The organism is Paraburkholderia hayleyella (assembly GCF_009455685.1).
GTDB lineage: Bacteria > Pseudomonadota > Gammaproteobacteria > Burkholderiales > Burkholderiaceae > Paraburkholderia > Paraburkholderia hayleyella.
The window spans coordinates 3113042-3227688 of record NZ_QPES01000001.1 but is presented as its reverse complement, the minus strand read 5'-3'; the positions used below and the strand labels follow the sequence as shown (position 1 = coordinate 3227688).

At 58.4% G+C, this 114647-nt stretch carries 102 protein-coding genes, 2 tRNA genes and 4 pseudogenes (2 of these 108 running past the window's edge); 60 read left to right on the top strand and 48 right to left on the bottom strand.

What is annotated here, in order from left to right; genetic code table 11:
- Positions 1 to 472, top strand: the 3' portion of a protein-coding gene (gene lipA, locus GH657_RS14205; protein ID WP_153101506.1) for a lipoyl synthase. The gene continues 524 nt to the left of window position 1, outside the view; the window shows 472 of its 996 coding nt (coding positions 525-996); its start codon lies beyond the left edge, outside the window; it ends in the stop codon at positions 470 to 472.
- A 138-nt stretch (positions 473 to 610) separates the two neighbouring features.
- Here the strand turns inward: lipA and GH657_RS14200 are convergent, their stop codons facing one another.
- The gene (locus GH657_RS14200; RefSeq protein ID WP_153101505.1) at positions 611 to 2482 is read right to left on the bottom strand and encodes a phosphoenolpyruvate carboxykinase (GTP); all 1872 of its coding nucleotides are present in this window, start codon (positions 2480 to 2482) and stop codon (positions 611 to 613) included.
- Between the two features lie 299 nt (positions 2483 to 2781).
- On the opposite strand from GH657_RS14200, the gene GH657_RS14195 reads away from it, so the two are divergent.
- Complete coding sequence (locus GH657_RS14195; protein ID WP_153101504.1) at positions 2782 to 3804, top strand: D-2-hydroxyacid dehydrogenase family protein; 1023 nt, start codon at positions 2782 to 2784, stop codon at positions 3802 to 3804.
- On the opposite strand, the gene GH657_RS14190 is transcribed toward GH657_RS14195, so the two are convergent.
- A complete protein-coding gene (locus GH657_RS14190) occupies positions 3772 to 4671 on the bottom strand; it encodes a patatin-like phospholipase family protein (RefSeq protein ID WP_153101503.1) in 900 nt (299 codons plus the stop codon). The two genes, GH657_RS14195 and GH657_RS14190, sit on opposite strands and share 33 nt — an antisense overlap.
- A gap of 82 nt (positions 4672 to 4753) precedes the next feature.
- Complete coding sequence (locus GH657_RS14185) at positions 4754 to 5158, bottom strand: PaaI family thioesterase (RefSeq protein ID WP_153101502.1); 405 nt, start codon at positions 5156 to 5158, stop codon at positions 4754 to 4756.
- A 269-nt stretch (positions 5159 to 5427) separates the two neighbouring features.
- Here GH657_RS14185 and GH657_RS14180 point away from each other — a divergent pair.
- Together GH657_RS14180 and GH657_RS18425 are read left to right on the top strand one after the other, a co-directional pair.
- A tRNA-Lys gene (locus tag GH657_RS14180) sits at positions 5428 to 5503 on the top strand.
- A 413-nt stretch (positions 5504 to 5916) separates the two neighbouring features.
- Positions 5917 to 6045, top strand: a complete 129-nt coding sequence (locus GH657_RS18425) for a hypothetical protein (protein ID WP_281349394.1) — start codon at positions 5917 to 5919, stop codon at positions 6043 to 6045.
- Between the two features lie 45 nt (positions 6046 to 6090).
- Here the strand turns inward: GH657_RS18425 and GH657_RS18310 are convergent, their stop codons facing one another.
- From GH657_RS18310 to GH657_RS14160, 5 genes are read right to left on the bottom strand one after another with little or no spacing between them, the layout of a single operon-like run.
- Complete coding sequence (locus GH657_RS18310) at positions 6091 to 6723, bottom strand: Imm72 family immunity protein (RefSeq protein WP_246174084.1); 633 nt, start codon at positions 6721 to 6723, stop codon at positions 6091 to 6093.
- Positions 6723 to 7181 (bottom strand): Imm71 family immunity protein, encoded by a 459-nt coding sequence (locus GH657_RS18305; RefSeq protein WP_246174083.1) that lies wholly within the window; start codon positions 7179 to 7181, stop codon positions 6723 to 6725. Before GH657_RS18305 ends, GH657_RS18310 begins: the two co-directional genes overlap by 1 nt.
- An 11-nt stretch (positions 7182 to 7192) precedes the next feature.
- A complete protein-coding gene (locus tag GH657_RS14170; RefSeq protein WP_153101501.1) occupies positions 7193 to 8719 on the bottom strand; it encodes a hypothetical protein in 1527 nt (508 codons plus the stop codon).
- Positions 8716 to 11544: a type VI secretion system Vgr family protein gene (locus GH657_RS14165; RefSeq protein WP_153101500.1), complete on the bottom strand. Its 2829-nt coding sequence runs from the start codon at positions 11542 to 11544 to the stop codon at positions 8716 to 8718. The genes GH657_RS14170 and GH657_RS14165 overlap by 4 nt, the downstream gene beginning before the upstream one ends.
- A 9-nt stretch (positions 11545 to 11553) precedes the next feature.
- Complete coding sequence (locus tag GH657_RS14160; RefSeq protein ID WP_153101499.1) at positions 11554 to 11808, bottom strand: PAAR domain-containing protein; 255 nt, start codon at positions 11806 to 11808, stop codon at positions 11554 to 11556.
- Positions 11809 to 13075: 1267 nt separating this feature from the next.
- Between GH657_RS14160 and adhP the strand changes: the two genes are divergently transcribed.
- The 8 genes and pseudogenes from adhP to GH657_RS14120 all read left to right on the top strand — a co-directional run bounded on the left by adhP (position 13076) and on the right by GH657_RS14120 (position 26031).
- Complete coding sequence (adhP, locus tag GH657_RS14155; RefSeq protein WP_153101498.1) at positions 13076 to 14104, top strand: alcohol dehydrogenase AdhP; 1029 nt, start codon at positions 13076 to 13078, stop codon at positions 14102 to 14104.
- Between the two features lie 330 nt (positions 14105 to 14434).
- A complete protein-coding gene (locus tag GH657_RS14150) occupies positions 14435 to 15931 on the top strand; it encodes a DUF1996 domain-containing protein (protein WP_220094855.1) in 1497 nt (498 codons plus the stop codon).
- Between the two features lie 513 nt (positions 15932 to 16444).
- Positions 16445 to 17947: a DUF1996 domain-containing protein gene (locus GH657_RS14145; RefSeq protein WP_220094854.1), complete on the top strand. Its 1503-nt coding sequence runs from the start codon at positions 16445 to 16447 to the stop codon at positions 17945 to 17947.
- Positions 17948 to 18308: 361 nt separating this feature from the next.
- A complete protein-coding gene (locus GH657_RS14140; RefSeq protein ID WP_153101497.1) occupies positions 18309 to 19976 on the top strand; it encodes a Na/Pi cotransporter family protein in 1668 nt (555 codons plus the stop codon).
- A 195-nt stretch (positions 19977 to 20171) separates the two neighbouring features.
- The gene (gene ugpQ / locus GH657_RS14135; protein ID WP_281349393.1) at positions 20172 to 20969 is read left to right on the top strand and encodes a glycerophosphodiester phosphodiesterase; all 798 of its coding nucleotides are present in this window, start codon (positions 20172 to 20174) and stop codon (positions 20967 to 20969) included.
- Positions 20970 to 21355: 386 nt separating this feature from the next.
- Positions 21356 to 22641 (top strand): annotated as a pseudogene (locus tag GH657_RS14130) (dicarboxylate/amino acid:cation symporter).
- A 30-nt stretch (positions 22642 to 22671) separates the two neighbouring features.
- Positions 22672 to 24657 (top strand): sensor histidine kinase, encoded by a 1986-nt coding sequence (locus tag GH657_RS14125; RefSeq protein WP_153101496.1) that lies wholly within the window; start codon positions 22672 to 22674, stop codon positions 24655 to 24657.
- Positions 24658 to 24675: 18 nt separating this feature from the next.
- Positions 24676 to 26031: a sigma-54-dependent transcriptional regulator gene (locus tag GH657_RS14120; RefSeq protein ID WP_153101766.1), complete on the top strand. Its 1356-nt coding sequence runs from the start codon at positions 24676 to 24678 to the stop codon at positions 26029 to 26031.
- Positions 26032 to 26087: 56 nt separating this feature from the next.
- Here GH657_RS14120 and GH657_RS14115 read toward each other — a convergent pair whose 3' ends face one another.
- Positions 26088 to 26621, bottom strand: coding sequence for a peroxiredoxin family protein (locus GH657_RS14115; RefSeq protein WP_153101495.1), 534 nt, complete (start codon positions 26619 to 26621; stop codon positions 26088 to 26090).
- Between the two features lie 258 nt (positions 26622 to 26879).
- Between GH657_RS14115 and GH657_RS14110 the strand changes: the two are divergent.
- Positions 26880 to 27511 (top strand): annotated as a pseudogene (locus GH657_RS14110) (hypothetical protein).
- A 405-nt stretch (positions 27512 to 27916) separates the two neighbouring features.
- On the opposite strand, the gene GH657_RS14105 reads toward GH657_RS14110, so the two are convergent.
- The gene (locus tag GH657_RS14105) at positions 27917 to 29539 is read right to left on the bottom strand and encodes a YifB family Mg chelatase-like AAA ATPase (RefSeq protein ID WP_153101494.1); all 1623 of its coding nucleotides are present in this window, start codon (positions 29537 to 29539) and stop codon (positions 27917 to 27919) included.
- 109 nt (positions 29540 to 29648) lie between these two features.
- Positions 29649 to 29903 carry an accessory factor UbiK family protein gene (locus tag GH657_RS14100; protein ID WP_153101493.1) on the bottom strand — a complete coding sequence of 85 codons (255 nt, stop codon included), beginning with the start codon at positions 29901 to 29903 and terminating at the stop codon, positions 29649 to 29651.
- A gap of 394 nt (positions 29904 to 30297) precedes the next feature.
- Here GH657_RS14100 and GH657_RS14095 point away from each other — a divergent pair, with 394 nt between their 5' ends.
- From GH657_RS14095 to ptsP (GH657_RS14060), 8 genes are all read left to right on the top strand, one after another.
- Entirely contained in the window at positions 30298 to 30636 is a 339-nt protein-coding gene (locus tag GH657_RS14095) for a P-II family nitrogen regulator (protein ID WP_153101492.1), read from the top strand.
- Between the two features lie 48 nt (positions 30637 to 30684).
- On the top strand, positions 30685 to 32061 hold the full coding sequence (locus GH657_RS14090) for an ammonium transporter (protein WP_153101491.1): 1377 nt from the start codon (positions 30685 to 30687) through the stop codon (positions 32059 to 32061).
- A 396-nt stretch (positions 32062 to 32457) separates the two neighbouring features.
- On the top strand, positions 32458 to 34722 hold the full coding sequence (locus tag GH657_RS14085; RefSeq protein ID WP_153101490.1) for a PKD domain-containing protein: 2265 nt from the start codon (positions 32458 to 32460) through the stop codon (positions 34720 to 34722).
- 242 nt (positions 34723 to 34964) lie between these two features.
- Positions 34965 to 36257, top strand: a complete 1293-nt coding sequence (gene gshA, locus GH657_RS14080) for a glutamate--cysteine ligase (protein WP_153101489.1) — start codon at positions 34965 to 34967, stop codon at positions 36255 to 36257.
- A 90-nt stretch (positions 36258 to 36347) separates the two neighbouring features.
- The gene (gene gshB, locus GH657_RS14075) at positions 36348 to 37307 is read left to right on the top strand and encodes a glutathione synthase (protein WP_153101488.1); all 960 of its coding nucleotides are present in this window, start codon (positions 36348 to 36350) and stop codon (positions 37305 to 37307) included.
- A 140-nt stretch (positions 37308 to 37447) separates the two neighbouring features.
- Positions 37448 to 37912 carry a PTS sugar transporter subunit IIA gene (locus tag GH657_RS14070; RefSeq protein WP_153101487.1) on the top strand — a complete coding sequence of 155 codons (465 nt, stop codon included), beginning with the start codon at positions 37448 to 37450 and terminating at the stop codon, positions 37910 to 37912.
- A 148-nt stretch (positions 37913 to 38060) separates the two neighbouring features.
- Positions 38061 to 38330, top strand: coding sequence for an HPr family phosphocarrier protein (locus GH657_RS14065; protein ID WP_153101486.1), 270 nt, complete (start codon positions 38061 to 38063; stop codon positions 38328 to 38330).
- 285 nt (positions 38331 to 38615) lie between these two features.
- The gene (gene ptsP, locus GH657_RS14060; protein ID WP_153101485.1) at positions 38616 to 40364 is read left to right on the top strand and encodes a phosphoenolpyruvate--protein phosphotransferase; all 1749 of its coding nucleotides are present in this window, start codon (positions 38616 to 38618) and stop codon (positions 40362 to 40364) included.
- On the opposite strand, the gene GH657_RS14055 is transcribed toward ptsP (GH657_RS14060), so the two are convergent.
- From GH657_RS14055 to gpmA, 3 genes are all read right to left on the bottom strand, one after another.
- On the bottom strand, positions 40361 to 41182 hold the full coding sequence (locus tag GH657_RS14055; protein WP_153101484.1) for a HesA/MoeB/ThiF family protein: 822 nt from the start codon (positions 41180 to 41182) through the stop codon (positions 40361 to 40363). The genes ptsP (GH657_RS14060) and GH657_RS14055 overlap by 4 nt on opposite strands.
- A 93-nt stretch (positions 41183 to 41275) precedes the next feature.
- Positions 41276 to 43132, bottom strand: coding sequence for a S41 family peptidase (locus GH657_RS14050; RefSeq protein WP_246174081.1), 1857 nt, complete (start codon positions 43130 to 43132; stop codon positions 41276 to 41278).
- Between the two features lie 284 nt (positions 43133 to 43416).
- Positions 43417 to 44163 carry a 2,3-diphosphoglycerate-dependent phosphoglycerate mutase gene (gene gpmA, locus GH657_RS14045; RefSeq protein WP_153101483.1) on the bottom strand — a complete coding sequence of 249 codons (747 nt, stop codon included), beginning with the start codon at positions 44161 to 44163 and terminating at the stop codon, positions 43417 to 43419.
- A 151-nt stretch (positions 44164 to 44314) separates the two neighbouring features.
- On the opposite strand from gpmA, the gene GH657_RS14040 reads away from it, so the two are divergent.
- The 4 genes from GH657_RS14040 (at position 44315) to GH657_RS14025 (ending at position 46617) form a co-directional block, all read left to right on the top strand.
- On the top strand, positions 44315 to 44734 hold the full coding sequence (locus GH657_RS14040) for a rhodanese-like domain-containing protein (RefSeq protein ID WP_153101482.1): 420 nt from the start codon (positions 44315 to 44317) through the stop codon (positions 44732 to 44734).
- The gene (gene grxC / locus GH657_RS14035; protein ID WP_153101481.1) at positions 44731 to 44991 is read left to right on the top strand and encodes a glutaredoxin 3; all 261 of its coding nucleotides are present in this window, start codon (positions 44731 to 44733) and stop codon (positions 44989 to 44991) included. Before GH657_RS14040 ends, grxC begins: the two co-directional genes overlap by 4 nt.
- A 144-nt stretch (positions 44992 to 45135) precedes the next feature.
- Positions 45136 to 45609 carry a protein-export chaperone SecB gene (secB, locus tag GH657_RS14030; protein ID WP_153101480.1) on the top strand — a complete coding sequence of 158 codons (474 nt, stop codon included), beginning with the start codon at positions 45136 to 45138 and terminating at the stop codon, positions 45607 to 45609.
- A 9-nt stretch (positions 45610 to 45618) separates the two neighbouring features.
- Positions 45619 to 46617, top strand: a complete 999-nt coding sequence (locus GH657_RS14025) for an NAD(P)H-dependent glycerol-3-phosphate dehydrogenase (RefSeq protein ID WP_153101479.1) — start codon at positions 45619 to 45621, stop codon at positions 46615 to 46617.
- A 67-nt stretch (positions 46618 to 46684) separates the two neighbouring features.
- Here the strand turns inward: GH657_RS14025 and trmL are convergent, their stop codons facing one another.
- Both trmL and GH657_RS14015 read right to left on the bottom strand, forming a co-directional pair.
- The gene (gene trmL / locus GH657_RS14020) at positions 46685 to 47155 is read right to left on the bottom strand and encodes a tRNA (uridine(34)/cytosine(34)/5-carboxymethylaminomethyluridine(34)-2'-O)-methyltransferase TrmL (protein ID WP_153101478.1); all 471 of its coding nucleotides are present in this window, start codon (positions 47153 to 47155) and stop codon (positions 46685 to 46687) included.
- 25 nt (positions 47156 to 47180) lie between these two features.
- Positions 47181 to 47990, bottom strand: coding sequence for a ComF family protein (locus tag GH657_RS14015; RefSeq protein ID WP_246174080.1), 810 nt, complete (start codon positions 47988 to 47990; stop codon positions 47181 to 47183).
- 98 nt (positions 47991 to 48088) lie between these two features.
- Here GH657_RS14015 and GH657_RS14010 point away from each other — a divergent pair, with 98 nt between their 5' ends.
- The 8 genes and pseudogenes from GH657_RS14010 (at position 48089) to GH657_RS13980 (ending at position 55307) form a co-directional block, all read left to right on the top strand.
- Complete coding sequence (locus GH657_RS14010; protein WP_153101477.1) at positions 48089 to 49051, top strand: methyltransferase domain-containing protein; 963 nt, start codon at positions 48089 to 48091, stop codon at positions 49049 to 49051.
- Between the two features lie 316 nt (positions 49052 to 49367).
- Positions 49368 to 49790 carry a DUF2244 domain-containing protein gene (locus GH657_RS14005; protein ID WP_425495757.1) on the top strand — a complete coding sequence of 141 codons (423 nt, stop codon included), beginning with the start codon at positions 49368 to 49370 and terminating at the stop codon, positions 49788 to 49790.
- 62 nt (positions 49791 to 49852) lie between these two features.
- Positions 49853 to 51463 carry a cytochrome c oxidase subunit II gene (coxB, locus tag GH657_RS14000; RefSeq protein ID WP_153101475.1) on the top strand — a complete coding sequence of 537 codons (1611 nt, stop codon included), beginning with the start codon at positions 49853 to 49855 and terminating at the stop codon, positions 51461 to 51463.
- Positions 51464 to 51503: 40 nt separating this feature from the next.
- Positions 51504 to 53113 (top strand): annotated as a pseudogene (gene ctaD / locus GH657_RS13995) (cytochrome c oxidase subunit I).
- A 112-nt stretch (positions 53114 to 53225) separates the two neighbouring features.
- Entirely contained in the window at positions 53226 to 53360 is a 135-nt protein-coding gene (locus GH657_RS18140; protein ID WP_220094853.1) for a cytochrome oxidase small assembly protein, read from the top strand.
- A gap of 49 nt (positions 53361 to 53409) precedes the next feature.
- Complete coding sequence (locus GH657_RS13990; RefSeq protein WP_153101764.1) at positions 53410 to 54003, top strand: cytochrome c oxidase assembly protein; 594 nt, start codon at positions 53410 to 53412, stop codon at positions 54001 to 54003.
- Positions 54004 to 54010: 7 nt separating this feature from the next.
- Positions 54011 to 54238: a DUF2970 domain-containing protein gene (locus GH657_RS13985; protein WP_246174079.1), complete on the top strand. Its 228-nt coding sequence runs from the start codon at positions 54011 to 54013 to the stop codon at positions 54236 to 54238.
- A 211-nt stretch (positions 54239 to 54449) separates the two neighbouring features.
- Positions 54450 to 55307 (top strand): cytochrome c oxidase subunit 3, encoded by an 858-nt coding sequence (locus GH657_RS13980; protein ID WP_153101474.1) that lies wholly within the window; start codon positions 54450 to 54452, stop codon positions 55305 to 55307.
- A 223-nt stretch (positions 55308 to 55530) separates the two neighbouring features.
- Here the strand turns inward: GH657_RS13980 and GH657_RS13975 are convergent, their stop codons facing one another.
- Positions 55531 to 55740, bottom strand: a complete 210-nt coding sequence (locus GH657_RS13975; RefSeq protein ID WP_153101473.1) for a twin transmembrane helix small protein — start codon at positions 55738 to 55740, stop codon at positions 55531 to 55533.
- An 87-nt stretch (positions 55741 to 55827) separates the two neighbouring features.
- Here GH657_RS13975 and GH657_RS13970 point away from each other — a divergent pair, with 87 nt between their 5' ends.
- From GH657_RS13970 to GH657_RS13945, 6 genes are all read left to right on the top strand, one after another.
- Positions 55828 to 56544 carry an SURF1 family protein gene (locus GH657_RS13970; RefSeq protein WP_153101472.1) on the top strand — a complete coding sequence of 239 codons (717 nt, stop codon included), beginning with the start codon at positions 55828 to 55830 and terminating at the stop codon, positions 56542 to 56544.
- Positions 56545 to 56617: 73 nt separating this feature from the next.
- A complete protein-coding gene (locus GH657_RS13965; RefSeq protein ID WP_153101471.1) occupies positions 56618 to 57277 on the top strand; it encodes an SCO family protein in 660 nt (219 codons plus the stop codon).
- Between the two features lie 73 nt (positions 57278 to 57350).
- On the top strand, positions 57351 to 58439 hold the full coding sequence (locus tag GH657_RS13960) for a COX15/CtaA family protein (RefSeq protein ID WP_153101470.1): 1089 nt from the start codon (positions 57351 to 57353) through the stop codon (positions 58437 to 58439).
- 57 nt (positions 58440 to 58496) lie between these two features.
- Positions 58497 to 59399 (top strand): heme o synthase, encoded by a 903-nt coding sequence (cyoE, locus tag GH657_RS13955; protein ID WP_153101469.1) that lies wholly within the window; start codon positions 58497 to 58499, stop codon positions 59397 to 59399.
- Positions 59400 to 59403: 4 nt separating this feature from the next.
- On the top strand, positions 59404 to 60021 hold the full coding sequence (locus tag GH657_RS13950; protein WP_153101762.1) for an SCO family protein: 618 nt from the start codon (positions 59404 to 59406) through the stop codon (positions 60019 to 60021).
- A 137-nt stretch (positions 60022 to 60158) separates the two neighbouring features.
- The gene (locus GH657_RS13945) at positions 60159 to 60971 is read left to right on the top strand and encodes a MetQ/NlpA family ABC transporter substrate-binding protein (protein WP_153101468.1); all 813 of its coding nucleotides are present in this window, start codon (positions 60159 to 60161) and stop codon (positions 60969 to 60971) included.
- Between the two features lie 116 nt (positions 60972 to 61087).
- On the opposite strand, the gene GH657_RS13940 is transcribed toward GH657_RS13945, so the two are convergent.
- Positions 61088 to 62050, bottom strand: a complete 963-nt coding sequence (locus tag GH657_RS13940; protein ID WP_153101467.1) for a bifunctional helix-turn-helix transcriptional regulator/GNAT family N-acetyltransferase — start codon at positions 62048 to 62050, stop codon at positions 61088 to 61090.
- 544 nt (positions 62051 to 62594) lie between these two features.
- Here GH657_RS13940 and nagA point away from each other — a divergent pair.
- The 4 genes from nagA to nagE all read left to right on the top strand — a co-directional run bounded on the left by nagA (position 62595) and on the right by nagE (position 69172).
- Positions 62595 to 63698: an N-acetylglucosamine-6-phosphate deacetylase gene (nagA, locus tag GH657_RS13935; RefSeq protein WP_153101466.1), complete on the top strand. Its 1104-nt coding sequence runs from the start codon at positions 62595 to 62597 to the stop codon at positions 63696 to 63698.
- Positions 63691 to 64698, top strand: coding sequence for an SIS domain-containing protein (locus GH657_RS13930; protein ID WP_153101761.1), 1008 nt, complete (start codon positions 63691 to 63693; stop codon positions 64696 to 64698). Before nagA ends, GH657_RS13930 begins: the two co-directional genes overlap by 8 nt.
- Positions 64699 to 64710: 12 nt before the next feature.
- Positions 64711 to 67308, top strand: coding sequence for a phosphoenolpyruvate--protein phosphotransferase (gene ptsP, locus GH657_RS13925; RefSeq protein ID WP_153101465.1), 2598 nt, complete (start codon positions 64711 to 64713; stop codon positions 67306 to 67308).
- 94 nt (positions 67309 to 67402) lie between these two features.
- Positions 67403 to 69172: an N-acetylglucosamine-specific PTS transporter subunit IIBC gene (nagE, locus tag GH657_RS13920; protein WP_153101464.1), complete on the top strand. Its 1770-nt coding sequence runs from the start codon at positions 67403 to 67405 to the stop codon at positions 69170 to 69172.
- Positions 69173 to 69338: 166 nt separating this feature from the next.
- Here the strand turns inward: nagE and cydX are convergent, their stop codons facing one another.
- The 5 genes from cydX to rpoH form a co-directional block, all read right to left on the bottom strand.
- Positions 69339 to 69464 (bottom strand): cytochrome bd-I oxidase subunit CydX, encoded by a 126-nt coding sequence (gene cydX / locus GH657_RS13915; protein ID WP_153101463.1) that lies wholly within the window; start codon positions 69462 to 69464, stop codon positions 69339 to 69341.
- A 62-nt stretch (positions 69465 to 69526) separates the two neighbouring features.
- Positions 69527 to 70663, bottom strand: coding sequence for a cytochrome d ubiquinol oxidase subunit II (gene cydB, locus GH657_RS13910; protein WP_153101462.1), 1137 nt, complete (start codon positions 70661 to 70663; stop codon positions 69527 to 69529).
- A gap of 34 nt (positions 70664 to 70697) precedes the next feature.
- Positions 70698 to 72287, bottom strand: a complete 1590-nt coding sequence (locus GH657_RS13905; RefSeq protein WP_153101461.1) for a cytochrome ubiquinol oxidase subunit I — start codon at positions 72285 to 72287, stop codon at positions 70698 to 70700.
- Positions 72277 to 72534, bottom strand: coding sequence for a cytochrome oxidase putative small subunit CydP (cydP, locus tag GH657_RS13900; protein ID WP_153101460.1), 258 nt, complete (start codon positions 72532 to 72534; stop codon positions 72277 to 72279). The genes GH657_RS13905 and cydP overlap by 11 nt, the downstream gene beginning before the upstream one ends.
- Before the next feature lie 271 nt (positions 72535 to 72805).
- Positions 72806 to 73741: an RNA polymerase sigma factor RpoH gene (gene rpoH / locus GH657_RS13895; protein WP_153101459.1), complete on the bottom strand. Its 936-nt coding sequence runs from the start codon at positions 73739 to 73741 to the stop codon at positions 72806 to 72808.
- Positions 73742 to 74135: 394 nt separating this feature from the next.
- On the opposite strand from rpoH, the gene GH657_RS13890 reads away from it, so the two are divergent.
- The gene (locus tag GH657_RS13890; protein WP_153101458.1) at positions 74136 to 74519 is read left to right on the top strand and encodes a nuclear transport factor 2 family protein; all 384 of its coding nucleotides are present in this window, start codon (positions 74136 to 74138) and stop codon (positions 74517 to 74519) included.
- Positions 74520 to 74564: 45 nt separating this feature from the next.
- On the opposite strand, the gene leuA is transcribed toward GH657_RS13890, so the two are convergent.
- Both leuA and ybiB read right to left on the bottom strand, forming a co-directional pair.
- Complete coding sequence (gene leuA / locus GH657_RS13885; protein WP_153101457.1) at positions 74565 to 76238, bottom strand: 2-isopropylmalate synthase; 1674 nt, start codon at positions 76236 to 76238, stop codon at positions 74565 to 74567.
- A gap of 516 nt (positions 76239 to 76754) precedes the next feature.
- Positions 76755 to 77750 carry a DNA-binding protein YbiB gene (gene ybiB / locus GH657_RS13880; protein ID WP_153101456.1) on the bottom strand — a complete coding sequence of 332 codons (996 nt, stop codon included), beginning with the start codon at positions 77748 to 77750 and terminating at the stop codon, positions 76755 to 76757.
- Positions 77751 to 78002: 252 nt separating this feature from the next.
- Between ybiB and GH657_RS13875 the strand changes: the two genes are divergently transcribed.
- Positions 78003 to 78701: a fumarylacetoacetate hydrolase family protein gene (locus GH657_RS13875; RefSeq protein ID WP_153101455.1), complete on the top strand. Its 699-nt coding sequence runs from the start codon at positions 78003 to 78005 to the stop codon at positions 78699 to 78701.
- Between the two features lie 46 nt (positions 78702 to 78747).
- Entirely contained in the window at positions 78748 to 79392 is a 645-nt protein-coding gene (gene maiA / locus GH657_RS13870) for a maleylacetoacetate isomerase (protein ID WP_153101454.1), read from the top strand.
- An 18-nt stretch (positions 79393 to 79410) separates the two neighbouring features.
- On the opposite strand, the gene ftsY is transcribed toward maiA, so the two are convergent.
- Entirely contained in the window at positions 79411 to 80736 is a 1326-nt protein-coding gene (ftsY, locus tag GH657_RS13865; RefSeq protein WP_153101453.1) for a signal recognition particle-docking protein FtsY, read from the bottom strand.
- Between the two features lie 257 nt (positions 80737 to 80993).
- On the opposite strand from ftsY, the gene rsmD reads away from it, so the two are divergent.
- From rsmD to GH657_RS13850, 3 genes are all read left to right on the top strand, one after another.
- Positions 80994 to 81617 (top strand): 16S rRNA (guanine(966)-N(2))-methyltransferase RsmD, encoded by a 624-nt coding sequence (gene rsmD / locus GH657_RS13860; RefSeq protein WP_153101452.1) that lies wholly within the window; start codon positions 80994 to 80996, stop codon positions 81615 to 81617.
- Positions 81618 to 81719: 102 nt separating this feature from the next.
- Complete coding sequence (gene coaD / locus GH657_RS13855) at positions 81720 to 82223, top strand: pantetheine-phosphate adenylyltransferase (protein WP_153101451.1); 504 nt, start codon at positions 81720 to 81722, stop codon at positions 82221 to 82223.
- Between the two features lie 111 nt (positions 82224 to 82334).
- The gene (locus GH657_RS13850) at positions 82335 to 82592 is read left to right on the top strand and encodes a YfhL family 4Fe-4S dicluster ferredoxin (RefSeq protein WP_153101760.1); all 258 of its coding nucleotides are present in this window, start codon (positions 82335 to 82337) and stop codon (positions 82590 to 82592) included.
- 20 nt (positions 82593 to 82612) lie between these two features.
- Here the strand turns inward: GH657_RS13850 and pth are convergent, their stop codons facing one another.
- The 7 genes from pth to GH657_RS13815 all read right to left on the bottom strand — a co-directional run bounded on the left by pth (position 82613) and on the right by GH657_RS13815 (position 88706).
- Positions 82613 to 83215 (bottom strand): aminoacyl-tRNA hydrolase, encoded by a 603-nt coding sequence (pth, locus tag GH657_RS13845; RefSeq protein ID WP_153101450.1) that lies wholly within the window; start codon positions 83213 to 83215, stop codon positions 82613 to 82615.
- Positions 83216 to 83332: 117 nt separating this feature from the next.
- Positions 83333 to 83950 carry a 50S ribosomal protein L25/general stress protein Ctc gene (locus GH657_RS13840; protein ID WP_153101449.1) on the bottom strand — a complete coding sequence of 206 codons (618 nt, stop codon included), beginning with the start codon at positions 83948 to 83950 and terminating at the stop codon, positions 83333 to 83335.
- Positions 83951 to 84106: 156 nt separating this feature from the next.
- Entirely contained in the window at positions 84107 to 85063 is a 957-nt protein-coding gene (locus tag GH657_RS13835) for a ribose-phosphate pyrophosphokinase (protein WP_153101759.1), read from the bottom strand.
- A gap of 56 nt (positions 85064 to 85119) precedes the next feature.
- A tRNA-Gln gene (locus GH657_RS13830) sits at positions 85120 to 85196 on the bottom strand.
- A gap of 50 nt (positions 85197 to 85246) precedes the next feature.
- Positions 85247 to 86134: a 4-(cytidine 5'-diphospho)-2-C-methyl-D-erythritol kinase gene (gene ispE, locus GH657_RS13825; RefSeq protein WP_153101448.1), complete on the bottom strand. Its 888-nt coding sequence runs from the start codon at positions 86132 to 86134 to the stop codon at positions 85247 to 85249.
- Between the two features lie 35 nt (positions 86135 to 86169).
- On the bottom strand, positions 86170 to 86841 hold the full coding sequence (gene lolB / locus GH657_RS13820; RefSeq protein WP_153101447.1) for a lipoprotein insertase outer membrane protein LolB: 672 nt from the start codon (positions 86839 to 86841) through the stop codon (positions 86170 to 86172).
- On the bottom strand, positions 86841 to 88706 hold the full coding sequence (locus GH657_RS13815; RefSeq protein WP_153101446.1) for a tetratricopeptide repeat protein: 1866 nt from the start codon (positions 88704 to 88706) through the stop codon (positions 86841 to 86843). The genes lolB and GH657_RS13815 overlap by 1 nt, the downstream gene beginning before the upstream one ends.
- A gap of 88 nt (positions 88707 to 88794) precedes the next feature.
- On the opposite strand from GH657_RS13815, the pseudogene mutM reads away from it, so the two are divergent.
- Positions 88795 to 89621 (top strand): annotated as a pseudogene (gene mutM, locus GH657_RS13810) (bifunctional DNA-formamidopyrimidine glycosylase/DNA-(apurinic or apyrimidinic site) lyase).
- A 33-nt stretch (positions 89622 to 89654) separates the two neighbouring features.
- Complete coding sequence (mutY, locus tag GH657_RS13805; RefSeq protein ID WP_153101445.1) at positions 89655 to 90728, top strand: A/G-specific adenine glycosylase; 1074 nt, start codon at positions 89655 to 89657, stop codon at positions 90726 to 90728.
- Between the two features lie 11 nt (positions 90729 to 90739).
- On the opposite strand, the gene GH657_RS13800 is transcribed toward mutY, so the two are convergent.
- The 11 genes from GH657_RS13800 to kdsD form a co-directional block, all read right to left on the bottom strand.
- Positions 90740 to 91378: an LON peptidase substrate-binding domain-containing protein gene (locus GH657_RS13800; protein ID WP_153101444.1), complete on the bottom strand. Its 639-nt coding sequence runs from the start codon at positions 91376 to 91378 to the stop codon at positions 90740 to 90742.
- 47 nt (positions 91379 to 91425) lie between these two features.
- Positions 91426 to 92319 carry an RNase adapter RapZ gene (gene rapZ / locus GH657_RS13795; protein ID WP_153101443.1) on the bottom strand — a complete coding sequence of 298 codons (894 nt, stop codon included), beginning with the start codon at positions 92317 to 92319 and terminating at the stop codon, positions 91426 to 91428.
- Positions 92320 to 92420: 101 nt separating this feature from the next.
- On the bottom strand, positions 92421 to 93389 hold the full coding sequence (gene hprK / locus GH657_RS13790) for an HPr(Ser) kinase/phosphatase (protein WP_153101442.1): 969 nt from the start codon (positions 93387 to 93389) through the stop codon (positions 92421 to 92423).
- Positions 93390 to 93491: 102 nt separating this feature from the next.
- Positions 93492 to 94007 (bottom strand): PTS sugar transporter subunit IIA, encoded by a 516-nt coding sequence (locus GH657_RS13785; protein WP_153101441.1) that lies wholly within the window; start codon positions 94005 to 94007, stop codon positions 93492 to 93494.
- A 321-nt stretch (positions 94008 to 94328) separates the two neighbouring features.
- On the bottom strand, positions 94329 to 94682 hold the full coding sequence (hpf, locus tag GH657_RS13780) for a ribosome hibernation-promoting factor, HPF/YfiA family (protein WP_153101440.1): 354 nt from the start codon (positions 94680 to 94682) through the stop codon (positions 94329 to 94331).
- A 165-nt stretch (positions 94683 to 94847) separates the two neighbouring features.
- Entirely contained in the window at positions 94848 to 96356 is a 1509-nt protein-coding gene (locus GH657_RS13775) for an RNA polymerase factor sigma-54 (RefSeq protein ID WP_153101439.1), read from the bottom strand.
- A gap of 172 nt (positions 96357 to 96528) precedes the next feature.
- Positions 96529 to 97308, bottom strand: coding sequence for an LPS export ABC transporter ATP-binding protein (gene lptB / locus GH657_RS13770; protein WP_153101438.1), 780 nt, complete (start codon positions 97306 to 97308; stop codon positions 96529 to 96531).
- Positions 97305 to 97976, bottom strand: coding sequence for a lipopolysaccharide transport periplasmic protein LptA (gene lptA, locus GH657_RS13765; RefSeq protein ID WP_153101437.1), 672 nt, complete (start codon positions 97974 to 97976; stop codon positions 97305 to 97307). The genes lptB and lptA overlap by 4 nt, the downstream gene beginning before the upstream one ends.
- Before the next feature lie 40 nt (positions 97977 to 98016).
- Positions 98017 to 98610, bottom strand: a complete 594-nt coding sequence (gene lptC / locus GH657_RS13760; protein ID WP_153101436.1) for an LPS export ABC transporter periplasmic protein LptC — start codon at positions 98608 to 98610, stop codon at positions 98017 to 98019.
- 6 nt (positions 98611 to 98616) lie between these two features.
- Complete coding sequence (locus GH657_RS13755; RefSeq protein WP_153101435.1) at positions 98617 to 99156, bottom strand: KdsC family phosphatase; 540 nt, start codon at positions 99154 to 99156, stop codon at positions 98617 to 98619.
- Positions 99156 to 100139 carry an arabinose 5-phosphate isomerase KdsD gene (kdsD, locus tag GH657_RS13750; RefSeq protein WP_153101434.1) on the bottom strand — a complete coding sequence of 328 codons (984 nt, stop codon included), beginning with the start codon at positions 100137 to 100139 and terminating at the stop codon, positions 99156 to 99158. Before kdsD ends, GH657_RS13755 begins: the two co-directional genes overlap by 1 nt.
- Before the next feature lie 139 nt (positions 100140 to 100278).
- Between kdsD and GH657_RS13745 the strand changes: the two genes are divergently transcribed.
- Genes GH657_RS13745 through purU form a run of 5 tightly spaced genes read left to right on the top strand, consistent with a single transcriptional unit; the run spans position 100279 to position 105354 of the window.
- Positions 100279 to 102282 carry a monovalent cation:proton antiporter family protein gene (locus GH657_RS13745; protein WP_153101433.1) on the top strand — a complete coding sequence of 668 codons (2004 nt, stop codon included), beginning with the start codon at positions 100279 to 100281 and terminating at the stop codon, positions 102280 to 102282.
- A gap of 36 nt (positions 102283 to 102318) precedes the next feature.
- Positions 102319 to 102885 (top strand): adenine phosphoribosyltransferase, encoded by a 567-nt coding sequence (locus GH657_RS13740; RefSeq protein WP_153101432.1) that lies wholly within the window; start codon positions 102319 to 102321, stop codon positions 102883 to 102885.
- A gap of 57 nt (positions 102886 to 102942) precedes the next feature.
- Positions 102943 to 103557, top strand: coding sequence for a LysE family translocator (locus tag GH657_RS13735; RefSeq protein ID WP_153101431.1), 615 nt, complete (start codon positions 102943 to 102945; stop codon positions 103555 to 103557).
- A gap of 41 nt (positions 103558 to 103598) precedes the next feature.
- Positions 103599 to 104453 (top strand): NUDIX hydrolase, encoded by an 855-nt coding sequence (locus tag GH657_RS13730; protein WP_153101430.1) that lies wholly within the window; start codon positions 103599 to 103601, stop codon positions 104451 to 104453.
- Between the two features lie 31 nt (positions 104454 to 104484).
- On the top strand, positions 104485 to 105354 hold the full coding sequence (gene purU / locus GH657_RS13725; protein WP_153101429.1) for a formyltetrahydrofolate deformylase: 870 nt from the start codon (positions 104485 to 104487) through the stop codon (positions 105352 to 105354).
- Positions 105355 to 105426: 72 nt separating this feature from the next.
- On the opposite strand, the gene GH657_RS13720 is transcribed toward purU, so the two are convergent.
- The 3 genes from GH657_RS13720 to GH657_RS13710 form a co-directional block, all read right to left on the bottom strand.
- Complete coding sequence (locus tag GH657_RS13720; protein WP_153101428.1) at positions 105427 to 106515, bottom strand: AI-2E family transporter; 1089 nt, start codon at positions 106513 to 106515, stop codon at positions 105427 to 105429.
- Positions 106516 to 106561: 46 nt separating this feature from the next.
- The gene (uvrA, locus tag GH657_RS13715) at positions 106562 to 109444 is read right to left on the bottom strand and encodes an excinuclease ABC subunit UvrA (RefSeq protein ID WP_153101427.1); all 2883 of its coding nucleotides are present in this window, start codon (positions 109442 to 109444) and stop codon (positions 106562 to 106564) included.
- A 184-nt stretch (positions 109445 to 109628) separates the two neighbouring features.
- Positions 109629 to 109766, bottom strand: coding sequence for a hypothetical protein (locus GH657_RS13710; RefSeq protein WP_153101426.1), 138 nt, complete (start codon positions 109764 to 109766; stop codon positions 109629 to 109631).
- Between the two features lie 80 nt (positions 109767 to 109846).
- Between GH657_RS13710 and GH657_RS13705 the strand changes: the two genes are divergently transcribed.
- The 4 genes from GH657_RS13705 to GH657_RS13690 all read left to right on the top strand — a co-directional run bounded on the left by GH657_RS13705 (position 109847) and on the right by GH657_RS13690 (position 113934).
- Entirely contained in the window at positions 109847 to 111034 is a 1188-nt protein-coding gene (locus tag GH657_RS13705; protein ID WP_153101425.1) for an MFS transporter, read from the top strand.
- Between the two features lie 116 nt (positions 111035 to 111150).
- Positions 111151 to 111681: a single-stranded DNA-binding protein gene (locus tag GH657_RS13700; RefSeq protein ID WP_153101424.1), complete on the top strand. Its 531-nt coding sequence runs from the start codon at positions 111151 to 111153 to the stop codon at positions 111679 to 111681.
- A 110-nt stretch (positions 111682 to 111791) separates the two neighbouring features.
- Positions 111792 to 113096, top strand: coding sequence for an MASE1 domain-containing protein (locus GH657_RS13695; protein WP_153101423.1), 1305 nt, complete (start codon positions 111792 to 111794; stop codon positions 113094 to 113096).
- A gap of 22 nt (positions 113097 to 113118) precedes the next feature.
- A complete protein-coding gene (locus GH657_RS13690; protein WP_153101422.1) occupies positions 113119 to 113934 on the top strand; it encodes an alpha/beta hydrolase in 816 nt (271 codons plus the stop codon).
- Positions 113935 to 114129: 195 nt separating this feature from the next.
- On the opposite strand, the gene GH657_RS13685 is transcribed toward GH657_RS13690, so the two are convergent.
- Positions 114130 to 114647, bottom strand: partial view of a class I SAM-dependent methyltransferase gene (locus GH657_RS13685; RefSeq protein ID WP_153101421.1) — the 3' portion only. The gene runs 106 nt beyond the window's last position; only the last 518 of its 624 coding nucleotides appear in the window; its start codon lies beyond the right edge, outside the window; the stop codon is at positions 114130 to 114132.

Below are 114647 nucleotides of genomic sequence, written 5' to 3'. Positions count from 1 at the left end.
CGAAATTCTGACGCCTGATTTCCGCGGTCGGCTGGACCGCGCAATCAGCATCCTGAATGCCGCGCCCCCCGATGTGATGAATCACAATCTCGAAACCGTGCCGCGTCTGTACAAGGAAGCGCGCCCTGGCTCGGATTACGCGCATTCGCTCAAGCTGCTGAAAGATTTCAAGGCGCTGCATCCCGAGGTGGCAACTAAATCGGGGCTGATGGTGGGCCTGGGTGAAACCGAAGAAGAAATCTTGCAGGTGATGCGCGATCTGCGCGAACACAACGTCGATATGCTGACGATTGGGCAGTATTTGCAGCCGTCGGAGCATCATTTGCCAGTGCGCTCGTATGTGCATCCCGATACGTTCAGGATGTACGAGGAAGAGGCGTACAAGATGGGTTTCACCCATGCAGCGGTAGGCGCGATGGTGCGCTCCAGTTATCACGCCGATCTGCAGGCACATGGCGCAGGCGTGGTTTGAACTAACGGCAGCATCTGCCGCGTAGCGCTGCGCTGCACCAGACAATGTAACAACGCCCCGGACACGCATCATGTGTCCGGGGCGTTGTTGTGTGTGGCGGCGCGCGGGATAGCGTGCGGGGCCACACAGGTTCACCCGTTAAGTCGCAAGACGTTCTTCGAATGCGCTTTTGGTCTGCGTCAGCGCAGCAGGCAGGCCTTGTTGCAACTTCTCGAATAGCTCCGTATGCAAGTTCAACTCGGTGCGCCACGCGTCGGTGTTTGACGAGATCACTTCGGCGAATTGCTCGCGGTTGAAGTCGAGCCCGCGCCAGTCCAGATCGTCGTAACGCGGCGAGAGACCAAACGCGTGCTCCGCGCCTTCAGCCTTGCCTTCGATCCGGCCGACCATCCACGCCAGCACCCGCATGTTCTCGCCGAAGCCAGGCCAAACAAACTTGCCCTCGGCATTCTTGCGAAACCAGTTCACACAGAAAATCTTCGGCAGTGTGGCGTGCATCTGCGTGAGCCGCTCGCCGGTTTTGAGCCAGTGGCTGAAGTAATCGCTCATGTTGTAGCCGCAAAAGGGCAGCATCGCAAACGGATCGCGCCGCACGACGCCTTGCTGGCCCGCCGCCGCCGCGGTGGTTTCCGAACCCATCGTGGCCGCCATGTAAACACCTTCGGCCCAGTTGCGCGCTTCGGTGACGAGCGGCACGGTGCTGGAGCGCCGGCCGCCGAAGATAAAGGCATCGATAGGCACGCCCGCCGGGTTTTCCCAGTCGGCATCGATGGATGGGCATTGCTGCGCGGGCGCCGTGAAGCGCGCATTCGGATGCGCCGCCTTGCGGCCTGTTTCGCGCGCGATGGCAGGCGTCCATTCCTGGCGCTGCCAGTCGATCAGATGCGCGGGCGGCGTGTCCGTCATACCTTCCCACCAGACATCGCCATCGTCGGTGAGCGCGACGTTGGTGAAGATGACGTTTTCTTTCAGCGTCGCCATGGCGTTGAAATTGGTTTTTTCGCTCGTGCCTGGCGCCACGCCAAAATAGCCCGCCTCCGGATTGATCGCATACAGGCGGCCGTCCTTGCCAGGCTTGATCCAGGCGATGTCATCGCCGATGGTCGAAATACTCCAGCCCTCGAGCGTTTGCGGCGGGATCAGCATCGCAAAGTTGGTTTTGCCGCAGGCCGATGGAAAGGCCGCCGCCACGTAATGTTTGCGTCCTTGCGGCGAGGTCACGCCGAGGATCAGCATATGCTCGGCCAGCCAGCCTTCGTCACGGCCCATCGTCGATGCAATCCGCAACGCGAAGCATTTCTTGCCCAGCAGCGCATTGCCGCCATAGCCCGAACCGTAGCTCCAGATTTCGCGCGTTTGCGGGAAGTGGACGATGTATTTCGTGTCATTGCAGGGCCATGGCACGTCGCGCGCACCGGCGGCGAGCGGCGCGCCAACCGAATGCACGCACGGCACGAAGGCGCCATCCGTGCCGAGCACGTCATAAACCGCGCGACCCATGCGCGTCATGATGCGCATGTTGGTGACGACATAAGGGCTATCGCTCAGTTCGACGCCGATATGGGCGATGGGCGAGCCAAGCGGCCCCATTGAAAACGGCACGACATACATCGTGCGGCCACGCATCGCGCCCTCGAACAACCCGTTCAGCGTGCCTCGCATTTCGGCGGGATCGACCCAGTGGTTAGTCGGGCCCGCGTCTTCACGGCGCGGCGAGCAGATGAAGGTGCGATCTTCGACCCGCGCGACATCGGACGGGTCCGACCATGCCAGATACGAGTTAGGGCGTTTGGCGGGATTGAGTTTTTGCAACGTACCCGCCGCGACCATCTGCGCGCACAGCCGGTCGTATTCTTCTTGCGAGCCGTCGCACCAGACCACCTGATCCGGCTGGGTTAGCGCGGCGATGCGCTCCACCCAGGCAATGAGCTGGCGTTGCCGGACCCATTCCGGAGGCTGGAGGGTGAAAGATTGGGGCTGAGCGGATTTAGTGTGGGGAGAATGACTCATCGTGACTCCATTTCATAGCGGCAAAATAAAACCGGTATGAACCCATGACGCTGCTTGCGAGAGGCGTATCTGTCTGCTTCCGGGCAACCCCGGTGCAAAAAAGGATGCAGGATGTCGTGGAGTTCATAAGCGGGCTGCGGCATGTCCGTCTGAAACCTTCTGTAAAGCGGCTTGCGTGGACATGCAACAAACTGTAAAACCGTGCTGTGTCTGGCATGTGCTCTACGTCACAGAGCGAGAGGGCACTCAGCATAGCATTCCGTTTCGCTTCCCATGGTGCCTCGCAAAACCTATCTGCCATGAAAATTGCCATCCTTGACGATTACCAGGACGCTGTTCGCAAGCTCAACTGCTTCCCTTTGCTGGCTAACCACGAGGTCAAGGTCTTTAACAATACGGTGCGCGGCTTGGGACAACTGGCCAGCCGCCTGGGAGAAGTCGACGCGCTTGTTCTGATTCGTGAGCGTACGCGGGTCAACGCCCAACTGCTCGATAAACTTCCGCACCTCCGGCTGATCAGCCAGACCGGCAAGGTCTCCGGTCATATCGACCTCGCGGCCTGCACCCAGCGCGAGATTGCCGTGATGGAAGGCCACGGCTCACCGGTTGCGCCCGCCGAACTCACGTGGGCCCTCATCATGGCCGCGCAGCGGCGCATTCCGCAATATGTGGCCAATCTCAAGCAAGGCGCCTGGCAGCAATCCGGGCTGAAAACCTCGGCGCTACCGCCCAATTTTGGCTTGGGCCAGGTGCTGCGAGGCCAAACCCTTGGTATCTGGGGCTACGGCAAAATTGGACGGCTCGTTGCCGGATATGGCCGCGCATTTGGCATGGACGTGCTGATCTGGGGCCGAGAACACTCGCGGGAAGCCGCGCGCGCCGATGGTTACAGCGTGGCGGATAGCCGTGAAGCGCTTTTTGCGCAAAGCGATGTGCTCTCGCTGCATCTGCGTTTGCACGATGACACGCGCGGTATCGTGACATCCAGGGAGCTGATGCTGATGAAGCCCACCGCGCTTTTCGTCAATATCAGCCGCGCTGAGCTGCTGGAAGAAAACGCGCTCGTGAACGCACTCGCGCACAACCGGCCGGGGATGGCCGCGCTCGATGTCTACGAAAGCGAACCTATCTTGCAAGGCTACAGCCTGCTGCGGATGGAGAATGTGATTTGCACGCCGCATATCGGCTATGTCGAACGGGAGAGTTACGAGCTGTATTTCTCCGCCGCATTCAACAACATTCTGGCGTTTGAAGCCGGCGACACAACGAATGTCGTGAATCCGGAAGTGCTACAGGGCAACGTGCGGCGGCGTCAGAGCTGATGCGGGCGCCGGTGCGAGAGCGGCCAGATCGGGCACTAACTGCAAGAAACGCTCGCCATCGACGCGGCCCAGATCATAAGCCAGCTGCATTTGCGCCGGGTTCGTGTAATCCCAGCTGGACACCGGCACTTTGCGCGAAGGCTGCACATAAAAACGCTGCTGGGTACCGTGCGGCACGACAAAGGTTTGCGGCCGCGGATAAAGACGTGTGACCAGAACGAGTACCTTTCCCGGTGAATCATCGAGCGCGCTGACCGGCACGTTATCGACCATGCCACCATCCAGGACGGGCCGTCCATTACGCCGCAAGACAGGCGTAAAAGGCGGCGTGCAGGAAGATTGCAGGATCAGGTCAGCGAGCGCCTCGACTGACGCGCAATCTTGTACCCGGACAAATTCCGGACGAAACCCCAGTGTTTGGCCGAGTGTTGGATGCAGCGTTTTGCGGATGTATTTCTCGATGTTGTAGGCCACCAGCCCCGCCGCGACCGCGCTACGCGCCCCAAGCCAGCGCGGCACATGCGAGACGCCGACGCGAATTTCCGGCGCTTGTGCCAGCGAGGAGAACGCTTCACCGTAAATATCGAGCAATGCCTGACGATAGATCCGGTAATGCGGGAACACCGGCTCCTGACGTAGCAGGTTGCCCCAGTACGCATTTTTGGTGTTGTGGCGCAGCGCTTCCTGGTAATAGCGCATGACCCAGCCTGTTTCGCGCGTATAGAGCATGCATGCGGTGGCGGCACCCGCCGAAATTCCAGTGATGACACGCGGGCGCAGATCCAGCGCCGGACGGACGACATCCCAAAACCCGCCTTGCCACCAGCAACGATTACCCCCGCCCGCGAATACGATCTGATCGAACATTGCTGATTTCCCTTCGAAGGTCGTGACTGAAATGAGGAACGGGTGTTGTCAAGCGAGCCGCTCGTTCATCGAGCCGCTTGAGTTAGTCGAGCAGCGCGTAAGTCGTGGTGGCATGGGCGGCCATTTTCCCCACACCGTCGATGATTTCGACTTCGCCAAAGACCAGGTTGCGGCCCATGCGCAGGACGCGGGCCGTAATGAGCAGATCTCCGTTGCGTACCGCGCGGATAAAATTGGTGTTGAGCGAGACCGTGGTCATGGGCTGAAAGCCTCCGAGCGCCGCCGAAATGGCGACGATCATTGCGGTGTCGGCCGCCGCCATGAAGACCTGGCCGCAGATCATGCCGCCCCCATGGCGCAACTCGCCCGAAAACGGCAGACGAAGCGTGGCGCTGGTTTCATCGACCGCGACTGGGGTGAGTGCCAGTGCGCGTACCCACGGCGCGAGAATGTGGTCGAGCAGTTCGCGGGTTGCGTTGTCGTCCATGGGGGCTCCCGGTTGTCGGTTGTGTTTCGATTGGTTTCCCGGTGGGAAGGGCGGTGAGCGGAGCTGTACTGGGTGCGAGATGTGCTCTGGGTATGAGAGGCTTCGCGCCGTCACATGATACCGGGATGCTGTTGGGCAGTGCCTTTCTGCCGGCAGACCTTTGGCGAGTGCTTTTTTGGGGGGGAGGTTTTGCGGATGTTTTTGGGGGGGTGGGAGGGAGAAGGGGGTAGGCAAGCGATAAATATTGCGGCATAATTCGCCCTCTGTTTGGGGCGTTAGCTCAGTTGGTAGAGCAGCGGACTCTTAATCCGTAGGTCGAGTGTTCGAGTCACTCACGCCCCACCAAAGATATCAAGCACTTAGCCCAGCCTACACGGCTGGGCTTTTTGCTTTCTGGGATCGTGTAGGCGTTATATAGGAAAATTCGATCAACTCGGACCGGCGTTCGTCGCTACATCTCGACTAAAACCGGCACACAGCATTCAGCGCATGCAATAAGCTAGAGTCCCGGCAGCGCAGACCGCCCGGTTGGTAGTCTGGTATTCAGGTGTGGGCGTAACTTTGCGGCCTGCTCCATTTCGCCAGGGTCTGCAACACGGTCGTGCGCCTGCTTCGGGTCAATCAGTCCCCGCGTGTGCAATCGAAATGTCTTTCGTGCCCGCGAACAGTAGAACCGTCTTATAGACAAAAACTGACCATCACGGGATCGGCTTTCGGGCCGCGTTCTGGCTGTCTGCATACAGACCGGTTGGCGCTTCGTGGGTATCGAACTGGACCCGGTGCATTTCGATAACGCCTGTAAGCGCCTCGGAAACGCGCACCGCCAGGGCACGCTATTCGAGCATGCGGACAATACGCCGGAACGGGCGCGTTTGACGCTCGAATAAAAAAGCCCCGCCGAAACGGGGGCGATACCGTCACAGCGCAGAGGGTCAATCCACGCTTGGCGTCTGCGGGCGCAGTTTCAGATACCAGATCACGGCGCCCGTTGATCCAAGCTCCGGTCCCGGCATGATTTCGCCTGCGCTCATCCTGAACGTCTTGTTGTTCAGGTGCGGCGCGTACCATTCGCCGCTCTCGGGACACACTTCGCCTGGGCGTGCCTGACGCACGACCGGTGCATTAAGGTTGGCGGACAGGTCTGGTGCAAAGTAGTCATCTTCTTCGGACGGAATACCGCCGCTCATGTAGCGCGAGTCCTTCCAGATCAACCGCCAGCGCACGTCTTCCAGCGTATCCCTGCCTTCGAACTGGTACTGGCTCGCCGTATCGCCTACGAGATAGTAGTTGGGGCAACGAACACCGATCTTTGGATCAACCGGCCACGGCTCCCATATGCCCGTCACAGGTATCTGGCGACCACTCCATACCTCGCCCGTGCTGTCTTCATTACGCGTCGGACACTTGGCAAGCTGTGCAGGAAAGCGGATGGGCGGAATAAGGTTGAACGGCACTGAGTCAAAGAAGATGCTTTCATAGGTCCAACGCATAACCGCGCGAGCGTCATATCGGTCATTCGCGTAAACGCGCCCCTCTTTGTTGAGGGTTCCGAACAGCAAAGACATTAGATTTCCGGAGAGAGCAGCCTTTCCAAATATCCCGACGGACTCGTATTTGGGAAAGCGATAACCAAGCTTGTAGAACAGTCCCCCGGCGTATCGTAGCAATTGTCTGTATAGCGGCGACCCCACATGAAACTGCTGAACTTGACACCCCGGCGCAGCATGTCGAACGCTTCGACGCGGCGGGCCGGGACGGTCAAAAGCGGCCATGCGTACTCCATTGGTTGCAGGAACTCCAGAAAGTAGCGAAGGTCTTCGTCATACTGGACCGGCTTGCCATTCGCACCGACTTCCACATTTTCCGGCCGTTTGATTTCCTGTTCAAAATCACGCAGGAACTCCCGATACAAATCAATCGCACGTCGCAGCAGAGTGGCACTCGTGTACTTCTTCAGCAGGTAGAACGCGCGGTCACGCGCGGCCTCATCATTCCTTCCCGCGACAAAGATAAAGTCTGACATTGCTGGTTTCCTCACTGGTGCTCGGCTTTACTATCAGGTACAGCATGACGTGCCGTTGCGGAAATACGATTGGTGTAACCTTGCGGCACCGTCTTGGCTGCTGTCTCACTCTTCTCAAGCGGCATCACGGCAACTCGCTCACTGTTAGCGAAGTTCATATCCTTCCAGTTGGTCCCGTAGATGGAGAGTCGTTTGACGTAATCCTCCAGCACCTTGTTGTGGGGGTGATTAAAGTCAATAAATATCTGCTTCGCGCCGCCTGCCAGATACCGTCCGAGCTTCGGGTCTTCCTGACTGGATACATTGCCACTCCATACGCGCAGCCCTTTCCAGTCGGCCGGGATATCCGGCACCTCCGCCGCACGAAGTTCCCCGATGGTAGGAATCTTCGTCAATTCGATATATCCGCCGTTTTGGCTCCAGTCATGTAGCACCGCGCAGTCTTCGCGCCACTCCTTGCCGTTCTGCGGCATTTTCTGTAACCAGTAGGATCCAGCCTTCGACGCAATGAGCTTGTCTGGGGGGCGTGTGGTATCCAGCACTCGGATAAGGCGAACAGGGCTGCCTTCCTTCAGGGTTTCGGCCACGATCGGCATCGGCTGTGGTTCATGACTGAATGATGCAATCGTCTGATAGGTTTTTTTACCTGTTTCTTCATCGAGTACAACGTTCCTCCCCTCCGCCAGGTTGGGCCAGTCCTTGACAGGACGGTAATCAGCCGGCGTGGCAGGAGGATGTGGAGTGTCACCGGCACCGCGCGCGGCTTTGGCAAGCCGTCCCTCCGCCTCGCGCGTCGTGATTTTGCCGGAGCCGACCGAAATATCGGCGAAGGTACCGTCAACCAGATGCGCACGCACCCGGACAAGGCAGTCATTCAGGTCACTCAGTGCCTGAGGCACCATCCGGTTAGCTAGCTTGCCGATATTCTGCAACTTCGGCGGCAGTCCAGAAAGGTACTGAACGACATCTTGTGGCAAAACGCCCGCCAAGTTCTTCACGATGTACTGGCACGCCCGCGTGAAGCGGTCGAGAAATTCGCCTACTGCCGCGAGTACCTTATCCTGGTACTGCATGAAATCGAGTTGACGCAACCATTGATAGGCGTTGCCTTGACCCATCCGGTTAGCAAAGCTGACGATTTCGGCCGCGAGCTTTTCAAGGTCCTCCCCCTTTTCCAGGGCACGCACAACAAGCTTGCCGACACCCTTGAGCACGCCGCCAACGATCGGCACAACGGCAATCAGGCAGAGCACAAGTTTCACCCACTGCCAACGGTCCTCAGCCTTCTTCGGGTCCTCGCACATGCCAATGCAGATTGCTATCGAGTCGCGTGCAGCCGTGCCTTCGCCCAGGATCGGAAACATGCTGATTACGGCATCGAAAACGATCTGACCGGTGGTCTGCTTCTGGTTGAATTCCCCGGCAAGGGCTCCACCGAACCATTCGGCTACGGAAGCCGCACCGTCCCATATCAGCTTGCCAATCTCGGTTGCACCGATCCTGTTCTCGGCAGGATTCGTAGTCTGAACTTCACTCATTGGACACCATCGTTCTGTTTGTTGGCGGATGCGGCGAAATCGTCCGCAGTCCAGTTCGCTTTGTAGCCCGGATTTGCATCATTGGCCTTGACTTCCCAAGTCCGCGAATCGGGACCCAGCTTGATCTGCCCGGAGCCGACCGGCGCGTTGCTCAGGTCGGCATAGCCCGCGCTGTCGAGCATGCCGCTGTAGTGCTTGCCATCGTCGTAGTTGATGTCGAACTTCGCACCCTGTACGGGTTCGTCGCTGTGATACATGTGCAGTATCGACGCCTGATCGGTGTACGCTGCTGGCGGAAAAACGGGGGGCGTGGACTGCGGGCCGTCTGTTGCATGGTCGGCGGCGTGAACGAGAAATTTTCCATTTGTAGCGCCAAGCAATCCGGCAGCGCTCAGTTCAATGGTCGTTCCCGCGCCGTTAAAGCGTATGCCCTTCATGGCGGTGAGATTGATCCAGCCATCCTCGCTCGAGATTTGAACGTCTTTCTTCGCTATTACGTCGATGCCGTCGCTCTGGGCCTCGATGCGGATTTTTCCCGACGCGGCGACTAGCATCATTCCCGCTTTGCGCACGAACAGCGAAATCCTTTCGAGCACCGCAGCGTGAAACGACTTGCCCGCCGCAATGCCGATGCTATGCCCGGTCGTAATGGCGGTGTCTTCATCACTCTGGATATGCGTGCTGCCCGCCGTGGAAGTTCCGATGCCCGCAGGGCTGGAAAGTGCGATAAGCGGGGTGGAAAATTCCGGGAAATCATTGGGGCCACCTTTTGGCGTGCCGCGAAGGTCAACAGTTTGCTGCTTGATGGAGCGGGTTACGTCACTCTGGTCTGCGTCTGGCATCTGTCCGCCGTGCTGCTGCGCAAGTTTCGCCAGCCCCTCGTGCATGTCGCGCGCCTGCCTCAGACGGGCGACCGTTTCATCCATATCCTTGGCCTTGCCCGCTGCGCCATCTCGCCCATGGGTCGAAACAAGAAGTCCCATCGCGGCGCGCAGCGAACCCCAAAAGTCGGTGCGAAGATCAAAGCCTTCTCCGCGCGCATCCTCCAGCCCTTCGTTACCCTGGAGACGCCGCAGGAAACCGAGGCTTAGCTGGCTCGTACCGTGATCGCTGGAGAGTTGCGCCTGTAGTTCGTTTTCTGTATCAACCAAGGCGAGATGGTTAGCGCCGATGCCGCCGCCTTGCATGCGACTACGGAACCCGGATACCCACTGGTTAAATGGCAGTTTCCATCCTGGCGTGTTGTGCTTGTTTGCGCTGCTTGCAACGATGAACGGCATGTCGGGATTTCCGTTCACGTAGCCGATTAGCACCTGGCTGCCGATGCGCGGCATAAAGGCGGAACCCATCTGGCTGTTCTGCCACGGCTGCATGGGGAGAACCCATATAAAGGCGTCCTGATCCAGCTTGCCGTCGCGGTCGGGAATCAGTTGGCATTTGACGCGGCCGTATACATCTGTCCAGATTTCCTGATTTTCCGGGCCGGTGACGACGGCATACTCGAAGCCCGCCTGGGATGGCCAGGGCGTTTTGTGCGGCATGCGGAAATATTCGCGCATGGGCTGGATTTCGAAATCCGTCTCGCAGCGAAACACCTGGCCGGTGCCGCTCGCCTGGTCGTTTTCCTCAATCGTCAATGTTGCAGATACAACCAGATATTCCTGGTTCGCTTTCTGGTACGGATGATCGGTCAGATGAAAAGTACGCCCAACCGTCAGGCCGCGCATGTTGCCGTGCCCCTTCGCACGCAATCCCTGGCAACGTAGCGCTTGCATTCGAACCATCGCAACATTACGGGCATCGTCGCGGGTGTCTTCGGGACCGGAATCAAATCGCGCTTCCTTGAGGCGCGGCTGGCTCACATTCGCATACGCGTAGACTTCCTGATCGGCCCGTGCCGTGTGGCGCGGGTCGCGCATTTCCTCACGCAGAGGGACGGTTGAGCGCGCAACGCGGGGTTCGGTGTAGTCATGATCGACAACGGTAATCTTGCCTTCGGTCTGACGGCTCGTTACGTCAAGGCGGTCGATATGCTCTTCGTCAATGCGGTCATTGCTCGAAAAGCGGATTGATTCATAGGCTTCGCCGTGTGAGTGAAATGCGCCCATACTGTCGGCAATCACGAGCCGGTGGAAGCCACTGAGGTGCTCAAACCAGTAGAACAGCCCGTAATGCTCGCATAGGCGCTGCAAACAGGTCATGTCGGATTCCCAGTGCTGGCGTATCAGGTCGCGCTTTGGATATACCCGCTTGCCGTAATGCGGCCCGGCAATGCGCCAGTCAATTGTGAGGGGATAATTCCCGAGAAGCTTGCTAATAACGTCTCTGACCGTATCCCCAAGGAAAATCCGGTAATTACTACCCTTGGCGGCTTCGGCCAGTGCAGGCTCAACCTCGAATTCATAGATCATGGATCGACCGTCACGTCGAACAAACCGGGCCGCGCTGACGCACCCGGCAATCTCGCGCGTATAGAAGCCGATGTTGCCGCGCCCGGTGTCGCCAGGCATCCCGGGAATGAAAGTCCCCTTACCGGGAACGTCGATGGATATCATGACCTCTGTCCCTACGATGCGATCGAGGTCGAGCGTGACGACATCGGGATAGGAAGGAATAGCGACATCCGTTCGCATGCGGACGGTGTAACTGTAGAGTTCACCTATTGCTTCGCGTCCGTGCAGGTACGTCGGAATCAGCACCGCTTTAGGCGGCTCTTCAAAATGGATGTTGACGCGGCGTGGCGTCCACGTTGGAAGCGCGGCCCCGCTTATCGAGAGCGTGCGCTCAGGTGCCCGGTACAGATAGGGGAATCGTTCGTCTTTCATACCGTCGCCCTACGCGCGAACGAGCGTCGCGCCGCATGCCGTCCTGTCGCCGATGAACGCCACACGGGTTCCGCGATGCGTGCGCTTGCCGGTCGCGATAATCGGATACGTGCCGCCGCACTTCGGGCATTCGGTCAGGTGCCCATCGAGCGCTACGCGAATCCCCATGTGGATGAGATTGTCGGCAGCCTCGACCACCTTGCCGCCATGATCCGTGGAGCCGCCAAGACGGGCTACTTCATTTCCTGTTACTGCATCCTTCATCTGCGATATCTCTTTCTGAAAAGGTGATGCACTGGAAGCGGCATGTTTTCGCCGCTCGACGGCAATAGCGGCGCGGATAGAGCGCGTTAAATCCTTTGATGTTTCTCCGATCGTTACCGCGACGCAATGAGATATGTCTGAAGAATCAACTTTTCTGATGCGTATTGGTTCGATTTGTCAAAAATTGACTTTCGCCAGAGTCTGGCTAGTGCGGGCCTATGCGCCCCAGTCCAGCTTTGCGAAGTCGCGTTTGTACGCGTCTGCGCAGTGCGTTGAGGGCGGGCGTTACGTTGTGCTGTTCGAAGTCCTGCCGCGTCTTTTCCGTCGCGCTTTGGAACAGATGCATTGTGTTGCGCAGCGTGCGGCCAGACTCAATATTGCGGCGCAGCGCCTTTCGCCGCCGTCGGGTTGACGCGGACCGACACGGGAAAAGGCAGCATCTTCTTCTGTCCCGTCGCGGTGTATTACAACGGGCTCACCTTGGCTGTCGTTTCGGACGTGGGGAAAGAGAGTGCGAGCAATCGCATCGGTATCTTTCGCAGCCGGGTATTTCCTCAAGCTGGCAATCGCCAGCGTCTTTCGTTCCCGCCGTACTTCTTCAATCACCAGCGTTTTACCGTCAGGCATACGCTTTATGTATGCGATCTGCGGTTGGCTGCGTTCGTTCAGCGCGCCGTAGATGACCGGTCCGCGCGTACCTGTTCTTTGCCGACCAGCGCTTCATCCTTTTTTCTCTTCGCTTTCTCGCGGTGTCTTGCACCCGCCAATCTAGATACTGTCGTATATGAATCGGCTCGATTTCATCCAGCGATGCTGGCGGCGTATCAAAGAATTCATACAGAGGTGGCCACGTTCGTTCACATGAGCACCGCTCATCGAGTTTGTCAGAGTCCATGTGTCTGATGCTGGATCGTATCGCGTGGCAATCGCAACGATTGCCACGTAGATAGGGTTGTTCGGCGCCTTCGTGTACGGTGAGCCTTCCACGACGAGAATCTGGCCATCATCCAGTTCTGCGGTGGTTGGGCGCTCAGCACGTACCGTGTCGTCTGTCTGGCGGCAACCGTGCATGGTTCCGCCCACAGCGCGCATACCGGTCGACCGATTTATCCTGCTGATCCGTATATAGACCAGCAATCGTCAGGATTACGCCTGCATTCGGGCCCGTTTTCAGTAACACTGCCATGTCGCGGTCCAACCTGTTTCGGGTTGCCCGGCGTTAGCGAAATCACTGTCTACTTTCCACGTCGTGATAAGGAGCTATTAAATGAACAAGACAATGAAAGCCGCTGTTGTCCGTGAGTTTGGTAAGCCATTAAAGCTTGAGGAGGTTGTTGTGCCGCGCCCTGCTGCGGGTGATTTGCTGGTCAAGATCGAAGCCTGTGGTGTGTGCCATACCGATCTTCACGCCGCGCAAGGCGACTGGCCGGTCAAGCCGAACCCGCCGTTTATTCCGGGTCATGAGGGAGTCGGCTACGTCGCGGCGGTGGGGGCGGGCGTGACGCATATCAAGGAGGGCGACCGGGTCGGCATTCCCTGGCTGTATTCCGCGTGCGGCCATTGTCCGCATTGCCTTGGCGGCTGGGAAACCTTGTGCGAAGCGCAGCAAAACACGGGTTATTCAGTCAACGGCGGGTTTGCCGAATATGCGCTGGCGAATGCCAATTACGTGGGTCATCTTCCCGACAAAATCGGCTTTGTCGAGATTGCTCCCGTGTTGTGTGCCGGTGTGACGGTCTATAAAGGCCTGAAAGTTACCGATACCAAACCCGGTGACTGGATCGCTATTTCTGGCGTCGGCGGCTTGGGGCACATGGCGGTGCAATATGCGCGGGCTATGGGGCGCAACGTGGCGGCCATCGACGTGGATGATTCGAAGCTCGAACTGGCGCGCCGGCTGGGCGCGACCGTTACCGTCAATGCGCTCAAGACGGATCCCGGCGCTTACCTGAAAAAGGAAATCGGCGGCGCCCATGGCGTGCTGGTGACGGCGGTCTCGCCGATTGCTTTTGAGCAGGCGCTAGGCATGGTGCGGCGTGGCGGGACAGTGTCATTGAACGGCTTGCCGCCGGGTAGCTTTCCGTTGCCGATCTTCGGCATGGTGCTTGAAGGGATTACGGTGCGAGGCTCGATTGTCGGCACCCGGCTTGACTTGCAAGAATCCTTGCAGTTTGCCGAGCAGGGTAAGGTTACGGCGACGGTTTCGACGGATCGGCTGGAGAATATCAACGACATCTTCGCGCGGATGCATGCGGGACAAATCGAAGGTCGAGTCGTGCTTAATTTTTCAGAATAAGCAATAAGCATAAAAAGAATCGAATAGGACCAATATGGCTCAAACACCGGCTAGCTACTTCATTGTGGCTAGCCGGTATTTTTTTAAAGACGATTTTTACATTTAAACATTGCCATTTGACAATGAATTATTAGATCTTAATTACTCTTTTAAAAAACAAGAACATTCTTATTTTTGTATGGGAAAATTCTTACGCGGTGAATACAATCCCGACATTCACTTAATTTGCCTGGTTTCGGTGAAATAAGTGGGGAATTTGATTAACCGTTTGCACTGTAATGCAGCCCAGTTATCGGGGGTTGTATTAATTGTGCACTGTTAGGAGGTGTTATGAGTTTATTGGCGCGGAATAAAAAAGTAGCAATTGGGCTGCTTTCGGCGGGTGTATTTATGGCATTAAGTGCATGCGGCGATGGAGGTGGCGTAGGCGGTATTAAAGGAAATATGTTGAAGGCTACTCCGACATCGCTTCAGAATGTAAGTCAAAAAATTGACCCTGAAGGTTCTGAAGGTTTTTTTAATGTTGAATGTACGCTATCGCATACTTTGCCAGACGATCCTATCAAGATGTTTGGCCGCCCGGGTGATGCCATGGTGCATGATTTCTTCGGCAATATCCATGCGGATGCTTTTACTACAGTTGATAAACTTCTGGCACAACCCGAGACCACATGTACTTCAACTGCCGATGGTTCGTCATATTGGGCGCCGCAAATGCAGCGCAAGAGTACCGGTGAGATTATCAAGCCAGATCATATGAAGGCTTATTATCGCAATCAGGACACCCGTTATCCAGTTGAGCCCTTTCCAAAGGGATTGCAATTACTCGTAGGTGATCATCATAGCAGTCAGTCAAAACAGGGGGTTTTATATTTTTGTAAAACCAGTGAAAGTGGCGGGAGCTATTATTCTGATCCACCACAATCGTGTCCACTATATGACGGGAAAAAAGCACAATTTAATATCACCCTTAATTTTCCTAACTGCTGGGACGGAAAAAGGCTTAACCCCGGAAAGAGTGGTCCGCGTAATGCCGCATATTCTGTGAATGGCGCTTGCCCTACGGAATATCCGGTAAAGATTCCGCAAATCCAGATGAATATCGGGTACGTATTGCCTGGTAATGGCAATATCTCCGATCTGGAATTGTCGATGAATCCGGATATGCAAGGAGGGGTTGCCATTCCAGTCTGGGGTAGTCTGTACACGGCACATGGGGACTTTTTTAATGGCTGGCGTGCCGACACGATAGATTTCATGACGGAGTTCTGTCTGAATCGCGGTGTGCTTTGCGACAAGAATATTCCCGTGGTGAATGCTTTGGCAGCCGACGATGCCTATGTCAGAGGCGGTGCCTATGCAGATACCAATTATGGGTCGGACAAGCAAATGTTGTCGCAGGAAGGATCTGCTGCTAATCCAGATGAAACCAAAGTCGCGTACATGAAGTTCAAGCTTCCAGATGAAGAAACGTTAAAAAACGCACCTTACAAAGATGTCTTTCTTCGTTTCCAGGGTATGGACCAGACGTCGAAAAAGGCTTATGCGGTGTGGTTTTATGAAGCCTCACCCGACTGGGATGAAAAAACCATAACGCAAAAAACCGGGCCGAAATGCGGTGGCAAAAATTATGTCCGGGCTTGGATGTCTTCTCCGGAAAAATTTATCTATCGTAATTCGGCGAGTGTGGCGCAAATCGTCGATGCAGCGCGCCAGCGTGAAGACAGGACTGTTTCGCTCTGCATGATGGCTAGTGATAGCGATAATCAGGAAACGATACTTGGAACAAAAGAGTCGGGTTCACCTGTCGTCCTGTTCTTTAAATAAACGGTAAAAACTTAATCATTACATTGTTTTTCTTTAAAGCCGCTTTGCATCTCTGCAAAGCGGCTTTTTTATGAATTTAAGATTGTTTTAAAAGTAGCTTGTTCAATCTGGTTGGGTATGCGTTGTCAACGCTCTGTGAAATAAATCAAAGTGCCTGGCGCGCTCGCATAAATAATAGAAATAATTAATACGCATTAGAAATCATATAAAAATCAAATGACTATGGACGCTGGCGTGCCATTTAATTACGGTTTGCCAGCATTTTTAATGCAATTTACATATTTAAGCGGCCGGTGTCAGGCGATGTATGCCATATGCTTAAAAACTCTCTTTTTGGTAGGATAATTCTTGCTTGCATTAGGAAAATTGCTAGATTAAGACTAGAATTCCTGAATTATAAGATTCGTCTGATTCAGGCGAAATAAAGGTGAGCAATTTGATTAATTGCTTGCGCTGTGAAGTGGCCCTTTTCCGAAGGGCTTGGCTAACTGCAGAGTAATGAGGGATCCGTATATGAATATCCTAATAGAAAATAAACGAGGAGTGCTCGCCCTGCTTTCAGCTGGCATGCTTCTGGCATTAAGTGCATGCGGTGATGGAGGTGCGACGGGCGGTGCTAATGCGGTTAGCATGAAGGCCACTCCAACGCCAGTATCGCGTCAAAGTGTGATGCCGAAGGTTGAACCTGAAAGTCCTGAAGGATTTTTTAATGTTGAGTGTACGTTATCGCATACGTTGTCAGACGATCCTATCCTGATGTATGGCCGTCCGGGCGAAGCCATGGTGCATGACTTTTTCGGCAATATTCATGCGGATGCCTTTACTACAGTCGATAAACTTCTGGCACAACCTCAGACCACATGTACTTCAACTGCAGATGGTTCGTCATATTGGGTGCCTCAAATGCGGCGCAAGAGTACTGGCGAGATTATTAAGCCAGATCATATGAAAGCTTATTATCGCAATCAGGACACCCGTTATCCGGTTGAGCCATTTCCGAAGGGTTTGCAATTACTGGTTGGCGATCATCACGGCACTCAATCGAAACAGGGGGTTTTGTATTTTTGTAAAACCAGTGAAAGTGGTGGGAGTTATTATGCTGATCCACCAGAATCATGTCCGTTATATGACGGGAAACAGGCGCAATTTAATATCACTCTTAATTTTCCTAACTGCTGGGACGGAAAAAGGCTTAACCCCGGAAAGAGTGGCCCGCGTAATGCCGCATATTCTGCGAATGGCGCTTGTCCTGCGGAATATCCAGTAAAGATTCCGCAAATCCAGATGAATGTCGGGTACGTGTTGCCTGGTAATGGCAATATCTCCGACATGGAATTGTCGATGAATCCGGATATGCAAGGGAGTGTTGCTATTCCGGTCTGGGGTAATCTGTACACGGCACATGGGGACTTTTTTAATGGCTGGCGTGCCGACACGATAGATTTTATGACGGAGTTCTGTCTGAATCGCGGTGTTCTTTGCGACAAGAATATTCCCGTGGTGAATGCTTTGCCAGCCGATGATGCTTATGTCAGAGGCGGTGCCTATGCAGATACCAATTATGGGTCGGATAAGCAAATGTTGTCGCAGGAAGGATCCGCCGCCAATCCCGACGAAACCAAGGTCGCGTACGTGAAATTCAAACTTCCAGATGAAGAAACGCTAAAAAATGCACCTTATAAAGATGTCGTTCTTCGTTTCCGGGGTATGAACCAGACAGCGAAAAAGGCTTACGGGGTACGGTTTTATGAAGCCTCACCCGACTGGGATGAAAAAACCATAACGCAAAAAAATGCGCCGAAATGCGGTGGTAAAAATTCTGTCTGGGCCTGGATATCTTCTCCGGAAAAGTTTATCTATCGTAATTCGGAGAGCGTGGCACAAATCGTCGACGCAGCGCGCAAGCGTGAAGACAGGACTGTTTCGCTGTGTATGATGGTTAGCGGTAGCGATAATCAGGAAACCATGCTTGGAACAAAAGAGTCGGGCTCACCAGTCGTCCTGTTCTTTAAGTAACAGCTGAAGTTTCATCGCTGGATTGTTTTTTCGAAGCCGTTTTGCAATCCTGCAAAACGGCTTTTTTTATACATGGTGCTGGATATATTGAGAAAAAAGATAAGAGAAGAAAAGTACCAAGCGGGCGTTTTCTGAATGCGTTCCGGAATACGCTATCGGGCAAGACGGGAAATTTCTGGTGGATTCTTTACTCCCTGCGCTACCTGTGAACAACGCAGAAAAAGCGTGCGCCAGACGAGTAAGGCAGCATCAAGCCAAAGCTGTGCAACACTACCGGCACATGGTGCCAGCACTGCCGTCAGCAAGACTGATGCGTTCTGGGTATATCGAAAATAATATTTATGTTTATGTGTAGCATCCAATGTTGATTTTGTTGAATCTTTTGTCTGGTGTGGCACTCCTGGTCTGGGGTTCGCATATCGTGCGCACCGGCATCCTGCGCGTGCTGGGCGCGGATTTGCGCCGCACGCTTGGACGCAGCACCGATAGCCGCTTCAAGGCTTTCGGCGCGGGCATTATCGTTACGAGCCTTGTGCAAAGCAGTAATGCGACAGCCGTCATCGTTACCTCGTTTGCCGCCCAGGGCCTGATACCCCTGGCTGTGGGGCTGGCGATCATGCTTGGCGCGGATGTCGGCACCGCGCTGATGGCGCGAGTGTTGACGCTGGATCTGTCATGGCTGTCGCCTTTGCTGCTTCTGTTTGGCGTGCCCACGTTTTTGTCACGCAAGCAGACCCGCTTCGGACAGATTGGCCGTACCGCAATTGGCCTCGGGTTGATTTTGCTGGCGCTGCATCTGATCGTTGAGGCCGCGCAGCCGATGATGCACGGCAATGGCGTGCGCGTGATGTTCGGCGCGCTGACGGGCGACATCATGCTGGATGCGCTGGTCGGTGCGGCGTTCGCCATGATTTCATACTCGAGTCTTGCGGCCGTGCTGCTCACTGCAACGCTGGCCTCATCCGGCGTGATCTCGCTCAAGGTGGCGCTGTGTCTCGTGATTGGCGCCAATCTGGGCAGCGGCTTGCTCGCTCTCTTTGGCACCTTGACGCAGAATGCCGCGGCACGCCGCCTCGCGCTAGGTAGTTTGAGTTTCAAGCTGGCGGGGGCCTTACTGATCTTGCCGTTTACCTCGTTGCTTGCGCGTGGTTTGCCACTTTTAATTAGCAATCCGCGCGAAGCCGTCGTTGGGTTTCATTTGCTGTACAACACGGTGCGCTGCTGCGCCTGCCTACCCCTGATTGATCCGGTTGCGCGCATCTGCGAGCGTTTGCTGCCAGACCGCATCGAGCCTAATGGCGAGTTGCGGCCATTGCACCTGGATGCCGCCGCATTGCCGACCCCCACGCTCGCATTGGCGAATGCCGCACGCGAAGTGCTGCGCATCGGTGACATTGTGGGCGCGATGCTGGAGAACATCGCGTATCTGATTCATCACAATGATCTGCAAAAAGCCCGCGACACGATCCGTATGGATGACGATATTGATCAGCTCTATGCCGCGGTCAAAACCTATCTGTCACGGATCTCACGGGAGCAGCTCGACGAAGCGGACAGCCGCCGCTGGACCGACATCATTGCGCTGACGATCAATCTGGAACATGCGGGCGATATTCTGGAGCGCATCGTGGGGAATATCGAAGCCAAGAAGATCTCGCATCAGTTGGCTTTCTCGGAAGAGGGGTTGGGCGAACTGGATGATCTGCAGGCGCGGCTCGTCGGTAATTTGCAGTTGGGGCTATCGGTATTTCTCAACAACGATTTGCGAAGCGCGGAGCGGCTGCTGGCAGAGAAAGAACGCTTCCGCGATCTTGAACGCGCTTATTCGTATGCGCACTTTGATCGTCTGGTTGGGCAAACCGTGCGCAGTATCGAAACCAGTGCGCTGCATCTGGACGTGATCAGCGATATGAAGCGGTTGAATTCATTGTTCTGTTCGACGGCTTATCCGGTGCTTGAGGCGGTAGGGGCGTTGAGTAACACGCGTTTGCGCAAGCGGACGCTCGATACGATGCATGTGAAGGAATGAGGTTTGACGGCGGGCAGTTGGGGCTGATGCGGACAAGGTATTCTTTAAACCACATGGCCGGACTCGGGTTTTTTCGATGTTGCCAAGGGGCTGCGCCGACCGTTATCCACTCAACACGTCTTGCCTGCCCACCCACTAATTTCGCCGCCGCTTCTTAATAATGCTTCAATTGGCACATCCGGCCCTGGTGTAAATGTGATAACCCATACAAACGTCACGAGCGCGGCGTTATCTGCTACCTGGCCTTATCCGCGCATGATTGCGCACCGTTGTGGCGGCGTGCTTGCCCCTGAGAACACGCTGGCGGGTTTCGACATGTGCGCGCGTTACGGCTATCGCATGGTCGAATTCGACGCCAAGCTTTCCGCGGACGACGAAATTTTCTTGCTGCATGACGATACGCTTGAGCGCACGACAAACGGTCATGGCGCGGCAGCATTGCGCAGTTGGCGAGAGCTCTCGATGCTTGACGCAGGTGCATGGTACGGCGCGGGTTTCATTGGGCAACGCTTGCCGACGTTGAGCGATGTAGCGCACCGGTGCATCGGAGACGCCATTGCCGCGAACATCGAGATCAAGCCGTGCCCGGGGCGTGACGTGCGCACGGGCGAGCATGTTGCGAAGGCTGCGTTAACACTCTGGCGTTCTGATCTTGCATCGGCTTCGGCCATGCCTCCGTTACTGTCGTCATTCTCGGTTGAGGCGCTTGCTGCTGCACGCGATGTGGCGCCCTTGCTGCCGCGCGGAATACTTTTCGATGCGGTGCCAGACGATTGGCGGCCAATCGCACGGGGCCTCGAATGCATTTCGCTGCATGCGAATCACCGTCATCTGAGTGCGGACCGGGTTGCGCGAATTCGGGCCGAAGGCTTGCGGGTGCTGGCCTACACAGTGAATGACCCCGCCCGCGCACGTGAGCTGCTGAAATGGGGCGTCGACATGATTTGCACTGACCGCCTCGATTTGATCGCGGCTAATGAATCGGGCGTTTGAGCAAGGGCCATTTATTGTGTTCGGATTCCTGTCCAGAAGCAAAATGGATGTCCAGGGAAAACGCATCGGCCCATTGCATCAGGGTTTGCCCGAGGTTCGCGGCATAGATGCCGTCCAGTTTTTCCGACGCTTTCTGTAAAAATTCCGGATATCCAGATTTCACCGGCCGATTTCAGCAAGAAAACCGTTAAAAATCAAAAGAATAAATTTGGTATGGGGCTGGCATCGACCTTGCTATATAAGGCGCGGCCATCGCGGCCCATGACAACAGCAAGGAGGCAACACGATGTGCGAGATCCCTTTCCGGTTTGGCTGAATCCATCGTCTTGCCGTAGCCTGACAGGCTCCTGGCTTGTCCCCTAATCGCAGGATTGCAGCAGGTATTCATCGTGAAAAAACCATTCTATAAAGTGCTTTACGTCCAGGTGATCCTGGCGATCATCGTCGGGATCGCGCTGGGGCATTATTCCCCGGTGCTGGGGTGGATATGAAGCCGCTCGGCGATGGCTTCATCAAGCTGATCAAGATGGTGATCGGGCCGATCATCTTCTGTACGGTGGTGACGGGCATCGCGGGCATGCAGGACATGAAAAAGGTAGGGCGCGTGGGTGGCAAGGCGTTGCTTTACTTTGAGGTCGTGTCCACCTTTGCGCTGGCGCTGGGGCTGATTGCGACCCACGTACTCAAGCCTGGCGTGGGTTTCAATGTTGATCCTACGACCCTCGATGCCAAGGCGGTTGCCAGCTACGCGGCGAAAGCGCATGGGCAAACCACCGTCGATTTTCTGCTGCATATCATTCCAGACACGATTTCGTCGGCGTTCGCGCAGGGCGAGATCTTGCAGATCCTGTTGATCGCCTTGCTGTTCGGCAGTGTGCTGGCGACGCTCGGTGAGCGTGGAAAGGTCGTGACTGATTTCATCGAAGGTATTTCGTCCGTGCTGTTCGGCATGGTTCGCATCATTACGAAGCTCGCGCCGATTGGCGCATTTGGCGCGATGGCGTTCACGATCGGCAAGTACGGCGTGGGTTCGCTGGTACCGCTGCTCAAGCTGATCGGCACGTTCTATCTGACGGCGATTGTTTTTGTCGTGGTGGTGCTGGGAGGGATTGCGCGGCTGGTGGGCTTCAATATCTTGCGTTTTATCGCCTACATCAAGGAAGAAATGTTGATCGTGCTGGGCACGAGTTCTTCTGAAGCGGCCTTGCCGCAACTGATGCTCAAGCTCGAAAAGCTGGGCTGCTCGCGTTCGGTGGTGGGGCTGGTGGTGCCCACGGGTTATTCGTTCAATCTCGATGGCACGAACATCTATATGACGATGGCGGTGCTGTTTATCGCTCAGGCAACCAACACCGATCTCACCTGGGCACAGCAGCTTACGTTGCTGGCCGTGACGATGCTGACGTCGAAGGGCGCGAGCGGTGTCACCGGAGCAGGTTTTATTACGCTCGCGGCGACGTTGGCAGTGGTGCCTACCATTCCGCTGGCGGGCATGGTGCTCATTCTTGGCATCGACCGTTTCATGAGCGAATGCCGTGCGCTGACCAACATCGTTGGCAATGGCGTGGCGACGGTCGTGGTTTCGGCCTGGGAGAACGAGCTGGACCGCAGCAAGCTGCAAACGGCGTTACGCGGCGGCGAGACGCCCAAGCAAGAAGCCGCGGGCGCATAAATAACGCATCGTTGCGAGGCCGCGCGGCAAATGGCCCGCGCTGGCTTGTGCTTACGGCGTTCGGTGGATTCACGAAAGGCTATGCCACAATACCCCGCCTTCATTTGCCGGGATTGCCCTTTCGTGACGCGCCGCCTTCTGATTCTGTTTGTGCTGGCTGCTGGGCTGACCGCGGGATGTGGCCTGGCGTGGCATTTCGCCTGGCAGCGCGGTATCGATACCCTGCGGCGTCACGCTTCGGTCCGTGCTGATCGAACGACCGGCGCGCTTAAAAGTACACTCGAGCGCTACGAATCCCTGCCTTATCTGCTTGCCGAACATCCGTTCGTGCAAGACCTCCTGACTTCCCCCAGCGCGGCCAACGTGGCCCGCGCGAACCATTACCTGGAAGACCTGAACCAGCACGCCCGGGCGACTGCGGCTTATGTCATCAAAGCCGATGGCCTGTGCGTGGCTGCGAGCAACTGGCGTGGCCCGGAGAGTTTCGTGGGGGTGCAGTATCGTTTTAGGCCGTACTTCGTCGATGCATTGCGCGGTCTCGTCGGACGATTTTTTGGCATCGGAACGATTTCGCACGATCCCGGTTATTTCATTTCGCAGCCGGTCTGGCGCGACGGAAAGATCGTCGGTGTCACGGTTGTGAAGCTTAATCTGGAGTGGTTTCAGGGCGCGGATATGGCGGAGCCGCTGATCGTCACCGACGATCACGGTGTGATTTTCCTGTCGTCGGTGGCGGCGTGGAAATACCACACGATGCGACCGCTGCCGGAGGCGCTTGCCGCTTCTATTTTTCAGACGCGGCAATATGCGCAGCAGAACATCACGTCCTTGCCGGTCACCACCGAACAACGTTATGCCGATGACGCTGAGATCGTGCGCTTGGGAAGGGGGCGGCTTGCGCCGCGTTATCTCATGACGCGCCGCGCGATCGGTGAGCCCGATTGGCATCTGATGACGCTCGCCAGCGTGGCACCGGTCGATGCCGATGCACGCGATGCCGCTATCGTGACGGGTTTTGGTTATCTCTCGCTGTGTCTGCTGGCGTTCTACTGGCGCATGCGCCGCGCGCGCGTGCGCGAGATGATTCGCAGCCGGGCGCTGTTACAGGCGTCCTACGCTGCGCTGAACCAGCGAGTCGCCGAGCGCACGATTGACCTGTCGCAAGCCAATGCGCAACTGCAACGGGAAGTCGCGGAACGGACCCGTGCTGAACAAGAGCTGCGTGCCGCGCATGACGAACTGATTCAGGCGAGCAAGCTGGCGGCGCTAGGACAGATGGCGGCGGGTATCACGCATGAACTCAACCAGCCGCTGGCCGCATTGCGTGGGTTTTCCGATAACACTCAGGTATTGCTTGAGCGTGGCGACCAGGCCGCGGTGCGGGACAATCTCGAAGCGATTGCCGCCCTGACCGAGCGCATGGGCAAGATCACGAATCAGCTCAAGCTGTTTGTCGGGCGAGCGCGGCCGCGTAATGCGGTCGTGCCTGTCGTGCGCGCGTTGCGCAATGCGCTGGCGCTACTGCAGCAACGGCTTGAGCGCGTCACGATGACGTTCACGCAGCATGATGCGAGGCAATTGACGCCACAGCTGCAGCCGCTCGATATTCATGAGGACTATCCACAGTTCATCGCGTACTGCGATGAACTGCGTCTGGAGCAGGTGCTGATCAATCTACTCAGCAATGCGCTCGATGCAGTCGCTGATGCACCGCAGCCGCATATCGCCATTGTGCTCAGTGTTGCGGCGACGAAATTCACGCTCAGCATCGACGACAATGGCCCCGGCATTACCGACGAAGTTTTACCGCATCTTTTCGAGCCGTTTTTTACGACCAAGGAGATGGGCATGGGGCTCGGTCTTGGGTTGGCGATTGCTTCGTCCATTGCACGGGAGTGCGGCGGCGCACTGGAGGCGCGCAACGCGCCCGGCGGTGGCGCGTGTTTCATCCTGACTTTGCGCCGCGCGGTGTTACCCGACGCACGCACGGTTTTTCCTCATGATCTGGTTTCCTGACGTTAAACGATGACTCTTATGCCTGATCGCGGCTTGCCCGTGCTTTATATCGAAGATGACGCACTGGTGCGGCGCGCCAGCATGCAGAGCCTGCAACTGGCAGGGTTTGAGGTGATTGGCCATGCGTCGGTGGAAGCGGCCGCGATGCTGATCGACCGCGAATTTTCTGGCGTGATCGTCAGCGATATTCGCTTGCCTGGCGCGAGCGGTCTCGACCTGCTCGCGCAGTGCCGCGAACGCGCGCCGGACGTGCCGGTGATTCTGGTGACGGGACACGGCGATATTTCGATGGCGGTCCAGGCGATGCGCGATGGTGCTTACGATTTCATCGAGAAACCTTTTGCCTCCGAGCGCCTGATCGAAACAGTGCGGCGTGCGCTTGAGCGGCGCAAGCTGGTTCGGGAGAATCTCGCGCTGCGCCGTGAGCTGGCAGGGCATAACACCAATGTGCCGCGCATCATCGGACGCAGCGTTGCGATCGAACAGGTGCGACGGCTGATTGCAAATATCGCGCCCACGGATGCCGCGGTGTTAATCAATGGCGATACCGGCGCGGGCAAGGAACTGATTGCGCGCAGCCTGCACGAACTTTCGCCGCGTCATGACAAGCCCTTCATCGCCATTAATTGCGGTGCATTGCCCGAGTCGATGTTCGAGTCAGAGATGTTCGGTTACGAGCCCGGTGCCTTTACCGGGGCGGTGAAGCGCCGGATTGGCAAGCTCGAACACGCATCGGGGGGAACGCTGTTTCTCGATGAAATCGAAAGCATGCCGTTGGCATTGCAGGTGAAACTGCTGCGCGTATTGCAAGAAGGGATGCTTGAGCGGCTGGGCTCGAACCAGCCGGTACGGGTGAACTGCCGGGTTGTCGCGGCGGCGAAAGGGGAGATGGCGGAACATGTGGCGTCTGGCGCGTTTCGCCAGGATTTGCTGTACCGCCTGAATGTCGTGACGATCGTGTTGCCACCGCTCGCGGAGCGGCGTGAAGATATCGTGCCGCTGTTCGAGCATTTCGTGCTCGATGCCGCCGTGCGTTATCAGCGGCCTGCGCCGTTTTTGTCGGAACTGCAGCGCATGCGCTTGATGCAGCGCGACTGGCCAGGCAATGTGCGCGAGCTGCGCAATGCCGCTGACCGGTTTGTACTGGGGGTGGCTGAAGATTCGCTGGCGTTACCCGAGAACGATGCGTCATCGCAGCAGTCGCTCAAGGAGCGGGTCGAGCAGTTTGAGCGGGCGTTGATCGTACAGGCGCTGGAGCAGGCGGGTGGCGTGGTGGCACTGGCGGCCGATCAGCTGCATCTGGGCAAGGCCACGTTGTACGAGAAGATCAAGCGCTATGGGCTGACGGCGCGCGGTGACAGTGAGCCGCGGTGATAGTGAGCCGCAAACGGGGGCTAAAAAAAGCTTGGGTCAGGCCGTACTGGGCCGCATCAGGCCGCTTTCAGTGCCTTGTCGAGCAACTGGTCGAGTTCGGTGAACTGTGGCGCGCCGACATAACGTTTGAGAATCTTGCCGTTTTTGTCGATGACAAACGTCGTGGGCGTGAGCTGCACGTTGCCGAACTGGCTGGCGGCAGAACCATCGTCCATGGCGACCTTGAACGGTAACTGGCGCGTGGTGGCGTAGTTGTTGACGTAGGCCGGTGTGTCATAGCTCATCGCAACAGCGACGAATTCAAGCCCACGGTCCTTGAAGCGGTTATAGGTTTCGACCATCTGCGGCATTTCCTTGATGCAGGTGTCGCAGCTTGTAGCCCAGAAATTCACCATATAGACCTTGCCCTTGAGCTCGGAAGTGGACACTTTCTGGCCCGAGAGCAGGGTGAAGGTGGCATTGGGCGCTGACTGCTGCCCGCCGAAGGCGAAATAACCTGCACAGGCCAGCGCCACGGCGATGAGCGCCATGACGGTATAGCGAACGAAGTGATGGGGGCGTGCGCGCCCTGGGGCGGAAGAAGAGGTCATGAAGCCGGGTCTCGCAAAAACAGGGAAAGTGCACGATACGTTGCAGCGGTTTGGGATGGCGCTTTGCAACTTTTCGCAATCAGGCTTTTGCCCATGGCGGGCGGCGGGCTGAATCGCGCGGTCATTGTAGCGTCAATCGGTAGCGTTAATTGTCAGCGCATGTCAGCGCATTTGACGCTGGCATCCGGGTAAGACACGAATTTGCCGCCGGCAGCGGATAATTGCCCTGTTACGTTTTTTTGACTTCAATCCGCTTATATGTCCCGTATTTTCTTTGTTTTACGCGCATTTCCAATGGCCGGCCTGAGGGTTTGCCTGAGGGTTTGCCTGAGCATTGTTCTCTGTACCTTGCAACGCCTGCGACAGCCGGTGAGTGTTGTCGTGCTGCTGTTCGCGGGGGGGCTGAGCGCCTGCACCCCCGCTTACGACTGGCGCACGATCATGAATAACGATAACGGCTATACCGTCGATTTACCCACCAAGCCTGGCGCTGACGAACGGGAGATCGACATCGGCGGCATACCGATGAAAATGATGGTGCAGACAGCCGAAGCCGGTGATGCGGTGTTCATGGTGGGTACGGTGATGCTGCCGGACGACCAGGCGCTTACCCAGCAGTCCGTGCTGGCGTTCCTGCGGACAGGGCTGGCGCGTAATCTTCGCGCCGCGCCAGATTTTCACGCCGTTCCCATTCCGCTTGCCGCGGGGGACAGGTGCCCGGCATCGAAATAACACTCAAAGGCGAGGCGGGCCCGAGACATGAATCCCGCATGCTCTACGCCCGGCTCGTTGCCAGGGGACGCCATGTCTACCAGGCTGCCATCATCGCGGATAAGGCGCCGCCGCAAGAGCAGATCGACCAGTTTTTTCAGTCGTTCAAGCTGTACTGAGCGGGCGATGTCACCGTGGTATCAGGTGGCGTGGCATGAAGTGAATGCGCTGTCGCAGGTTATGACGCTAATAGGCGGATTTTATGGGTGTTTTCCTGGTTACCCACAGGAGTTGTGGATAACTTTGTGGAAAACTCAGGGCCGCATCTCGCAAAAGCCCGTCAGATGGGGCTTCGGTTAGTTTGCCCGCGATCTCGGCAAACAAGAATTGATAATTAAATCAATAGGTTAGTTATGCGGTCTCAGGTTGTGTGTGGCGGGTGTATCAAAATATTTCAAATTTATGGAGTTGTGCATAAGTCAAGTCTTGACAGGCATTTTTTTGCTTTGCTGCAAGCAGGCTGAGCGGCTGCGGACTGCCCGGAACCACGGGCTACCGTTGCAGGACAGCATGGCGGGTGAAACCTAAACATGAGAAAAAACTCGCCGGTATTGAATGGCTTCGGCGATTTGCCGGACGTCAGGCATGGGCGCTCCCGCCAGATCAGCGATGGTGCGTGCGACCTTCAGCACTCGGTAATACGCCCGCGCGGACCAGCCAAAGCGCTCGCTAGCTTCGCGCAGTAACGCTTCACCAGCGCTGTCTGGACGGCATACTTCATCCACCTCTCGCCCGTTAAGTTCGCGGTTGGTTTTGCCTTGCCGTGCGCGCTGCACACCGCGCGCAACGCTGACGCGTGCGGCGATGGCCTCACTCGACTCGCCGGATGTGTCTGTTCGCGCGGACAGTTCGACAGGCGTCAGCGCAGGGAGCTCGATCTGAATATCGATACGGTCCAGCAGCGGCCCCGATAGCTTGCGCAAATAGCGTGCGGCAATCTCGGGCGTACAGCGGCAGCGGCCATTGGGATCGCCGCGCCAGCCGCAGGGGCAAGGGTTCATGGCGGCGATCAGTTGGCAGGCCGCGGGGAAATCCACTTGCAGCGCCGCCCGCGAGATCGTGATACGTCCCGCCTCAAGCGGCTCGCGCAAGGTTTCGAGCACATGGCGGTCAAATTCCGGTAACTCGTCCAGAAACAGCACACCAAGGTGCGCCAGCGTGATTTCGCCTGGCTGCGGTGGATTACGGCCACCGACCAATGCGGCAGCGCTCGATGAATGGTGGGGCGCGCGAAATGGCCGCTGGCGCCAGCGTTCGGCCGAAAAGCCCAGCATGCTGGCCGACAGCAATGCCGCCGACGTGAGGGCTTCGTCGTCGGTCATGGGCGGCAGGATGCCGGGCAAACGGGCCGCGAGCATAGATTTGCCCGCGCCAGGCGGGCCGACCATCAGCATGTGATGGCCGCCTGCAGCGGAGACTTCGAGGGCGCGCCGTGCGCCTTGCTGACCGATCACGTCGGCCATGTCGAGTGGATGCACGAACGCGGCATGGGCCTCAGATCGTGTGGCGATGACCGGTGTGAGACGGGCATCCGGCGCGCAAGCCAGATGAGCGCACAGCGAGGGAAGATCAGCCGCGCCATAGACATCGACGCCTGGCACGAGCGCGGCTTCAACTGCGCTTGCAGCGGGCAGATAGAGTTCTGGCAGGCGCATTGCCGCGCGCTTTGGGCTAATAGGGTCAGCGGCGTTCATGGCGCTATCGGTGCTGCCAGTGCTGCCGGTGCTGCCGGTGATATCGGCGCCAGGGTGGCCGCGAGCCGTGCCACAGGCCATGGCAAACGCGCCACGCATGGGCCGCAACGCTCCGGTCAGCGAGAGTTCCCCCGCGAATTCACGGTGCAGCAGGGCATCGAGCGGAATTTGCCCGCTCGCCGCGAGAATGCCGAGGGCGATGGGCAAGTCAAAGCGTCCCGATTCTTTAGGGAGATCGGCGGGCGCGAGATTGACCGTGATACGGCGCACCGGGAAATCAAAACCGCAATTTTGCAGCGCGGCGCGTACCCGCTCGCGGCTTTCGCGGACTTCGAGATCAGGCAGGCCGACGATGGAAAACGACGGCAGCCCATTGGCCAGATGAACTTCTACAGTGACTTCGGGCGCGCGGCCAGAAGCCGGCGCGCGACTGCGCACCACGGCAAGCGACATAAATCCCCCGTTGTGCGGCGCAGAGAGTGCGCCGCTGCTCTAAAACGCTGATGACGCCACGCTCAAGGCTCGCCCGCCCGTGATAGTGATGCGCTTTGCCCTGATGGTTTCAGGACGAAGGCGTGAGCGGCATTTGCTGTTCGAGTTCGGCGATGCGCCGCTCCAGTTCCTCCAGCCGTGCCCGTGTGCGCACCAGAACCTGGGTTTGCGTATCGAACTCTTCGCGCGTGACCAGATCGAGTTTTGAGAAGCCTTGCGACAGCACGGCTTTTACGTTGCGCTCGACATCCTTGACGGGAGAGTTTTTGAGCAAGTCGCCGACGCGCGCTTGCAAATCGTTGAAGACATCGTTGGGTTGTTTCATGAGGTTTCTCCAGGATGCACAAAAAATGTGCGTGTGCTGTGGTGTGGATGTTTCGTGAGCGCTGATGCGCGAAGCGAGTGCATCGCGCCGCATAACCCGGTGCCGGGCCGGGGGCTCAAGCCTGCGGACACTCTAGCAATGATCGTTAGGCCACGCCACCGGGTACCGCTAACGCTGGCCAGCAGGCCAGGTCCGCGGAAGCCTCCGTCAGCGCCGTGGCCTTTGCCTGTGGCGCTGACCGGCAGTCTGCCATAGACATGGCACAAGAGTTGCTCAGGTGACTCATGCACACGTCGCAAGCCCTGGCCGATGACATGTTGGTGCGAACGGATGAGGCCGTGTGCCAAACGACCTTTGAAGCAACGGTTTTTGAAGCAACCACAGCGAGGAATTCATGAAACTCATTACTGCAATCATCAAGCCGTTCAAGCTCGATGAAGCGCGCGAGGCCTTGTCGGCGATGGGGGTCTCCGGCATTACCGTGACGGAGGTCAAGGGCTTTGGCCGGCAAAAAGGACACACCGAGCTTTACCGTGGCGCGGAATATGTCGTCGATTTCCTGCCGAAGGTCAAGATCGAAGCGGCTGTGCCGGATGAGATCGTCGAGCAGGCGATTGACGCCCTCGAACAGGCGGCCCGCACCGGCAAGATTGGCGACGGCAAGATTTTCGTCACGTCGATTGAACACGTGATTCGCATTCGTACGGGCGAGACCGGCACCGACGCGCTCTAGCACAAGCTGCAACCCATCATCCAGACCGTAACGCAAGAGGAAACGAAGATGCGCAACTTACTGATGTCCTTGTTGATGGCTGGCGCATTGCTTGCCGGTGCCTCGGCTTCGGCCTTCGCGGATGAGGTCTCTCCGTCCAGCGCGGTGACGGCGGGTGTCACCGCGCCGGCTGCGGAGCCAGCCCGGCCATCACTGGTCGATTCATCGAAGATCAGTTCAGGCGATACCGCCTGGATGCTGACTTCGACGGCACTGGTGCTGTTCATGACGATCCCCGGCCTTGCGCTGTTTTATGGCGGCATGGTGCGCAAAAAGAATGTGCTGTCGATGCTGATGCAAAGCTTTGCCATTACCTGTGTGGTCACGGTGATCTGGACGGTGATCGGCTACAGCCTTGCCTTTACGCCGGGCGGACCGTTTCTCGGCGGGATGTCGCGGATATTTCTCGCGGGCATGAGTTATATCAAAGGAGACAAGGCCACGATGCTGAGTGTGAGCCACCTCGCACCGACCATCCCCGAATCGGTCTATTTCATCTATCAAATGACGTTTGCGATCATTACTCCCGCGTTGATTACCGGTGCCTTCGCGGACCGGATGAAGTTTTCCTCGATGCTGGTGTTCATGACGTTGTGGTCGATCATCGTGTATTCGCCGATCGCGCATATGGTCTGGGAGCCAACCGGCTGGCTGGCGAGCCAGGGCATTCTCGATTTCGCGGGCGGCACGGTCGTGCATATCAACGCTGGGGTGGCGGCGCTGGTCTGCTGCCTGGTATTGGGCAAACGGGTTGGATACGGCCGCGAAGCGATGGCGCCACACAACCTGGTACTGACGCTGATCGGCGGCGCGATGTTGTGGGTGGGCTGGTTTGGCTTTAACGCAGGTTCGGCGCTGGCCGCCGATGGCCGTGCGGGGTTTGCCATGCTGACGACGCAAATTGCCACCGCGATGGCCGCGCTGGGCTGGATGTTCGCCGAGTGGTTGACGCGCGGGCGGCCTTCTGTGCTGGGTATTGTGTCGGGGGCGGTGGCTGGGCTGGTGGCGATTACCCCTGCCTCCGGGTTTGTCGGCGTGAGTGGCGCGCTGGCAATCGGTCTGGTGGCGGGCGTGATCTGCTTTGGGTCGGCAACCTGGCTCAAGCACAAGCTGGGCTACGACGATTCACTCGACGCGTTTGGCGTGCATTGCGTGGGCGGTATCGTTGGCGCACTGCTGACGGGCGTGTTCGCGGTGAAGGAGATCGGCGGCATGGACGGCAGCGTGCTGCTGCAGGCCAAGGGCGTGCTGGTGACGCTTGTGTATAGCGGCGTGGTCAGTTTGGTCTTGCTGAAGGCGATTGATTGGATCATGGGCCTGCGCGTGACGGAAGAGCAGGAGCGTGAAGGTCTCGACGTGGCGCTGCATGGCGAACATGTGGAATAAATTCTTGGTCAGTGCGCGACCCAGGCCAGACCGGGCTTGGGCGCCATTTTGTTGTATCGGAGTCGTCGCGGCATGGGATGGGCTGGTGCCGGGGGCAGGGTGTCATGGCGTGGGGATAGTTGGGTTATTCGTCATGCCAGCGATTGATTGAAGGCCGTTGCTTAATCTGATTATTTAATTCTGAATCAGGAATGTGTCATGAATTAAGCATTGTTATAAACATAATCGGCGGAAAATGTCTGGGGTGGAATAATCTTGTAATGTGTTAACTAAATAAATTTTATAAATTGCAGAGTGTATTGACAGTCTGGGTATGAATTAAACAAAACTCCATCTGTCGTGCCAGCGAATAAGAATTAACGAAATCCATTCGCTGAATATCCTCTGGAGGAGAAAATGAACTACCAGGCAGCGAGAAGTATTGGGTGGCCAGATCGCATGATCGCGCATCTGGTCTTGTTTTATCTGTGGATGATGCAGTTCCGTAACCTGATTAAGCACAAGACTCAATCGGGGATTTTTTTAAAAAACAGTTATGCCGTAGTGCCTGCTGCGAGATTTAAATCGTTTGGGCAAAAAAAAGTTTCAGGCTGGAGCCTTGCCGGCACCGCTATAACTATTTTTCTGGCTCCCGTGCCGACTATTGCAGCGACAAGGTTTTTGACGCTGGAGGCGCCATCAGTCCAGCAACGCATGCTGGATCAACCTAACCATTACGTCGAAGCTTTGAAGGAAAGCGGTTTCGAGCCGGTTCTGGTCAGGGTGGACCCTTCCGTTGTCAATGACCAAAACAATGAGCTTGAGATTCGCCTTGCAAATGACAAGACCGTTGTCGCAAGAAAGCAGCGTTTTGCTACGGTGTCCACCGGCATCACTGCATGGGATGGCGAAATCCAGGCGCCCCAGAATAGGCGCCTTGCCGGTTCGAAATCGGACAAAGAGGTTCCGGTTGATGGCAATAACGAGGTGATCCTGGTGCGGCACGGTGCCAATATCACAGCCTCGATCCGCGTTGGTGGTGAGCTGTACCAGGTCATGCCTGTCGGGGATGGACAGCATGTGATTTACAAGCGGCCCGAACTGACGAAGCCGCATGATGAGGTCGACTGGGTTAAGGCACCGGTACACACACGGGATAATCCAGAAATCTTGCCGCGTAATTTGCGGAATTCATCGCACAGCACGATTCGTGTAATGGTGGCGATCACCAATCAGGTTCGTCCAAGATGGGCCGATATTGACGGGCTGGTTGCGCTGGCATTTAAAGAGGCCAATGTCACGAATGTGAATAGCCATGTTGCGATTACCTTCGAAAATGCGGGAGTCGTACATCTCAACTACAACGAGACCGGGTCATTGTTCGACATGCTGTACAAGATGGAAGAGCCTGACGATCCGCAACTTGGCAAGCCCGTGCACGAGTTACGTGAAGCAAAGAGAGCCGATCTGGTGGTTTTGCTGACGACCTACCAGGGCGGGATCACGGGGGTTAGCTTCACTAACGCCAGCAAAGAAAATGCTTTTTCCCTGGTCGCGGATTCAATGGCAACGGGGACCGGCATTTTTGCTCACGAGATGGGCCATAACATGGGATTGCTTCACGAGAACGATGGAGATCCGAACCAGCCGCTAGATCCGGGCAGACCGCCCTGGGTGGTTTACTCCCATGGTTTTCAGCAGCTGCAAGGCCCCAACCAGGATCATTGGCACACGACGATGGCCTATAGCTGCCCCGGAGGCTGTCCAGGTCTGAGGTATTGGTCAAATCCCAACCTGGTATATGGCGGTTACGCGATGGGAACGAAGAAGTACGAAGATGCCGTACGTCGCCTGGAAGAGCGGCGCGAATATGTTGCCGCTTTTTATCCGCCGCCTGAACAAATTTCACCGCCGTCAGTTATTGCCTCGGCATCACCCAGCGAGGTGAGCGGCAGCACGCTGGTCATGCTGGATGCATCCAGGTCGAGCGATGCCTCTGGCGGGGCATTGCGCTATGAGTGGAGCCAGTACAGCGGCTTGCCTGCGCTGTCGATCGACGGTAGTGACCAGGCGCGGGCGATGGTGCGTATTCCTGCCGTGTCCAAGCCCACGGTTTTCGTCTTCAAAGTGGTTGTGACCAATGCCGCGGGCCTGTCTGCCGCCAGCCTGCCGATTAGCGTCGAGGCGAATCCTTCTTCGCTGCCGTCAGTTGTTGCCTCGGCATCACCCAGCAAGGTGACGGGCAGCGCGCTGGTCATGCTGGATGCATCTGGGTCGAGTGATGCCTCGGGTGGGGCATTGAGCTATGAATGGAGCCAGTACAGCGGCCTGCCTGCGCTGTCGATCGACGGTAGTGACCAGGCGCGGGCGATGGTGCGTATTCCTGCCGTGTCCAAATTCACGATTTTTAACTTCAAGGTGGTTGTGACCAATGCCGCGGGCCTGTCTGCCACCAGCTTGCCGGTTAGCGTCGAGGCGAATCCTGCGGCACCCCGTCCGGAATCGTGCGGCGACGTGGCCGAGTGGGACGCCAAAAAAGCGTACGAAACATACGGAGAAAAAGTGGCATACAAGGGAAAAATATACCAACAGAATTTTTATAACATCAACTTGTCTCCAGACCGTAACTCCGCGCCTTTTGGCGCCCCTTGGGTCTATCTGGAGGACTGCCCTGGGAATTGAAATAAAAACGCTGTTTGAACGGATGTAATCGCCTCATTCCTTATTTTGTCCTGTGCCCCGGTGCCTGTGCGATTGCAGGCCCGGGGCTCTTTTTTGCCATTCGGTCAACCACTCATGCCCCCGTGTGTCCACGCGATGAAGCAGGCCTTTCCACGGGCAGTGCGCTTGCGAATGGGAAAAGCGGCCCCAAGTGGATGAGGCAATTGCTCTACAATCGCCCTTCTCCAGTTTGCGAGTGATCAATGGTTCCCCACCTGGTTACGGCCTTGAATGGCCCGCTGCTCGATCTCGAGCGCAAGATCCTCGACGCCACGCCGGCCATCGAACGCTGGTTTCGTCTCGAATGGCAGGAGCACACGCCGCCGTTTTATTGTTCGGTTGATTTACGCAACGCGGGTTTCAAGCTCGCGCCGGTTGATACCAACCTGTTTCCGGGCGCGTTCAATCAGTTGCCCGCCGAGGTTTTGCCCCTGGCGGTGCAAGCCGCGATGGCATCCATCGAAAAAATCTGCCCCGACGCGAAAAACCTCCTGCTCATTCCTGAACGCCGCGATACGCGCAATCCGGCGTATCTCGAGAATATGGCGCGCCTTGCGCTCATCATGCGTCAGGCAGGTTTGAACGTGCGTTTCGGCGCGCTTGACGAAGGCATGATGCATCCCGTTGAGATCGAGCTGCCTGACGGACAAAAACTGGTACTTGAGCCGCTTGAACGCTCGCCGCGCCGGCTGGGGCTGAAAAATTTCGATCCCTGTTCGATTTTGCTGAACAACGATTTGTCGGGTGGCATTCCGCTAGTGCTCGAAAACTTGCATGAGCAGTATCTGCTGCCGCCCCTGCACGCAGGCTGGGCCGTACGGCGCAAATCGACGCATTTTTCCTGCTATGACGAGGTGGCGAAAAAATTCGCCAAGATGGTCGAAATCGATCCCTGGATGATCAATCCATACTTCGCCCGCGTTGAGGGCGTTGACTTCGAAGCACGCACGGGCGAAGCCGCGCTAGCCGAGGCGATCGATGGCGTGCTGAAAAAGGTGGCGAAAAAGTACCGCGAATACGGCATCGACGAAAAACCTTATGTCGTCATCAAGCCCGATGCCGGGACTGACGGCAAGGGGGTGATGACGGTGTATGACGCCGCCGAAGTCGCCGCGCTGAAGCGGCGTGATCGCACCAAACTGGCCGCATCCAAGGATGGGCTCGAAGTGCATGACGTGATCGTGCAAGAAGGCGTGCATACGTTCGAGCAGGTGGGCGAGGAAGTGGCGGAGCCGGTGGTGTACATGATCGACCGCTATGTGGTGGGTGGTTTTTATCGGGTCCACGGCCGCCGCGAGCGCGACCAGAATCTCAACGTGCCGGGCATGCATTTTGTGCCGCTTGGTTTTGAGCATACGGCGTTGCCCGATGCGCACGCCAAACCTGGCGCCGCGCCACCGAACCGCTTTTATATGTATGGCGTGGTGGCGCGTCTCGGGCTGCTGGCGGCATCGGTCGAGCTGGAAAAAACCGATCCAGAGGCGATCCAGGTTTGATTCTTTACGTTTGATCCTGGCCGTCGGGCGAACCGTTTTGTCTTTTGTCAGTGCGCAACGGGCGCCCCGTCCGGATTTATCAGGAATTTTATGGACATTCTTTTTGTCGCGGATCCGCTGGAGCGTTTCCAGATTTACAAGGATTCAACCTACGCGATGATGGCCGAGGCGGCACGCCGCGGCTACACATTGCATGCGTGCGAACCCGCTCATCTGGCCTGGACCGGAGGCGATGTCGAAGCCAATGTGCGGCGTTTCACGATCACGGGCAATCCGGCCGATGCCCGGCGCTCACCATGGTTCGTGGCGCAGGCTGCCGCGCCCCGCTCGCTAAAAGACTTCAGCGCGGTACTGATGCGCAAGGACCCGCCGTTCGACATGGAATATGTCACCGCGACCTGGCTGCTCGACCTGGCTGAACGCAATCAGGGCGCGCGCGTTTTCAACAAGCCGCAAGCCATCCGCGATCACTCGGAAAAGCTGGCGATCGGCGAGTTTCCCCAGTTCGTGGCCCCGACGCTCGTCACGCGTGATGCCGCGCGCTTGCGCGCCTTTCATGCGGAACAGGGCGACATCATCCTGAAACCGCTCGATGGCATGGGTGGTATGGGGGTATTCCGCGTCAAGGCGGACGGCATGAATCTCGGGTCGATTATCGAAATGCTGAGCCAGGATGGGGCTCGTTCGGTGATGGCGCAAAAGTTTATTCCTGAGATCCAGTTGGGTGACAAACGCATTTTGCTCATTGGCGGCCAGCCTGTGCCGTATTCGCTGGCGCGTATTCCGCAGGGCAACGAGGTCCGTGGCAATCTGGCGGCGGGCGGTCTGGGACGGGCGCAGCCGCTGACCGCGCGCGATCAGGAAATTGCCGCGACGCTCGCGCCGGTGCTGGCTGCACGGGGCTTGCTGCTGGTGGGGCTCGATGCGATTGGCGACTGGCTGACAGAGGTGAATGTGACGAGCCCGACGTGTTTCCGCGAAATCATGGAGCAAACGGGGTTTGATGTGGCGGCGATGTTTATCGATGCACTGGAAGGCGCGGTTGGCTGAAACAGACTCGTGACGCATGCCACCGGCATGGGCGGAAGTCCGTCTGGCAAGCATTTTCGGGATATTTCTGCCGTAAAAATAGGCAAACAGGCCTGTTACAATCTTGAGCTTCAGGACGATTTTTTGGCAGCAAGGCTGATATGGCAGGCATTCTGATCATTGCGCACGCTCCCTTTGCTACGGCGTTAAGGGAGTGCATTGCCCACATTTACGGCGGCTTACCCGCCCGCATTGGCGTGATCGACGTTTTGCCCGATAGCGATCCCGTCAAGATTGTCGCGTTTGCGCACGCTGAGATCGAGCGGCTCAAGGAGGACAATGGCGCGCTGGTGCTGACCGATATGTTTGGGGCGACGCCTTCGAACATTGCGGGACGGCTGGCTTCCTTGCCTCAGGTACGGGTGCTGGCTGGGGTCAATCTGCCGATGCTGCTGCGCGCGGTCTGCTATCGCACTACGCCGCTCGACACGCTTGTCGACAAAGCACTGGCTGGTGCGACCAAAGGCATTCACGCGATTGCGCCTGGCACGCCACAACCTGCTGGGCCGGAGGGTTGTTTTAGCGGCCCAGGCACAGCGTCAGATGCAACCCGTTCATCGGGCTAGCGTGTTGAAGCTCGCGGACAGGGCCTGAGTATTCTGTCTAAGGTTTTGCCTAAGGTTTTGCCTAATGTTTTGCCTAAGCATCCCGCTTGAGCTTCTCGCCTGGCTGCTCCATTTATTTTTAATTTTTACCTGCGTTCTGGATCTTTACATGCTGCAACAGGAAACAACCATCGTGAACAAGCTGGGGCTGCACGCACGTGCCTCAGCCAAACTGACGCAACTCGCGGGCAGTTTTCAGGCGGAAATCTGGATGAGCCGCAACGGCCGCCGCATCAACGCCAAAAGCATCATGGGCGTGATGATGCTGGCCGCAGGTATCGGCAGCACAGTGTTAATCGAAACCGAAGGCGAAGACGAAGAACAGGCGATGGCCGCGTTGCTCCAACTGATTGCCGACAAGTTTGGCGAAGGCCAGTGAGGCTTGCGGGGACGTTAATGTGTGTCGAAACGCCGCGGATAAAATCGCGGCGTTTTTTTAGAGGGTCACAATACGGCGCATGCGTTGCGGCGCATGCGTTGACACAAAAGCATCATCATTGGCTGGCAGGCTAGGCGTTCACCCTCCAGCGGGCCGCTAGCGGATTCCCGCGACAACATCGAGAGATCGTATTTGCAAAAGGGAATTAATCCCGGGGTACAGAGTCTGAAGCGACTGCTGCGGATTGTCGTAGCATTGCGCAATGCATAACGAGAGGAGGCGCGTGTGTCGTTCACGCTGCATGGAATTCCCGTATCACGCGGCATCGCCATTGGGCGTGCCTATCTGATCGCCCCTGCGGCGCTCGATGTTGACCATTATCTGATTGAACTAAGCCAGATCGACGCTGAGATTGAGCGGTTTCGTGTAGCTCAGAGCCGGGTGCATCACGAACTCGACATGCTGCGCTCGGATCTTGCTGCCGACGCTCCGAGCGAAATGGGCGCGTTCCTCAACGTTCACAGCATGATCCTGAACGATGCGATGCTCGTCCAGGAAACGATCGATCTGATTCGCACCCGCCGCTACAACGTCGAATGGGCGTTGACCGAGCAACTGGAGCGCTTGTCGCGCCATTTCGACGATATCGAAGATGAGTACCTGCGCGAGCGCAAAGCCGACATCGAGCAGGTCGTCGAACGGGTGCTCAAGGCGCTGGCGGGGGCCTCGACGGCATTGACGGGTGGTATCCACGGGGCCTGCGACGAGATGATCGTCGTGGCTCATGACATCGCGCCCGCCGACATGATGCAGTTCAAGACGCAAACTTTTCAGGGTTTTGTCACGGATCTGGGCGGGCGCACTTCGCACACGGCGATTGTCGCGCGCAGCCTTGGCATTCCGGCGGCCGTGGGGGTGCAGCAGGCGAGTGCGCTGATTCGCCAGGATGACCTGATCATTGTGGATGGCGATTACGGCATCGTGATTGTCGATCCCGCGCCGATCGTGCTTGAAGAATATTCGTACCGCCAAAGCGAGAAAGCGCTTGAGCAGCGCAAGCTGCAGCGGCTGAAGTTTTCGCCGACGCAAACGCTGTGCGGCACGCGCATCGAGTTGTGCGCGAACATCGAGCTGCCCGAGGATGCACGTGCGGCAGTCGATGCCGGTGCGAGTGGGATTGGCCTCTTCCGTACCGAATTCCTCTTCATGAATCACAAGCACCAGTTGCCGCAGGAAGAAGAGCAATTCGATGCGTATCGCCGCGCTGTCGAACTGATGAATGGGTTGCCGGTGACGATTCGCACTATCGACGTGGGCGCGGACAAACCGCTCGACTCGATGGGCAGCGATGACCATGAAACCACAATGAACCCGGCACTTGGGCTGAGAGCGATTCGCTGGAGCTTGTCCGAGCCGCAGATGTTCCTGACCCAACTGCGGGCGATTTTGCGTGCTTCGGCGTTTGGTCCGGTAAAGATTCTGATTCCGATGCTCGCGCACGCGCGCGAGATCGACCAGACGCTCGATTTGATCCGGGAAGCCAAACGTCAGCTTGATGACGCGGGTCTGATCTATGACCCGAATGTGCGGGTGGGCGCGATGATCGAGATTCCGGCCGCGGCGATTGCTTTGCCGTTATTCCTGAAGCGGCTCGATTTTCTCTCGATTGGCACGAACGACCTGATTCAGTACACGCTCGCAATTGACCGTGCGGATAACGCAGTGGCGCATCTGTACGATCCCTTGCATCCGGCTGTGCTGCATCTGATTGGTTTTACGCTGCGCGAGGCGAAGCGGGCAGGCGTGCCGGTATCGGTGTGTGGCGAGATGGCGGGGGATCCAGCGTTGACCCGTTTGCTACTGGGGATGGGGCTGACCGAGTTTTCGATGCACCCGAGCCAGTTGTTGACGGTGAAGCAGGAAGTGTTGCGCGCTCACCTGAAAACGCTGGAAAAACCGGTAGCGGATGTGCTGGCCTCGTTCGAGCCCGAAGAAGTGCAAGCCGCGCTAAAACGCGTTGCCCAAGCGGGCTAGCCGGGTGGGCTATCCGTGTTGTTGTCCGTCCTGTTCTTGTTGTCCGCATTGCTGTCTGTAGCAACCGGCTGCTGGCAGCCACACACCGGACAATCCGGCTGACGGGCGATGCGCATCGTTGTCCATTCCATGTGCAGCGAATCGAGCATCATCAGACGCCCTGTCAGGGGCTTGCCAATCCCTGCAATCACCCGCAGCGCTTCAGCAGCCTGCATCGCCCCGATGATGCCAACTGTCGGGGCGAACACGCCCATCGTCGAACAGGCGGTTTCCTCAAACGGCTGATCTTCCGGAAAAATACACGCGTAGCAAGGCGAGGCTTCGTCACGAAAATCGAAGGTGCTGATCTGGCCGTCGAAGCGCAGCGCGGCACCTGACACGAGTGGTACCCGATGCGTGACGCAAGCCCGGTTGATCGCGTGGCGGGTGGCGAAGTTATCGGTGCAATCGAGCACGACGGTGGCGTGCGGCACGGCTCTGGCGAGCCATGCGTCATCCACCTGCTGGGCGATGGCATGCACTTGCACGTCGGGGTTTAACGCCGCGAGCATGGCACGTCCCGATTCGACTTTCGGCTGTCCTACTGACGCCGTCACGTGGAGGATCTGACGCTGCAAATTGGTCAGATCGACGGTATCGGCATCGGCCAGCGTCAGGGTGCCAACGCCCGCTGCCGCAAGGTACATCGCGGCTGGAGAACCCAGACCACCGGCTCCGATGAGCAGCACATGCGCATCGAGAAAGCGCTGCTGCGCCTCGATACCGAGTTCATCGACGAGGATATGGCGTGAGTAGCGAAGGAGTTGAGCGTCGTTCATCGCGGGGCGCGAGCGGGCTGGAGAGTCAGGCGGGGCGGGAGGGGGTGGTCTTCGCGGCGTGCGCCGCGAAGACCGGTCAAACGAACAGACGGACTAGTCTTGCTTGACAGGCTGTGAAGCCGGCACCGCTGGCGCGGCCGAAGCGCCATCGGGCTTAGCCGCGGCTTCAGGTGCCGATGCAGGCGCGGCCGCTGAAGCAGGCTTGGCAGCCGAAACGCCAGCCGGTTTAGCCGCGGCTTCAGGCGCCGATGCAGGCGCGGCCGCTGAAGCAGGCTTTGCAGCCGAAGCGCCAGCCGGTTTAGCCGCGGCTTCAGGCGCCGATGCAGGCACGGCCGCTGAAGCAGGCTTGGCAGCCGAAGCGCCAGCCGGTTTAGCCGCGGCTTCAGGTGCCGATGCAGGCACGGCCGCTGAAGCAGGCTCGACCGCCGAAGCGCCTGAAGCCGTAGCCGGTGTGGTTGCCACTGGCGCCGAAGCGGATTGAGCCGGTTTGTTCTGCGCGAGGCGGCGCTCGGTCACGGACTTCGATTCCTGAACGGGCTTGCCTTCGAGCTTGTTCAACGCCTGTTGCAGCATGAAATCGTCGGCGGAGCCAAATTCGACAGGTTTGCGCTCACGATCTTTCTGGCGCTGTTCGGGCGTTTTTTTGTCGTTTTGCTCTTCGAGAAGCCGCAATTGGTCCATGCGTTCCTGTTCGCGTTGCTCCTGCTCTTTTTTCTCGTTCGGATCCTGCGTGTTCGCCAGGTGGTTCGAATAATCGACCTCACGTGTGACCAGCGCATCATCCGGATCGCCTTCCGCGAATTGATCAATGGCGATATCTGGACGAATTCCCTTGTTTTGAATCGAACGTCCGCTTGGCGTGTAGTAGTACGCCGTGGTGAGACGCAGCGCAGTGTTGGCGGTCATGGGCCGCACTGTTTGCACCGACCCCTTGCCGAACGTCGTTTTACCAAGAATCAGCGCGCGATGCTGGTCTTGCAGCGCACCCGCGACAATTTCAGATGCCGAAGCCGAATACGCGTTGGTCAACACCACGATCGGCACGGTTTTGAAGATCGATGGCAGGTTTTTAAGCGGGTCACCGTTGAACGACGGCAGGCGGTAGTTCTCGTAAGTGTCGCGGTAGATCTGCTTCGAATCCGGCATCTGGCCATTCGTGGAAACGACGATCGAATCCGGCGGCAAGAATGCGCCTGCAACGCCAACCGCGCTTTGCAACAGACCGCCGCCGTTATTGCGCAGATCGAGCACGAGGCCTTTCAGGTTGGGCTGCTGGCGGGCGATGTCTTCCAGCTTGGCCGCGAGATCCGGCGTGGTGCGCTCCTGGAAGCTGGTGATGCGGACGTAGGCATAACCCGGCGCCGGCATCTTCGTCTTGACGCTTTGCACCTTGATGATGGCGCGCGTGACTGTCAGCGGGAAGGTGCGGTCGTCGGTTTTGCGGAAGATGGTCAGCGTGACCTTGGTGCCCGGCTCGCCGCGCATTTGCTTGACGGATTTGTCGAGCGTCATGCCGCGCACGGGTTTGTCGTTGATCCGGGTGATCAGGTCGCCCGAGCGGATGCCCGCGCGAAATGCAGGGGTGTCTTCGATGGGCGAGATGACCTTGATCAGCCCGTCTTCCTGGGTGATTTCGATCCCGAGGCCCGCGAAGCGACCTTTGGTCTGCTCCTGAAGTTCCTGGTAATCGGTTTTATCAAGATAGGACGAATGTGGATCAAGGCTGGAAACCATGCCTTTGATCGCGGATGTCAGCAATTTTTTATCGTCGACCGGTTCGACGTATTCATGTTTGATTTGCCCGAAAACTTCGGCAAAAAGCCGCAATTGTTCAAGCGGCAGTGGCGCGGCGGCGGGTTGCTGGGCCGAGGCGGAAATTTGCAGCGTGGCAAATACGCCAGTGGCTAGGCCCGCAGCGATCAGGCCGATATTTTTCAGGTTCTTTCGCATAAATTCTGGTGCGGTCGGAGGCGCGTGTCAGCGTCAGGAGAGAAAAGACGGACAAGTATAACTGCACACCCGTGGCACGAGTGTGTCGGGCGGCAGTCCGGCTTCGCCCGCGTGGTGTGAGGCAGGTTCTTGAGATAAGCCGGGCTGCTGTGAAGAAATTTAGGGCCGGGTACTTGCCGGGTTGCGGGGGGCGTCAAAAGCGCTAAAGCGGGCGCAGGGGCTGCAATTCGGCGTGGAGGTTGGCCATACAGCCCCCGGTGCGGCGGATCCAGCTTCTATGGTGGTTAGCCCGCCTTGCCCTGGCTCGCCACAGCGGCTTGTGCTTGGGCGATGGCAGCCGGATCCCCGAGGTAATAGTGGCGCAGCGGCTTCAGGTTTTCGTCGAGTTCATAGACCAGCGGCACGCCGTTCGGAATGTTCAGCCCGACGATATCGCTGTCGGAGATCCCATCCAGGTATTTGATCAGCGCCCGCAACGAGTTGCCGTGCGCGGCGATGAGCACTTTACGGCCGGATTTGATGGTTGGTGCGATGGACTCGTTCCAGATTGGCAGCACGCGAGCCACCGTATCTTTCAGGCATTCGGTGAGCGGCAACTCGGCGCGTGGCACCCTGGTGTAGCGGGGGTCGTTAAAGGCGGTGCGCTCATCGGAGGGATCAAGCGCGGGCGGTGGCGTGTCATAGCTGCGACGCCAGACCAGAACCTGTTCATCACCGTATTTCGCCGCGGTTTCAGCTTTGTTCAGGCCCGATAGTGCGCCATAGTGACGTTCGTTGAGGCGCCATGAATGGACGACCGGCAGATACATCTGGTCCATCTGGTCTTGCACGTGCCACAACGTGCGGATTGCCCGCTTGAGTACCGAGGTGTAGGCGATATCGAAGGTATAACCCGAGGCTTTCAGCAGTACGCCAGCCTGCCGCGCTTCATGGTTGCCCTGCTCGGTCAGGTCGACGTCAACCCAGCCAGTGAAGCGGTTTTCCTTGTTCCACGTTGATTCGCCGTGGCGGATGAGAACGAGTTTGTACATGGGATGGTGGCCGGTAGTAAGGAAGCGGTGAGGAAGCTTGTGATACGGAGCGCGACGATGCTAGCCCAGTGGGCGATGTCCATCGCATGAGGCGGTTATTTTATAATGGCGGGATTGCCTTTCCGATTTCTCTTTTTTCGGCGGATTTTCCGTGAAGTTTTTCACTGATTACACAAACCTTGTACTCATTGCAATTATCCTCATCTCCGGAGGGTTGCTGTTGTGGCCGACGTTGCGCCGCCGCGGGGGGCTCTCGGTAGCCGACGCCACGCAACTGATCAACCGGCGTAATGCCACGGTGCTTGATCTGCGGCCTGCCGCAGATTTCGCTACGGGCCACTTGCCGGCGGCACGGCATCTCGAACTGGATGAGTTACAGGCAAAAATCCCCTCGCTTGTGAAAAACAAAAGCACGCCGATTTTGCTGGTGTGCCAGAGTGGCCAGCAGTCGTCCCGGGCAGCCGGCACGGTGCGCGAGGCGGGTTACGCTGAAGTTCAGGTGCTTGAAGGCGGAATGAAAGCCTGGCAGCAAGCGGGTATGCCTGTCGTGAAACAAGGAACTGCAAAGTGAACAAGGTAACGATGTACAGCACCCAGGTGTGCCCGTATTGCCAGATGGCCGAACGTCTTTTAAAGTCGCGCGGCGTCGAACACGTTGAAAAAGTCCTTATCGACAAGGACCCTGCCCGCCGTGAGGAAATGATGGCCCGCACAGGCCGCCGCACGGTACCGCAGGTGTTTATTGGCGAAACCCACGTGGGCGGCTACGACGATCTTTCGGCTCTCGACCGCGCGGGCGGGCTGATGCCTTTGCTCGAAGCGGTCTGAGTTTTTATCCCGATGCGCCACTGTGATGCCCGCTGCCGTTCCGCATGAACGGTGGTGTGCATCGTATATATTTCGGGTTCTTGCCGGACCATCCGGGCTTGGCCCGCTACAACGAACACAAACACATTCAGGGAGTTTCCAGCTATGTCTGACGAGAACAATCAGCCGTTTTTCAATATTCAGCGTATCTATCTCAAGGATATGTCGCTTGAGCAGCCTAATTCACCCGCCATATTTCTCGAACAGGAAATGCCATCGGTCGAAGTCGAGGTCGATGTCAAGGCTGAGCGTCTCGCTGAGAGCGTGTTCGAAGTGCTCGTCACGGGCACGGTGACGGCCAAGGTGCTAGACAAGGTGGCTTTTTTGATCGAAGCCAAGCAAGCAGGCATTTTCGATATTCGGAATATTCCTGAAGAACAGATTGATCCGCTGATCGGCATTGCTTGCCCGACTATTCTCTTCCCGTACCTGCGTTCGAACATTGCGGATGCAATTAGCCGCGCGGGTTTCCCTCCGATTCACCTCGCCGAGATCAACTTCCAGGCGCTTTACGAACAACGTTTGGCGCAGATCGGCAGCCAGAATGAAGGTGCCAGCCAGAATGGCGTGACGCACTAGGCGTCGCGCATGAAGGTCACCGTTCTTGGCGCCGGGGCGTGGGGCACCGCGCTCGCAGGTCACCTGGCCAAACGTCACGACACGGTGCTATGGGCGCGCGATAGCGCGCTCGTTGCCAGTTTGCAGCAGCGTCACGAAAACGCCCGCTATCTCGCGGGCGTTATGCTGCCCGCCAGTCTCCGCTACGAAACGGTTTTGTCTAATGCGCTCGATCACGCGCAGGCTGCTGAGGCGCTATGTGTGATCGCGGCTCCTGTAGCCGGTTTGCGTGGGCTGTGTCAGGCCATGCGTGATACGGCGCGGGTTCCGTGCAATCTCATCTGGCTGTGCAAGGGTTTCGAAGCGGATAGTTCGATGTTGCCGCATCAGGTGGTTGCCGCTGAGCTGCCTGGGCATGGCAGTAACGGCGCGCTGTCGGGGCCAAGCTTTGCCCGCGAGGCAGCGTTGGGTTTGCCGGTGGCGTTGACTGTCGCAAGCGTGTCGGCGGCATGCCGCGAGCGAACCGTGGCAGCGTTTCATCATGATGCGATGCGCATTTACACCGGTGATGATGTGGTTGGCGTTGAAGTAGGCGGCGCGGTAAAGAACGTGCTGGCGATAGCGACGGGTATTTCGGATGGCTTGGGGTTAGGGCTCAATGCGCGTGCTGCGTTGATCACGCGCGGGCTGGCTGAAATGTCGCGGCTTGGCGTGACGCTTGGCGGCCGCGCTGAAACCTTCACCGGGCTCACGGGCCTGGGCGATTTGATTCTGACCGCGACCGGCGATTTGTCACGCAACCGGACAGTGGGCGTGCAGCTTGCCACGGGGCGTTCGCTCGCGGAGGTTCTTGCGGCGCTCGGTCACGTTGCCGAAGGCGTGCGCTGCGCCCAGGCGGTGCTCGCGCTGGCCCGTGCGCATGCGATCGAGATGCCTATTACGCAGGCCGTATGCGCCGTGCTCTTTGATGGCGTAGCGCCTCGTGATGCGGTTAGCGCTTTGCTGCGCCGCGATGCGCGAGCTGAATAGCCGCGCGCTGTTAGCCGCGCGCTTTCTTCCTGCGGTTTTTTGTTTTTACGCTGGCGTTAGCCGGGGCTCAGATTCCGCCCGCGAAACCCGTCTGACGCCACGCCTCAAACACCACCACGGCCACCGTGTTCGACAGGTTCAAACTGCGATTGTCTGGCCGCATGGGCAGGCGGACCCGTTGCTCTTCATTGAACTGGCCCAGCACTGCGTCAGATAGCCCGCGCGTTTCCGCTCCAAAAATAAACCAGTCGCCAGGCAAGAAAGCGCGTGAGTGAAAGCGTCCCGCCCCACGGGTCGTAAAGGCGAACATGCGCGCGGGTTCGGGCATCTCCGCCGTCATGAAATCGTCCCAGCTAGCATGCACTTTCATTTGTGCATATTCGTGATAGTCGAGCCCCGCGCGGCGCAGTTTGGTGTCGTCAAGAGGAAACCCGAGCGGTTCGATCAAATGCAGGCGCACACCGGTATTGGCACACAGGCGAATCACATTGCCCGTATTGGGCGGAATTTCGGGTTCGACGAGAACAACATTGAACATGATCTGGATCGGGGTCAGGTAGGAACTAGTTTTTCGGGGTGCGTAGTGCAACGAGATTGGTCACGCGCCGTGCCCCGGCACTCTTGAGTGTGCGAGCGAGTGCTTCAAGCGTGGCGCCGGTGGTCATCACGTCGTCGACTAGTGCGACGTGCAGGTTGCGCACGGGTTTTGCCACGACGAAGGCCTGGCTTACGTTGCGCCGCCGTGCCTCAAGATCGAGCCGTGCTTGCGGCGCGGTATGCACGACGCGCCGGAGCAGTGTTGCATGGCCTGGGACTCGCAGCTTGCGTGCCAGCGGCCGTGCAATTTCCCAGGCCTGGTTGTAACCGCGTTCGGCGAGCCGCCTGGCTGAGAGTGGGACGGGGGCAATGACATCAAATGGCTGGGGCGGGCCAGGTAAATTAAGCACGGCATCGGCGAGCTGTTCAGCAAAGACGCGTGCCAGATTCAGACGCGCGCGGAATTTCAGGCCGAGCGCCAGCGCATCAAGTGGCGCGCGGTAGTCGCCCAGCGTGAGGGTAGCGTCGAAAGGGCGGGGTGTACCGATGCAATCGGCGCAACGGTAGCGTGTTGGGCATGCCTGCGGCGGATTGTTCGTGCGAATGCCGGCGTTATATTGCGCGCGCCCTGCCGCAATGGGGATGGCGCATAGGGTGCAGCGCACACGGGATTCGTTCCAGTACGCCTCAGCGCAACCCGGGCATAACGTGGCGCGCGACAAATTGCCGCAAAGCGCGCACAGGTTGGGCAGCAGGGCTTGCAGCAGATGCGGCCAGCCGGCACCCCACCCGTTGGCGGCGCGTCTGGCTTGCGTCGTGAATAACAGGGGAAGCATCGGGAACACAGGTGTCGGGGTGGGCGGTGACGGTGGGCGGTGCCGAATGAACGGCAAGCGAACGAGTATACTTCGCGGTCCTCGCCTGCAGAATGACCATGCCCCCGTTACCTCCCGACGCTACCCGTCCGGCCAATGATGTCCGGCATTTACAACGCATTTTCGAGCGCCGTGCGGCTCACTTTGATGACGTTGCATTCTTGCCGCGCGAAATTTCGCAGCGCATGCGCGAGCGTCTCGATTACATCAAGATCAATCCGGCTCACGTGCTCGATGCGGGCTGTGGCCCGGGTGACGACTTGCCACAATTGCGCGAACGGTTTTCTGAAGCCCTGGTATGCGGTGTGGACTTGTCGTGGGCGATGCTGGCACGGGCGTGTCGCCAGGACGAGCCGGATACACGCTGGTCGCGCCTGCTGCCGAATGCGTTGGGCAATTTGCTTGGCAAGCGAGGATCGCGGCTGGTGCAATCCGATTTTTCAGCCTTGCCGTTTGCTGCAGGCGCGTTCGAGTTGATCTGGTCTAACCTGGCGTTGCATTGGCATTCGCGCCCCAACCTCATATTTGCGCAATGGCAGCGTGCGTTGAAAGTCAACGGCTTGCTGATGTTCAGTACGTTTGGCCCAGACACGCTCAAGGAATTGCGTAGTGTGTACGCGCAGCTTGATGCCTCGCGCGACGATGGGCCACGCGCGCATGTGATCGATTTTGTCGATATGCATGATCTGGGGGACATGCTGGTCGAAAATGGTTTTGAGATACCTGTGATGGATCAGGAGAGGTTGACGGTGACGTATCAGTCACCGCAATCGCTGCTAGCGGATGTGCGCCGTTGGGGCGCTTATCCGTGGTCGCGTGGCGCGGTGGGTTTGATGGGCCGCAGCCAGTACCGGGCATTGCTGGCAGCCCTGGAAGCCAGGCGGGGCGCGGATGGTAGCATCGCGCTGACCTTCGAAGTCATCTACGGACATGCATGGAAAGCCGTGCCGCGCACGACGCCTGAAGGGCATGGCATTGTGCGTCTCGACGAGATTGGACGTGGACCGCTCAAGAATCGCTGACGCCGTAAAGTACTGATCTGTTATGCCTGGAATTATGAGAAGAAAACTGCTTAAAATGACCGGTCAAAAAGGCGCAGAGGCTTGTCCCGTGTGGCTTGCGGCGGAAAGGTACATTGCTTGTGGATGATATGGAACGCGCCTATAATGCGTCAGTTTGCCGCCTGGGGTTCCCCCACAGCCTGAGGCGGCAGGATCAGGTGTCACAAGCGTTTCAGGGCACTGAACAGGGCACTGAACGGTGGTTCGCAGGAGAGTCGCGTTGGGCGCAACTGATCTGGCATCTTCAGGCTCGGAGCCGGTTTTGAAAGACTGGCTCATGAAGCGTAACTGTTCGGCTTCGCCGAGGCAGTTTGTTTATTTTTATGTATCGCTTGCGTTGTTCTCGCTAGTAATTGCTTTGCTGCTGGTTTTGTGCGGCGCGTGGCTGGTGTTGCCGTTCACCGGTATTGAATTGCTGGCGGTGGGTGCCGCTTTTGTTGTGTATGCGCGTCATGCTGTCGATTACGAGCGTATCCGGCTCTTCGAGAACCGGCTCGTGATCGAGCAGGTCAGTGCGGATCTGTGTACGCAATTTGAGTTCAATCCGTGCTGGGTTCGAGTTGAATCTGGCGCATCGCCTAATACACCGGTCCGGCTGGTCTCGCGGGGCGAGTCGGTTGTGATTGGACGACATCTTGCGCAGCATCGGCGCGCGCAGTTTGCAAGTGAGCTGCGCATGTGGCTTCGGCGTTGCGGTTAGCTGCGCTGGCACGCGCTTGATGCCGAAGCGAGGCGCAACCTTCAGAGGGGTCGAGGGTTTGAATGGAAATTTTGGGTAAGGAAGCTATGAAAACAATCAAGCGAGCCCTCGCGGGCGTGCTGGCGTGTAGCGGTCTGCTTTTCGCTGGCGCCGCCCTGGCCATTGGCGATAGCCCTGGCGGCCCGGCCGTCAACGAGATCAATCTCCAGCCGCCGGTGACAAAAATCGCTGAGGAGCTCTACGATCTCCACACATTCATGCTGATTATTTGCGCGGTGATTTTCATCGGCGTGTTCGGCGTGATGTTTTATTCGATCATTGCGCACCGCAAGTCGAAAGGTCACAAGGCGGCCAACTTTCACGAAAGCACAACTGTCGAAATTATCTGGACAATTGTGCCGTTCCTCATCGTCGTGCTAATGGCGCTGCCAGCCACGAAAACCGTCGTGGCGATGAAGGACACAACCAATGCCGATCTCACCATCAAGGTTACGGGTTACCAGTGGAAGTGGGGCTATGACTACCTGAAGGGTCCGGGCGAGGGCATCAGTTTCCTCTCCATGCTGTCCACGCCACGTAGCGAGATCAACGGCCAGACGCCGATCACCGATACCTACCTGCAGGAAGTCGATAACCCGCTTGTGGTGCCGGTAGACAAGAAAATCCGCATCATCACCACCGCGAACGACGTGGTCCATTCCTGGTACGTGCCTGCCTTCGGCGTGAAACAGGATGCGATTCCCGGTTTTGTGCGCGACACGTGGTTCAAGGCAGACAAAGTGGGCACTTATCGCGGCTTTTGTACTGAGCTGTGTGGCAAGGAGCATGCGTTCATGCCGGTGGTCGTCAAGGTGCTGGCGGCTGACGATTATGCAAAATGGGTGGATAGCCAGAAGCAGAAAATAGCTGCTGGCGCGGACGATCCAAACAAAACTTACACACTGGCTGAGTTGAACGAGCGTGGCGCGAAGGTGTATGCATCAACTTGCGCGGTCTGCCATCAGCCAAATGGCAAGGGCTTGGGGGTATTCCCGGCAATTGACGGCGGCAAGGTCGCCAACGGCCCGCTCGCTGAACACGTCAATCTGGTGCTGCATGGCAAAGGCGCTATGCCGCCATGGGCTTCATCGCTGAATGATGTCGAAATCGCCTCGGTTGTGACTTATCAGCGCAACGCCTGGGGCAATCATACGGGCGATGTGCTGCAGCCGAAGCAGGTGGCCGATGCCCGTAATGGCAAGCTGCCTGAAGGGGGCGCTCATGCGGTTGACGCTGCGGCCGGAGTTCCGGCTTCGGCAGCGGATGCCGCGTCTTCAACGGCGGCTTCGGGTGTTGATGCGACCGCGCAGGTACCGGCCGCGCTGCCGGCCAGCGTCTACTTCGAAACCGGCAAGAGTATGTTGCCGGCCGATGCCTCATCCGCTATCGATGCGGCTGCCGCTTATGCGAAGGCACATCCGGAGGCCAAATTTGCGCTGTCGGGCTTTACCGATAAAACCGGTTCAGCTGAGGTCAACGCGGGGTTGGCGAAGAGTCGTGCAGAAGCAGTGAGAGATGCGCTCAAGGCGGCAGGCATTGCCGAAGACCATATCATTTTGAAAAAACCGGAAACGATCACGGGCGGCGCAGATGCAAAAGAAGCACGGCGTGTTGAGATCAGCCCGGCAGTCTGACGTGTCACGTTCAGCAAAGCATTCGTTTTAGGAGATTGTCATGTCTATCGGACACGATGTAGTCGCGGGCCATGCTCATGAGCACGACGACCACGCCCATGAGATACCCCATGGCTGGCGTCGCTGGCTATTTGCCACCAACCACAAGGACATAGGTACGCTGTATCTGCTGTTCTCTTTCATCATGTTCCTCTCGGGGGGCGTGATGGCACTGATGATTCGCGTTGAGCTGTTTGAACCCGGTTTGCAGATCATGCGGCCGGAGTTTTTCAACCAGCTCACCACCATGCACGGCCTGATCATGGTGTTCGGCGCGATCATGCCCGCTTTCGTGGGCTTCGCCAACTGGATGGTTCCACTTCAGATTGGCGCATCCGACATGGCGTTCGCGCGGATGAACAATTTTAGTTTCTGGTTGCTGCCGACGGCTTCCATATTGTTGATCGTGTCGTTCTTCGTGCCCGGCGGTGCAACTGCCGCAGGCTGGACCCTGTATGCGCCGCTATCGACGCAAATGGGCCCAGGCATGGATCTCGCTATTTTTGCGGTCCACCTGATGGGCGCCTCATCGATCATGGGGGGATCAACATCGTCGTGACCATTCTGAACATGCGCGCACCGGGCATGACGTTGATGAAGATGCCGATGTTTGCCTGGACCTGGTTAATCACGGCTTATCTGCTGATTGCGGTGATGCCTGTTCTGGCTGGCGCGGTTACGATGGTGCTGTTCGATCGCCACTTTGGCACGTCGTTTTTCAATGCGGCAGGTGGCGGTGATCCAGTGATGTACCAGCATATTTTCTGGTTCTTCGGGCACCCCGAGGTTTACATCATGATCTTGCCGGCGTTCGGGATTATTTCCCAGGTGATCCCGGCATTCTCGCGTAAGCAGCTGTTTGGCTATAGCTCGATGGTGTATGCCACGGCATCCATTGCCATTCTGTCGTTCATGGTGTGGGCGCACCACATGTTTGCGACCGGTATGCCGGTGACAGGCCAGTTATTTTTCATGTACGCGACGATGCTGATTGCGGTTCCGACCGGCGTGAAAGTGTTCAACTGGGTAGCGACAATGTGGCGCGGGGAGTTGACGTTTGAAACCCCTATGCTGTTTGCCATTGGTTTTCTGTTTGTGTTCACGATGGGTGGTTTCACCGGCTTGATGTTGTCGATGGCACCGCTCGATATCCAGTATCACGGCACTTATTTCGTGGTGGCTCACTTCCACTATGTGCTGGTGGCGGGTTCGCTGTTTGCGCTATTCGCTGGCTGGTATTACTGGGCGCCCAAGTGGACAGGCTGGATGTACAACGAGACGCGCGGCAAGATTCACTTCTGGACGTCGATGATCTTTTTCAATATCACCTTCTTCCCGATGCACTTCGTAGGTCTTGCTGGCATGCCGCGCCGTTATGCCGATTACCCCGCGCAGTTTACTGACTGGAACCAGGTAGCCTCGATTGGTGCGTTTGGTTTTGGTCTTGCCCAGGTGTACTTCCTCTTTGCCATTGCACTGCCTGCATATCGTGGCGGTGGTGAGCTGGAAAAAGCGGCGGACAAGCCATGGGATGGTGCCACGGGCCTTGAGTGGACGGTTCCGAGCCCGGCTCCGTTCCATACGTTTGAAACACCGCCAACGGTTGAATAATGCGCTAGCAGGCGCTGGGTTCTGTTGTTAGTCTGATTCCGCCCCCAGCGCTTGCAGCGGCAATATTTTCGCCGCTTTAATTTTCGTTTCGGAAGTACTCTGACAATTCAGCATGACCCGGAATCCACAAGAAAAACGCAGCCCAGCCGAAATTCGTGCGAGCAATATGCGGCTCGGTTTGATCCTGCTTGTTGTTGTCGTCGCGTTTTTTATGGGTGCGGTTGTCAGGCAGTGGTTGTCTTCCTGACCATGCCTTTGAGCCTGACCTGATGGCCTGCTGAGGAAGTTTAATGTCGATGGAGCAACCACCGGTTGAAACCGGCCGTTCGTTTAACCGCACGATGCTGCTCAAGCTCATCGTCGTTGCATTCTTGATGTTTGGTTTTGGTTTTGCGCTGGTGCCGATGTATCGGGCGATTTGTCAGATCACCGGCATCAACAATCTGGTGCAGCGTGATGCGACCGCACGCGAGGCGAAGAACACCCAGGTGGATACCAGCCGCACGATTTCAATCGAGTTCGATGCGAATGCTCATGGCCCGCTTGGATTCAAACCTGAGCAGTTCAGTTTGAATGTTCATCCGGGTGAGGTTGCAACCGTGATGTATCAGGTGACGAACAAGCAGGACCGGACAATTCAGGCGCAGGCTATTCCAAGCTATGCGCCGAAGCAGGCAACCGAGTTTTTCAAGAAAATCGAATGTTTTTGTTTTACCCAGCAAACGCTGGCGGCGAACGAAACGAAACATATGCCGGTAGTGTTCGTAGTCGATCCGAAGCTGCCGAAAGATGTCAAAACGATCACGCTCTCGTACACGTTTTTTGAACTGAATGTGCCTACGCCGACGGTTCCGGGCGGTACGCCTGTGGCGAAGGCCGATCCAGTCTGATAACAGGATGGAAAAGGTGAGTGCAATGGGTTACAAGGACGAAGGTGGTACGAAAGGCAGTTTCGGCCAGTTGATGAAAGCGGTGATGTGGTCGTTTTTTGGTGTGCGCAAACGACGCGATCTAGAGGCAGATGCGTTGCATTTGAACCCGTTACATGTGGTGCTTGCCGCGGTGATCAGCATGGCGGTTTTTATTGGTGTGCTGATGCTTGTTGTGCATGCGGTCGTGGGTTAGGTGTGCTCTAGCCGCGCCAAAAATCTGCGCAGTGTTCAGGCACGAGGCAGGTGCGCGGGGCAAGCGTCATGATGGGGTCAGCTGATATTGCCTGACGTTAGTCGATGACGCGGGTGGCTCATTAGCATGAAGCGATGCGGTTGGCCCGCATCGTGACAGATACAAACAGCCGGAGATTCCGGAGCAACTGGACTGAAGTGGAGAATCAAGAATGAGCGCTCAAAACGAGAGCCCCTATTATTTTGTACCGCACCCGTCGCGGCACCCGATCAGCACGGCTGTGGGCCTGGTGGTCATGCTCGGGTCGTTTGCGGCGTGGCTTAACGGCGAAACTTGGGCACCCATCACGACTTTTCTTGGGTTGTTGTGGTTTCTTTTCACGTTATGGCACTGGTTTGGCGATGCGATCGCCGAGTCAGAAGGCGGCATGTACGGCAAGCGCGTCGACAAATCGTACCGCTGGAGCATGAGCTGGTTTATTTTTTCCGAAGTCATGCTCTTCGCTGCTTTTTTTGGCGGGCTTTTTTATGCACGTGCCATTGCGATGCACCAGCTTGGCAGTCTCGATTACAAACTGATTTGGCCTGATTTCACGGCAGTCTGGCCGAATGACGGCCCAGCAGCGCTTGTGTCGCATTTCAAGACGATGTCGCCATGGCCCATTCCAACGATCAACACGGCGTTGTTGCTGGCGTCGGGTGCAACGTTGACGGTTTCGCACCACGCCTTGCGCGAGAATCATCGCAGCCGTTCGATTGCCTGGCTGGCCGTGACGCTAGTACTGGGCGTGTGCTTTTTGTTCCTGCAAGGCTACGAATATTTCCATGCCTATAACGAACTGAACCTGACGCTGGCGTCCGGCGTGTATGGCTCAACGTTTTTCCTGCTGACCGGGTTTCACGGTTTTCACGTGTTTCTTGGCGGCACGATGTTAGCGGTGGTGCTGGTGCGCTTGCTTCGCGGGCACTTTACTGCCGAGCACCATTTCGCGTTCGAAGGGGCGGCATGGTATTGGCACTTCGTGGACGTCGTTTGGCTCGGACTCTATGTTGTCGTGTACTGGCTATAACAGAGATTGTGAGCGGCTTCGCGCGCAAGATTAAATGCGTTGACGGAGTTGCAGCATCAATGTTTGCGATGTTTGTTACGCCGCCCTTGATCATGTCGGGGCGGCGTTTGTCTTCCAGGGGCGGCTGGTATCGGATGGCATCAGCCTTCTGGCTTGAGATCTGCTGTTCAGGTCGCGGCAAAACCGCGCAGCACGTTGAGACGTGCTGAACGTCTCGGCCTGCTTAGCGTCCGTATGGAATGCCAGTCGATTGAATCCAGCCCATCCAGTGAGCAAACAGGATAAACAGGAAGAGTGAAATCGACAGGCCGACACGCGTAGCGAGCGACCACACCATGCGTTTTGTCCGGCCGCGGTCATGCATCATGAAATAGAGCGCGGAAAACAGGCTGGCGATGATCAGAACGAAAGCGATGGGAACGAGGATGTGCATGGATTTGGCTGAAACCCTGAAACGCAAAAGCAATGCTGCGATTATCGCACTGCCCGTTGTTCGCCGTATCCTCATGAGTCTGGCGTGATGAAGATTCGCTGGCTTCCTGCGCTATTAATCCTTCTCGTCGTTGCCGTGACTGTGCGTTTGGGTTTCTGGCAGCGCGATCGCGCACATCAGAAAGAAACACTGCAAGCGCACATCACGCAGTTCGAACATGCTCCGGCACAGTCAGTCGGTGCAACGCCACTTGTGCTCAACGAGATTGAATTCCATCGGGTGCGTGCGCTTGGCCAGTTTGTATCCGGTCAAGTGGTGTATCTGGATAACCGGCCGTATCAGGATCAGCCGGGTTTTTACGTGGTGATGCCGTTCCAGTTGAAGCAGGGCGGCTACGTGCTGGTCAATCGCGGCTGGCTGCCACGCAACATGAATGCGCGTGAGACCATCGCGCCTTATACAACCCCGTCGGGCGAGATCGAAATCGAAGGTATTGCGCGCGCCGATGCCAGTCGCGCGTTTGAGCTTGGACAGGGCGGCTCGGCGGCGCATCAGCGGATTCGCCAGAACCTCGATGTTCATGCCTACGCAAATGAAACGGGGTTGCCGTTACAGCCGTTCGTGCTGCAGCAAACTAGTGATACGAACGATGGTCTGGTGCGGGACTGGCCTGCACCCAATACAGGGGTTGAGCGCAATTATGGCTACATGTTCCAGTGGTGGGGCATGGCGCTCGCTGCCGTGGCTTTTGGTCTTTATGCGGCGAGGCGTGCCGCGCGCAAGTCCGCTGCCCCAGACGCGTAATTGCATCCGATGCGGTTATGCCTGACGGTATGGCCGAGTTCGCTAACAGATAAGCATTCAATGAGGTTTTGCTGTGTCCACTTCGTCTCCTCCTCCGTCGAAAACGGATTCCCCCGCGGCTGCCCCGTTACCCGGCCAGCCTACAAGCAAAGGTTCATGGAAGCGCGGCCGCTGGATGGTGCTGTTCCTGGCGCTGGTGTGTGCCGCGCCCGTGATCGCATCGTATCTAACCTATTACGTGTTCAAGCCGAAGGGCGGGACCTCAAGCTACGGCACGCTGATCGAGCCACAGCGGCCTATTCCGCCGGCGCTGATGGTGACGGGCGATGATGGCAAACCGCTCAGGCTGGCATCGCTCCGTGGCCGTTGGTTGCTGATCTCGGTTGATAGCAGCGCGTGCGACAAGGCTTGCGTTACCAAGCTCTATTTCATGCGTCAGATCAGGGCTACCCAGGCTGGGCAACGTGAACGGCTGGTTCCTGTGTGGCTGCGAACTGATTCCGCAAAGGTGCCGGATGTGATCCGCGAGGCTTATCCCGATACCGGCATGCTGATTGCCGATCCCGCTGCGATTGCAAAATGGTTGCCTAATGACGCGGGCACGACGATGGTCGATCACATTTATCTGGTTGACCCGAATGGCAACCTGATGATGCGTTTTCCGAAAAATCCGAACCCCAGCAAGATCAAGGTCGATGTGACGAAACTGCTGAAGTTCTCGGGCATTGGCTGACTGACGCATGGCGTCGATGAGGGTGAGTGACAGTTAGAACCAGCAGTTAGAACCAGCCGATAAAGGGTAGAAGATGTTTGTCTTGCAACTGGGCCTGATTGGTTTATGCATTGCGTTGCTGCCGCTGTCGTATGTGTGGGTGAAGGCAGACGACAGCAAATTTCGCAAGCTGGTCTGGGTGACCACTTTTTTAACGCTGGACCTCGTGATGTTTGGCGGTTTTACCCGATTGACTGATTCGGGTCTGGGCTGCCCGGACTGGCCCGGCTGTTATGGCACAGCATCGCCATTCGTCGCGCATGCGGAGATCACGGCGGCGCATCAGGCGCTGCCCAGTGGCCCCGTGAGTATGACCAAGGCATGGATCGAGATGATTCACCGTTATTTTGCGATGGCGATTGGTGTGCTGATCATCGCGCAGACGGTGATTGCATGGGCTGCGCGCTGGCGTCGGCAGCCGCTGCATGTGTCGCCTTGGTGGCCGACGGGGCTGCTATTGCTGATTCTGGTGCAGGGCGCATTTGGCGCCTGGACGGTGACGCTCAAGTTGCAGCCGGCCATCGTGACCTTGCATTTGCTGTTGGGGCTGGCACTGCTTGGTGCGCTGGGCTGGCTAGCCGCGCGTCTGACGCCGCTCCCCACGCCCAACCCGGATGCCACGCGCTGGCAAACCGCGGCGTGGCTTGCCCTGGCATTGCTGGTGGTGCAGATTGCGCTGGGTGGCTGGGTTAGCACGAATTACGCAGTGCTGGCATGTACGGATTTCCCGACATGCAATGGGTACTGGGTTCCGCCGATGAATTTCGAACAGGGCTTTCATTTGTGGCGTGTACTAGGCATGACAGGCGATGGCGAGGTGATTACCCAGGATGCGCTGGTTGCCATTCATTGGACGCATCGCGCTTTTGCTGTTGTAGTCTTGGCCTATCTGGTCTGGTTTGCATTGAAGCTGCGCCGCTTTAGTTCACTGCGGCGGCTAGCCGATGGCGTGCTGCTGATTGTCGTGATCCAGTTTGTCACGGGCTTGTCGAATATCGTTTTACAGTGGCCGTTGCCGGTTGCCGTGGCCCACAACGGCGGGGCCGCGCTGCTGCTGCTGTTGCTCGTTATGCTAAACTTTCGGATCGTCTCCAGCCGTCCCGGCCCCACGATTTCCACTTAATACGCGCCGCTTGAATGTGGTGACAGATGCGCCGCCGCGCCAGCACTCTCCTTCCTCATGGAAACCACTCTCCCTCATACCCTTGGCAGCCGCATCTCGCAATACATTGCGCTGACCAAGCCGCGTGTGACGCAGCTTGCGGTGTTCTGTGCCGTGATCGGCATGTTTTTGTCGACACCTGGCATGGTGCCGTGGACGATCCTGATCGGTGGCACGGTGGGTATCTGGTTGCTGGCGGGCGCGGCGTTTGCAATCAATTGTCTGGTTGAACAGAAAGTCGATGCGATGATGCGCCGCACGGCATGGCGTCCTTCCGCGCGTGGAGAAATTACCCCAGTGCAGATCCTGGTGTTCTCCGCGGTGCTGGGCGGCCTTGGCATGTGGACGCTCTATACCTTTACTAACGCGCTGACCATGTGGCTGACCCTGGCCACTTTTGTTGGCTACGCGGTCATCTACACACTGCTGCTCAAACCCGCCACGCCACAAAATATCGTGATTGGCGGCGCGTCGGGTGCGATGCCGCCGGCACTGGGCTGGGCCGCCGTGACGGGCGCCGTGCCCGGTGATGCGTGGATTCTCGTGCTGATTATTTTTGTCTGGACTCCGCCGCATTTCTGGGCGCTAGCACTGTACCGCCGTAAAGACTACGAAAACTCGGGCTTGCCGATGCTGCCGAATACCCACGGCGAACAATACACACGGCTGCACATCCTGCTTTATAGCGTGATTTTGCTAGCGGTCACGCTCATGCCGTTTATTTCGGGCATGAGCGGCTTGGTGTATCTGGTATCGGCGGTGCTGCTTGGGGCCGTTTTCCTGGCCTATGCCTGGAAGATTTACCGTGAATACTCCGATGCGCTTGCGCGTAAGCTTTTTCGCTACTCAATTGTTTATCTCTCGCTGCTGTTTGCCGCGCTGTTGATCGACCATTACACACGCGTCCTGATTGGCGCGTAATACCATGCTCAAATACCGGTTTGCACGTGCAGTGCGCGTTGCGCTGACAGCCTGCACGCTGGCCAGCGCGGTTCTTGTTGCCAGTTGCGGCAAAGATACGCCTGCGTTCCAGAATGTCGATATCACGGGCAATGTGCAATTCGGGACAGATTTTGCGTTGCCCGATACCAGCGGCAAGATGCGCACGCTGGCGGATTTCAAGGGGCAGGCGGTGGTGCTGTTCTTTGGCTATACGCATTGCCCGGACGTCTGTCCAACCACTTTGGCCGAACTCTCGCAAGCATTGCAGCAGCTCGGGCCGGAGGCCGCGAAGCGGGTTCAGGTGCTATTTGTCACGGTCGATCCATCACGGGATACGCCTGAGCTGATGGCGCAATACGTGAAGGCGTTTAACCCGACATTCGTGGGGTTGCGCCCGGCCGATCATGCCCAGCTCGTCGAAATCACCAAAGCTTTTCGCGTGTATTACGCGAAAGTCCCGGGCTCGACACCGGATAACTACACCATGGATCACACCGCCGCGAGCTACGTATTCGATCCAGCAGGCAAATTGCGTCTTTTTGCCCGCGATGGCCAGGGCCCGGCCCCTTGGGTACACGATCTCAAGCTGTTGCTCGACTAACGTTCTGGCATACCAATATGAGATAGCAGTATTTCACTTCTTGTGACGCGTATGAGAGCATTTGCGATCTTGCTGCGCGGCCTCGTTGTACCGCGGGCGTTTATTCCAATCTGATACTGGGCAAAAGCGAGAATCACATGCAGCGTAGAAATATTCTGAAAGCGTTTTCCGCGGTGGTTGCGACGGTGGCACTTGTTACTAGCGTTGGCGCGCAGGCGGACGACAAGGTCATCAAGGTGGGTACGATTGGCGGCCCGGATGCGCAAATCTGGGCCGTGGTGCAAAAGGTAGCGAAACGCGAAGGTCTGGACGTTAAGGTCATTGAGTTTAACGATTACATTCAGCCGAATGCCGCGCTCGAAGCCGGTGATCTGAACGCCAACAGCTTTCAGCATCAGCCTTATCTGGACAGCCAGGTTCGTCAGCGGGGCTACAAGCTCGTGACCGCCGGCTTAACGTATATTTCACCGATTGGCATCTATTCGAAAAAGCTGAAAACAGTGAAGGATTTGCCGCAAGGCGCGAAGATCGCCGTGCCCAATGATCCATCGAACGAAAACCGCGCGCTGCTGCTGCTTCAGGCGCAAGGCGTGATTCAGCTTAAGGCCGGGGCTGGCACGAAAGGTAATAACGCCACGCCTTTGGACATCGCGGCCAACCCCAAAAAAATCAAATTGATTGAACTGGATGCCGCCCAGTTGCCGCGCGCGTTGTCGGATGTCGATGCTGCTGTGGTTAATACCAATTTCGCACTGGCTGCAGGGCTTGAGCCGACAAAAGATGCCATCGCACTCGAAGACATTCGCAGCCCTTATGCGAACCTGATTGCTGTACGGGCTCAGGACAAGGACAAACCTTGGGTGAAGAAGCTGGTTGCGGCTTACCAGTCTGAAGACGTGCGTCAGTTTATCCGGACTGAGTTCAAGGGCTCGATGGTGCCTTCGTTCTAACCTGGGTTTCTGGCTCTGGCAGGCGATGTCCCGCCGTTAGACCCTATATCCGCCTATCCGCACCTCGCGTCGGATGCTAAAGCGCCCCGAAATTTCCGGGGCGCTTTTTTTATGGCTTATAAACTGCGCCGCCATTCGATCAGCCCGGCGTCGTTTGTTGTTTTAACTGCGTTTGCCTCTGTGGATGCAGCGATGACGTTAGCTTCGGCAGCCTTGGTGACAGGAACGAAGCTCGCGCGTTCGCATAACCGCTGTGCGTCAATCTGGGTTGCCGTGGTGAATAACGTGAGCATCTCGTAATTGGCATCGAGCGCAAAACGTGCGCAGGTTTCGAGCAGCCGGGCCCCGATGCCCACCTTGCGCATATCCGGTTCGACGTAAAACAGGCGAATTTCGGCTATGGAGGGTGAGTATGCCGTGACCAGCGCCGAGCCGACGATCGTATCGTGTTGACAGGCGATCAGGCAGGCTTCCCGCTTTGGATCGTGATTCTGGGCGAATTGCGCGACGGTTTGCGCAAGCTGGCTTTCAAAACGTTGTGGGCAGGCATATTGCGCTGCAAACAGCTGAGCCTGGCGATGCACGATCCAGCCAAGTTCTCCCGGGCGAGGTGCGCGAACGGTGATATCGCCGCGCGGCAATTGATCGTCGAGCAGGCGCTCAATGGTTTTCATTGCACAGAGCAACTGGCTTTGCGAGGAGGGGGTGAGGCGAGCGAGTAATGCGGAGACTTCGTTGATCGCCGCCGTTTCCAGCGGTTCATAGGCGGCACGTCCGTCATCGGTGAGTGCTAGCAGCGACTGGCGGGCATCGGTGCTGGATGGACGGCGCGTAATCAGGCCGCGATGTTCGAAGCTGGTCAGCAGGCGGCTCAGATAGCCGCTATCGAGCCCGAGATTACGGGTCAGCACCGATGCTGTTTCCGCTCGGCCACATGCAATCTCTCGTAAAACACGGACTTCAGTGAGCGAAAACGGGCTTTTTTGCAGGCGCTCATGCAGCACGCCAATATGTTGTGTGTAGAAGCGATTGAAGTGCCGGACTGCTTCCGCTTGTTCTAGGGAAATGGGTGGGTTCAACGGTAAGTCTCCGTAAAATCTTTTGTCGTGAGGTCCGATGACGCAGGAGCCTGTTGCAGATAAGAACCTATCTTAAAGTGGTATGCAACTAGGTGGCATTTTCGAGATATTGGTTCCGCATCGAAGATTTGGCGGCAACATCGGTTAAATAGTGTTTTATATATGCAAAATGCATTTAATTTCGATAAATACAAATCAAAAAATTTTCTTGCCAAATTCAATCAAAACAGCAGAATCGCCTGCCTGTAAAGGCTTGGAGGGGAATACCCGGTGTCCGCTTCAGCCCATCAAACTGGTATTTGACTGGTTATATAATGGGCTCCGTTTTTTGCCGGAAATGTTTCATTCATTGGCGTCGCAGGGTTTGCCGCAGGATTCAAGAGCCTTTTCCTGGCTATCTTTATCAATATCTATGGCTGTCAGGGTGGCTCATGCCGTGGGCGGCCTAACCCCCTGTCATACGCGCGCTCATGCATGTATCAGACCGTGTACATCAATTGAGTGAGATATCACGCACACGCATCAGGCATCATCAGAGAGACCCATGCTGACTGGAAACATACTCACCACTGAAGGCTGGATTAACGGCACGCTTGAATACAAAAACGGCCGGATCACGGCGTTGACGGGCGAGCGCGTTGATCCTTCGGATAATGACGCGCCTTACATCCTGCCGGGCTTCATTGATCTGCATGTGCATGGCGGCGGCGGCGCAGACGTGATGGATGCCGGCGCCGCGATTCAAACCATCACCCGCACGCATGCTCGCCATGGAACGACAAGCCTGCTGGCTACCACGATGACTGCACCGCGTGACCAGTTGATGAACGTGGTTGCGGGTCTCGGCGATATCGTGCGCACGCGCGCGCCGGGCGGTGCACGTGTGCTGGGCGTGCATCTGGAAGGCCCTTATATCAATCCAGGCAAACTCGGTGCGCAACCTGACGCGGCCGTAACGGCCGTGCTGGATGAGGTGCTGAAGTATCTGGCGATTGCCCCGATCCGGGTGGTGACGCTGGCGCCGGAAATCTCCGGCCATCTGCACATCATTGCAGAGATGGCGGCGCGCGGTGTCCGCGTGCAGCTTGGACACTCGCTTGGCACTTACGACGATGCCGTGGCCGCGCTTAAACACGGCGCCTGCGGCTTTACTCATCTGTTTAACGCGATGTCACCGCTGCATCACCGCAATCCTGGATTGGTGGGCGCGGCGTTGGCGCATGCTGAATTCGCGGAAATCATTCCTGACCTGTTACACGTTCATCCCGGCGCGATTCGCGCGGCGCTGCGGGCGATTCCGCGTTTGTACGTCGTGACTGACAGTACCTCGGCCACGAGCATGCCTGACGGTGAATACCATCTGGGCAGCCAGCGCGTGACGAAATGTCTGGGCGGCGTCCGTCTAGCCGATGGCACGCTCGCAGGCAGCACGCTGACGATGGATCAGGCGTTGCGTAACCTGGTTTCGCTGGGCTTGCCGCTAGCGGATGTTTCCAACCGTCTCTCGCGTTATGCGGCTGATTACCTTGGCATCGAAGATCGCGGTCGCATTGTGCGTGGCGCGTGGGCTGACTGCGTGGTGCTGGATCGTGAGCTGGCCTTGAAGGCAACCTATGTCGAAGGAGAAGCAATTGTCAAAGATGCTTGATGAAGCGTTGGCCTGCCCGGATGTCGTGGCTGCACAGTTAGCGGATATGTCACGCGTGGAGGCACTTGCGCGCAAGCTCCTTGAGCAGCCGCGTTATGTCGCGCTGACGGTTGCACGCGGCAGCTCGGACCACGCGGCGAGTTATTTCGCCAGCCTGACCATGAGCCGCGTGGGGGTTCCGGTGGCATCGCTGCCGATGTCCGTGGCGACCCTGCAGCAAGCCCCCTTGCGTGTTTCGGGTCAGCTTGCCCTGGCTTTTTCCCAGTCGGGCAAAAGCCCGGACCTGATTGGCACGATGAGCGCCTTGCGCGCGGCAGGCGCCTTGAGCGTCGCCGCCGTGAATGCTCCCGGTTCGCCGCTGGCAGAGGCTTGCGAATGGCATCTGCCGTTACTGGCGGGCCCCGAGCTGAGCGTGGCGGCGACCAAAAGCTATATAGCGCTGCTCTCGATCTCCGCTCAACTGGTGGCGCATTGGCAAGGTGACGAGGCGCTACTCACAGGGCTCAAAACCCTGCCGGAAGCGTTACACCAGGCAGGAGCACTGGACTGGACGCGGGCCGTGGACGAATTGCATGACGTCGAACGCATGATTGTGATCGGCCGTGGGCTTGGGCTGGCGATTGCCCAGGAGGCCGCGCTCAAGTTCAAGGAAACCTCGGGTATTCAGGCTGAGGCGTTTTCGAGCGCCGAAGTGCGCCATGGCCCGATGGAGTTGATCGAACGTGATTATCCGTTGCTGGTGTTCGCGCCGCGCGGGCCGGAGCAGGCGGGCCTGATTCAACTGGCGCGCGACATGCGGGCACGGGGCGCGCGAGTATTGCTGGCCGCGCCTCACGATGTGGCGGAAGCCAACTTGCCGCTACTCTTGAGCGCGCATCCGGCGCTGGATCCGATTGCTGCGATTCTTCCGTTTTATGTCATGGCCGCAGATCTTGCCGCTGCACGTGGGCGTAATCCCGATGCGCCCCGTCATCTAAACAAAGTCACCGAAACCCACTGAGCGAGATAGCGCATGCGACGTGCTGATGAATCCCGTTTGATGAATCCCCCTCTGGATCAGACTGTTTTGCTCGCGCCTCTGAGCGGCCCGGTCGTGCCACTGGCCAACGTGCCGGATCCGGTATTTGCTGGCGGCATGTTTGGTGACGGCATTGCGATCGACCCGTTGGCTGGCATGCTGGTGGCGCCTTGCGCTGGAACGGTGACGCACCTCGCGCGCACCGGCCATGCGTTGACGCTGTTGACAGCAGAAGGCGCCGAAATTTTGCTGCACATTGGAATTGATACGGTGGCGCTGAAAGGAGAAGGTTTCACGCCGAAGATCGAACAAGGTGCGACGGTCAGCTGTGGCGAGGTGCTGATCGAGTTCGACCAGGATTTTGTGGCGTGTCATGCGCCTAGCCTTGTGTCGGTGATCGCGGTGGCCAATTCGGATGCGTTCGAAATCATTGAGCGGGCTCAGGCTGGCATGTTGCATGCGGGTCAGACGCCCTTGCTCGTGTTGCGGGCGCGCAGCAATGCGAGCGCAGCGAAGGTGGCTGATGCTGCCGTCGCGCCATCGTCGCAGGCGGCGGCGCAAGCCGTGCGTCAGGCGCTCACGCTCACGCATATGGGCGGGCTGCATGCACGGCCCGCGGCGCGGGCGCGTGAAGCCGTGCGGGGTTTTGAGGCGCGGGTCGAGGTGCATTTTGCAGGGCGTCATGCACCCATCGAAAGTGTGGTGGGTCTGCTGGGTCTCGGCGCGGGTGAAGGCGCGACTATCGAACTGGTTGGCACGGGCGCACAGGCGGCTGCCGCAGTCGACGCGGTTGTACGCGAGCTGACGCGTGCAGCGCCAGGCGAAGCCGAAGAAAAACCCGCACGTCAAATTTCTCCGCCGCCTGCGGTGTTGGGGGCGGGAGAGCCGCTGCCGCCCAATACCCTGGCGGGCGTATGCGCAGCCCCGGGCATCGCGGTCGGCACGCTGGTGCGCTGGAATGATATGGATCTCGATCCACCGGAAAAAGCCAACGGCACTTCCGCCGCCGAAAGCCGGATGCTCGACAAGGCTCTGGCGGAGGTCGATGCCGAGCTCAACGCCACAGTGCGTGATGCCTCGCAGCGTGGCGCGGTGGGCGAGGCGGGGATTTTCGCGGTTCATCGCGTGCTGCTCGAAGATCCCGCGCTGCTGGATGCCGCACGCGATCTGGTTAGCCTGGGCAAAAGCGCGGGTTTTGCCTGGCGCGAAGCGATCCGCGCGCAGATCGCGGTTCTGGCCAAAATCGAAGACACCTTGCTGGCTGAACGTGCCGCCGATTTGCGCGATATCGAAAAACGCGTGCTACGCGCACTCGGCTATTCAAATACAGCGGCGCGTGTATTGCCTGCCGAAGCGGTCCTCGCTGCCGATGAATTCACGCCGTCCGATTTGTCATCGCTGGATCGCTCGCGTGTGATGGCATTGCTGATGGCGCGCGGCGGAGCGACTTCGCATGCCGCGATCATCGCGCGTCAGGCGGGTATTCCTGCGCTGGTGGCGCTGGGCGATGCGTTGCATGCGCTTCCCGATGGCATTCAGGTGGTGGTCGACGCCACACATGGGCGGCTCGAACATGCGCCTACCGCACTCGATATCGAACGCGCGCGGCTTGAGCGCACGCGCCAGGCAAATGTGCGCGAAACCAACCTGCAGACTTCCCGGCAAACAGCGGCGACGGCCGATGGCCGCGCCATCGAAGTCGCGGCCAATATTGCCACGCTCGAAGATGCGCAGGTGGCACTGGATAACGGTGCGGATGCCGTGGGTTTGCTGCGCACGGAACTGTTATTTATTCACCGCCAGACGGCCCCCAGTGTTGATGAACATCGTCAGAGCTATCAGGCGATTGTTGATGCCTTGCAAGGGCGCACGGTGATTATTCGCACACTGGATGTCGGGGCCGACAAGGAGGTCGATTACCTGACGCTGCCACCTGAGACGAATCCTGCGCTGGGTTTGCGCGGCATCCGTCTGGCGCAGGTGCGCCCCGATTTGCTGGATACCCAGTTGCGCGGTCTGCTGGCAGTGCAGCCGGTGGGCCGGGCGCGGATTCTGTTGCCGATGGTGACGGATGCAGGTGAGCTGATCCATCTGCGGCAGCGCATTGACGAGCTGGCGCGAGAAACAGGCCGCGAGGGTTCGATCGAAGTCGGCGTGATGATCGAAGTGCCATCGGCGGCGCTGCTTGCCGATCAACTGGCGCGGCATGCGGATTTTCTGTCGATTGGTACCAATGACCTGACGCAATACACCTTGGCGATGGATCGCTGCCAGGCCGATCTGGCGGCGCAGGCCGATGGTTTGCATCCTGCCGTGCTGCGGCTGGTGGAGGACACCGTGAAGGGGGCGCACAAGCATGGTAAATGGGTGGGCGTGTGTGGCGCGCTAGCAGGCGATCCGCTGGCGGTACCGCTGCTGGTTGGGCTTGGTGTTACGGAGTTGTCGGTAGATCCGGTGTCGGTGCCAGGCATCAAGGCGCGGGTGCGCAAACTGGATTACGCGCTGTGCCGTCAACGTGCCCAGGATGTGCTGGCGCTGGAGTCAGCCCAGGCCGTCAGGGCCGTGAGCCGCGAAACCTGGCCGCTCGACTGAGCGCGGGCCAGCAGCAGACATAATCGCGGCCGTCTCAGGACGTCAGGCTGGGGCAACGATTGAACGATTTAACCGATAACAAGGAGTGGAGACAATGGATGGCAATCCGTTTCTGAAGATACAACGTCTTGGCCGCGCGCTGATGCTGCCGATTGCGGTGTTACCGGTCGCTGGACTGTTGCTGCGCCTTGGTCAGCCGGACGTGTTCAACATCAGGATGATCGCCGATGCGGGCGGCGCGATTTTCGACAATCTGCCGCTGCTGTTCGCTATCGGCGTGGCGGTGGGTTTTGCCAAAGACAATAACGGCGTAGCCGCGCTGGCCGGGGCGATTGGTTACCTGATCGAAGTTGCCGTGATGAAAGACATTAACGACAAGCTCAACATGGGGGTGTTGTCGGGGATCGTCGCAGGGGTTGTGGCAGGGCTGCTCTACAACCGCTTCAAGGACATCAGGTTACCGGAGTATCTGGCGTTTTTCGGCGGCAAACGGTTCGTGCCGATTATCACGGGTGTGGTGTGTGTTGGGCTTGGCATTGTGTTTGGTTATGTCTGGCAGCCGGTGCAAGCGGGCATCGACATCGCCGGCCACTGGCTGACCACGGCGGGCGCGATCGGCACCTTCGTGTTTGGCTTGCTGAATCGCTTGCTGCTGGTCACGGGTTTGCATCACATCCTCAACTCGCTGGCGTGGTTCGTGTTTGGCAGCTTTACGCCGCCTGGCGGCGCAACCGTGACCGGGGACCTGCATCGTTTTTTCGCGGGCGATCCGAGCGCGGGCGGCTTTATGACGGGCTTCTTCCCGGTCATGATGTTTGGCCTGCCCGCGGCTTGTCTGGCGATGTTTCATGAAGCCCGCAAAGAACGGCGCGCCGTGGTGGGCGGTTTGCTGTTTTCGATGGCGCTGACTTCGTTTCTGACGGGCGTGACCGAGCCTATCGAGTTCAGTTTCATGTTTCTCGCCCCCTTGCTGTACGTGATCCATTCGGTGCTCACAGGGCTCTCGATGGCGATTTGTTCAGCGCTGGGCATTCACCTGGGCTTTACGTTTTCGGCGGGCGCAATTGATTACGTGCTGAATTACGGCTTGTCTACCAAAGGCTGGGAAGCGATTCCGCTTGGGATCGCTTATGCCTTTGTGTACTACGGTCTGTTTCGTTTTTTCATTCGCAAGTTCAACATGGCTACGCCTGGCCGTGAACCGGCTACGGTTGAAGCTTCGGTGGATTCATTCGCGGCGGGTGATGCTGCGCTGCCACCGGCAGGTGTCGCCATGCCGCGTGCTGAGCGGTACATCGTCGCGCTAGGCGGTGCCGGCAATCTGACGGTAGTAGACGCCTGCACGACGCGTTTGCGCTTGTCCGTGGTGAACGCAGATCAGGTGTCCGAGGCGGACCTGAAGACCATCGGCGCACGCGGCGTGCTCAAACGGGGCGCGACGGACGTGCAGGTCATCATTGGTCCAGAGGCCGACATCATCGCGGATGAAATTCGCAGCATTATTGCCGAGGGCGGCGGGCGTGGCGTGGCAGCGCCAGCAGTCGCTGTGGCCGTAGCGGCCGTGGTGGATGCGAGCGGGCAGGTTGGGCAGCATGGCCTGCCCGATCCCGATCCGGCGCGCTGGCTGGCGGTATTTGGCGGTGCGGCGAACGTGGCATCGCTCAAGGCGGTGGCGACGACGCGCTTGCGTGTCGTCGTGCAGGATCCCTCCGCGGTTGATCGCCAGCGGCTGGCTGCGCTGGATGTGGCCTGGGTGGCGGCCGATACGTTCCATATCGTGGTGGGCAATGCCGCTGCGCATTACGCGCAGCAATTCGCTGAACGGCTGCCCGTGGCTGGAGGTGAGTTACCGCAGCCCGTCTAGAACGGCGACATGGCATGACGTGACACACACCTTCGGCGCGACCCTACAGGGAAGCAACGAAGACAACGACAAAGCGCCCGGCGGTTCACACCGCCGGGCGCTTTGTCGTGCAGCGTTAATAGCGTTAAAGAGTTAATGCGACGCGGGTTTATGTTGAGCGGCGAGCTTACTGGCCGCGTTGTTCTTCTTCATTCCCGGTCGTTACCACGCCTCGTGACTCCAGCCACATCACGTTGATGATGCCGAATGCCAGTGCTACGCCGATGCCGAGAATCCAGCTGAAATACCACATTGCTTACCTCTACCTCTGTGAATCGATTTGTCTTATCGCCCGCAACGCGCGGGCGGCGTGAATTAATACAGCGAGTGTGTGTTTGTCTCGACTGCCTCAGCGGTCACCTTGCCGCGCATCACGCGATACACCCAACTGGTGTAGAGCAGGATCAGCGGCATAAAAATGATGACTGCGATCAGCATGATCTGTAGCGTCATGCGGCTTGAGGTCGAATCCCACACGGTCAGGCTGCTGCGCGCATCGAGTGAGGAAGGCATGATGAACGGAAACATCGAAAATCCCGCTGTCAGAATGACGCCAATTACGAGCAGTGAAGTCGACAAAAAGGCGCTTTTCTCAAAGCGTGAGCGGGCGAGCAGCAAGGCCAGCACGCCGCCGATCACGCCAGCCACCGGTGCGGCGATCATCCATGGATACGTGGCGTAATTGGATAGCCACAGGCCTGGAGCACCCGATACGCTCTTCAGCAGCGGGCTGACCGCGGCGTCAGGGGGCATGGCGTCGACGATCTGATAGCCGCCGATCAGGGTCGCAATCAGCGCGCCTGCCAGCAAAAACAGCACCACTGCCGCCAGTGCAGCCATTCGCAGCGCAGTCGATGCGCGTGCGGCGACGATGCCATCGGCCTTCAGCTTGACGAAGGCCGCGCCGTGCGCTGTCAGCATGGCGACGCTGACCAGGCCGCATAACAGCGCAAACGGATTCAGCAGGCCAAAGAAGCTACCGTAATACGTCACACGCAAATCCTGATCGAAGGAGAACGGCACGCCTTGCAGCAAGTTGCCGAACGCAACGCCAATCACGAGTGCCGGCACGAAACCGCCGATAAAGAGCGCCCAGTCCCATGCTGTGCGCCAGCGCGGATCAACGCGTTTGCTGCGGTAGTCGAAGCCAACTGGTCGAAAAAACAGCGAGAACAGCACCAGCAGCATCGCAAAGTAAAACCCGGAGAAGGATGCGGCATATACCAGCGGCCAGGCTGCGAACATCGCACCGCCAGCGGTGATGAACCAGACCTGGTTGCCTTCCCACGTCGCGCCGACCGTGTTTATCACGATGCGGCGCTCGTTATCCGTTTTGCCGATGAACGGCAGCAAAATCGCGGCTCCCATATCGAAGCCATCGGTGAGCGCAAAGCCGATCAGCAGTACGCCGATCAACACCCACCAGATCAATTTGAGGGTTGCGTAATCCATGGTGATCTTTCCCGTAAAACAGCGTAGTGGCGAATCATGCAGAGGCACTGGCGGGCAGTGACTGTTCTGGCGTTTGTTCGTGGTGATAGCGGCCGGTATGCAGCGATGACGGGCCCAGGCGCGCGTACTTGAACATCAGCATGATTTCGATGATGAAAAGCGCTGTGTAAAACACGATGAAGCCCGCGAGACTCAGGTACAGGTCGCCCGGCTTGAGGCTCGAAGCTGACAGCGCGGTAGGCAAGATACCCGCGATGGTCCACGGCTGGCGGCCCAGTTCAGCGACGATCCAGCCAAACTCAGCGGCTAGCCAGGGCAATGGAATGGCCCATACGGCCCAGCGCAAAAACCAGCGGCGGTTGCTTTGCAACAGCGAGCGCTGTGCGCAAAACCAGAACGCCAGCACAAATGTCAGCAAGAACAGAATGCCTAACCCCACCATCATCCGGAATGAGAAAAAGACGGGTGCGACCGGCGGAATGGTCTTTTTGGCTGCCTGAGCGATCTGCTCGGGTGTGGCGTCGGTGACCGCTTGCGTGAACTGTTTAAGCATCAGGCCATAGCCGAGGTCTTGCTTGTGCGCGTCGAAGGTTGCGCGGGTTTCCTCATTGGCGTTGCCTGCCTTGAGCTTTTGCAGCGCGGCGTAAGCGACCATCCCGCTTTTAATGCGAACTTCGTTTTGCGCCATCAATTCCTTGAGTCCGGCCACAGGCTCGTCAAGCGAGCGCGTGGCAATGATGCCGAGCGCATAAGGAATACGAATCGCGTAATCCGTGCGCTCTTTTTCCTGGTTTGGAATGCCGAACAGGGTGAATGGCGCGGGTGCGGGCGCGGTTTCCCATTCGGATTCGATGGCGGCCAGTTTGACCTTCTGCACTTCGCCAGTGTGATAGCCCGATTCGTCACCCAGCACGATCACGCACAACGTCGAGGCCAGACCGAAGCCCGCTGCAATCGCAAACGAACGCAGCGCGAATTCGACGTCACGGCGCTTGAGCAGATACCACGACGACACGCCCAGAACGAACATCGACGCGGTGACATAACCTGCCGACACGGTATGCACGAACTTCACTTGAGCCACGGGATTAAACAGCACGTCGAAGATGCTTGAGAGCTCCATGCGCATGGTTTCGTAATTGAACTCGGCGCCAACCGGATTGTTCATCCAGCCGTTGGCCACGAGAATCCAAAGCGCTGACAGGTTCGAGCCGAAGGCAACGAGGAAGGTGACAAGCAAATGCTTTACTTTCGACAAGCGGTTCCAGCCAAAGAAGAACAGCCCGACGAAAGTCGATTCGAGGAAGAACGCCATCAGCCCTTCGACGGCCAGGGGCACGCCGAAAATATCACCGACATAGTGCGAGTAATACGACCAGTTCGTACCGAACTGGAATTCAAGTGTGAGACCTGTGGTCACGCCCATGGCAAAGTTGATGCCAAACAGCTTGCCCCAGAACTGCGTCATGTCCTTGTATATCTGTTTGCCGGTCATGACATATACCGACTCCATGATGACCAGTAGCCAGGACAGGCCTAGCGTGAGCGGCACAAAAAGAAAGTGGTAGAGCGCCGTGATGGCGAACTGAAGGCGCGAAAGGTCTACGACTTCGCTAGCGTGCATGTTGATCACCTTGGGACGGATTCGGCTCAGGCGTGGAGAGCAGTACCTGAGCGACTTGAGCAGGTGGCAAGGACATATGTCTTGCCTGCGGATCATTGAAAAATGCGTATTTGAGCGTCATCAGCAAAGCAAACTTGATGATGAGAACGATCACGATATCTCGCGTGAGCGTTGGGCCGCGTACCCAAGTTGCAAATCGGCTTGATTGCAGTGGGGGCAGTGGCCTGCGATTAAATGCGATGGACATGGCTGGTCAGGCCTTCGAATAATTGGGTGGAACTGAATACAGGCGCGGGTAAGAATTCTAGGGGCAGGACTGTCAGCGTGCGCATTTTGGACTGCGGCATAGCGTCGCTTATGAGTGTGGGGTGCAAAAGTATCGCAAGCATTTTTGGGATACGTCAAGGTATGGATTGACGGGGGTTTCGGCGAAATGAAGGGGGCAATAAAAAGCCCCGCTCTCATCGAGAGCGGGGCTTTGGTGTGACGACGTGTCGCAGTAGGGGGGTGGCTATGCGTTATGCGTATTCGTTTAATGCGCCACGCATTTTCTTCATCGCGCTGGCTTCGATTTGGCGAATCCGTTCCGCGGACACACCGAACTCGTCAGCTAGTTCATGCAACGTTGATCCTCCTGAGCCGTCGTCTTCGACTTGCAACCAGCGTGCTTCGATGATGCGGCGGCTGCGGGCATCGAGCGCCTCCAGCGCATTGGAGATGCCATCGCTTTGCAGCTTGTCGCGCTGGCGCGCGGCGAGAACCTCAGTGGGTTCGCTGTGTGAATCAGCCAGATAAGCAATGGGGGCAAAGGCTTCTTCGCCGTCTTCGATCTTGCCTTCAAGCGCGATGTCGCCGCCGGAGAGCCGCGTTTCCATTTCGGAAACCTCTTCGTGCTTCACGTTCAGTTCCCGGGCCAGGTTGGCGATCTCATCTGGCGAGAAAGCCTGAAAACCCTGCTTGTGGCTGCGCAAGTTAAAGAACAGCTTGCGTTGCGCCTTGGTGGTGGCGACTTTCACCATGCGCCAGTTGCGCAGGATGTATTCGTGAATTTCAGCTTTGATCCAGTGCATGGCATACGACACCAGACGAACATTTTGTGTCGGGTCGAAACGTTTCACGGCCTTCATCAGGCCAATATTGCCTTCCTGAATCAGATCGGCGTGCGGCAGGCCATAACCGAGATAGTTACGTGCAATCGACACCACCAGCCGCAAGTGCGAAAGCACTAGCTTGCGGGCGGATTCGAGATTGTCCTGCTCACGGAATTCAGTGGCGAACTGGCGTTCTTCAGTCAGTGTCAGCATGGGGATGCGGTTCACAGCCTGAATATAGGCGTCAATATTGCCAAGCTGGCCAGTTAGCAGTGAAGCCTGTGCAAGTGTTAGCGAACCTGCCGAAGCGGACTTGGCCGACGACGGGCTCAGCGTATTCGGAAGGGTCAATGCGTGGCTCACGTAGAAAGCTCCTTTTAAATCAAGACAGAAAGCTGGGAAAAACAGCACCCGGTGGATGTTAGCACTCTGATTTGCTGAGTGCTAATACCTTGGAGTACGACAGGGCTGCTCAAGTTCCAAAAAACTATCGAATAGTATAATTCAATAGAATTTTTATGGTTTGCGTGATGCATGACGCAGGTTGGGACGGCTTGTTTTACCTTGGTGAGCCGGCCTGAATCTCGGGTCATGAGTCACATGGGAAGGGTGGGTAGTTCCCATGTGTAGTAAGTGCTGTATCAAAGCGCCAAATATTGATATAAATTCCGGCAGCGATATCCCGTGTAGTTTCCTGCGACAGTATGTCGTCTATGTTGTGCGGGCGTCACCCGCCGACGCAAAAAGGGGCCGAACCATGACAGAGAAAGTGATTGACGTGATTCGCCGCCTGGAGCGCGAGCGTTTTCGCGCGATGATCGAGGGCGACGGCGAGTCGCTGGATTTGCTACTCTCGGACGGCGTCAGTTATATCCATACGAACGGCAAGCGGGAAACCAAGCAGCAGGTTATTGACTCGATTACGTCGGGTCGCAGGCGCTACCGGCAAATCGAGATCCAGTCGCAGGATGTGCTGCCCGCCGCGCCTCAGGCTTGTATCGTGACGGGGCGTATTCTGTTCGAAATGGAAGCCAGCAATGGCGTCTTGCTGTACCCCGCCGCCTACACGGCTCTTCAGGTGCAAGAAGATGGGCAGTGGCGGCTTATGGCGTGGCAAGCTACGCGCAGCGCCGCAGATTAAAGCCATCGCGGCCACGGCAAGCCGCCGTGGCGTCGCCATTCTGCGTTAGGCCGCCGCTTTCTCTTCGGCTAATTCCCATGCCCCTTGCCGCACCGCACGGTTAATGCCGCTCACCAGCGCCTCGATGAGCGCATCGGCCTCGTCTGCGCCGAGACCTACCCCAAAGCATGTCGCCCGCTCCGCCACCTTGCAGCCAACGAAAGCGGCCACACGCCCATCAGCCGTATGTCGCATCTCGCAGGAACTGATATCAACCGCTTGCCCGACGAAGGGCGTCAGTGTGCGGCCAAGCGCCATGACTTGCGCCTCGTATTGGCTGGCACCGCTGGCCATGCTGAAATCAGGCGAGGGAAGTTCCCGGTTGTCCCAGCGCAGCAGGGTTGCGCCAAAGCGTTGCAGCGGGCCGTTGACGGCGAAATATTCGCGGGCGAAGAGCGCACAAATGGCCTCGCCGGTCATTTCCGCGCCGGATGCGTCAGTGACAGCCTGAACCGCATGGCTAAACTCGATTTGCACCCGGCGTGGCGGCGCGAAGCCCATGCCGCGCTCCAGTAAATAGGTCGAACCTCCTTTACCTGACTGGCTGTTGACGCGGATGACCGCGTCGTAATTGCGCCCGATATCGGCGGGATCGATAGGCAGGTACGGCACTTCCCAGAATGAATCCGGTTTTTGCTGCGCGAAGCCTTTGCGAATCGCGTCCTGATGCGAGCCGGAAAACGCGGTGTGGACCAGATCGCCCGCATAAGGATGGCGGGGATGCACGGGAATCTGGTTGCAGCGTTCCACCACCTGACGCACTGAATCAATGGCGGAGAAATCGAGGCCCGGATCGATTCCCTGCGTATAGAGGTTGAGCGCGAGCGTGACGAGATCGACATTGCCGGTGCGCTCGCCATTGCCAAAGAGGCAGCCCTCGACACGGTCGGCACCGGCCAGTAACGCCAGTTCGGCGGCGGCGACGGCTGTACCACGGTCATTGTGCGGATGCACGGACAACACGATGCTGTCACGGTAGCCGAGATTGCGATCCATCCATTCGATCTGGTCGGCATAGACGTTGGGCATGGCCGCCTCGACAGTCGCTGGCAGGTTGACGATCATTTTGTGCTCGCGCGTGGGGCGCCAGGTTTGCGCCACGGCATCGCAGACTTCGCGGGCGAAGGGCAGCTCGGTCATGCTGAAGGTTTCGGGCGAATACTGATAAATCCACTGTGTGTCAGGCTGGGCACTAGCGTAGTGGCGGATCAGGCGCGTGCCTTCCACCGCGAGCGCCTTGACCTCATCTTTCGACTGGTTGAAGACGATTTTGCGAAACGACGGACACAGCGCGCTGTACAGGTGCACGATCGCGCGCGGCACGCCCTCCAGCGCTTCGAACGTGCGGGCGATCAGCGCTTCACGCGACTGCACGAGGACTTCGATGGTGACATCGTCAGGAATGCGCTTTTCCTCGATCAGCTTGCGTACGAAGTCGAAATCAGTTTGCGATGCCGAGGGAAACCCCACTTCAATTTCCTTGAAACCGATCTGCACCAGCATGTCGAAAAATTCGAGTTTCTGGGCGATGTTCATCGGTTCGATCAGCGACTGGTTGCCGTCGCGCAAATCGGTGCTCATCCAGACCGGAGCATGCTGGATAGTACGGCTGGGCCATTTTCGGCCACTCAATTGCGGAGCGGTAAAAGGACGGTATTTTTCTGCAGGATGACGCAACATGGTGAGCCTCATTCAGTGGTCGATGGTGACGGTATCAAGGGCGAAACGGCTGACGCAGGGGAGTGTCAGCCGGGCGCTAGCGGAACCAGTGAACGGGCTCGAAACAGTGTCAGGGCGATGGTGATGCCGGCAGCGATCATGATGGGTATCCATGCAACGTGCATATTTGACCTTGGCAATCGAGCGCGCGGGTAAGCGGACGAATGCAGCGGACTAATGCGTATGACTCAGGTTTTGTAAAAAGGGATGAAGCTGGAGGGACTGCTTTGAGAGCCGTCCGGCAACGCGAGAGTGAACGAAACCGGAGGGGGCGCTACGCCTGACTTACGCTAGACGTAGCGATAGTAGTTGCGCTAGGCAACTGGAGGTAATTCGGAAGATGTGCTGGAAGAAATGCATTCCGCCAATGTATGTCGGCGCTGGTGCGTGTGTCAACCCCGTGGCGCTAGTTTGAGGTTGCGCTCATGCCGTTGTGCCTGGTGGTTATTGCAACCATCGCAACCATCGCAACCACCATTAACGCGGCTTGCGGACAATCCTGCTCATTATCGAGATTTGTTGAGCCAGCGCATCGGGTACCGGGATGTGTCCAGCCAGCACATTTGAGATCCAGGCGGCGGTTGTCGTGGCATCGCATGCCTCGGGTAATCCGGTAAGCGGGGCCTTCGCCGCCAGTGCGCCCGAGTGTTGTGCATGTGCCAGGGTGTCGCACATGCCATCGTGGAGCCAGTCGATTTGCACCTGCCGGCGCGTGTCCGCGACGGCTTCGCCTTCGGTACCGCGCGCCAGTAGCACGTCACCCGTGGCGGCATCGGGATGGGTGCTGAAGAGCTGGGTCAAGCTGTCGCGGTAAGGCGGATGGGTGTAGTTCACAAGCCGTAGCCCGGCCGATGTAAACGGCTGTAATAGCTTGACGAGCGTATGCGTCGAGTTGCGCACGCCCATGCGTTGTCGTAGCGCGAGAAGGCGCGCGAGCCGGGGCGCAAGCACGTCGATGGGGGCAAATGCCAGACGCTGCGTGGCAAGCTGGGTCTCGATAGCGGCGTGTGTCAGGGCCGGGGGAATGCCTAGCTGGGCAAAAATCTCAGCGCTGGTGACACGGCCGGGATCGGCCATGACGCCATGCACCAGCACCGGTATGCCTTCGCGGGCGAGCAGCAGCGCCAGTAACGGCACCAGGTTCGGCTGTTTGCGGGCGCCGTTGTAGCTTGGGATCGAAACTGGAGCACAGGGGCCCGGTGCCAGCGCTAGCGGCACGAATGACGCGTGTGCGGCAGCCAGCATGGCCGCGAGTTCGTCGGCTGTTTCACCTTTGATGCGATATGCCAGCAGCACCGCACCGAGCTCAAGCTCTGCTACACGGCCATCGAGCATGGCGCTATAGAGCGCGTAGGTGTCTTCTGGCGTCAGGGCGCGTGCGCCGTGCGTGCCGCGTCCGATCTCCTTGATGAAGCGGGCGCACGGAAAAGGTAAAGGAACGGGGTCAGTGACAGCGGGGGCGAGATCGGTCATGGGGATAGTCAAGGCGGCGTACGAGGAAATGTGGTCCCGGAATGACGATGGAATAACTGATCCGCGACAATCTGGCAAGCCAGCTGTCTGGACCAGGCTGTCCGGTGGACAGCAGCGGGCAAACGGCGCGGTTACACTCGTTATTTCGCCGCTTACGAGGGCTTAGGGGCGTTCTGAGGAGGCTCAAGAGGGCTCAAGAGGGTTCAAGAGGGTCCAGGACTCAGACGACCCTCATCAAGCATGGAGAATGGCATGAGCTATGTATTCCCCCCGGCGCCGGTTGTGGCGCTGCCTGTCGCGGGCCGCCCGGATCAGTTTGCCGTGCGCCGTATCTATTGCGTGGGTCGCAACTATGAGGCACATGCACGCGAAATGGGACACGATCCTGAGCGCGAACCGCCTTTTTTCTTTTGCAAGCCCGCTGATGCGGTTGTCCCGGTTGCCTCGGGCGTAACCGGTGAATTTCCCTATCCGTCGCGCTCAGCCGAGGTTCATTTCGAAATGGAGCTCGTCGTGGCCATTGGCCGGGCCGGGCGGGAGATCGCGGTGGAGCATGCGCTCGATCACGTCTACGGCTATGCCCTTGGGCTTGACATGACACGCCGCGATTTGCAGGCACAAGCCAAAAAGCTGGGGCGTCCGTGGGATACCGCGAAGGGCTTCGATCATTCCGCGCCGCTTGGGCCGGTGCATCCGGTGGCGCAAGTGGGGCATCTCTGCCAGGGCGCGATCTGGCTCAACGTCAACGGCGCGGAAAAGCAGCGTGCCGATGTGTCGCAACTCATCTGGCCGGTAGCCGAAACGCTGGCGCATCTCTCGATGCTGTTCGAATTGCAGCCCGGCGATCTGGTCTTTACCGGTACTCCCGAAGGCGTGGGCGCTATCGTGCCGGGCGACCTGATGACGGGTGGTGTGGATGGGCTAGGTGAGATCAGCGTGCGCGTGGTTTAGCGTTTGAGCGAAGGTTCAGGGGAACACAACCATGGAGGCTATTAACATGAAGCTCTACAGTTACTTTCGTAGTTCGGCGTCGTATCGCGTGCGGATCGCGCTGAATCTAAAAAATCTTCCGTATGACTACGTACCCGTGCATTTGCTGCGCGATGGCGGCGAGCAGTTCCATGAGGCGTATCGCAAGCTGAACCCCGATGCCATCGTGCCGACACTCGTGGATAACGGTGATGTGCTGCAGCAGTCGCTGGCGATCATCGAATATCTCGATGAAACTCATCCGCTGCCCCCACTTCTGCCCGCATCGCCCAGCGACCGGGCCTATGTGCGGGCCGTGGCCTTGCAGATCGCCTGTGACATTCATCCGTTGAACAATCTGCGGGTGCTGAAATATCTGAAAAAAGAGCTTGGCGTCAGCGATGAGGCGAAAAATGCCTGGTATCGCCACTGGATCGAAGCGGGTTTCGCCGCGCTCGAAACGCATCTGGCGCGTAATGCCCGTACCGGCGCGCTGTGTTTTGGCGATACGCCGACGCTTGCCGATGTCTGTCTTGTGCCTCAGGTATTCAACGCGCAGCGTTTCGAGATCGATGTTTCGGTGTATCCGACGATTCAGCGTATTTACACTTGCGCGTCACAAATAGACGCGTTTGCCCGTGCCGCACCGGGTGTCCAGCCCGATGCGGAGTAGGCGGGAGTGGCGGAAGTGTTATACGCCGAGCAACGCGTCCGAAAATTCTTCGGCGTTGAACGGCTGCAAATCTTCAACCGATTCACCGACACCGATGAAATAAACCGGCACGGGCCGTTGCCGGGCGATGGCGGCCAGAATGCCGCCTTTCGCCGTGCCATCGAGCTTGGTCACGATCAAGCCGGTCAGGTTTAGGGCATCGTCGAAGGCCTTGACCTGGGCGAGGGCGTTTTGCCCGGTATTGGCGTCGATGACCAGCAACACTTCGTGCGGTGCGCCGTCGAGTGCCTTGCCGATCACACGCTTGACCTTGCGTAGCTCTTCCATCAGATGCAACTGCGTCGGCAGACGGCCTGCCGTATCGGCCATGAGCACGTCGATTTTGCGGGCTCGCGCCGCGCCCACGGCATCGAAAATCACTGCCGCGGGGTCGCCGCTTTCCTGGGATACGACCGTTACATTGTTGCGCTCACCCCAGATCGTCAGTTGTTCGCGCGCGGCGGCGCGGAACGTATCGCCTGCCGCGAGCAGCACCGACTGGTCGAAGCGTTGCAGATGTTTGGCCAGCTTGCCGATACTGGTGGTTTTCCCTGCTCCGTTGACGCCTGCGATCATCATCACTAACGGCTGTGCCTGTCCGAGCATCAATGATTTTTCCAGTGGCTGCAGAAGCTCGACCAGTAAGGCGCGCAATGCTGTCTTGACTTGCTGTGGATCGGTCAGACGTTGCGCCCGGACCTTCTCGCGGAGCGCATTGAGCAGAAATTCGGTTGCTTCGATCCCGGCGTCCGACATCAACAGGGCCGTTTCAAGTTCCTCGTAAAGATCTTCGTCGATTTTGGTGCGAATGAAGATGCCGGTGAGGCTTGAGCTGGTTTTCGACAGCCCGGTTTTCAGCCGGGTGAGCCAGGATTTTTTGGCCGCAGGTTCAACCATGGGCGGCGGAATGATCTCGATGTTTCCTTCAATCTCGATGGTTCCGCTCGCGCTGGGGGCGCTGCCCTTGTGCTCGGGCTCGGCGGAGGGTGCCGTGGTACCTGCTGTTGCGGAGCGGGGCGTGTCATCAGTTGCGGGCGGCGCGCTGGGTGGGGCTACGGGTGTTGGCGCTGGCGCTGGCGTGATCGGCGTTGCCCCCTGTTCTACGGCGGCTAAGGCGGGTGCTGGCGCGCGCGGCGTTGTAGACGTTGCCGGGGCAACCGCGGCAGGCGTTTCGGTGACGGGAGCCTGAGCCGGCGGGCTTGGCGGCGTGACCAGTTCCTGTGCTACAGAAGATGTGTCTGACGAGGTGTCGGATGGCGCTTCGGCCGTTTTCGAACCTTTGAACCGTTTGAAAAAGCTGAACATGATCTGAGTGGGGGGTGGGAGCGCGGCGCAGCGCCGCTTCCGGCGGAATGCATAGCCAGCGGCAGGCAGCGTGGCAATGCGGGATGCAAGGCGCTGGAAGCGGCACATTTTATCAGGCGTACCGGATCGCCGAATGGTGCAGACAAAAGCGTCAGCAGCCCTGTGGTAACGTGCCTGTTCCAGTTCGCTCCCTGTCCTTTTTTCTTAGGGCATTTTGCCTACTTTGTGCCTACCTTTTTCCTGATTCCCCGATCTGCATGTCCCACTCTTTTTCTACCCGCGCGAAAAGCAAAAGCGCCGCACCTGGCCGCAACAAAACTGCTCACACGATCCGCATTATTGGCGGCGACTGGAAGCGCACGCCGTTGCCGGTACTTGATCTGGATGGGTTGCGTCCCACACCGGACCGCGTGCGCGAAACGTTGTTTAACTGGCTGGGGCAGCGCCTCGATGGCAAGCGCTGCCTGGATCTTTTCGCTGGAAGTGGTGCGCTGGGGTTCGAAGCGGCATCGCGCGGCGCAGCGCGTGTGCTGATGGTCGAGCGCCATGCGCGAGCCGCCGCGCAATTACGCGCGAATCAGGCCCGGCTTGAGGCTCGCATGATCGAAGTGGTGCAGGCCGATGCCTTGCGGCTGGCTGCGAATCTCGCGCCCGCTTCTTTCGACGTGGTGTTTCTCGATCCGCCTTTCGACGACAGCCTGCTGGCCCAGGCGCTCGTGCTGGCGGCCCCGCTTGTGAGTGCCGGGGGATTTCTTTATGTTGAGGCGCCGGAAGCGCTCGATCTGGCTCAAACCGAAGCGCTGGCGGGCTGGATCATCGTGCGCGGGAGCAAGGCTGGCGCGGTTCACTACCATTTGCTGCAACGCGAAAATAAGGAATAATGCGCGTTCCAAAAAAGGGCGCCAGCCGGTGCATCGCGCGACTCGGCGCGAATCGTGCAAATCAGTTGAGGTGCCTGTTTGTCTGACGAGAGGAGCAACCCGATGGTAGTCGCCGTGTATCCCGGTACCTTCGATCCGTTGACGCGGGGTCACGAAGATCTCGTGCGCCGGGCGTCGAGTATTTTCGACACGCTGGTAGTCGGCGTGGCCGACAGCCGTAACAAAAAGCCTTTTTTTACGCTCGAAGAGCGCCTGGATATCGCTCACGAGGTGCTTGGCCACTACCCGAATGTCCAGGTGATGAGCTTCAAGGGGCTGCTGAAAGATTTCGTCAGGAGTAACAATGCGCGGGTCATCGTGCGAGGTTTGCGCGCGGTATCTGATTTCGAGTACGAGTTTCAGATGGCGGGGATGAACCGTTATTTGCTGCCCGATGTCGAAACGATGTTTATGACGCCGTCTGATCAATACCAGTTTATTTCGGGCACGATCGTGCGCGAGATTGCGCAACTGGGTGGGGATGTCAGCAAGTTTGTTTTTCCTTCAGTCGAAAAATGGCTGAAGGAAAAAGTCATTGCGCTGTCGGATGCCGCGCCTCAGTCGTGAATCGTGGGTGGCGGGAATAGGTAAAGCCGCATTGAACTCAGGCCGCATGGCGCGGCTGTAGGGCAATGCGGCATGACAGTTGGCATGGCGCCGACGGTAAGCGAGAAATGTATGGCCCTGATGATTACCGACGAGTGCATCAATTGCGACGTCTGCGAGCCTGAATGCCCAAACGACGCGATTTCGATGGGCCCGGAAATCTATGTGATTGATCCGCAAAAATGCACCGAATGTGTCGGACATTTTGATGAGCCGCAATGTCAGCAGGTTTGTCCTGTCGAATGTATTCCGCGTGATCCGCAACATCTTGAAACGCCGCAAGGGCTGATGGCGAAATACCATGCGTTGACCGCCGCCAAGGCGCGTTGAAACGCGCCACGCCACGGCTTTTAGCTGTGGCGATGCAATTGCATCATGGCGCGCTCCATCTCGCCTTTTATAACAAAGGGCATCACCGCGAGTGAACGCTCCACCGATTCATCAATGACATCCTGTTCTTCGCGGCGCGGGGGTTTCAGAACGAAGTTCGCCACGTCGGGTTTGGCGCCTGCGCGTGCGCTTTCCGGTATCAGGTCGCGCGGATGTCCAATCCCAATGCGCAAGCGCCAGTATTGCTGCGTGGATAAATGCGCGGAGATATCTTTCAGACCATTGTGCCCACCGCTGCCGCCGCCGAGCTTGAGTTTTACCGTGCCGGGTGGCAGATCGAGTTCGTCGTGCGCCACGAGAATCTGCTCGGGCAACACTTTGAAGAACTGCGCCAGCGCGACGACGGATTGGCCTGAGCGGTTCATATAGGTTTGTGGCTCCAGCAAATGTACTTCTTCGCCATGCAGGCGCGTCTTGGCATGGAAGCCATGAAAGCGTCGTTCATCGCGCAACGTGGCGCCTGTTTCGCGCGCCAGTTGATCGACTAGCCAGAAGCCCGCATTGTGACGCGTCGCGGTGTATTCAGCGCCCGGGTTACCGAGTCCGACGATCAGCTTGATCATGATGGGTAGGTGGGCTCGTGTATCGCCACACAATAAAAAGTCGAAAAAAAACCCGCCAGGGCGAACCGGAGCGGGTCACGGTCTGTTTCATCGAAACAGACCGAAGCGACAGCGCGCTTACGCTGCGGGTGTTTCGCCTGCTGCGTCTGCGGCGGCTTCATCCGAAATAGCGCCAGCCGGAATCATTGCGGACGCGATCACGGGGTTTTCTGCCTCGATGTGAGCGATCAGCGCAACGCCCTTGGGCAGTACGATGTCTTTCGCGTGCAGTGACTGGCCTGCTTCGATTTTGGCCAGATCGATTTCGAGGAACTCCGGCAGCGCAGCCGGGAGACATTCGATTTCGATTTCGTTTACGACGTGCGAAATCACTGCGGATGACAGCTTGACGGCAGGGCTGGTTTCCTGGTTGATGAAGTGCAGCGGCACCTTGGTGTGCAGCTTCTTCTTGGCATCAACGCGCTGGAAATCGACGTGCAGCACGAGTTGACGGAACGGGTGATATTGCACATCGCGCAGCAGAACCTGTTGCGACTTGCCAGCCAGTTCCAGATCGAGGAGCGACGAGTGGAACACTTCTTTTTTCAGTGCATGCCACAACGCGTTGTGATCGATTTCGATCAGTTGGGGTTCTGAACCTGCGCCATAAACGATTCCTGGCGTCTTGCCAGCAATACGCAGGCGGCGGCTCGCACCCGTACCTTGCAGACTACGTTCGAAAGCAACTACTTTCATCTTGATTCTCCAATGCACTACCCGCGACCAGGTAGTAAAAACGGGGCCTCGCACGACTGGCTGAGGCCCCCGGGCAACGGCGCGAACCTTCGTTCGTTCGTGCCGATTGTGTGGTGCTGGCCGCATTAACCAACGGCCAGCACCACAAATACTGAATTAACTGTCAGCGAAGAGCGACATGACTGAATCGCCGCGGCGAATCCGCGAAAACGTTTCAGCCAGCAAGCCTGCGCTGGTCAATGAACGGATTTTTGAGCAGGATCGCGCCTCGTTGCCTAACGCGATGGTATCGGTCACCACGAGGGCATCCAGCGCGGAGGCTTCGATCCGCTCGCCTGCGCCACCCGACAAAACCGGGTGCGTGGCATAGGCGACGACGTGCACGGCGCCGCGCTCTTTCAACACCTGAGCGGCTTTGCAGAGGGTCCCGGCGGTGTCTACCATGTCGTCCATGATGACGCAGGTGCGGCCTTCGACTTCACCAATAATGTTCATGACTTCGGCGATATTCGCCTTCGGCCGACGCTTGTCGATGATGGCGAGTTCGCAGTCTAGTTGCTTGGCGAGTGCGCGGGCACGGACGACACCGCCCACGTCGGGCGAAACAACCAGCAGGTTTTCGTAGTTTTGCTTGCGCAGATCGCCGAGTAGTACAGGCGTTGCGTAAATATTGTCGACTGGAATATCAAAGAAACCCTGGATCTGGTCAGCGTGTAGATCCATGGTGATGATCCGCTCGACGCCCGCGATTTCCAGCATGTTGGCGACGACTTTCGCTGAAATAGCGACACGCGCCGAACGTGGCCGCCGATCCTGACGGGCATAACCAAAGTAGGGGATTGCAGCGGTGATCCGGCCTGCGGATGCGCGTTTGAGCGCATCGACCATGATCATCAGTTCCATCAGGTTGTCGTTGGCAGGCGCGCTGGTGGACTGAAGGACGAAGACATCCTTGCCTCGCACGTTTTCCTGAATTTCGACCTGGACTTCGCCATCCGAAAACCGGCTGACCATGGCCTTGCCGAGTGGGATTCCGAGGATTTTGACGACTTCTTGGGCTAGCGCAGGATTTGCGTTGCCAGTAAAAACCATCAGGCCGTCATGGCTGCTCATCATGCACCTGCTACAGGCTGGGGGGCGGAGAAACGCGGGAATAACGCGAGAATTTTTGGCAGGGGAGGAAGGACTCGAACCCTCGAATGCCGGAATCAAAATCCGGTGCCTTAACCAACTTGGCGACTCCCCTACACAACTTTTAGTTTTGCCGGACATCAACGACTATCCGGCGAAACGAAACTATGCGACGAAAGCAAAGAGTGGATGGGTGTCCAAACTTGCTGCGACCGTGCTGTTCCAGCCTGGAGGCAACCTGGACTGAATCCGTTTTGCCTCGTTTATGCTGTGGTACGTTGCAAAAACACTTGCTCCGGACCCGGTCATTCGCGCTGGTGCGGCGGTGACCCGATCAAACCACTCAAGAGCCTCTGCCACTTCCGCGTGCTTCTCTGCGACAACACGTTGCATGTCGTTATGACCGAAATGATCAGGCCATGTTGAACTCAAACTTTGTTGTGCGAGAAAGTCCGTAATTATGAGGGGCCTTGTGTCCCTTGTCAACCCTGTCTCAGCGAAAATCGCTGCAGTGGGGACCTGAACCTTTGGCGTCACAACGAGGAAATAACGCGGCGGCAATTGTACCTCTTGCAGCGCCTCTCCGATACCCTCGGCGAAGGCATTTTTGCCGAAAATAAAAAACGGGACATCTGCGCCCAGTTTGAGCGCCAGCGCTTGTAGTTCGATGCGCGGCACATTGAGTTGCCATAGGCGGTTCAGTGCGAGCAGGGTCGTCGCGGCATCTGAGCTGCCACCGCCCAGGCCCGCACCCATCGGCAGGCGTTTGTCGATTTCAATATTGACGCCTGCGGCGCTTCCCGTGTGTTGCTTAAGTAGGGTCGCCGCGCGGATCGTCAGATCGTGCTCGGCGGGAACGCCTGGTATGTCGGTCTCACGCCGGATCTGGCCATCGTCGCGCAGCGTGAAATGCAGCATGTCGCCCCAGTCGAGTAACTGGAACACCGTCTGCAGTTCGTGGTAGCCGTCTGGCCTGCGCCCAGTGATATGTAAAAAGAGATTGAGTTTTGCCGGTGCAAGGCAATCGCGCAATGTGTGAGGTGTTTCAGTCATGGAGGTGGCGAAAGGCGCCTGAATGGGGCGGCAGGTTACGGGTCCAGCACGAGCTTGATGGCCAGCGGCGGGGCTTCGCGTGTCAGGTTCACGCGCTTGACGCGGGTTGCTGGAGCATTGGCATAGGCGACGTAATCGATTGTCCAGCCATCTTGAACGATCTGTTTGAGTCGCCCTGGCTGTTGGGGATCGAGTTCGGTTTTGGCTCTCGATGTGGGCGCTGGCGCTGGCTGAAGCCAGTAACGCAGCCCTTCGACGGGCAGCGCAAAACCGAGTGCATTTTGCATCAGGGTGGCCACGTTATCGGCCCGGAGCGGCGGCTGGTTCGGTAGCTCGAGGGTTGCCGACGTGGGGGCTGACGAGACAATGGCCAGCGTTTGTCCAAGTGGGCTGCGTAGTTGCAGTGCTATGGTCGTGCCGGTTTCCTGCCAGTCGAAATTGCCATAGGCATTGCGTTGCTGGCCATTCTGGTCGAGGTATTGCACGGCAAAACGGCCATGGCGGGCATGACTGGTTGAGGCGGTAATCGAGGCTGCATTTTCATCCGTAACCGGTGGCGCGAGTGGCTGGACCGACGCGCAACCTGCCAGCGCGACGACAAGGGCTGTTGCGCCGGCTCCGTGGCAGGCGGCGCGCCATGAACGGATGGCGCGCGCCGGACTGAACTGGCGGATCGCACCAGAGCGATGCGGCTGAGACTTCGGCATCAGAGATCGCTCACCTGAAAGCGCTGCAGCGTTTTAACCAGCGTGTCGTCGTTGGGGTCGAGCTGGCGGGCCGTGCGCCATGCGGTGCGCGCTTCGTCTTGCGCGCCGCTGTTCCAGAGCACCTCACCGAGATGCGCGCCGATTTCCGCATTGGGCCGTAGTTCAAAGGCTTGCCGCAGCACCTTGATGGCTCCGCTCATGTCACCCTGGCGGTACTTTATCCAGCCAACGCTATCCATGATGAAGGCATCGTTGGGCGCTAGCAATGCGGCCTTGGCGATCAGGTCGCTGGCTTCCGCCAGGTTCACGTTGCGGTCCGCCATCGAATAACCGAGCGCGTTGTATGCCTGCGGGTTGCCCGGTTGCGTGCGGATCAACTGGCGCAGCTGCGTTTCCATCGTCTTGTAGTGGCCGTTTTTTTCCGCGGCCATGGCGTAGTCGTAGATCAGGTCCGGTTCGCCTGGGAAACGGGCGATGGCCTCTGCTAGACGTGTCTCGGCTTGCTGGTAATGTTTTTCATCGAACAGGATTGCCGCGTCGGTGCGGGCAATCAGCACCTGGTCACGTGGCTCCGACGGCTGGAGACTGGCGAGCAGCTTGCGCGCGTCATCGGTCTTGCCTTGCTGCACCAGTTGCTGGGCCCGGGTGATCTGGGCTGGAACGTAGTACGGACTGCCCGGTGCAATTTTGTCGAGCCAGGCGTTGGCGGCCGCTTCCTTGTTCTGCTCGGCTGAGAGCTGTGCCAGATACAGGTACGCTTGGCCTGGATCGGCGTTGGGTAGCTGTTCCGTTTTTTGCGCGTACTGCTTCAGATATTTTTCAGCGTCCGGATAACTTTTTTGCTGAATCTTGATAAGCGCAAGCGCCATCAGTGCAGTCAGATCATCCTTGTTATTTTTGTGCATCGCTTCGAACTGCTTTTGCGCGTCATCGAGGCGATCGTCCGCCAGATACATCTGCGCTAACGCCAGGCGGCCATCATGTGATTTGGGATTTTGCTGAACGTATTTTTCGATTGCGGCGAGGCCTTCCTTGCGCGCTTGCGGCCCCATTTGCGCGAGCAGCATGGCCGCGGGCAGGTAGTCGGGCTTGAGCGCCAGGGCTTGTTCGAGCGATTTGCGCGCGCCGGGTTCGTCGTCGGCGGTAAGCTGCTGGCGTGCAATCGCCAGTTGTGCTTCCGGCCGGTCCATGTCGTTCTTCAGCAAATCCCGTAACACGAGCAACCCGCCGACGTGATTCGGCCCGCGCGAGAGTAATTGCTGCATCGCCAGAACCGCATTGCCGCGTGCTTCAGCTGGGGTTTTGGCGAGTTCCCGCGCAAGGGCCGGGGCGGCGTCGTCTGGCTTGCCTGTCAGTACCAGCAGCGAAGCGTAGATTTGCGCGGCGCGTTCGGAGTTCGGTGCATATTGCTGCCACAACCGGGTCGCGGAGAGCGCATCAGGTGGACTTTGTGCCATTAACGCGATTTCGGTTGCGCGCTGGGCCATGCGTGGATCGTGCGTGTCCCGCGCGAGCGCGAGATACGTTTGATAGGCGGGAGCGGGTTGTTTGCGCTGCAGGGCGACTTCCGCCGCGAGCACTTGAAACACGATCTGGCCTGTGAGCGCGACATCCGGCAGATCCTTTTTTTCTTCGGTTGACAGCAGCCCAGGCCCGTTAGTGCCAGGCTCGCCAGGCTCGCCAGGCCCGTCAGTGACCGCAGATGGCGTCTCGCCGGTATCGTGTGAGGCATCCTGAGCATAGGCGGGCACGCTGGCCAGTGACCATGCGGCGAGCACGGCGGTAGCGAGTAGCCGGCGCGGGGACAGAGCATGCGGCATGCGAGCCGCACGTAGCGAAAGTAGCTTTGCGAAAGACAAGTTCATGGCAATCCGTTCAAGGTTTCGGGCGATTGTAACGCGCTCGCTACAATACGCGCATGCAGGACTCACACAGGTTGCAGAGCGCCCAGATATGCCAGAGTTGCCAGAAGTTGAAGTGACCCGCAGGGGAATTGAGCCGTATGTCGCGGGATGCCGGATTCAGCAGGTGGAGGTGCGCACGAGCGCTTTGCGCTGGCCGATTCCCGCAGGTTTTTCCAGCCTGTTGCGCGGACGGCTGATTCGTCAGGTCGAGCGACGTGGCAAATACCTGCTGTTCGAAATCGACGAAGGCTGGTTCATCGTTCACCTCGGCATGACAGGAACGCTGCGCGTGTTGCACGGCAGCGAGCCGCCATCCGCCGGGCGGCATGATCACGTCGACTGGATTTTTACTGATTTCACCTTGCGCTATCGTGACCCGCGCCGCTTTGGCGCGGTGCTCTGGCAAGCGCGCACAGCTGGTGATGTGCACGCGCATCCACTGCTTGCCGGGCTTGGCGTCGAGCCGTTTTCGCCCACGTTTTGCGGCGCGCTGATGCACCGTAAAACCCGGGCCGGACGATGTCCGTCAAACAGGTGTTGCTGGCGGGGAACATGGTGGTCGGAGTCGGCAATATTTACGCCTCGGAGTGCCTCTTTCGTGCGGGCATTCGGCCAGCAACACCTGCGGGAAAGGTTTCGCTAGCGCGCTACGAGCGCCTGGCGGAGGCGGTGCGTGTGACGCTGGCCGCTGCGATTGAAAAGGGCGGTAGCACGTTGCGGGACTTCGTCGGTAGCGATGGCGCAAGCGGTTATTTCCAGCTCGACTACTTTGTTTATGATCGCGCCGGGCTGCCGTGCCGCATCTGTGGCACAACGATCAAGCAGATCGTCCAGGGACAGCGTTCAACTTATTACTGCCCTGTTTGCCAGCGTTAGCTGACTATCACTCATTGCCCCTTCTACTGCTCCATGTCCGCTTTGTCTTCGACTTTTTCTCCCCGCCTGGTTGCCTGGCAGCGCCAGCATGGCCGTCATGACCTGCCATGGCAAAACACGCGCGATCCTTACAGGATCTGGCTGTCCGAAATCATGCTGCAGCAGACTCAGGTAGCAACCGTGGTGTCTTACTACGCGCGCTTTCTGGCGCGTTTTCCCGATGTGCGCTCGCTTGCCGCGGCGCCGCTTGATGACGTGATGGCGTTATGGGCGGGGCTTGGCTACTACTCGCGGGCACGCAATCTGCATCGTTGCGCCCAGCAGGTTGTCGAAGCGCACGGTGGCGCGTTTCCCGGCACGGTCGAAGCGCTTGCGGCGTTGCCCGGCATTGGCCGTTCGACGGCTGCGGCGATCGCATCGTTTGCTTTTGGCGCGCGCGCGACCATTCTCGACGGCAACGTCAAACGTGTTTTGGCGCGGGTGTTTGGTGTCGAAGGCTTTCCGGGTGAAAAGCGCGTCGAAAACGCCATGTGGGCACTGGCGGAATCGCTCCTGCCAGCCGCATCGGCACCCGATGAGGTCAGTGCTTATACCCAGGGGCTGATGGATCTCGGGGCGACGTTGTGTGTGCGTGGTAAGCCGGGCTGCGAACGCTGTCCGTTTGCTGCCGATTGCGTGGCTCATGCCACGGGCCGCCAGCGCGAACTGCCGGCTGCCAGGCCCAAAAAGACGGTGCCGACCCGGCGTACCTGGATGCTGGTGCTGCGCGATGGGGATGCTGTGATGCTGGAGAAGCGCCCTCCTGCCGGTATCTGGGGCGGGTTATGGAGTTTGCCGGAAGCCGCCGATGAAGCCGCGTTGACACAACGGGCACGTGCGTTGGGCGCGCAGACGGAGGTTGTTGCGCTGGGCCCGCTGACGCATACGTTTACGCATTTCAGGCTGAATATCGAGCCACGAATGGCTGATCTCGGGCGCTTGGCGAGTTCGGAGGTTGCGCTGGCCGATGAAGCTACCGCCTGGGTTGCACTACGCGATCTTGACGCTTACGGCGTGCCTGCGCCGGTGCGCCGGCTGCTCGATGGTTTGCAGGGCACGCTGTTGTAACGCTAGCGTGTTTAGAGCATCTGGTGTTGCTGCATGTAGTGATGGACAAGTTCGATGCGCGTACCCGCGTCTTGCAACTCCATGAGCTTTTGCTTGGCGCGTAGTGTCACGGGCAGGATCTCTGCGAGCCGGTTCGAGACCCAGGAGGGATCGTTTAGCTGGAAGGGTTCAGCAAAGAGCAGATTGTCCAGCTCACGGGCATGCAGCGTGGCGATGATGCGTTCGAGTATCTCTGCGCAGGCGCCAAATTTGGCAAGATGGACGGGGTCTTCGAGTGGTGCATCGTTGTCCAGAGGCTGCGCCATTCCGACTATCAGGCCGTCGGTTTCGGTGCGGTGCGAGAGCAATTGAAAACGCTGCGTGCCACGGGCACGGATTAGCAACACCCCCATTGTTTTAACGTCACACAGTTTGATTTCCGCGAGGCAGCCGATGGCTTCTGGCACAGCAGGGTCATCGGCTTGTGCAATTTCGTTGCCGCTTTTCAGCAGGCATACGCCGAAGGGCGTTTTCTCGCGCAGACAGCGCCGCACCATGTCCAGATAACGTGCCTCGAAAACCTTGAGCGAGAGCTGGCCCTCAGGGAAGAGCACCATGTGCAGTGGAAAGAGCGGCACATTGGCAAGGACAGAAGGGGTAGAGAACGTCATGGTGTACCGCTTCGGTTAGGGCCTGCGGTCGGGCGCGATAGGGTGCGTCAGGTGAGCAGCCTGGATGATTCGTCGAGGTTCAAGGGGGCATCGCGGTGCCGTACGATCACGTTGGCCTGGCCCGCGAGGCGCTCTGCCAGCGTCTCGGCGATGAATACCGAACGATGCTGACCGCCGGTGCAGCCGATGGCGACAGTCAGATAGCTGCGGTTGTCGTCGCGGAAATGGGGGAGCCATTTGACAAGAAATGCCTGAATATCGTCGATCATGTCATGCACGACAGGCTGAGCATCGAGAAAATCGATTACGGGCTGGTCGCGTCCTGTCAGCGGGCGCAATTCGTGGTCGTAGTACGGATTGGGCAGCGTACGCACGTCGAAGACAAAATCGGCATCGAGTGGCACGCCGCGCTTGAAGCCAAACGATTCGAACATCAGTGCGAGGCCGGTGTGTTCCTGTTCGATAAAACGTTTGACCCAGGCGCGAAGCACATTCGCCCTCAGGTTGCTGGTGTCGATCTGATGACCGAATTCGGCCAGGCCCGCGACCAGTTCACGTTCGCGCTCGATGGCTTCTTCGAGCGAGGTGAGCAGGCCGACATCGGCATCCTGCGCGGTTGAGCCAGAAAGCGGATGGCGCCGGCGAGTTTCAGAAAAACGTTGAATCAGCGACTGGGTGCTGGCGTTCAGAAACAGCACGCGAACATCGTGCTCGCGCGAAAGATCGTGGATCATCGCGGGCATTTCGTCGAGTGAAGCGCTGGAGCGGGCGTCGATTGCCACGGCGAGACGTTCTTGCCCTGCATCGGCCAGATAGGCGGTCAGTTGTGGCAAAAAGCGCGGCGGCAAATTATCGACGCAGTAATAACCCGCATCTTCGAGTGCATTGAGTGCAACCGATTTGCCCGAACCAGAAATGCCAGTGATCAGAATAATGCGCATGGAATCGTCAACCCAGTTCGTTTCATCATAGCATCGGTCCTGGGTTGCACGAACCTATGCGCTGGCTGTGCGAATCGAATGGTAGCTGGCCTGGCTCCAGCTCAGATCAGCTTGCCGGGGAACTGGCTTTCCGGGTCTTGCATGGCAAGGCGCTGACGGTTCATGAAGTCGCGCAAGGTATCAATGCCACGCAATTGCAAGATCGTATTGCGCACCGCCGCTTCGACGAGTACCGCGAGGTTGCGTCCTGCCGCGACCTGAATCGTCACCTTGCTGATTGGCAGGCCGAGCACATCGACGGTCTGGCTTTCTAGTGGCAGGCGCTGAAACTCGCCATCCGGGCGGCGAACAAGCTGAACAATCAGTTTCAGTTTCATTTTGCGGCGCACGGCTGTCTCGCCGAAGATTGTCTTGATGTCGAGCAAACCGAGGCCGCGGACTTCAAGCAGATTTTGCAAGAGCGGCGGGCAACGGCCGTCGACGAAATCGGGCCCGAGACGCACGAAATCGACCGCATCGTCAGCCACGAGACCATGGCCGCGGCTGATGAGCTCAAGGCCCAGCTCGCTTTTGCCCAAGCCCGAATCACCGGTCAGCAGCACACCCATGCCGAGAATATCGAGAAATACGCCATGCAAGGTGGCGCGAGGCGCGAGGATGCGCGACATATAAAGCCGCAGGCTGTCGATCACCGCGGCAGCGGACATGGGGGTCGTGAACAGCGGCGTGGAAGAGCGGGTGCAGCGCAGCACCAGTTCGGGCGGAGTGACGATGCCGCCTGCGACCACCAGAAACGGAGGCTCAAGTGCGATCAGCTCAGCCATATGGCGCGAGCGGTCTTCTTCGGACTGGCGTTGGTAATAGTCGATTTCGGCTTCGCCGAGAAGCTGAATACGATTGGGGTGAATCAGATTCAGGTGGCCGACGAGATCGGCGCTTGAGGTGGCATTAGCGACGGTTTCGGCCGAAAACCCGCGTTCCCAGCCTTCGTGCCCAGTTAGCCAGCTTAGTTTCAGGCTGGCGGCGTTGTCGTCGAAAATACTTTGCGCATTGATGCTGGACGTATCCATGAGTGCCGTGACTCCAGTGTGGGCCGGGCGCGTCGCTGTTGTCTGAGGGGGCTTCGTACCAATAGCGATGCGGTTGCGCGCTGGCCAGATGCCGTCAATGCATCAAGGTTGCCATTGTGTGAGTAGACGATGCAAGGTTTCGCGGTCTTCTTCTGTGTGCAGGCGCTCGCGTGTTTCCCGGTCGGACAGCAGTTGGGCGATCTCGGACAGGATTTCAAGGTGTTGTTGCGTGGCCTGTTCCGGCACAAGCAGAAAAATCAGTAGCGAGACGGGTTGCCCATCGGGCGATTCGAATGGGATAGGCGCCGCAAGCCGGACGAATGCGGCCAGTGGATGCTTCAGACCCTTTATCCGGCCATGCGGGATAGCCACGCCTTCACCCAGTCCTGTTGATCCGAGGCGCTCGCGCGCGAAGAGATTGTCAGTGACCGTGCTGCGGGCGATGCCATTCTGATTTTCGAAAATCAGGCCTGCTTGCTCGAAGACGCGCTTCTTGCTCGTGACGGAGAGCCCGATGACGACGTTCTCGATGGGGAGGAATTTGGCTAAGCGATTCATGTTGGCAGGCGGAAGGGAGGCCTGGATTTTCCTCTCTGCGGGATGTGAGTGGCGTTCCATTCTCTACAGGGGCATCACGGCAATGTATGACGAAGTCTGAAATCAGCGAAATCTGACTAAATGAACGGTTTGATCAATTAGTAAGTAATCGGGGCATTATAGAGCAGCACGGGTATGTGCGGTGCATGACCGACACGATTGCGCTACGGGCCCCGAACGATTTCCAGTTGCAGGGTTCGCCTTCAGACTTCGGACAAGAGGTTTCGCCATAATGAACCGGCACAGACGGCTTGAAAATAACCTGAACTAAAAAATGAATGGCCAATTAAAAACCGCCCAGTGGGGGCGGTTTGATGCAGGCTCGGCTGCGGTGATGCCTGTTTATTGCGGCGGCACTTCGAGTAGCGCAGCTAGCGGCTGATGTTTGATCGCTTCATGCTGGTGGCCTTGCAGGCGATCCTTGTGACGAATGACTTGCCGGTCGAGTTTGTCGATGACCAGATCAATCGCCGCGTACATATCGCTCTCGGCACTTTCGACAAAAATATCTTTGCCTTTCAGATGAAGATTGATTTCAATCTTCTGCCTTTTTTCCTTTTGATTGTCGACCGAGAGGACCACACTGCCATCGATAACCTGATCGAAGTGCCGTAGCACTCTGTCTAGCTTGGCGATCACGTATTCGCGCAACGCAGGCGTTACTTCGAGATGGTGTCCACTGATCTGCAGATTCATAGTGCTTCTCCAAACGATTAGCCGTAGATCCTCATGAGGGCAGCGGTACTCGCTGATTGGGTTGTATTCCAGCCATTGCGGACGGGAATCGGGAATCCGATCAGCCAGCCTGTGCCACCCCAATGGGGTACGGCCGGGAAAATACCCGCCACGGTAAGCAGCGGGCTACAAAGACTTGCGCAGATTGACCGCTGGAATTTTGAGCGTTTCGCGGTATTTGGCCACGGTGCGCCGGGCGACCACGAAACCCTGTTCAGCTAGCAGTTCGGCGATGCGGCTGTCTGAAAGAGGCGTGACAGGGTTTTCTGCTCCTATTAATTGCTTGATGAGTGCGCGAATTGCTGTGGAAGAAGCCGCGCCCCCGGTATCCGTTGAAACGTGTGAGCCGAAGAAGTATTTGAACTCAAGCGTGCCAAAAGGAGTGAGCAGGTACTTACCAGTTGTGACACGGGAAACCGTTGATTCGTGTAGCCCCAGCGTATCAGCAATTTCCCGCAAAACCAAGGGGCGCATGGCGATTTCGCCGTGCAGGAAAAAGCTCTTTTGCCGCTCGACGATGGCTTGCGCCACACGCAGGATCGTGTCGAATCTTTGCTGGATGTTTTTGATCAGCCAGCGGGCTTCCTGAAGCTGTTGACGCAGCGAACCACTGCCGGGATCGCTGCGGTTGTTGCGCAGGATATTGGCGTACAGGTGATTGATGCGCAGCCTGGGCATGATTTCGGGATTGAGTTCCGCTTGCCAGCCTTGGGCCGTCTTGCGAACCAGCACGTCGGGCACGACATAGTCGGCTTCGCTTTTGCCGTACATCGCGCCAGGAAAGGGTTCAAGCGAGCGGATCAGGGCGTGGGCCTCACGCAATGCATCGTCGTCGGCCTTCAGGCGCCGGCGCAGCCGGATGAAATCACGCGCGGCGAGCAGTTCAAGGTGATGCTCGACGATCTCCAGGGCGAGTGTGCGGGTGGGTGAGGCATCGAGCCGTAATAGCTGCAGCTTGAGGCATTCGGATGCGGAGCGCGCTCCGACGCCCGCCGGATCAAAGCTATGCAGCAACGCGAGCGCGGCTTTCAGCTCATCTGCATCGACTTCCAGTTCGTCTGGCAAATCGGCCAGTATTTCTTCAAATGCCGCTATGAGATAGCCATCGTCGTCAAGGGATTCGATCAGAAAGGTGACAAGCGCGCGGTCGCGCGGGCTTGCCTGTGTGACGCACAACTGGGTGTTCAGATGATCGCGCAACGAGGTGCTGGACTCGTGAACCTGAAGCGGTGGCAGATCATCGTCGTCGGACGCGCTGCTGGAGCGGCCATAGTCGTCGAGATTCCATTGGCTGGTGTCCGCGCTGTTGTCAGCCGCGAGGCCGTTGTATTCGTCAACGCCCTGGGGCTCTCCGGCTTCGCTGTTGGTGTTCGTGCTGGAAGGGGACGATGTATGGCTGGCCGACTCGGGCTCGGCGTTGCCGCGAGTCTGTGTCACAAGCGAGCCATCCGCTGCTACGCGTAATGGGCTGGCGATCCAGTCGTCTTCGTTTTCGAGCAGCGGGTTTTGCGCAATCGCCATAGCGACTTCCTGCTGTAGCTCAAGCGTAGATAACTGAAGCAGCCGGATGGACTGCTGCAGTTGGGGAGTCAGCGCAAGATGCTGCGAGAGGCGGAGTTGGAGGCTAGCTTTCATGGCGAATTGAGACTCATTGTAATGAGTTTGCCAAGTCCGCGATACCTGCGGCAGCCGTAAAAAGACGGGCCGTACTTAGGGTTTGGGATGATCCGGACACGGGTTGCGACGACTTGCCGCAGCCGTGCCGAATGCGCTGCCGACGCCCGCAGCGGTGTTGCGCAGCGCTGGGCTACATGCGGAAATGCTCACCCAGATAGACGCGCCGTACGTTCTCGTTTTCGATGATCTCGTCCGGCGCGCCTGCGGCCAGCACGCTGCCATCGCTAATGATGTAGGCGTGATCGCAGATGCCGAGAGTCTCACGCACGTTGTGATCGGTGATGAGTACGCCGATATTGCGCTGTTTCAGGAATTTGACGATTTTCTGAATTTCCAGCACGGCGATCGGATCGACACCGGCGAACGGTTCGTCGAGCAAGATAAAGCTCGGATTCGTGGCCAGAGCACGCGCTATTTCGACTCGGCGGCGCTCTCCTCCTGAGAGCGAGAGCGCAGGGTTGTCGCGCAGGTGAGCGATTTGCAGTTCGTCGAGCAAGGCTTCGGCGCGCGCGGTGATGGCGTCTTTGGAGAGCCGCTTGCCGTTATCTTCGTGTTGCAGTTCGAGTACCGCGCGGATGTTGTCTTCAACCGTCAGCTTGCGAAACACCGAAGCTTCCTGCGGCAAATACGACAGGCCAAGCGACGCGCGCTTATATATAGGCAGCAGGCTAATGGACTTGCCGTCCAGATCGATGTCGCCGCCGTCGAGCGGCACCAGCCCGACGATCATGTAAAACGACGTCGTTTTACCTGCGCCGTTCGGCCCCAGCAGGCCGACGACTTCGCCGCTTTTCACACTGAGCGAGACGTCCTTGACGACCGTGCGGGAACCATAACGTTTTTTCAGGTTGCGCACGACCAGCGAACTGCTCGTGCCTGCAGGCTTGCGATGGGGAAGCGGGGTGTTCACGGCGAGGTGGATCCTTGGCCCTGCAACTGGCGCGAGGGCGTGAGCGTGACGGGGGCGCCATTGAGCGGGGCGGGACCGCCATTGCGCGGCGAGAGCATCGCGCGTACCCGGCCATTGGGGTTGCCCGGCCCGACGACATCCTTGCCCGCGCGGGCGGTGTAGAAATCGTTCTGGCCATCATAAGTAATGACGCTGCCGTGGACCTGGTCCATCAGCGTCGACAGCCCTTGCAGGCGGCGCACGGTGGCACGGGTGGTCAACGTGGTGAGATCGCGCTTGCCATCGTAATCAATGCGTTCCGCGTCACCTTCGATGTATTCGTTAACGCCGTCGCGTTTCTGGCGGAAATAAGCGAGATTTTTGCCGCTCGACGTGCTGGTGGCGTACTGGTAGCCCTGAGGATCTTGCGAGACTTCGACGCGATCACCCTTGATCAGGATCGTGCCTTTGGTCGCCACCACATGCCCGGTGAAGATGTTGATCTGTTTCAGATCGTCATAGGTCATGTTGTCCGCTTCAACATTGAGCGGCTTGTCCTTGTCAGCACGTTCGGCCTGCGCAAGTGACGCAAGACCACCGAGCAGCAGCGCGATCAGTGCCGTCGCCGCGGCGCGAGGCGCACATGCGCGGCGAGGAGGGCTGGCAGCTAAAGGGAGGGATGAATTCATGCTTGAGTCGTGCATTAACGCCTGGAGTGGATTGCCCGGGTTATTGCGTTGGACTGCCGTCGGATGCGGCGATCGAGCCCTTCACATTGCCAAACAGGCGCATTTCCCGGGTGACGTTGTTGTAGTTCATACCGCTGGCTGTCATGACTGACAGGCCGCGCTGAAGTTTAACCGGCTTTTCCGTCTCGATTACATCGTCGTTCACAAGGATCCGGAAATGCTCGGAGTCAGCCTGCATCTGCGGGTCGCCGTTGCCCGGCGCACGCACCATGCGGGCGTTGTCGTACAGGTCGACGATGGAGGCATCGCCATTGATCGTGCCGCGCTGCGCCGTGGTGGTAACGATCGGTTTGTTGGGCTGGAAAGCGCGGATCGCTGGATGGGTCAGGTCGCTTTTTTCATCGTCTTCGTAGTGGACGAGGTGCGTGGCCGTTAGCCGGTACTGCGTTGCGCCAGTCTGGTCAAGCTCGGAAACCGAAAAGTTATCGGCGAAATAATCGGGTGTATGGGTTTTAGGCTTGGCCACGCCTTCGTTGGGCGGCGGTAGCGTCGCCTGAAGCAGCCACCAGGTCGTACCTGCCAGCGCGGCCATGGCCACGAGCGGAAGAATCGAAGTCAGGCGAAACGGCGGCATCCGGCTTTAGTCTCCGCAGGCGCGCTGTAGCAGCGCATCGTAGTGCTGCTGGGCACGCAGCAGGAATTCACAGACGCTGCGGGCCGCGCCGTGACCGCCACGCGCCTCGCTGACCCAGTGTGCCCGTACGCTGACTTCAGGGTGCGCATTAGCGGGGGCGGCGGCAAAGCCCACTTTGAGCATCACCGCGAGATCGGGCCAGTCGTCGCCCATATAGCCGCAGGCCTCTGCTGCAACGCCGGTTTGCGCTAGCAAGTCGGCAAAGGCCACGGTTTTGTCGTGCACACCCTGATATAGATGGGTGATGCGTAATTCGCGCGCACGTGCGGCGACAATGCCGGATTCGCGCCCCGTGATGATTGCCGTGGCGATATTGGCCTCACGCAGCATCCTGAGGCCGTGGCCATCGAGCGAATTAAACGATTTCATCGTGTCGCCCTCAGCGGTAAACAGCAGGCCGCCATCGGTCAGCACGCCATCGACGTCGAAAATCATCAGCTTCACGCGGCTGGCGCGTTCGGTGGCGGTCAACGCGCAAGCGTTCATCAGATTACCTTTTTCGAAAACAGGTCATGCATGTTGAGCGCGCCGATGAGTTTGCCTGCTTCATCGGTGACCAGCATCTGGTTGATGCGGTGCCGCTCCATTAATTCGACGGCTTCCACTGCCAGATGATCGGGGCCGATCGCGCGGGGATGAGGGGTCATGACAGAGTGAATGGGCAAGTCGCGGAAATCGCCACTGCGCTCAAGCACCCGGCGCAAATCGCCGTCGGTGAAGATGCCCAGTACCCGCTGTTCGTTATCGACAACCGCGGTCATGCCCATGCGTTTGGCCGTGAGCTGGAACAGCGCATCGCGCAAGGAGGCGTCGGGCGTGACCTGAGGCAGTTCGTCGCCCGTGCGCATTACGTCGCGGACGTAGGTCAGCAAACGTCGGCCGAGTGCGCCGCCAGGATGCGAGCGGGCGAAATCGTCGGCACCGAAGCCGCGCGCATCGAGTACCGCGACCGCCAGGGCATCGCCTAGCGCGAGCGCGGCGGTCGTGCTCGCGGTGGGGGCGAGGTTGAGCGGGCAGGCTTCTTTGGCGACGCCGGCATTCAGATGAACATCCGCCAGTTGCGCGAGGCTCGAAGCCGGCCGGCCCGTGAGCGCGATCAGCTTCGCGCCGAGGCGTTTGATCAGTGGCAGGATGGCGATGAGTTCTTCGGATTCGCCCGAGTTGGAGAGTGCGATGAAGACATCGTCCGAGGTGACCATGCCGAGGTCGCCGTGGCTGGCTTCCGCAGGATGGACGAAGAACGCCGGAGTGCCCGTGCTAGCCAGTGTGGCTGCCAGTTTGCGGGCGATATGGCCAGATTTTCCGATGCCGGAAACTACAACCCGGCCACGGCATTGCAGGATGAATTCGATGGCTTCGATGAAGCCTTCGTCAAGCTGATGACGAAGCGCGCGCACGGCGTCTGCTTCGATGTCCAGTACTTCGCGCGCCAGCACTAACGCCCGGTCGCCATTGATTTTCGCTATCATTCGCGGAGTATATCAAAGGCGTTTGTTCGCCGCGCTCGCCCTACCGGGCTGGGTTGCAGCCTCCACCGGCCCCTTGACCTCAACGCGTGCCATGCGCGCGCGTGATGGTTCCGCTGACGAATGAGGACGCTTTTTCCTGATGATTTCCCCGCTTGAAATGACGCTGTTTTTGCTGCTGGCCTCAGTCGCAGGCGTCGTACTGTTTCGCTACCTTAATTTGCCACCGATGCTCGGTTATCTGAGTGTGGGCATTGTCGTGGGCCCGCACGCGCTGGGGCTCATCCCCGATTCGGCCGGCGCGCAGAACCTGGCCGAGTTTGGCGTCGTGTTTCTGATGTTCTCGATCGGGCTGGAGTTTTCGCTGTCGAAACTGCGCTCGATGCGCCGCCTGGTGTTTGGACTGGGCCTGCTGCAGGTGCTGGGTACGATTGCGGTCGCGCTGGCTCTGGGGGTCGTGCTGGAGCGCTGGGTGCATATCACGTGGCAGGCGAGTATTGCGCTGGGCGGCGCGCTGGCAATGTCGTCCACCGCGATTGTCAGCAAGATGCTCGCCGAGCGGCTCGAAATCGAAACGGAGCACGGCCGCAATATTTTTGGCGTGCTGCTGTTTCAGGATTTGGCCGTGGTGCCGCTGCTGATCGTGATTGCCGCCTTCGGCAGTGATTCGAAGCATCTGGTCGAGGCGCTGGGCCTCGCGGCGATGAAAATTGTGATTGCGCTGGCGCTGCTGCTGATCGTCGGCCAGCGCTTCATGACGCGCTGGTTCAACGTGGTAGTGCGGCGCCGCTCGCAGGAGCTGTTCACGCTGAACTTGCTGCTGGTCACGCTGGGGGCGGCATTTATTACCGACAAGTTTGGCCTGTCGCTGGCGCTGGGCGCATTTATCGCCGGCATGCTGATCGCCGAGACCCCGTACCGGCATCAGGTTGAAGAAGACATCAAGCCGTTTCGTGACGTGTTGCTCGGGCTCTTTTTCGTCACGACCGGGATGCTGCTCAATCCCCGTGTGATCTTGGAACATCCGCTGATCGTGCTGGGCTTTGTGCTCGGTCCGATGCTCTTGAAGCTGGTAATGATTACCGGTTTGTCGCGTCTTTTCGGGGCTTCGCCTGGCGTGGCGATGCGCACCGGGATCGGGCTGGCCCAGGCCGGCGAATTCGGTTTCGTGCTGCTGAACCTGATTCTCGACAAGCATCTGGTCGACGCGACCCTGCTTCAGGCGATTCTCGCCGCGATGCTGCTGTCGATGCTGGCTGCGCCATTCCTGATTCAAAACGCTGATCGCATCGTGTTGCGGCTGTCGTCGACCGAATGGATGCAGCAGTCGTTGCAAATGACGCGCATCGCCACGCAAAGCCTCAAGCAAAGCGGCCACGTGATTATCTGCGGTTATGGCCGGGCGGGGCAAAACCTTGCGCGCATGCTGGAGCACGAAGGCCTGGCGTATGTCGCGCTCGATCTCGACCCGGACCGCGTGGCGGCTGCCGCCGCGGCGGGTGAATCGGTGGTGTTTGGTGATGCGGGGCGGCGCGAATCGCTGCTCGCCGCCGGTATCCATCGCGCGGCCACCGTGGCGATCACTTACGCTAATACCTCTTCGGCACTGCGTGTGCTGCATAACATTCATGAGCTTGAACCGACGCTGCCTGTCATTGTGCGCACGGTGGATGACGCCGATCTCGACCGGCTGCTGGCCGCAGGGGCGACCGAAGTGATTCCAGAAATTGTCGAAGGCAGCCTGATGCTGGCCTCGCATACGCTGGTGCTGATGGGCGTGCCGATGCGGCGCGTGGTGCGGCGCGTCGAAGAAATGCGCGATGAGCGCTACAGCTTGCTACGCGGTTATTTCCATGGCGCGGATGACATCGATGACGACGATGGCCACGAACAGGTACGACTACAATCCGTGCCGGTCGATGAGAAGGCCGATGCCGTGGGGCGCACGCTGGCGGAACTGGGGCTTTTTGGTCACGGTGTGGAAGTCACGGCGATCCGGCGGCACGGAATCCGGGGTGTCGAGCCTGATCCCGAGACGAAGCTGCGCGCGAGCGATATCGTCGTGCTGCGTGGCTTGCCCGAGGCGCTGGCAAGTGCGGAAGAGCGTTTGTTAAAGCCGCGCCGGGCGGGCGCGGTGGCGGTTTGATCTGGCTGAGTCGGAATTATTCGGGAGGAAGGCAGTATGTCCAATGCGCCAGGGTGCGCGCCGTGCGATGCGGCGGGCTTCATCAGAAGCCGGATTCGAACGGTGCCCGACTGGCCGCAACCGGGTGTGCAGTTTCGTGACATCACACCGCTGCTGCAAGAGGCGAGATCGTTACGGGTGCTGGTCGATCTCTTCGTGCAGCGCTATATCGGCGCCCGGCTTGATGCGATTGCGGGGCTGGACGCGCGAGGCTTCATCATCGGGCCAATTTTGGCGTATGAGCTGAATCTCGGTTTCATTCCGATCCGCAAGGCGGGCAAGCTGCCTTTTCGCACCGTCGCACAGTCTTATCAACTGGAATATGGCACGGCTACTGTCGAAATTCATGAAGATGCGTGTTCGGCGGGCGAGCGGATCGTACTGGTTGATGACCTGATCGCCACGGGGGGCACGATGATGGCGGGCAAAATCTTGCTGGAGCGCTTAGGCGCGGTGGTGGTCGAAGGCGCGGCGATCGTCGATCTGCCTGAGCTAGGCGGCTCCCGGTTGTTGCGCGCGGCGGGCTTGCCGCTTTATACGGTGACCGAATTCGATGGACACTAGGCCATCAGGTTCAAATCCGGCGCTCTCATATTTCTTTCTGTCCATTCCATCCCGTCGATGCCGAATTTCCTGCTGTTTCTTGTGACGTCGCTCGCGGTGACGTTTGCCCCAGGCCCCGACAACATGCAGGTGCTGGCGCGCGGTATTGCACAAGGCCGCGCGGCGGGGCTGGTGGCCGCGTTGGGCTTTGCCGCTGGCGTGACGTTTCATACGACGCTGGCTGCGCTGGGGGTGGCTGCACTCTTGCGCGCTGCGCCGCTGGCGTTTCAGGCGATCAAGTTGGCGGGGGGCGCTTATCTCGTGTGGATCGGCCTCAAGGCATTGCGCAGTCATGGGCTGGCCACGGCCCATCAGCGGCCGCCGCAGCCGTTGATGTCGATCTTTCGCCAGAGCGTGCTCGGCAACATGATGAATCCCAAGGTGACGCTGTTTTTTGTCGTGTTCCTGCCGCAGTTCGTCGATCCTCATGGCGCGCAGGGCATCACGTTGCAGATGCTCGAACTCGGTGCGTTGTTCATGCTGCAAACGCTGATCGTGTTCTCGCTCATCGGCGTGGGCGCGGGCATGATCGGTTCGTGGCTCAGGCGGCGTCCGCGTGCGGGCCTGTGGCTTGACCGTCTCGCGGGCGTGACCTTTATTGCACTGGGTCTTCGTGTGGCGTTGCGTGACTGACCTGCCGCAGAAGCGTTGGCCTGATCTTGCCGGAGTTCCTTATGACCTTGCCTTGTCTGACGCTGGCGCGCCGTTTTGATGTGCGTTTGCATCGGCCCTTCTGGATGGCGGATCAGGCCGTTGGCTGGATTCGTGCCAGCGATGTCCCATTGCTGGCACGCTGGCCCGATGTGTTCGCGCTAGACCACGCTCGCGTGACGCTGCAGCCGGGCTTCGATACGGTTGAGCGCCGTAGCGCAGCGCTGGGCTCGGTGATCGGCGCACTGGCCGCTGAAGGCCGGATCGTGGGCTGGCGCGATGAAACCTACGCTATCCGTAACACTTTTGAGGCGCCTCCCATAGCGTATATCGAACGCGCGGCTTCCCGTTTTTTTGGGACGATGACGTATGCAGTGCATCTGAATGGCATCGTAGAATGTGCCGCTTGCGCGCCGCAGATGTGGATCGCCCGGCGCAGCGAGAGCAAGGCGACGGACCCTGGCATGCTCGATAACGTGGTGGCGGGCGGAATTGGCTGGGGGCTGGACGCCCGCGCGACGCTTATCAAGGAATGCTGGGAAGAAGCGGGCATTGCAGCGGAACTCGCCGCTCTGGCACAGCCAGGACGCACGTTGCACGTGCTGCAAGCGCTGCCGGAAGGGACCCAGGCGGAGCAGATATTCGTCTACGACCTTGCGTTGCCAGAAGATTTCACGCCGCGCAATCAGGATGGCGAAGTGGCGGAGCACCGGCTGGCACGGCTCGAAGAGCTGCTACGCTGGATTGGCGAAGGCACGATGACCGTGGATGCGAGCTTGGCGACGCTGGATTGTCTGTTGCGTCACCGCTGGATCGAGCCGCAACCGGGCCTCGAAATTGCGCCGCTATTCAAGCCGCCTGTGTTGCCGGCGGAGTAAATCATCAGGTTTGAAGGGGGTTACACAGGTCATGTCGGCCGATCACAGTTTTATTCTCAAGTTGTCGTGCGCTGACCGGCCCGGCATTGTTCACGCGGTCTCGGGTTTTTTGTTCGAGCGTGGCAGCAATATTCTCGACTCCGCCCAGTTTGGCGATAGCCATACGGGCGAGTTTTTCATGCGAGTGCATTTTCAGCAGACGGGGAGCGGCCCCGGACTGGAGGCATTCCGCGCCGCTTTCAGCGTGCTGGCTGAGCCTTTCGGCATGCGCTGGGAACTGCATGACGCTGCGGTGAAGCCGCGCGTTGTCATCATGGTGTCGAAGATCGGCCATTGCCTGAACGACTTGCTGTTCCGCTATCGCACAGGCCAGTTGGGCATCGAGATCTCTGCGATTATCTCGAACCACAAGACGTTCTATCAGTTGGCTGCGAGCTATGACATTCCATTTCATCATTTCCCATTGGGTGAGCCAGGGGCTCAGAACAAGGCTGCGCAAGAAGCGCGCGTGCTCGAAGTGATCGACGGGGTGCAGGCTGATCTGGTGGTGCTGGCGCGTTATATGCAGATTTTGTCGCCGCAGTTATGCGAACAGCTGATGGGTCGTGCAATCAATATTCATCATTCGTTTTTGCCGAGCTTCAAAGGCGCGAAGCCGTATTACCAGGCATTTGACCGGGGCGTGAAGCTGATTGGCGCGACGGCGCATTATGTGACGACCGATCTCGACGAGGGCCCGATCATCGAGCAGGAGGTGGAGCGGGTCGATCACAGCATGACGCCCGAGCAGCTCACCGCGATTGGCCGCGATGTCGAATGCGTGACGTTGGCGAGAGCGGTGAAGTGGCATGTCGAACACCGCATCGTGCTGAATGGCAGCAAGACGGTGGTGTTTCGCTGACGGGCATTGCTTGATGCGGGATTGATGCGGTTTTTATGGGGCAGAAGACCTGTGCCGACCTGTGTCGCGTGTTCAAACCAGCCGCAGGTAAATCAGTTCGCGTTTGATATACGCGTAAAACACCGGCGCGGCGATCACGCCCGGAATGCCGAATGTCGCTTCCATGACCAGCATCGCCACGAGCAGCTCCCACGTGCGCGCTTCGATCTGGCCACCCACGATGCGCGCATTGAGAAAGTATTCGAACTTGTGAATCACGATCAGAAACACCAGCGAGGTGATGGCCGCCGGAAAACTCACCGAGAGGGCAACCGCGACGATTAGCGTGTTCGAGATCAGGTTGCCGATTACAGGTAGCAAGCCGACGATGAACGTTACCAATACCAGTGTTTTGGATAACGGGAGGGAGGCGTGAAAGAGCGGCAGCAGCACGAGCAGGTAAAGGCCGGTGAACACGGCATTGATCGCCGAAATCTTTACCTGGGCGAACACAATGCGGCGAAAAGCATCGGCAAAACGGCTAACCCGGGTGACCAGTGCCGTGGACAGCGGCAGCCGGTGTGAATGATGGTGCTCGCTGCTAATGGCGATGATCGCGCCGATGATCATGCCGATCAGCACATGCGTAAAAATGCGCGCGGCGTTTTTGCCGCCTTGCTGTAACTGGTTGGCATGCGCGTGCATGAGCGCGGCGGCTTTGAGCTTCATTTGCTCGGTATCGACCGGCAAGTAGGTCGTGATGAATTCGGGTAACTGCTTGCGTGCCTGGTCGACTAGCTGCATGGCCTGGTTCAGCAGCTTCTGGGCGCTGGGTACATCGTTTTCGAAATGTTCGATGATGCCGATCGTCAGGCCCGTCAGCGCACCGACAATCACCACCGACAGCAAAACGACCGAGAGCCAGCGCGCTCGCTGGCTCGACATGTGTTTTTCAATCGACGGTGCAATAGTGTGCACCAGTTGATAAACCAGCAGCCCCGCCAGCAAGGCGCCGAGCAGCCGTTGATGCAACACCACCCAGAGGGCGATCAGCATCAGCACGTAGCTGCCGGCCTCGACGGCGGACAGGCGCGGCAGGGTCATGTCGCGGGTTAGTCTGACCGGTCGCGGCGACGGGCTTTGCGCGGGCGCGTCATCAGGGGTGTCGTGAGGCCTGGTCATGAATGGGTACGTCTCCAGACGGGGTTGGGTTGGCTGGCGGCTGACATTACTGGCCGTGGCTGCGGCTGGTGTTGCGCTTGAGCAGCGTCGCCAGATACTTGCCGGTAAAACTGGCTTTTGACCGGGAGACTTCTTCGGGTGTCCCCTGGGCGATGATCTGGCCGCCCCCCGCGCCGCCTTCGGGCCCGAGATCAATGACCCAGTCAGCGGTTTTGATGACATCGAGATTGTGTTCGATGATGACCACCGTATTGCCTTGGTCGCGCAAACGATGAATGACCTCGAGCAGCAGCGCGATGTCATGAAAGTGCAAGCCGGTGGTGGGCTCATCAAGAATATAGAGTGTGCGACCCGTGTCGCGCTTGCTCAGTTCCAGAGAAAGTTTTACCCGCTGTGCTTCACCGCCTGACAGCGTGGTGGCGGACTGCCCCAGGCGGATGTAACCGAGGCCCACGTCGAGCAGCGTTTTGAGCTTGCGCGCGACCACCGGCACGGGTTTGAAGAATTCGTAGGCGTTCTCGACCGTCATGTCGAGCACCTCGCTGATGTTCCTGCCCTTGTATTGCACGTCCAGGGTTTCGCGGTTGTAGCGCTTGCCGTGGCAGACATCGCAGGGCACGTAGACGTCGGGCAGAAAATGCATTTCGACTTTCAGCATGCCGTCGCCCTGGCATGATTCGCAGCGCCCACCCTTGACGTTGAACGAGAAGCGGCCCGGATCGTAGCCGCGCTCCTTCGCTGTGGGCACGCTGGCGAAAAGTTCGCGGATCGGCGTGAACAGGCCCGTATACGTGGCGGGGTTCGAGCGCGGCGTGCGGCCGATGGGCGACTGATCGACGTTGATCACTTTGTCGAAGTGTTCGAGGCCTTCAATGGCTTCGTAGGGCGCGGGTTCCGCGGACGAGCCATACAGGTGATGGGCGACCGCGTGATACAGCGTGTCGTTGATGAGCGTTGACTTGCCTGAGCCCGAGACGCCCGTGACGCAGGTCAGCAGGCCAACCGGCAGATCGAGCGTGACGCGTTGCAGGTTATTGCCATGGGCTTCGATGATGCGCAGGCGACGCTCGTCCGGGGCGGTGCGCGTGTCTGGACAGCCGATGTCGCGCTCGCCGGACAGGTATTGCCCCGTGACGGAGTTGGGATTGGCCTGCACTTCACTGGGCGTGCCTTCAGCAATGATGGCGCCGCCATGTTCACCGGCACCCGGTCCCATGTCGACGACATAATCGGCCATGCGGATCATGTCCTCGTCATGTTCGACGACGATTACTGAATTGCCGAGATCGCGCAGATGCTTGAGCGTCTGGATGAGCCGGTCGTTGTCGCGCTGATGCAGCCCGATGGATGGCTCATCCAGCACGTACATCACGCCCGTCAGGCCAGAGCCGATCTGCGAGGCTAGCCGGATGCGTTGTGCTTCGCCCCCGGAAAGCGTTTCGGCGCTGCGATCGAGCGACAGGTAATCGAGCCCGACGTTATTCAGAAACGTCAGGCGCGCGATGATTTCCTTGATGACCTTGTCCGCGATCTCGCGCTTGGCGCCTTCGAGCCGCAACGTCTGGAAGTAACCCAGCGCCTCGCGCAGCGGCGTGCCACTGACTTCGAAAATGCCACGGGCGCTGTCACCGGAGCCGATACGCACGAAGCGCGCTTCACGGCGCAAACGCGTGCCGTCGCAGGCGGGGCAGGGCTGGTTGTTCTGGTATTTGGCGAGTTCTTCGCGTACCGCCGATGAATCGGTTTCGCGGTAACGCCGCTCGAGGTTTGGGATGATCCCTTCGAACACATGCTCGCGCACGCTCGCACGGCCGCGCTCGTTGATATACGAGAACGGAATGGCTTGTTTGCCCGAGCCGTACAGCAGGATTTTTCTGACTTTTTCGGGGAGGTCTTCGAAAGCGGTGTCGATATCGAATTCGAAGAATGCCGCGAGGCTTTGCAACATCTGGAAGTAAAACTGGTTGCGCCGGTCCCAGCCCTTGACCGCGCCCGCCGCGAGCGAGAGCGAGGGGTGTGCCACGACCCGTTTTGGATCGAAGAACGTAATTTGGCCGAGGCCGTCGCATTCCGGGCAGGCGCCCATCGGGTTATTGAACGAAAAAAGTCTCGGTTCCAGTTCCTGAAGCGAATACGAGCACACTGGGCAGGCAAACTTCGAGCTGAACAGATGGGCCTGGTCGGTATCCATCTCAAGCGCGATGGCGCGGCCCTCGGCGAGGCGCAGTGCGGTTTCGAACGATTCGGCGAGGCGCTGCTTCATGTCGGCGCGAACCTTGAGCCGGTCGACGACGACATCGATCGAATGCTTGTCGTTCTTTTTTAGTGTGGGCAGGGCGTCGATCTCGTGGATTTGCGCCACGCCCTCGTGCGCGGCGCCACCGCCCGAACGAATGCGAAACCGGATGAAACCTTGCGCCTGCATTGCCTCGAACAGTTCGGCATGCTCGCCCTTGCGATCCACGACAACGGGAGCCAGGATCATGAGCCTGGTGTCTTCGGGCAGTGCTAGCGCCGCGTCCACCATTTGCGACACGCTTTGCGCTTCGAGCGGAATGTTGTGCTCCGGGCAATAGGGCGTGCCGACCCGCGCGTAGAGCAAACGCAGGTAATCGTGGATTTCGGTAACGGTGCCGACTGTTGAGCGTGGATTGTGCGAAGTTGCCTTTTGCTCAATCGAAATGGCGGGCGAAAGCCCTTCAATCAGATCGACATCGGGCTTTTCCATCAATTGCAGAAACTGCCGGGCATAAGCCGACAGGCTCTCAACGTAGCGCCGCTGGCCCTCCGCATAGAGCGTGTCAAATGCCAGCGACGATTTTCCCGAGCCGGACAGGCCGGTAATCACAATCAGCTTGTGACGCGGCAAGTCGAGATTGATGTTCTTCAGGTTGTGGGTGCGCGCCCCACGGATACGGATTTGTTCCATGAACCTGTGGAAAGAGAATGGGGCTAAACCTGCTACTATAACGGCTTTTGCAGGCCGTCGTTATGGCTTCCTGAGGGGCTTCCTGAGGGGCTTCCTGAGGGGCTTCCTGAGGGGCTTCAGGAAGTCCTTCCTGAAGGGCCGTCGCCGGGGCTACACACTGGGTCCGCAGTTAGCCCAATGAGTGTCATGTTAAGCGGCGAATGCACTTCATCGAGGTCAGGTGTTGCAACGACGAGGCAACGACCAGGCAATGCCCGCCCTGGGCTGCAACCTGCGGCAGGTTCGAGTGCCTGGGCACCGGCCATGCCGATGTCAACGCCATTGTCGGGCTCCTGCGTTGCGCTGGCCCCGTAGCGCAGTTATTCCGCCGTAGTCTACCCATTCGAAATCCACACCCGATCGATGTCCAATCTGTCCGCGACCCATTCACGCATGAGCGCGCCTGAGTTGCGCGCGACCCTCTCGCTGGCTGCGATTTTCGCATTGCGCATGCTGGGGCTGTTCATGATCATGCCGGTGTTTTCGGTCTATGCGAAAACCATCCCCGGCGGCGATGACGTATTTCTGGTGGGGCTGGCGCTTGGCGCTTATGGCGTGACGCAATCGCTGCTCTATATTTTTTACGGCTGGATTTCGGACAAGGTGGGTCGCAAGCCGGTCATCATCACCGGCTTGCTGATTTTCGCGCTGGGCAGTTTTATTGCCGCGATGGCACAGGATATGACCTGGATCATCGTTGGACGGGTCATTCAAGGGATGGGCGCGGTTTCTTCCGCCGTGATCGCGTTTATCGCCGATCTCACCTCTGAAGCAAACCGTACCAAGGCGATGGCCATGGTGGGCGGCAGCATTGGTGTGTCGTTTGCCGTGGCGATTGTCGGTGCGCCGATGGTGTTCCACTGGATCGGCATGAGCGGTTTGTTTACGCTGGTCGGCCTGCTTTCGCTTCTGGCCGTGGGTCTCGTGCTGTGGGTGGTGCCTGACGCGCCCAAGCCGGTTCACGTGCGTGCGCCATTTGCCGAAGTGCTGCGCAACATTGAACTGCTGCGGCTGAACTTTGGCGTGTTCGCGCTACATGCCACGCAAATCGCACTGTTTTTGGTGGTGCCGCGCATCCTCGAAGCCGTCGGGCTGCCCATCGCATCGCACTGGAAGGTGTATTTGCCCGTGATGGGGCTGTCTTTCGTGATGATGGTTCCGGCGATCATCGCCGCTGAAAAGCGCGGCAAGATGAAGGCGGTGCTGCTGGGCGCAATCGCACTCATACTAATCGGCCAATTGCTATTGGGTGCTGCGCCCCATACCATTCTTGGCGTGGCGGCGATTCTCTTCGTCTATTTTCTCGGCTTCAATATTCTTGAAGCATCGCAGCCGTCGCTGGTGTCGAAGCTCGCACCCGGCACGCGCAAGGGTGCGGCCATGGGCGTGTACAACACGACCCAGTCGCTTGGGCTCGCGCTGGGCGGTGTGCTGGGCGGGTGGCTGCTGAAAATCGACGGGCCGAGCGCCGTGTTCTACGGCTGCTCAGCACTGGTTGCCTGCTGGCTTATAATCGCCGCGAACATGAAATCGCCGCCACGCAAGACGTAGCAGCCTCCGGCACCTATCCCGGCGGCGGCCCGCACGGTGCGGTGCAAAGTCCCACACGGGGTCATCACAGCCATGCGCGGCCAGGCCGCCCGAACCCGATTCAACAGGAGAAATACATGGCATCCGTGAACAAGGTCATTCTCGTCGGCAATCTCGGAGCCGATCCGGAAGTCCGTTATCTTCCGAGCGGCGATGCAGTGGCCAACATCCGTCTCGCCACGACCGACCGGTACAAGGACAAAACCTCGGGCGAAATGAAAGAAATGACGGAGTGGCATCGCATCTCATTCTTTGGTCGTCTGGCCGAAATCGTTTCGGAATATTTGAAGAAAGGCTCGTCGGTTTATATCGAAGGGCGTTTGCGCACGCGCAAATGGCAAGCTCAGGATGGCACCGACCGCTACTCGACCGAAATCGTGGCCGATCAGATGCAAATGCTGGGCGGGCGAGGCGGGGCGATGGGAGGGGCTCCGGGTGGCGATGACGGCGGGTATAGCCGTGGCGAGCCAGCTGAACGGGGCGGTGGTGCACGGGCTGGGGGTGGTGCAGGCGGTAGCGCGGCACGCAGTGGTGGCGGTGCTTCGAGCCGCCCGGCAGCGCCTGCTGGCGGTGGCTTCGACGAGATGGACGACGATATTCCGTTCTAGGCGGAGCCGAGGTTTTTAATGCATGGGTGACGTTTCGTTGTGGCGAGAGAGCAGATCTCTGTCTCTGTTCCTGTTGCCACTTGCGAGCGGTAAGACTTTAGAAAATCCTGATGGCAACCACTCCGACTCCGCGTTTTAAGCTAGGGCTGACCTCGGCCCTTCTCTGGGCCACGCTGTATTTCGTCAGTGGCTACATTTCCCATCAGCTTAATGGCCCGGTGGAACTCACGGGTTATATCTGGCTGCCCGCCGGTGTCACGGTAGGCGCATACATGCTGCGGCCTATGCGTGACTGGCTGGCGCTGGGCTGTGCGTTTCTTGTCGCTCAACTGGTGCTGGCGGGCATTGAGCACAGCAATTACCTCAATGCGGTGCTTTTTACCATCAATGAAGTCGGAGCGGCTGCGCTCGCAGTATGGCTGGCGTGCCGCACGCGCTTCTCGCTCGAAGGGCTGTATTTTTTGCGCTCGGTCATCCTGGCTGGCCTGCTGGCGGGTGTTTTCGCTGCGCTCGGCGGCGCGGCCTGGTATGCCATTCTGGATGGAGCCCCGTTGTTGGGCGTTGGCTTCGTGTGGGCCGCATCGGATTTCGTCGGCGTGCTGCTGGTTGTGCCCGTGCTGGCGTCATGGTCGCGTTTCCGGGCACATCGGTCGGGCGATCAGGGATGGTTTGATCTTGTGCTTGGGGTCGTCTCTTTCCTGCTGCTCGCGGCTGGCACAACCCTGATTTTCGATGGCGACAGCAGCGACAAGTTCGGCATGGGCGTGGGCTTCGCGCTGACCTACATTCCCCTGTTTTTGACGGTAGTCATCACGGTACTGCTGGGTGGGCGCAGCGGTTCATTGGCGGTGCTGATACTGGCGCTGATCGTGATTCTGGAGACGGCACAGGGAGAGGGGCCATTCCCGCTGCTCGCTGGGCATCATGGCCATTCGCTGCTGGAAGCGCAGCTTTATCTGGCTATTGCATCACTGCTGGTATTGACGGTCAGCACGTTGAAAACGACCCGTGAGCGGGTGCATGAACGCGTGGCTGTTCTGCAAAACAACATGGAGTGTGCACTGGCGAGCGCCGGACAAATCGCCTACGTGCTGGATGCCGTGTCTGGCTCGATCGACTGGAGTGGCGACGTGCAGCGCGTATTTGGCGTGGGTGTCGACGCGACGCAATTGACGAGTGTGTCGCAGGTGCTTGAGCGTTTGCATCCCGATGATCGGGAAATGCTGCGTACTCATTGGCGTGCCGAAATGGCAGGAGAGAACCGTAATGTTGTGACGTTGCGCATCATGCTGCCGGATGGCGGGACGCGGGTCGTTCGTGACCGGGGGGCGCCGTTGCTGGACTGGAACGTCAATGTGGCGGTGGTGGCGGGTGTCTGGCAGCTCGAGTACCCGCCTGCGCAGGTCGCTGGATAAGCGGCCGGGATACAAGTTCACCATGACTGACCGTACCGGTGTTTTGCTCATTCACGGCCTGGGTGGGACGCAGTACGACCTTGGTTCGCTGCATAAGGCGGTACGCCGGGCAGGGGGGGACACGCACATGCTGACATTGCCGGGGCATGGCACACGTCCTGAAGATCTGGTTGGCGTGTCTGCGGAAGCATGGCTCGATTCGGTTACTGAGCAATACCAGACGCTGGCAGCGGAATACGACACCTTGCATGTGGCCGGCATGTGCATGGGCGCACTGGTGGCGCTGTTGCTGTGCCATCGTGTGCAGCACGCGCGCGGCAAGCTGGCGTTGCTGGCGGCACCCGTATTTATCGACGGCTGGTCCACGCCCTGGTATCGTGGGCTGCGTTACGTGCTGTACCGGGTGCCGGGTGTCGCGGAGCGGCTTCGTGTGGACGAGGGTGAGCCATTCGGAATCAAGAACCCGCTGATCCGGGCGATCGTGAAGAAAAAATTCGAGCGGGGTGACAGTTTTCATTACCCCTGGGTGCCGCTGGACTGTATCCGTGAGGTTGACAGAATGCGCAGCTGGGTGCGAACAGCAGCACCTGCGACGCCTTGCTCAACCCTTGTCTTGCATGCGCGCGAAGACGAACTGACCAGTTTGCGCTCAGCGGAATTTTTGCAGGCTGCGATGCCGGATGCACGCAGCGTCGTCCTGGAGAACAGCTATCACATGATCTGCGCGGACAACGACCGGGATGATGTGGCACGTCATGTGCTCAAATTTTTCGGCTTTGATCCGGTCCATGCAGTGAGTCCCGCGATGGCACGTCGGCAGGCGCAACCCGCGTCGTAATTTTAATTTTTGTGCCGGACAGGTGATCGTTTGTCCGGTGCCGCAGACGTGTCGTTGCCCTGGTGTACCTGTGCCCCTTGTGGGAGCACCTTCCCATCTTTATAAAACAGCCATCAAAATCCGGCTCCATCGCGGGCTTCCCCTCGCGGGTTCTTCGCGCGGGGCCTTCGTCTTGGATGCCGGTTGTCCGTTTTTTTAATAAGGCCGGATAAAGTGAACATTGGCTAGCGCTTGCAACTCTTCATGCGTGCGCTGCGATTTGCTGGCGACCGCCCACAATTCAAAGGCCTGTGGCCGTGCCATGGTAGCGACAACAGGAAACCCCGACGCTGCCAACGTACCATTGAGCACTTTCTCGGTGAAACCACAACGGTGCGCCATATACAGATTGCCTCGCGCCATCGGTGGCCGATGTCCGTACAGAATGTCGATCGGCGCAATCGGCCCGGCGCCTGACTGATAGGCGGGTTCCAGCAACTTGTCGTCCGCGACCAAAGCACACACTGAGCGTAGATCCGGGCACGTGATAATGGCAAAGCCATCCGGCTTGAGCACGCGCAAAAACTCAGCGAGCGCGAGTGGTACCTCGTGCGGATACAGATGCTCGATGTTGTGGCTGGAAAAGATCGCATCCACCGACGCATCGTCAACTCGTGACATGTCCGTCATCGTGCCGACGATATCCGGCTGGACGGATTCATCGATATCGAGCC

What these genes read in the sequence shown, in the direction of transcription:
- GH657_RS14105 (WP_153101494.1), bottom strand. Translation starts at nt 29,539, where the DNA reads ATGTCGCTTGCCGTGGTGCGCAGTCGCGCGCCGGCTTCTGGCCGCGCG.
- GH657_RS13850 (WP_153101760.1), top strand. Translation starts at nt 82,335, where the DNA reads ATGGCCCTGATGATTACCGACGAGTGCATCAATTGCGACGTCTGCGAG.
- GH657_RS13800 (WP_153101444.1), bottom strand. Translation starts at nt 91,378, where the DNA reads ATGACGTTCTCTACCCCTTCTGTCCTTGCCAATGTGCCGCTCTTTCCA.
- ftsY (WP_153101453.1), bottom strand. Translation starts at nt 80,736, where the DNA reads ATGTTCAGCTTTTTCAAACGGTTCAAAGGTTCGAAAACGGCCGAAGCG.
- GH657_RS13710 (WP_153101426.1), bottom strand. Translation starts at nt 109,766, where the DNA reads ATGGCGTTGACATCGGCATGGCCGGTGCCCAGGCACTCGAACCTGCCG.
- GH657_RS14010 (WP_153101477.1), top strand. Translation starts at nt 48,089, where the DNA reads ATGCCCCCGTTACCTCCCGACGCTACCCGTCCGGCCAATGATGTCCGG.
- lptC (WP_153101436.1), bottom strand. Translation starts at nt 98,610, where the DNA reads ATGCCGCCGTTTCGCCTGACTTCGATTCTTCCGCTCGTGGCCATGGCC.
- uvrA (WP_153101427.1), bottom strand. Translation starts at nt 109,444, where the DNA reads ATGGAACAAATCCGTATCCGTGGGGCGCGCACCCACAACCTGAAGAAC.
- GH657_RS13730 (WP_153101430.1), top strand. Translation starts at nt 103,599, where the DNA reads ATGACCTTGCCTTGTCTGACGCTGGCGCGCCGTTTTGATGTGCGTTTG.
- GH657_RS14150 (WP_220094855.1), top strand. Translation starts at nt 14,435, where the DNA reads ATGAGTTTATTGGCGCGGAATAAAAAAGTAGCAATTGGGCTGCTTTCG.
- gpmA (WP_153101483.1), bottom strand. Translation starts at nt 44,163, where the DNA reads ATGTACAAACTCGTTCTCATCCGCCACGGCGAATCAACGTGGAACAAG.
- GH657_RS14085 (WP_153101490.1), top strand. Translation starts at nt 32,458, where the DNA reads ATGAACTACCAGGCAGCGAGAAGTATTGGGTGGCCAGATCGCATGATC.
- GH657_RS14070 (WP_153101487.1), top strand. Translation starts at nt 37,448, where the DNA reads ATGGCAGGCATTCTGATCATTGCGCACGCTCCCTTTGCTACGGCGTTA.
- rapZ (WP_153101443.1), bottom strand. Translation starts at nt 92,319, where the DNA reads ATGCGCATTATTCTGATCACTGGCATTTCTGGTTCGGGCAAATCGGTT.
- lptA (WP_153101437.1), bottom strand. Translation starts at nt 97,976, where the DNA reads ATGAATTCATCCCTCCCTTTAGCTGCCAGCCCTCCTCGCCGCGCATGT.
- GH657_RS13815 (WP_153101446.1), bottom strand. Translation starts at nt 88,706, where the DNA reads ATGAACTTGTCTTTCGCAAAGCTACTTTCGCTACGTGCGGCTCGCATG.
- GH657_RS14140 (WP_153101497.1), top strand. Translation starts at nt 18,309, where the DNA reads ATGTTGATTTTGTTGAATCTTTTGTCTGGTGTGGCACTCCTGGTCTGG.
- GH657_RS13835 (WP_153101759.1), bottom strand. Translation starts at nt 85,063, where the DNA reads ATGAGCAGCCATGACGGCCTGATGGTTTTTACTGGCAACGCAAATCCT.
- coxB (WP_153101475.1), top strand. Translation starts at nt 49,853, where the DNA reads ATGGAAATTTTGGGTAAGGAAGCTATGAAAACAATCAAGCGAGCCCTC.
- GH657_RS13840 (WP_153101449.1), bottom strand. Translation starts at nt 83,950, where the DNA reads ATGAAAGTAGTTGCTTTCGAACGTAGTCTGCAAGGTACGGGTGCGAGC.
- GH657_RS13875 (WP_153101455.1), top strand. Translation starts at nt 78,003, where the DNA reads ATGAGCTATGTATTCCCCCCGGCGCCGGTTGTGGCGCTGCCTGTCGCG.
- GH657_RS14015 (WP_246174080.1), bottom strand. Translation starts at nt 47,990, where the DNA reads ATGCTTCCCCTGTTATTCACGACGCAAGCCAGACGCGCCGCCAACGGG.
- GH657_RS14095 (WP_153101492.1), top strand. Translation starts at nt 30,298, where the DNA reads ATGAAACTCATTACTGCAATCATCAAGCCGTTCAAGCTCGATGAAGCG.
- leuA (WP_153101457.1), bottom strand. Translation starts at nt 76,238, where the DNA reads ATGTTGCGTCATCCTGCAGAAAAATACCGTCCTTTTACCGCTCCGCAA.
- GH657_RS13690 (WP_153101422.1), top strand. Translation starts at nt 113,119, where the DNA reads ATGACTGACCGTACCGGTGTTTTGCTCATTCACGGCCTGGGTGGGACG.
- GH657_RS14190 (WP_153101503.1), bottom strand. Translation starts at nt 4,671, where the DNA reads ATGTTCGATCAGATCGTATTCGCGGGCGGGGGTAATCGTTGCTGGTGG.
- GH657_RS14065 (WP_153101486.1), top strand. Translation starts at nt 38,061, where the DNA reads ATGCTGCAACAGGAAACAACCATCGTGAACAAGCTGGGGCTGCACGCA.
- pth (WP_153101450.1), bottom strand. Translation starts at nt 83,215, where the DNA reads ATGATCAAGCTGATCGTCGGACTCGGTAACCCGGGCGCTGAATACACC.
- GH657_RS13755 (WP_153101435.1), bottom strand. Translation starts at nt 99,156, where the DNA reads ATGAACGCTTGCGCGTTGACCGCCACCGAACGCGCCAGCCGCGTGAAG.
- GH657_RS13945 (WP_153101468.1), top strand. Translation starts at nt 60,159, where the DNA reads ATGCAGCGTAGAAATATTCTGAAAGCGTTTTCCGCGGTGGTTGCGACG.
- GH657_RS13740 (WP_153101432.1), top strand. Translation starts at nt 102,319, where the DNA reads ATGTCCAATGCGCCAGGGTGCGCGCCGTGCGATGCGGCGGGCTTCATC.
- ybiB (WP_153101456.1), bottom strand. Translation starts at nt 77,750, where the DNA reads ATGACCGATCTCGCCCCCGCTGTCACTGACCCCGTTCCTTTACCTTTT.
- GH657_RS13950 (WP_153101762.1), top strand. Translation starts at nt 59,404, where the DNA reads ATGCTCAAATACCGGTTTGCACGTGCAGTGCGCGTTGCGCTGACAGCC.
- adhP (WP_153101498.1), top strand. Translation starts at nt 13,076, where the DNA reads ATGAACAAGACAATGAAAGCCGCTGTTGTCCGTGAGTTTGGTAAGCCA.
- GH657_RS13985 (WP_246174079.1), top strand. Translation starts at nt 54,011, where the DNA reads ATGGAAAAGGTGAGTGCAATGGGTTACAAGGACGAAGGTGGTACGAAA.
- GH657_RS13990 (WP_153101764.1), top strand. Translation starts at nt 53,410, where the DNA reads ATGGAGCAACCACCGGTTGAAACCGGCCGTTCGTTTAACCGCACGATG.
- GH657_RS13960 (WP_153101470.1), top strand. Translation starts at nt 57,351, where the DNA reads ATGTTTGTCTTGCAACTGGGCCTGATTGGTTTATGCATTGCGTTGCTG.
- GH657_RS14160 (WP_153101499.1), bottom strand. Translation starts at nt 11,808, where the DNA reads ATGAAGGATGCAGTAACAGGAAATGAAGTAGCCCGTCTTGGCGGCTCC.
- ispE (WP_153101448.1), bottom strand. Translation starts at nt 86,134, where the DNA reads ATGACTGAAACACCTCACACATTGCGCGATTGCCTTGCACCGGCAAAA.
- GH657_RS14025 (WP_153101479.1), top strand. Translation starts at nt 45,619, where the DNA reads ATGAAGGTCACCGTTCTTGGCGCCGGGGCGTGGGGCACCGCGCTCGCA.
- maiA (WP_153101454.1), top strand. Translation starts at nt 78,748, where the DNA reads ATGAAGCTCTACAGTTACTTTCGTAGTTCGGCGTCGTATCGCGTGCGG.
- gshB (WP_153101488.1), top strand. Translation starts at nt 36,348, where the DNA reads ATGGACATTCTTTTTGTCGCGGATCCGCTGGAGCGTTTCCAGATTTAC.
- GH657_RS14200 (WP_153101505.1), bottom strand. Translation starts at nt 2,482, where the DNA reads ATGAGTCATTCTCCCCACACTAAATCCGCTCAGCCCCAATCTTTCACC.
- GH657_RS13980 (WP_153101474.1), top strand. Translation starts at nt 54,450, where the DNA reads ATGAGCGCTCAAAACGAGAGCCCCTATTATTTTGTACCGCACCCGTCG.
- GH657_RS13705 (WP_153101425.1), top strand. Translation starts at nt 109,847, where the DNA reads ATGTCCAATCTGTCCGCGACCCATTCACGCATGAGCGCGCCTGAGTTG.
- GH657_RS14165 (WP_153101500.1), bottom strand. Translation starts at nt 11,544, where the DNA reads ATGAAAGACGAACGATTCCCCTATCTGTACCGGGCACCTGAGCGCACG.
- cyoE (WP_153101469.1), top strand. Translation starts at nt 58,497, where the DNA reads ATGGAAACCACTCTCCCTCATACCCTTGGCAGCCGCATCTCGCAATAC.
- GH657_RS13775 (WP_153101439.1), bottom strand. Translation starts at nt 96,356, where the DNA reads ATGAAAGCTAGCCTCCAACTCCGCCTCTCGCAGCATCTTGCGCTGACT.
- GH657_RS14115 (WP_153101495.1), bottom strand. Translation starts at nt 26,621, where the DNA reads ATGACCTCTTCTTCCGCCCCAGGGCGCGCACGCCCCCATCACTTCGTT.
- gshA (WP_153101489.1), top strand. Translation starts at nt 34,965, where the DNA reads ATGGTTCCCCACCTGGTTACGGCCTTGAATGGCCCGCTGCTCGATCTC.
- GH657_RS14195 (WP_153101504.1), top strand. Translation starts at nt 2,782, where the DNA reads ATGAAAATTGCCATCCTTGACGATTACCAGGACGCTGTTCGCAAGCTC.
- coaD (WP_153101451.1), top strand. Translation starts at nt 81,720, where the DNA reads ATGGTAGTCGCCGTGTATCCCGGTACCTTCGATCCGTTGACGCGGGGT.
- kdsD (WP_153101434.1), bottom strand. Translation starts at nt 100,139, where the DNA reads ATGATAGCGAAAATCAATGGCGACCGGGCGTTAGTGCTGGCGCGCGAA.
- GH657_RS14185 (WP_153101502.1), bottom strand. Translation starts at nt 5,158, where the DNA reads ATGGACGACAACGCAACCCGCGAACTGCTCGACCACATTCTCGCGCCG.
- GH657_RS14050 (WP_246174081.1), bottom strand. Translation starts at nt 43,132, where the DNA reads ATGCGAAAGAACCTGAAAAATATCGGCCTGATCGCTGCGGGCCTAGCC.
- secB (WP_153101480.1), top strand. Translation starts at nt 45,136, where the DNA reads ATGTCTGACGAGAACAATCAGCCGTTTTTCAATATTCAGCGTATCTAT.
- trmL (WP_153101478.1), bottom strand. Translation starts at nt 47,155, where the DNA reads ATGTTCAATGTTGTTCTCGTCGAACCCGAAATTCCGCCCAATACGGGC.
- GH657_RS13975 (WP_153101473.1), bottom strand. Translation starts at nt 55,740, where the DNA reads ATGCACATCCTCGTTCCCATCGCTTTCGTTCTGATCATCGCCAGCCTG.
- GH657_RS13930 (WP_153101761.1), top strand. Translation starts at nt 63,691, where the DNA reads ATGCTTGATGAAGCGTTGGCCTGCCCGGATGTCGTGGCTGCACAGTTA.
- mutY (WP_153101445.1), top strand. Translation starts at nt 89,655, where the DNA reads ATGTCCGCTTTGTCTTCGACTTTTTCTCCCCGCCTGGTTGCCTGGCAG.
- GH657_RS14145 (WP_220094854.1), top strand. Translation starts at nt 16,445, where the DNA reads ATGAATATCCTAATAGAAAATAAACGAGGAGTGCTCGCCCTGCTTTCA.
- GH657_RS14055 (WP_153101484.1), bottom strand. Translation starts at nt 41,182, where the DNA reads ATGAACGACGCTCAACTCCTTCGCTACTCACGCCATATCCTCGTCGAT.
- GH657_RS13695 (WP_153101423.1), top strand. Translation starts at nt 111,792, where the DNA reads ATGGCAACCACTCCGACTCCGCGTTTTAAGCTAGGGCTGACCTCGGCC.
- GH657_RS13745 (WP_153101433.1), top strand. Translation starts at nt 100,279, where the DNA reads ATGATTTCCCCGCTTGAAATGACGCTGTTTTTGCTGCTGGCCTCAGTC.
- lolB (WP_153101447.1), bottom strand. Translation starts at nt 86,841, where the DNA reads ATGCCGAAGTCTCAGCCGCATCGCTCTGGTGCGATCCGCCAGTTCAGT.
- GH657_RS14090 (WP_153101491.1), top strand. Translation starts at nt 30,685, where the DNA reads ATGCGCAACTTACTGATGTCCTTGTTGATGGCTGGCGCATTGCTTGCC.
- GH657_RS18140 (WP_220094853.1), top strand. Translation starts at nt 53,226, where the DNA reads ATGACCCGGAATCCACAAGAAAAACGCAGCCCAGCCGAAATTCGTGCG.
- GH657_RS14100 (WP_153101493.1), bottom strand. Translation starts at nt 29,903, where the DNA reads ATGAAACAACCCAACGATGTCTTCAACGATTTGCAAGCGCGCGTCGGC.
- nagA (WP_153101466.1), top strand. Translation starts at nt 62,595, where the DNA reads ATGCTGACTGGAAACATACTCACCACTGAAGGCTGGATTAACGGCACG.
- cydX (WP_153101463.1), bottom strand. Translation starts at nt 69,464, where the DNA reads ATGTGGTATTTCAGCTGGATTCTCGGCATCGGCGTAGCACTGGCATTC.
- GH657_RS13735 (WP_153101431.1), top strand. Translation starts at nt 102,943, where the DNA reads ATGCCGAATTTCCTGCTGTTTCTTGTGACGTCGCTCGCGGTGACGTTT.
- GH657_RS14005 (WP_425495757.1), top strand. Translation starts at nt 49,368, where the DNA reads ATGAAGCGTAACTGTTCGGCTTCGCCGAGGCAGTTTGTTTATTTTTAT.
- GH657_RS18305 (WP_246174083.1), bottom strand. Translation starts at nt 7,181, where the DNA reads ATGTCAGACTTTATCTTTGTCGCGGGAAGGAATGATGAGGCCGCGCGT.
- GH657_RS14120 (WP_153101766.1), top strand. Translation starts at nt 24,676, where the DNA reads ATGCCTGATCGCGGCTTGCCCGTGCTTTATATCGAAGATGACGCACTG.
- GH657_RS18310 (WP_246174084.1), bottom strand. Translation starts at nt 6,723, where the DNA reads ATGTCTTTGCTGTTCGGAACCCTCAACAAAGAGGGGCGCGTTTACGCG.
- GH657_RS13785 (WP_153101441.1), bottom strand. Translation starts at nt 94,007, where the DNA reads ATGGAACGCCACTCACATCCCGCAGAGAGGAAAATCCAGGCCTCCCTT.
- cydP (WP_153101460.1), bottom strand. Translation starts at nt 72,534, where the DNA reads ATGTCCATCGCATTTAATCGCAGGCCACTGCCCCCACTGCAATCAAGC.
- GH657_RS13905 (WP_153101461.1), bottom strand. Translation starts at nt 72,287, where the DNA reads ATGCACGCTAGCGAAGTCGTAGACCTTTCGCGCCTTCAGTTCGCCATC.
- hpf (WP_153101440.1), bottom strand. Translation starts at nt 94,682, where the DNA reads ATGAATCTGCAGATCAGTGGACACCATCTCGAAGTAACGCCTGCGTTG.
- GH657_RS13970 (WP_153101472.1), top strand. Translation starts at nt 55,828, where the DNA reads ATGAAGATTCGCTGGCTTCCTGCGCTATTAATCCTTCTCGTCGTTGCC.
- purU (WP_153101429.1), top strand. Translation starts at nt 104,485, where the DNA reads ATGTCGGCCGATCACAGTTTTATTCTCAAGTTGTCGTGCGCTGACCGG.
- nagE (WP_153101464.1), top strand. Translation starts at nt 67,403, where the DNA reads ATGGATGGCAATCCGTTTCTGAAGATACAACGTCTTGGCCGCGCGCTG.
- GH657_RS14125 (WP_153101496.1), top strand. Translation starts at nt 22,672, where the DNA reads ATGGCCCGCGCTGGCTTGTGCTTACGGCGTTCGGTGGATTCACGAAAG.
- GH657_RS13720 (WP_153101428.1), bottom strand. Translation starts at nt 106,515, where the DNA reads ATGACCAGGCCTCACGACACCCCTGATGACGCGCCCGCGCAAAGCCCG.
- hprK (WP_153101442.1), bottom strand. Translation starts at nt 93,389, where the DNA reads ATGGATACGTCCAGCATCAATGCGCAAAGTATTTTCGACGACAACGCC.
- cydB (WP_153101462.1), bottom strand. Translation starts at nt 70,663, where the DNA reads ATGGATTACGCAACCCTCAAATTGATCTGGTGGGTGTTGATCGGCGTA.
- GH657_RS14170 (WP_153101501.1), bottom strand. Translation starts at nt 8,719, where the DNA reads ATGAGTGAAGTTCAGACTACGAATCCTGCCGAGAACAGGATCGGTGCA.
- GH657_RS13700 (WP_153101424.1), top strand. Translation starts at nt 111,151, where the DNA reads ATGGCATCCGTGAACAAGGTCATTCTCGTCGGCAATCTCGGAGCCGAT.
- rsmD (WP_153101452.1), top strand. Translation starts at nt 80,994, where the DNA reads ATGTCCCACTCTTTTTCTACCCGCGCGAAAAGCAAAAGCGCCGCACCT.
- GH657_RS13890 (WP_153101458.1), top strand. Translation starts at nt 74,136, where the DNA reads ATGACAGAGAAAGTGATTGACGTGATTCGCCGCCTGGAGCGCGAGCGT.
- ptsP (WP_153101465.1), top strand. Translation starts at nt 64,711, where the DNA reads ATGCGACGTGCTGATGAATCCCGTTTGATGAATCCCCCTCTGGATCAG.